Origin of the sequence: Chromobacterium sphagni, from assembly GCF_001855575.1 — a bacterium.
Classification (GTDB): domain Bacteria; phylum Pseudomonadota; class Gammaproteobacteria; order Burkholderiales; family Chromobacteriaceae; genus Chromobacterium; species Chromobacterium sphagni.
Map to the genome: position 1 here is coordinate 2,691,436 of NZ_MKCS01000001.1, position 114,652 is coordinate 2,806,087.

General features: G+C 65.0%; 96 protein-coding genes, 1 pseudogene and 1 CRISPR repeat array (2 of these 98 running past the window's edge). Of the genes and pseudogenes, 42 read left to right on the forward strand and 55 right to left on the reverse strand.

Annotated elements, in window-relative coordinates; all coding sequences use genetic code 11:
- The 5 genes in view from cas7e to cas2e are tightly spaced (at most 4 nt apart) and all read left to right on the forward strand, a layout consistent with a single transcriptional unit that may run on beyond the window.
- Positions 1-808 carry the 3' portion of a type I-E CRISPR-associated protein Cas7/Cse4/CasC gene (gene cas7e / locus BI347_RS12705; protein ID WP_071115999.1) on the forward strand. The gene continues 245 nt to the left of window position 1, outside the view, so the window shows 808 of its 1,053 coding nt (coding positions 246-1,053); its start codon lies beyond the left edge, outside the window; its stop codon occupies positions 806-808.
- A 4-nt stretch (positions 809-812) separates the two neighbouring features.
- The gene (cas5e, locus tag BI347_RS12710; RefSeq protein ID WP_071116000.1) at positions 813-1,574 is read left to right on the forward strand and encodes a type I-E CRISPR-associated protein Cas5/CasD; all 762 of its coding nucleotides are present in this window, start codon (positions 813-815) and stop codon (positions 1,572-1,574) included.
- Positions 1,571-2,275 (forward strand): type I-E CRISPR-associated protein Cas6/Cse3/CasE, encoded by a 705-nt coding sequence (cas6e, locus tag BI347_RS12715; RefSeq protein WP_071116001.1) that lies wholly within the window; start codon positions 1,571-1,573, stop codon positions 2,273-2,275. The genes cas5e and cas6e overlap by 4 nt, the downstream gene beginning before the upstream one ends.
- A complete protein-coding gene (gene cas1e / locus BI347_RS12720; RefSeq protein WP_071116002.1) occupies positions 2,272-3,189 on the forward strand; it encodes a type I-E CRISPR-associated endonuclease Cas1e in 918 nt (305 codons plus the stop codon). Before cas6e ends, cas1e begins: the two co-directional genes overlap by 4 nt.
- Positions 3,170-3,475 (forward strand): type I-E CRISPR-associated endoribonuclease Cas2e, encoded by a 306-nt coding sequence (gene cas2e / locus BI347_RS12725; protein ID WP_071114801.1) that lies wholly within the window; start codon positions 3,170-3,172, stop codon positions 3,473-3,475. The genes cas1e and cas2e overlap by 20 nt, the downstream gene beginning before the upstream one ends.
- Positions 3,476-3,574: 99 nt before the next feature.
- A CRISPR array of direct repeats spans positions 3,575-7,630; the repeat unit is 29 nt; unit sequence GTGTTCCCCACGTGCGTGGGGATGAACCG.
- A gap of 137 nt (positions 7,631-7,767) precedes the next feature.
- Here cas2e and BI347_RS12730 read toward each other — a convergent pair.
- Positions 7,768-7,953 carry a 4-oxalocrotonate tautomerase gene (locus tag BI347_RS12730; protein WP_071116003.1) on the reverse strand — a complete coding sequence of 62 codons (186 nt, stop codon included), beginning with the start codon at positions 7,951-7,953 and terminating at the stop codon, positions 7,768-7,770.
- A 119-nt stretch (positions 7,954-8,072) separates the two neighbouring features.
- Between BI347_RS12730 and BI347_RS12735 the strand changes: the two genes are divergently transcribed.
- A complete protein-coding gene (locus BI347_RS12735; protein ID WP_071114803.1) occupies positions 8,073-8,975 on the forward strand; it encodes a LysR family transcriptional regulator in 903 nt (300 codons plus the stop codon).
- 13 nt (positions 8,976-8,988) lie between these two features.
- Here the strand turns inward: BI347_RS12735 and BI347_RS12740 are convergent, their stop codons facing one another.
- From BI347_RS12740 to BI347_RS12815, 16 genes are all read right to left on the reverse strand, one after another.
- Positions 8,989-9,357 carry a LysR substrate-binding domain-containing protein gene (locus BI347_RS12740; protein ID WP_071116004.1) on the reverse strand — a complete coding sequence of 123 codons (369 nt, stop codon included), beginning with the start codon at positions 9,355-9,357 and terminating at the stop codon, positions 8,989-8,991.
- A 132-nt stretch (positions 9,358-9,489) separates the two neighbouring features.
- Positions 9,490-10,572 (reverse strand): aldose epimerase family protein, encoded by a 1,083-nt coding sequence (locus tag BI347_RS12745; protein WP_071116005.1) that lies wholly within the window; start codon positions 10,570-10,572, stop codon positions 9,490-9,492.
- A complete protein-coding gene (locus BI347_RS12750; protein WP_071116006.1) occupies positions 10,569-11,540 on the reverse strand; it encodes an ABC transporter substrate-binding protein in 972 nt (323 codons plus the stop codon). Before BI347_RS12750 ends, BI347_RS12745 begins: the two co-directional genes overlap by 4 nt.
- Positions 11,537-12,229: an HAD family hydrolase gene (locus tag BI347_RS12755; RefSeq protein ID WP_071116007.1), complete on the reverse strand. Its 693-nt coding sequence runs from the start codon at positions 12,227-12,229 to the stop codon at positions 11,537-11,539. Before BI347_RS12755 ends, BI347_RS12750 begins: the two co-directional genes overlap by 4 nt.
- 10 nt (positions 12,230-12,239) lie before the next feature.
- Positions 12,240-13,421, reverse strand: coding sequence for an MFS transporter (locus BI347_RS12760; RefSeq protein ID WP_071116008.1), 1,182 nt, complete (start codon positions 13,419-13,421; stop codon positions 12,240-12,242).
- 27 nt (positions 13,422-13,448) lie between these two features.
- Positions 13,449-14,045: a GDP-mannose pyrophosphatase NudK gene (gene nudK, locus BI347_RS12765; protein WP_071114809.1), complete on the reverse strand. Its 597-nt coding sequence runs from the start codon at positions 14,043-14,045 to the stop codon at positions 13,449-13,451.
- A gap of 19 nt (positions 14,046-14,064) precedes the next feature.
- A complete protein-coding gene (gene mtnP, locus BI347_RS12770) occupies positions 14,065-14,967 on the reverse strand; it encodes an S-methyl-5'-thioadenosine phosphorylase (RefSeq protein ID WP_071114810.1) in 903 nt (300 codons plus the stop codon).
- Positions 14,960-16,075, reverse strand: coding sequence for a fatty acid desaturase family protein (locus BI347_RS12775; protein ID WP_071114811.1), 1,116 nt, complete (start codon positions 16,073-16,075; stop codon positions 14,960-14,962). The genes mtnP and BI347_RS12775 overlap by 8 nt, the downstream gene beginning before the upstream one ends.
- Positions 16,072-16,782: an HAD family hydrolase gene (locus BI347_RS12780; RefSeq protein ID WP_071114812.1), complete on the reverse strand. Its 711-nt coding sequence runs from the start codon at positions 16,780-16,782 to the stop codon at positions 16,072-16,074. Before BI347_RS12780 ends, BI347_RS12775 begins: the two co-directional genes overlap by 4 nt.
- Positions 16,779-18,134 (reverse strand): NAD(P)/FAD-dependent oxidoreductase, encoded by a 1,356-nt coding sequence (locus BI347_RS12785; RefSeq protein ID WP_071116009.1) that lies wholly within the window; start codon positions 18,132-18,134, stop codon positions 16,779-16,781. Before BI347_RS12785 ends, BI347_RS12780 begins: the two co-directional genes overlap by 4 nt.
- The gene (locus BI347_RS12790) at positions 18,115-19,218 is read right to left on the reverse strand and encodes a DegT/DnrJ/EryC1/StrS family aminotransferase (RefSeq protein ID WP_071114814.1); all 1,104 of its coding nucleotides are present in this window, start codon (positions 19,216-19,218) and stop codon (positions 18,115-18,117) included. Before BI347_RS12790 ends, BI347_RS12785 begins: the two co-directional genes overlap by 20 nt.
- The gene (locus tag BI347_RS12795; protein ID WP_071114815.1) at positions 19,215-19,730 is read right to left on the reverse strand and encodes an NUDIX hydrolase; all 516 of its coding nucleotides are present in this window, start codon (positions 19,728-19,730) and stop codon (positions 19,215-19,217) included. The genes BI347_RS12790 and BI347_RS12795 overlap by 4 nt, the downstream gene beginning before the upstream one ends.
- Entirely contained in the window at positions 19,727-20,842 is a 1,116-nt protein-coding gene (locus BI347_RS12800; RefSeq protein ID WP_071116010.1) for a DegT/DnrJ/EryC1/StrS family aminotransferase, read from the reverse strand. The genes BI347_RS12795 and BI347_RS12800 overlap by 4 nt, the downstream gene beginning before the upstream one ends.
- 40 nt (positions 20,843-20,882) lie before the next feature.
- Positions 20,883-21,935, reverse strand: coding sequence for a Gfo/Idh/MocA family protein (locus BI347_RS12805; RefSeq protein ID WP_071114817.1), 1,053 nt, complete (start codon positions 21,933-21,935; stop codon positions 20,883-20,885).
- 601 nt (positions 21,936-22,536) lie between these two features.
- Positions 22,537-23,946, reverse strand: coding sequence for an L-serine ammonia-lyase (locus BI347_RS12810; RefSeq protein ID WP_071114818.1), 1,410 nt, complete (start codon positions 23,944-23,946; stop codon positions 22,537-22,539).
- A gap of 68 nt (positions 23,947-24,014) precedes the next feature.
- Entirely contained in the window at positions 24,015-25,313 is a 1,299-nt protein-coding gene (locus BI347_RS12815) for an HAAAP family serine/threonine permease (protein ID WP_071116011.1), read from the reverse strand.
- A gap of 1,106 nt (positions 25,314-26,419) precedes the next feature.
- Here BI347_RS12815 and BI347_RS12820 point away from each other — a divergent pair.
- From BI347_RS12820 to BI347_RS12850, 7 genes are all read left to right on the forward strand, one after another.
- Positions 26,420-27,202: a formate/nitrite transporter family protein gene (locus tag BI347_RS12820; protein WP_071114820.1), complete on the forward strand. Its 783-nt coding sequence runs from the start codon at positions 26,420-26,422 to the stop codon at positions 27,200-27,202.
- A 267-nt stretch (positions 27,203-27,469) separates the two neighbouring features.
- Entirely contained in the window at positions 27,470-29,797 is a 2,328-nt protein-coding gene (gene pflB, locus BI347_RS12825; protein WP_071116012.1) for a formate C-acetyltransferase, read from the forward strand.
- Between the two features lie 109 nt (positions 29,798-29,906).
- A complete protein-coding gene (gene pflA, locus BI347_RS12830; protein WP_071114822.1) occupies positions 29,907-30,686 on the forward strand; it encodes a pyruvate formate-lyase-activating protein in 780 nt (259 codons plus the stop codon).
- 170 nt (positions 30,687-30,856) lie between these two features.
- Positions 30,857-31,600, forward strand: coding sequence for a copper homeostasis protein CutC (locus tag BI347_RS12835; protein WP_071116013.1), 744 nt, complete (start codon positions 30,857-30,859; stop codon positions 31,598-31,600).
- 135 nt (positions 31,601-31,735) lie between these two features.
- Positions 31,736-33,409 (forward strand): gamma-glutamyltransferase, encoded by a 1,674-nt coding sequence (ggt, locus tag BI347_RS12840; protein ID WP_083338858.1) that lies wholly within the window; start codon positions 31,736-31,738, stop codon positions 33,407-33,409.
- Between the two features lie 28 nt (positions 33,410-33,437).
- The gene (locus tag BI347_RS12845) at positions 33,438-33,872 is read left to right on the forward strand and encodes a GNAT family N-acetyltransferase (protein WP_071116415.1); all 435 of its coding nucleotides are present in this window, start codon (positions 33,438-33,440) and stop codon (positions 33,870-33,872) included.
- Between the two features lie 203 nt (positions 33,873-34,075).
- Positions 34,076-35,725, forward strand: coding sequence for a methyl-accepting chemotaxis protein (locus BI347_RS12850; protein ID WP_071116014.1), 1,650 nt, complete (start codon positions 34,076-34,078; stop codon positions 35,723-35,725).
- A 3-nt stretch (positions 35,726-35,728) separates the two neighbouring features.
- Here the strand turns inward: BI347_RS12850 and BI347_RS12855 are convergent, their stop codons facing one another.
- The 6 genes from BI347_RS12855 to BI347_RS24980 all read right to left on the reverse strand — a co-directional run bounded on the left by BI347_RS12855 (position 35,729) and on the right by BI347_RS24980 (position 40,876).
- The gene (locus BI347_RS12855) at positions 35,729-36,481 is read right to left on the reverse strand and encodes a LytR/AlgR family response regulator transcription factor (RefSeq protein ID WP_071114826.1); all 753 of its coding nucleotides are present in this window, start codon (positions 36,479-36,481) and stop codon (positions 35,729-35,731) included.
- Between the two features lie 29 nt (positions 36,482-36,510).
- Positions 36,511-37,416, reverse strand: coding sequence for a sensor histidine kinase (locus BI347_RS12860; RefSeq protein WP_071114827.1), 906 nt, complete (start codon positions 37,414-37,416; stop codon positions 36,511-36,513).
- Entirely contained in the window at positions 37,409-37,693 is a 285-nt protein-coding gene (locus BI347_RS12865) for a hypothetical protein (protein WP_071116015.1), read from the reverse strand. Before BI347_RS12865 ends, BI347_RS12860 begins: the two co-directional genes overlap by 8 nt.
- A 168-nt stretch (positions 37,694-37,861) precedes the next feature.
- Positions 37,862-39,589, reverse strand: coding sequence for an ABC-F family ATP-binding cassette domain-containing protein (locus BI347_RS12870; RefSeq protein WP_071116016.1), 1,728 nt, complete (start codon positions 39,587-39,589; stop codon positions 37,862-37,864).
- A 339-nt stretch (positions 39,590-39,928) separates the two neighbouring features.
- Positions 39,929-40,441, reverse strand: a complete 513-nt coding sequence (locus BI347_RS12875; RefSeq protein ID WP_071116017.1) for a methylated-DNA--[protein]-cysteine S-methyltransferase — start codon at positions 40,439-40,441, stop codon at positions 39,929-39,931.
- A 162-nt stretch (positions 40,442-40,603) separates the two neighbouring features.
- Positions 40,604-40,876 carry a MarR family winged helix-turn-helix transcriptional regulator gene (locus tag BI347_RS24980; RefSeq protein WP_204378037.1) on the reverse strand — a complete coding sequence of 91 codons (273 nt, stop codon included), beginning with the start codon at positions 40,874-40,876 and terminating at the stop codon, positions 40,604-40,606.
- On the opposite strand from BI347_RS24980, the pseudogene BI347_RS12885 reads away from it, so the two are divergent.
- From BI347_RS12885 to BI347_RS12895, 3 genes and pseudogenes are all read left to right on the forward strand, one after another.
- Positions 40,850-41,371, forward strand: a pseudogene (locus BI347_RS12885) (NADPH-dependent FMN reductase). The gene BI347_RS24980 and the pseudogene BI347_RS12885 sit on opposite strands and share 27 nt — an antisense overlap.
- A gap of 193 nt (positions 41,372-41,564) precedes the next feature.
- Positions 41,565-42,032, forward strand: a complete 468-nt coding sequence (locus BI347_RS12890) for a GNAT family N-acetyltransferase (RefSeq protein ID WP_071114832.1) — start codon at positions 41,565-41,567, stop codon at positions 42,030-42,032.
- 70 nt (positions 42,033-42,102) lie between these two features.
- On the forward strand, positions 42,103-42,459 hold the full coding sequence (locus BI347_RS12895; protein WP_071114833.1) for a DUF1304 domain-containing protein: 357 nt from the start codon (positions 42,103-42,105) through the stop codon (positions 42,457-42,459).
- 37 nt (positions 42,460-42,496) lie between these two features.
- Here BI347_RS12895 and BI347_RS12900 read toward each other — a convergent pair whose 3' ends face one another.
- Positions 42,497-43,411 (reverse strand): LysR family transcriptional regulator, encoded by a 915-nt coding sequence (locus tag BI347_RS12900; RefSeq protein WP_071114834.1) that lies wholly within the window; start codon positions 43,409-43,411, stop codon positions 42,497-42,499.
- Between the two features lie 101 nt (positions 43,412-43,512).
- On the opposite strand from BI347_RS12900, the gene aptA reads away from it, so the two are divergent.
- From aptA to BI347_RS24600, 4 genes are all read left to right on the forward strand, one after another.
- On the forward strand, positions 43,513-44,856 hold the full coding sequence (aptA, locus tag BI347_RS12905) for an omega-aminotransferase AptA (RefSeq protein ID WP_071116019.1): 1,344 nt from the start codon (positions 43,513-43,515) through the stop codon (positions 44,854-44,856).
- Positions 44,857-44,898: 42 nt separating this feature from the next.
- Complete coding sequence (locus BI347_RS12910; protein WP_071116020.1) at positions 44,899-46,392, forward strand: CoA-acylating methylmalonate-semialdehyde dehydrogenase; 1,494 nt, start codon at positions 44,899-44,901, stop codon at positions 46,390-46,392.
- A gap of 114 nt (positions 46,393-46,506) precedes the next feature.
- Positions 46,507-47,091, forward strand: coding sequence for a GNAT family N-acetyltransferase (locus BI347_RS12915; RefSeq protein WP_083338860.1), 585 nt, complete (start codon positions 46,507-46,509; stop codon positions 47,089-47,091).
- A gap of 174 nt (positions 47,092-47,265) precedes the next feature.
- Positions 47,266-47,418, forward strand: a complete 153-nt coding sequence (locus BI347_RS24600; protein ID WP_239690876.1) for an SRPBCC family protein — start codon at positions 47,266-47,268, stop codon at positions 47,416-47,418.
- Between the two features lie 123 nt (positions 47,419-47,541).
- On the opposite strand, the gene BI347_RS12925 is transcribed toward BI347_RS24600, so the two are convergent.
- Positions 47,542-48,888: a chitinase gene (locus BI347_RS12925; protein ID WP_071116021.1), complete on the reverse strand. Its 1,347-nt coding sequence runs from the start codon at positions 48,886-48,888 to the stop codon at positions 47,542-47,544.
- 269 nt (positions 48,889-49,157) lie between these two features.
- Positions 49,158-50,237 (reverse strand): MBL fold metallo-hydrolase, encoded by a 1,080-nt coding sequence (locus BI347_RS12930; RefSeq protein WP_239690877.1) that lies wholly within the window; start codon positions 50,235-50,237, stop codon positions 49,158-49,160.
- A gap of 230 nt (positions 50,238-50,467) precedes the next feature.
- Here BI347_RS12930 and BI347_RS23585 point away from each other — a divergent pair, with 230 nt between their 5' ends.
- A complete protein-coding gene (locus BI347_RS23585) occupies positions 50,468-50,758 on the forward strand; it encodes a hypothetical protein (protein ID WP_139167107.1) in 291 nt (96 codons plus the stop codon).
- A gap of 44 nt (positions 50,759-50,802) precedes the next feature.
- Positions 50,803-51,363 (forward strand): murein L,D-transpeptidase catalytic domain-containing protein, encoded by a 561-nt coding sequence (locus tag BI347_RS12935; protein ID WP_071114839.1) that lies wholly within the window; start codon positions 50,803-50,805, stop codon positions 51,361-51,363.
- Positions 51,364-51,426: 63 nt separating this feature from the next.
- Here the strand turns inward: BI347_RS12935 and BI347_RS12940 are convergent, their stop codons facing one another.
- Positions 51,427-52,440 carry an MBL fold metallo-hydrolase gene (locus tag BI347_RS12940; protein ID WP_071116023.1) on the reverse strand — a complete coding sequence of 338 codons (1,014 nt, stop codon included), beginning with the start codon at positions 52,438-52,440 and terminating at the stop codon, positions 51,427-51,429.
- A gap of 96 nt (positions 52,441-52,536) precedes the next feature.
- Here BI347_RS12940 and BI347_RS12945 point away from each other — a divergent pair, with 96 nt between their 5' ends.
- Together BI347_RS12945 and BI347_RS12950 are read left to right on the forward strand one after the other, a co-directional pair.
- On the forward strand, positions 52,537-53,463 hold the full coding sequence (locus BI347_RS12945) for a LysR family transcriptional regulator (protein ID WP_071116024.1): 927 nt from the start codon (positions 52,537-52,539) through the stop codon (positions 53,461-53,463).
- A 183-nt stretch (positions 53,464-53,646) separates the two neighbouring features.
- Positions 53,647-54,219 carry a peroxiredoxin gene (locus BI347_RS12950; protein WP_071114880.1) on the forward strand — a complete coding sequence of 191 codons (573 nt, stop codon included), beginning with the start codon at positions 53,647-53,649 and terminating at the stop codon, positions 54,217-54,219.
- A 29-nt stretch (positions 54,220-54,248) separates the two neighbouring features.
- Here BI347_RS12950 and BI347_RS12955 read toward each other — a convergent pair whose 3' ends face one another.
- The 8 genes from BI347_RS12955 to BI347_RS12990 form a co-directional block, all read right to left on the reverse strand.
- Complete coding sequence (locus tag BI347_RS12955) at positions 54,249-55,172, reverse strand: hypothetical protein (RefSeq protein ID WP_071116025.1); 924 nt, start codon at positions 55,170-55,172, stop codon at positions 54,249-54,251.
- Between the two features lies 1 nt (position 55,173).
- Positions 55,174-56,658, reverse strand: a complete 1,485-nt coding sequence (locus BI347_RS12960) for an aldehyde dehydrogenase family protein (RefSeq protein ID WP_071114843.1) — start codon at positions 56,656-56,658, stop codon at positions 55,174-55,176.
- A 48-nt stretch (positions 56,659-56,706) separates the two neighbouring features.
- A complete protein-coding gene (locus BI347_RS12965; RefSeq protein WP_071116026.1) occupies positions 56,707-58,056 on the reverse strand; it encodes an aspartate aminotransferase family protein in 1,350 nt (449 codons plus the stop codon).
- Positions 58,053-59,066, reverse strand: a complete 1,014-nt coding sequence (locus BI347_RS12970; RefSeq protein WP_071116027.1) for an iron-containing redox enzyme family protein — start codon at positions 59,064-59,066, stop codon at positions 58,053-58,055. Before BI347_RS12970 ends, BI347_RS12965 begins: the two co-directional genes overlap by 4 nt.
- Positions 59,063-60,064: a thiaminase II/PqqC family protein gene (locus BI347_RS12975; RefSeq protein WP_071116028.1), complete on the reverse strand. Its 1,002-nt coding sequence runs from the start codon at positions 60,062-60,064 to the stop codon at positions 59,063-59,065. The genes BI347_RS12970 and BI347_RS12975 overlap by 4 nt, the downstream gene beginning before the upstream one ends.
- Positions 60,065-60,143: 79 nt before the next feature.
- Positions 60,144-60,329, reverse strand: coding sequence for a hypothetical protein (locus BI347_RS23590; RefSeq protein ID WP_139167108.1), 186 nt, complete (start codon positions 60,327-60,329; stop codon positions 60,144-60,146).
- 886 nt (positions 60,330-61,215) lie between these two features.
- Positions 61,216-64,071: an adenosylcobalamin-dependent ribonucleoside-diphosphate reductase gene (locus tag BI347_RS12985; protein ID WP_071116030.1), complete on the reverse strand. Its 2,856-nt coding sequence runs from the start codon at positions 64,069-64,071 to the stop codon at positions 61,216-61,218.
- A 165-nt stretch (positions 64,072-64,236) separates the two neighbouring features.
- A complete protein-coding gene (locus BI347_RS12990; protein WP_071116031.1) occupies positions 64,237-67,542 on the reverse strand; it encodes a DUF748 domain-containing protein in 3,306 nt (1,101 codons plus the stop codon).
- 363 nt (positions 67,543-67,905) lie between these two features.
- Here BI347_RS12990 and BI347_RS12995 point away from each other — a divergent pair, with 363 nt between their 5' ends.
- Complete coding sequence (locus BI347_RS12995; protein WP_071114850.1) at positions 67,906-69,243, forward strand: glutamine synthetase family protein; 1,338 nt, start codon at positions 67,906-67,908, stop codon at positions 69,241-69,243.
- Positions 69,244-69,284: 41 nt separating this feature from the next.
- Here BI347_RS12995 and BI347_RS13000 read toward each other — a convergent pair whose 3' ends face one another.
- Both BI347_RS13000 and ccoG read right to left on the reverse strand, forming a co-directional pair.
- Positions 69,285-70,667 carry an aminotransferase-like domain-containing protein gene (locus tag BI347_RS13000; protein WP_071114851.1) on the reverse strand — a complete coding sequence of 461 codons (1,383 nt, stop codon included), beginning with the start codon at positions 70,665-70,667 and terminating at the stop codon, positions 69,285-69,287.
- 20 nt (positions 70,668-70,687) lie between these two features.
- Positions 70,688-72,028, reverse strand: a complete 1,341-nt coding sequence (gene ccoG / locus BI347_RS13005; RefSeq protein WP_071114881.1) for a cytochrome c oxidase accessory protein CcoG — start codon at positions 72,026-72,028, stop codon at positions 70,688-70,690.
- Between the two features lie 288 nt (positions 72,029-72,316).
- On the opposite strand from ccoG, the gene BI347_RS13010 reads away from it, so the two are divergent.
- On the forward strand, positions 72,317-72,856 hold the full coding sequence (locus BI347_RS13010) for a hypothetical protein (protein WP_071116032.1): 540 nt from the start codon (positions 72,317-72,319) through the stop codon (positions 72,854-72,856).
- A 59-nt stretch (positions 72,857-72,915) separates the two neighbouring features.
- Here the strand turns inward: BI347_RS13010 and BI347_RS24825 are convergent, their stop codons facing one another.
- Entirely contained in the window at positions 72,916-74,256 is a 1,341-nt protein-coding gene (locus tag BI347_RS24825) for a methyl-accepting chemotaxis protein (protein WP_071116033.1), read from the reverse strand.
- A gap of 190 nt (positions 74,257-74,446) precedes the next feature.
- Here BI347_RS24825 and BI347_RS13020 point away from each other — a divergent pair, with 190 nt between their 5' ends.
- Complete coding sequence (locus BI347_RS13020; RefSeq protein ID WP_071116034.1) at positions 74,447-74,797, forward strand: DUF4180 domain-containing protein; 351 nt, start codon at positions 74,447-74,449, stop codon at positions 74,795-74,797.
- Positions 74,798-74,803: 6 nt separating this feature from the next.
- Here BI347_RS13020 and BI347_RS13025 read toward each other — a convergent pair whose 3' ends face one another.
- The 5 genes from BI347_RS13025 to BI347_RS13045 form a co-directional block, all read right to left on the reverse strand.
- Positions 74,804-75,433, reverse strand: coding sequence for a MarC family protein (locus BI347_RS13025; protein WP_071114855.1), 630 nt, complete (start codon positions 75,431-75,433; stop codon positions 74,804-74,806).
- Between the two features lie 135 nt (positions 75,434-75,568).
- Positions 75,569-76,702 carry a succinyl-diaminopimelate desuccinylase gene (dapE, locus tag BI347_RS13030; protein ID WP_071116035.1) on the reverse strand — a complete coding sequence of 378 codons (1,134 nt, stop codon included), beginning with the start codon at positions 76,700-76,702 and terminating at the stop codon, positions 75,569-75,571.
- Positions 76,699-77,049, reverse strand: a complete 351-nt coding sequence (locus BI347_RS13035) for an ArsC family reductase (protein ID WP_071114857.1) — start codon at positions 77,047-77,049, stop codon at positions 76,699-76,701. The genes dapE and BI347_RS13035 overlap by 4 nt, the downstream gene beginning before the upstream one ends.
- An 8-nt stretch (positions 77,050-77,057) precedes the next feature.
- Positions 77,058-78,188 carry a PilT/PilU family type 4a pilus ATPase gene (locus tag BI347_RS13040; RefSeq protein WP_071116036.1) on the reverse strand — a complete coding sequence of 377 codons (1,131 nt, stop codon included), beginning with the start codon at positions 78,186-78,188 and terminating at the stop codon, positions 77,058-77,060.
- A 112-nt stretch (positions 78,189-78,300) separates the two neighbouring features.
- Positions 78,301-79,980 (reverse strand): long-chain-fatty-acid--CoA ligase, encoded by a 1,680-nt coding sequence (locus tag BI347_RS13045; protein ID WP_071116037.1) that lies wholly within the window; start codon positions 79,978-79,980, stop codon positions 78,301-78,303.
- Positions 79,981-80,285: 305 nt separating this feature from the next.
- On the opposite strand from BI347_RS13045, the gene rimP reads away from it, so the two are divergent.
- From rimP to BI347_RS13085, 8 genes are all read left to right on the forward strand, one after another.
- Positions 80,286-80,711 carry a ribosome maturation factor RimP gene (gene rimP, locus BI347_RS13050; RefSeq protein WP_071114860.1) on the forward strand — a complete coding sequence of 142 codons (426 nt, stop codon included), beginning with the start codon at positions 80,286-80,288 and terminating at the stop codon, positions 80,709-80,711.
- 51 nt (positions 80,712-80,762) lie between these two features.
- Positions 80,763-82,241 carry a transcription termination factor NusA gene (gene nusA / locus BI347_RS13055; RefSeq protein ID WP_071114861.1) on the forward strand — a complete coding sequence of 493 codons (1,479 nt, stop codon included), beginning with the start codon at positions 80,763-80,765 and terminating at the stop codon, positions 82,239-82,241.
- Between the two features lie 39 nt (positions 82,242-82,280).
- Positions 82,281-85,184, forward strand: a complete 2,904-nt coding sequence (gene infB / locus BI347_RS13060; RefSeq protein WP_071116038.1) for a translation initiation factor IF-2 — start codon at positions 82,281-82,283, stop codon at positions 85,182-85,184.
- 170 nt (positions 85,185-85,354) lie between these two features.
- The gene (gene rbfA, locus BI347_RS13065) at positions 85,355-85,771 is read left to right on the forward strand and encodes a 30S ribosome-binding factor RbfA (RefSeq protein ID WP_071114863.1); all 417 of its coding nucleotides are present in this window, start codon (positions 85,355-85,357) and stop codon (positions 85,769-85,771) included.
- Entirely contained in the window at positions 85,768-86,691 is a 924-nt protein-coding gene (gene truB / locus BI347_RS13070) for a tRNA pseudouridine(55) synthase TruB (RefSeq protein WP_071114864.1), read from the forward strand. The genes rbfA and truB overlap by 4 nt, the downstream gene beginning before the upstream one ends.
- Before the next feature lie 93 nt (positions 86,692-86,784).
- Positions 86,785-87,054 carry a 30S ribosomal protein S15 gene (gene rpsO, locus BI347_RS13075; RefSeq protein ID WP_071116039.1) on the forward strand — a complete coding sequence of 90 codons (270 nt, stop codon included), beginning with the start codon at positions 86,785-86,787 and terminating at the stop codon, positions 87,052-87,054.
- A gap of 195 nt (positions 87,055-87,249) precedes the next feature.
- Positions 87,250-89,394 (forward strand): polyribonucleotide nucleotidyltransferase, encoded by a 2,145-nt coding sequence (gene pnp, locus BI347_RS13080; protein ID WP_071114866.1) that lies wholly within the window; start codon positions 87,250-87,252, stop codon positions 89,392-89,394.
- 376 nt (positions 89,395-89,770) lie between these two features.
- Positions 89,771-90,154: a hypothetical protein gene (locus BI347_RS13085; protein ID WP_071114867.1), complete on the forward strand. Its 384-nt coding sequence runs from the start codon at positions 89,771-89,773 to the stop codon at positions 90,152-90,154.
- A 44-nt stretch (positions 90,155-90,198) separates the two neighbouring features.
- On the opposite strand, the gene BI347_RS13090 is transcribed toward BI347_RS13085, so the two are convergent.
- From BI347_RS13090 to BI347_RS13110, 5 genes are all read right to left on the reverse strand, one after another.
- Entirely contained in the window at positions 90,199-91,305 is a 1,107-nt protein-coding gene (locus BI347_RS13090) for a 3-deoxy-7-phosphoheptulonate synthase (RefSeq protein WP_083338862.1), read from the reverse strand.
- A 142-nt stretch (positions 91,306-91,447) separates the two neighbouring features.
- Entirely contained in the window at positions 91,448-92,209 is a 762-nt protein-coding gene (dhbA, locus tag BI347_RS13095) for a 2,3-dihydro-2,3-dihydroxybenzoate dehydrogenase (RefSeq protein ID WP_071114868.1), read from the reverse strand.
- 3 nt (positions 92,210-92,212) lie between these two features.
- Positions 92,213-93,094, reverse strand: a complete 882-nt coding sequence (locus BI347_RS13100) for an isochorismatase (protein ID WP_071116040.1) — start codon at positions 93,092-93,094, stop codon at positions 92,213-92,215.
- A gap of 7 nt (positions 93,095-93,101) precedes the next feature.
- Positions 93,102-94,706, reverse strand: coding sequence for a (2,3-dihydroxybenzoyl)adenylate synthase (locus BI347_RS13105; RefSeq protein ID WP_071116041.1), 1,605 nt, complete (start codon positions 94,704-94,706; stop codon positions 93,102-93,104).
- Positions 94,703-95,827, reverse strand: a complete 1,125-nt coding sequence (locus tag BI347_RS13110; RefSeq protein WP_239690878.1) for an isochorismate synthase — start codon at positions 95,825-95,827, stop codon at positions 94,703-94,705. Before BI347_RS13110 ends, BI347_RS13105 begins: the two co-directional genes overlap by 4 nt.
- A 580-nt stretch (positions 95,828-96,407) precedes the next feature.
- On the opposite strand from BI347_RS13110, the gene BI347_RS13115 reads away from it, so the two are divergent.
- Complete coding sequence (locus tag BI347_RS13115) at positions 96,408-99,041, forward strand: family 20 glycosylhydrolase (protein ID WP_071116042.1); 2,634 nt, start codon at positions 96,408-96,410, stop codon at positions 99,039-99,041.
- Between the two features lie 65 nt (positions 99,042-99,106).
- Here BI347_RS13115 and BI347_RS13120 read toward each other — a convergent pair whose 3' ends face one another.
- Genes BI347_RS13120 through BI347_RS23595 form a run of 7 tightly spaced genes read right to left on the reverse strand, consistent with a single transcriptional unit; the run spans position 99,107 to position 107,145 of the window.
- Positions 99,107-100,234: an ABC transporter ATP-binding protein gene (locus BI347_RS13120; protein ID WP_071114872.1), complete on the reverse strand. Its 1,128-nt coding sequence runs from the start codon at positions 100,232-100,234 to the stop codon at positions 99,107-99,109.
- A gap of 31 nt (positions 100,235-100,265) precedes the next feature.
- Entirely contained in the window at positions 100,266-101,852 is a 1,587-nt protein-coding gene (locus BI347_RS23275; RefSeq protein ID WP_071116043.1) for an ABC transporter permease, read from the reverse strand.
- The gene (locus BI347_RS23280; protein ID WP_071116419.1) at positions 101,853-102,854 is read right to left on the reverse strand and encodes an iron ABC transporter substrate-binding protein; all 1,002 of its coding nucleotides are present in this window, start codon (positions 102,852-102,854) and stop codon (positions 101,853-101,855) included. It abuts the gene before it with no gap.
- A 47-nt stretch (positions 102,855-102,901) separates the two neighbouring features.
- Positions 102,902-104,182 (reverse strand): iron uptake transporter deferrochelatase/peroxidase subunit, encoded by a 1,281-nt coding sequence (efeB, locus tag BI347_RS13135; protein WP_071116044.1) that lies wholly within the window; start codon positions 104,180-104,182, stop codon positions 102,902-102,904.
- On the reverse strand, positions 104,179-105,303 hold the full coding sequence (locus BI347_RS13140; RefSeq protein ID WP_071116045.1) for an NHL repeat-containing protein: 1,125 nt from the start codon (positions 105,301-105,303) through the stop codon (positions 104,179-104,181). The genes efeB and BI347_RS13140 overlap by 4 nt, the downstream gene beginning before the upstream one ends.
- Positions 105,304-105,359: 56 nt before the next feature.
- On the reverse strand, positions 105,360-106,880 hold the full coding sequence (locus BI347_RS13145) for a carbohydrate porin (protein WP_204378040.1): 1,521 nt from the start codon (positions 106,878-106,880) through the stop codon (positions 105,360-105,362).
- Between the two features lie 4 nt (positions 106,881-106,884).
- Positions 106,885-107,145, reverse strand: a complete 261-nt coding sequence (locus BI347_RS23595; protein WP_139167113.1) for a hypothetical protein — start codon at positions 107,143-107,145, stop codon at positions 106,885-106,887.
- 211 nt (positions 107,146-107,356) lie between these two features.
- On the opposite strand from BI347_RS23595, the gene BI347_RS13150 reads away from it, so the two are divergent.
- From BI347_RS13150 to BI347_RS13175, 6 genes are all read left to right on the forward strand, one after another.
- A complete protein-coding gene (locus tag BI347_RS13150; RefSeq protein ID WP_071116047.1) occupies positions 107,357-108,571 on the forward strand; it encodes an aspartate aminotransferase family protein in 1,215 nt (404 codons plus the stop codon).
- Between the two features lie 137 nt (positions 108,572-108,708).
- The gene (gene aruF, locus BI347_RS13155; protein WP_071114900.1) at positions 108,709-109,743 is read left to right on the forward strand and encodes an arginine/ornithine succinyltransferase subunit alpha; all 1,035 of its coding nucleotides are present in this window, start codon (positions 108,709-108,711) and stop codon (positions 109,741-109,743) included.
- Positions 109,740-110,786: an arginine N-succinyltransferase gene (gene astA, locus BI347_RS13160; protein WP_071114901.1), complete on the forward strand. Its 1,047-nt coding sequence runs from the start codon at positions 109,740-109,742 to the stop codon at positions 110,784-110,786. Before aruF ends, astA begins: the two co-directional genes overlap by 4 nt.
- Entirely contained in the window at positions 110,783-112,243 is a 1,461-nt protein-coding gene (gene astD / locus BI347_RS13165) for a succinylglutamate-semialdehyde dehydrogenase (protein ID WP_071116048.1), read from the forward strand. The genes astA and astD overlap by 4 nt, the downstream gene beginning before the upstream one ends.
- The gene (astB, locus tag BI347_RS13170) at positions 112,240-113,586 is read left to right on the forward strand and encodes an N-succinylarginine dihydrolase (RefSeq protein ID WP_071116049.1); all 1,347 of its coding nucleotides are present in this window, start codon (positions 112,240-112,242) and stop codon (positions 113,584-113,586) included. The genes astD and astB overlap by 4 nt, the downstream gene beginning before the upstream one ends.
- Positions 113,587-114,244: 658 nt before the next feature.
- Positions 114,245-114,652 carry the 5' portion of a branched-chain amino acid ABC transporter permease gene (locus BI347_RS13175; protein ID WP_071114904.1) on the forward strand. It continues 522 nt past the right edge of the window, so the window shows 408 of its 930 coding nt (coding positions 1-408); its start codon is at positions 114,245-114,247; the stop codon falls past the right edge of the window.

Genomic DNA, 114,652 nt, shown 5'->3' on the forward strand with positions numbered 1-114,652 from the left:
GCAATTGCGGGCTGCCGGCTTCTCGGAAAAATTGGCCGGCGACAGCGCCAACGAGATTGCCAAGGTGTATGGTGCGTTGAAGAAAGACAAGCCTTACGAGATAGAGCAGCTGGTGCATGTCTCGGCGGAAGAGAAGGCATCGCTGGACAAACTGGTGGCCAAGCTGATCGCCGACAAGCGCGCGCCGGAGAAAGAAGAGCTGGACGCGCTGCTGCATAAACAGCAGTCGGCGGATATCGCCATGTTCGGCCGCATGCTGGCCAGCAAGACTGAGCACAATATCGAGGCTGCGGTGCAGGTGGCGCACGCCTTGGGCATCCACGCCACGGCGCTGGAGGACGACTACTTCACCGCGGTGGACGATCTGAACAAGCACGACCCCGGCGCGGCCCACATCGGCGAAAGCGCCTTCGCCGCCGCCGTGTTTTACCAATACATCTGCATAGATCGTGAACTGCTGCTGCAAAACCTGGGCGGCGACCACGCGCTGGCGGAGCGTGCCATCGCCGCCTTGATCGAGGCCGCCTTGACGGTGGCGCCGGGCGGCAAGCAGAACAGCTACGCTAGCCGCGCTTACGCCCACTATGCGCTGGCCGAACGCGGTAACCGCCAGCCGCGCAGCCTGTCGCTGGCCTTTCTCAAGCCACTGGGCGGGAGCGATTATGCTATCGGCGGCATCGCGGCGCTGACGTCGGTGCGGGAGAATATGGACAAGGTGTACGGCGCCTGCGCCGATAGCCGCTACGAGCTAGACGTGATCAAGGGCGAGGGCAGCCTGCAAGCGTTGCTGGCTTTTGCCGCGGAGTAGGGCCATGCGCGAGTATCTGGTTTTCCGGCTGTACGGCCCGATGGCAAGCTGGGGCGAGCTAGCGGTGGGCGAGCAGCGCATCAGCGCCGACCATCCGTCCCGCTCCGCGCTGCTGGGCCTGCTGGGCGCAGCGTTGGGGGCGAGGAGGGACGACGAAGCCAGCCAGCAGGCCTTGAGCCGCGGCTACCGTTTCGGCATCAAGCTGATCGCTGCTGGCATGCCGCTGCGCGACTACCACACCGTGCAGTGGCCGGACATTCCCAAGAAGTTTGCCTACCGCACCCGCCGCCAGGAGGTGCGTGACAAGGAAAAGCTGAACACTATTCTCACCAGCCGCGAATACCGCAGCGATAGCTTGAGCGTGGTGGCGGTGGAAGCCGCGCCGGATGCGCCGCATGGCTTGCCTGCCTTGGCGGAAGCGTTGGCTTCTCCGGTGTTCATGCCTTATCTCGGCCGCAAGTCCTGCCCGCTGGCTTTGCCGCTGGGCCCGTGCATCGCAGGTTTCGACACGCTGAAGCAGGCACTGGACAGCCGCGATGGCGAACCGCTGGTGTCCGCTGTCGATGTCGATGGCGACGAGCCGTTGGCGGTTGATATCAATCTCAATGAGGACAGGCAGGCGCGTTATTTCTGGGACGAGGCGATGGCGGATGTAGGCATGGAGGCCACATTGCAGCTGACGCGGCACGACCAGCCGCTGTCGCGCCGGCGCTGGCAGTTCGAGCCGCGCCGCGAACTGGCCTATCTGGCGGGAGGCACGCAATGAGCCATTATCTGTCCCGCATCATGATTCCGGCGTCTGCGGCCGCCTGCGAATCGGACGTGATGATTGCCGGCAATGCCTATCGCGACCACCGGTTGATGTGGAAGCTATTTCCGGATGCGCCGGACGCCAAGCGCGATTTCCTGTTCCGCGCGGAGCAGGGCGCCAATGGCCATCTGCTGTACTACCTGCTGTCGGAGCGGCCGCCGCAAGCCTGGCATCCGGCAGTGAGGGTGGAAAGCAAGCCTTACCAGCCTCGGTTGGAATCCGGCGAATGGGTGCATTTCAGCCTGCGCGCTAATCCGGTGGTGGCCAAGCCCAAGGAAAAGGGACAGCGCAGCCAGCGCCATGATGTATTGATGGCGGCCAAGACCGAGGCGAAAGCCAAAGGCTTATCGCCGGAAGCCATGCAGACGGCGATGACCGGAGCCGCGCTGGATTGGCTCACCCGGCGCGCTGCGGCCTGGGGGATGAAGATTGACGAGGACGAAGTACAGGTGGATGCCTATTTCCAGCATGTGCTCCATAGCAAGGGCCGCCGCATGCGTTTCTCCTCGATAGACTATCAGGGAATGGCCAGGGTGGCGGATGGCGACAAGTTGGCGCGCGCGTTGTTGGGTCAGCCCGCCGCCGAGCCGCACTCCAGCCTGGGACACGCGCTGGGCTTCGGCTGCGGCCTGCTCTTGGTGAAACGGCTGCCATGAGCCAACCCCTCCCGCCCTTGAAGCCGCTTCCCATCAAAGAGCGGCTTTCCGTATTGTTTGTCGAGCGCTGCCAGCTGGACGTGCTGGACGGCGCTTTTGTCGCGGTGGACGTCACTGGCGTGCGCACCCACATTCCGGTGGGCGGCGTGGCTTGCCTGATGCTGGAGCCAGGCGTGCGGGTGTCGCACGCCGCCTGCAAGTTGGCGGCGCAAGTGGGCACGCTCTTGGTTTGGGTGGGCGAGGCTGGGGTGAGGCTGTACTCCGCTGGCCAGCCCGGCGGCGCGCGCGCCGACCGGCTGCTGTATCAGGCGAGGTTGGCGCTGGACGAGGACGCGCGGCTGAAGGTGGTGCGCGAGATGTACCGCCGCCGCTTCGGCGATGAGCCGCCGCAGCGCCGCAGCGTGGAGCAATTGCGCGGCATAGAGGGCGCGCGGGTGCGGGCCATGTACCAGCAGTTGGCGCAGCAGTACGGCGTGAAATGGCAGGCGCGCAATTACGACCGCGAAGACTGGGACCAGGCCGACATCCCCAACCGCTGCCTGTCGGCCGCCACTTCCTGCCTGTACGGCGTAGCCGAGGCGGCGGTGTTGGCCGCCGGCTACGCGCCGGCCATCGGCTTTATCCACAGCGGCAAGCCCTTGTCCTTCGTCTACGACGTGGCCGACATCTACAAGTTTGAAACCGTGGTGCCGGTGGCCTTCGTGGTAGCGGCCAAGCCGGTGAACAATGTGGAGCGAGAGGTGCGCCAGCGCTGCCGCGACATGTTCCGCAAGACGCGGCTGCTGGAGCGCGTTATCCCTGACATCGAAACCCTGCTGGATGCCGGCGGCTTGGACAAGCCGGAGGCGGAGGGCGTGGTGGGGGCGGCGTTTCCGGAAGACGAGGGGCTGGGCGATGCTGGTCATCGTACTTGAAAACGCGCCGCCCAGGCTACGCGGCCGGCTGGCGATCTGGCTGCTGGAAATCCGCGCTGGCGTCTACATCGGTACCTACAACCGCAAGATCCGCGACTACCTGTGGCAGCAGGTAGAGGAGGGGCTGGAGGACGGCAACGCGGTGATGGCCTGGCAGGCGGCCACCGAGGCCGGTTTCGACTTCGTCACCCTAGGCGCCAACCGCCGCATGCCGGTGGAGTTCGACGGCGCCAAACTGGTGTCCTTCCTGCCTCCGCCTGCGTCGCAGGAACCGGCGGCGGAGTAGTCCGCTTTTCACCCTGCCGAAGGCTGGTTTGGCTCTTTAAAAATCGGTAGATTTTATCGCGCTATTTTTGTTTTTAAAAATCAATTGCTTGAGATTGGTGTGTTCCCCACGTGCGTGGGGATGAACCGCCCAGCGACGAGCGCGGCGTTCGGGTGGATGAGTGTTCCCCACGTGCGTGGGGATGAACCGGTTTGCCGTCTGTGCTGGCGGACTCCATTAGTGTGTTCCCCACGTGCGTGGGGATGAACCGAATACATTCCTGCCGTATTACGACGAAAAGAAGTGTTCCCCACGTGCGTGGGGATGAACCGCATTGATGATTTAGGCACTGTGTTTCATGTCAGTGTTCCCCACGTGCGTGGGGATGAACCGACATTATTGCCGTAGGTGTCAATGCCTCTCAGGTGTTCCCCACGTGCGTGGGGATGAACCGCTCATGACAACAAAGCTGCCGCACGGCTAAAAGTGTTCCCCACGTGCGTGGGGATGAACCGTCGCATTACTCAGCCCAACCCGGAGGAAGGCGGTGTTCCCCACGTGCGTGGGGATGAACCGACGCCGGAAAGGCGGAACCTTACGCGCCAGGTGTGTTCCCCACGTGCGTGGGGATGAACCGTCCCCCGACTCATGCCCTCAGGGTTCGGTCGCGTGTTCCCCACGTGCGTGGGGATGAACCGGGGTAGCGGGGCTAGGCCGCGTTTTTGGCGGCGTGTTCCCCACGTGCGTGGGGATGAACCGAGTCACAGCCGGCCAGTCACAAAAACGGCGCGGTGTTCCCCACGTGCGTGGGGATGAACCGTGCGTTGGACATGGGCCAGGGCTCGACGTGGCGTGTTCCCCACGTGCGTGGGGATGAACCGCGGCTGGACCGCATCAATTGGCCATTCATCAGGTGTTCCCCACGTGCGTGGGGATGAACCGTGTCTGGGCCCGTGCCGCTGACGTCGCATTCTGTGTTCCCCACGTGCGTGGGGATGAACCGCTGATTGGATTGGTATTGGCGTCGGTGCCGGCGTGTTCCCCACGTGCGTGGGGATGAACCGGCAACAGGTGGTAAATTGGATGGGACTGTTTTGTGTTCCCCACGTGCGTGGGGATGAACCGCCGGTGATTGTCGGGGATCGGGTCTATGCCGAGTGTTCCCCACGTGCGTGGGGATGAACCGGGTGGTGAAAAGAGTGAATGAGGCGAGCTTATGTGTTCCCCACGTGCGTGGGGATGAACCGCCTGAAATGCACCAGGGCGGCGATTAGTCAGCGTGTTCCCCACGTGCGTGGGGATGAACCGCCGGCAAGGTCATACTTTTCAGTGCATGAAACGTGTTCCCCACGTGCGTGGGGATGAACCGCCTGTTTTTCCAGCCGGCACCCGACCCTAAGAGTGTTCCCCACGTGCGTGGGGATGAACCGCTTTGCCGATCGCGGATGTTCGCAGATGATCGGTGTTCCCCACGTGCGTGGGGATGAACCGGCATCGAAGCGTCAATTTTCTTTCCCTGGAAAGTGTTCCCCACGTGCGTGGGGATGAACCGTATGGGCGGCTAGATTGGTCGTTTTTGCCGCGGTGTTCCCCACGTGCGTGGGGATGAACCGGCCGTCGCCATCGTCAGGTCTGCTCGTGCTTAGTGTTCCCCACGTGCGTGGGGATGAACCGTTCGACAGCGTCTGCGAAAACGATTGTTGGTTGTGTTCCCCACGTGCGTGGGGATGAACCGCTGCAAATTTTGCGGAGAGACCAAAACCGAAGGTGTTCCCCACGTGCGTGGGGATGAACCGGACTTTTTTCAACTTTTTGGATTTGCACTGACGTGTTCCCCACGTGCGTGGGGATGAACCGCGCAACTGGCCGCCATGGCTGAGCTGATGCAGGTGTTCCCCACGTGCGTGGGGATGAACCGCGGCCTGGCTCAGCGGCCCACCCCGGATCGTGGTGTTCCCCACGTGCGTGGGGATGAACCGCCTGGGCTGAATGCCAGAGGTATAGGGCGGAAGTGTTCCCCACGTGCGTGGGGATGAACCGAAGCGGCTTCCCCGCAAAAATACCGGCATCAGGTGTTCCCCACGTGCGTGGGGATGAACCGTTGCCCTCGTATCCTTCAAAATCCGCTTTTGCGTGTTCCCCACGTGCGTGGGGATGAACCGAGTGAATGAGGCGAGTTTATTTTCTTCTACTTGTGTTCCCCACGTGCGTGGGGATGAACCGCCCCAATTGGAGCCATCCACGTTGATTTTCCAGTGTTCCCCACGTGCGTGGGGATGAACCGTCCTCAGTAGGGTCAAGGGCCGGGACTGGCCGGTGTTCCCCACGTGCGTGGGGATGAACCGTCCACGCGTCCATTGCATGCCGCCAGTATCTCGTGTTCCCCACGTGCGTGGGGATGAACCGGACACCTGGTACGCAGTGATCGACGCGGCGCAAGTGTTCCCCACGTGCGTGGGGATGAACCGGGCGAGGATATGCCGCGAAAGCCACTTGACACGTGTTCCCCACGTGCGTGGGGATGAACCGTGAATTTACAATTGCTCATGCCATATCCTGGTGTGTTCCCCACGTGCGTGGGGATGAACCGTCGGCCTGATGACTGAAGTTCAGGCTGCCCAGGTGTTCCCCACGTGCGTGGGGATGAACCGATATGGTCGATGTCTTCGGCGAGCTTGGCGGTGTGTTCCCCACGTGCGTGGGGATGAACCGCGCAGAAACGATAACAGGCTCAAACGTACCAGGTGTTCCCCACGTGCGTGGGGATGAACCGGAGAGGGCAAAGCCTGAGACGCCGGAGAAGACGTGTTCCCCACGTGCGTGGGGATGAACCGGGGCATGCAGGTCAGCACGCGGTCTGTGTTCGGTGTTCCCCACGTGCGTGGGGATGAACCGGAAAAATCCAAACATTCAATTAGACAACGTCGGTGTTCCCCACGTGCGTGGGGATGAACCGCGCCTTGCCCGCGAACTAGATATCCCGGTCGCGTCTTCTCCACGTGCGTGGGGATGAACCGCGGTACTGTGTGCTGACGGGCAGCTATTCCTGGTGTTCCCCACGTGCGTGGGGATGAACCGAACGCCGCGCCCATGGCGGTCACGTCTTCACCGTGTTCCCCACGTGCGTGGGGATGAACCGAAACAGTATGTCATTCGAACAAGCGTGGAAAAGTGTTCCCCACGTGCGTGGGGATGAACCGGAACCACACCTATGAGCATGAGCTGGAGAGACGTGTTCCCCACGTGCGTGGGGATGAACCGACTGCCGGTTGCCAAGCGCGACTTTGGCCAGAGTGTTCCCCACGTGCGTGGGGATGAACCGTTTTCTCAGGGACTTATTTTTTATTGCGTATTGTGTTCCCCACGTGCGTGGGGATGAACCGCCTTGGCGAATTACACCACAGGACTAGCGGACGTGTTCCCCACGTGCGTGGGGATGAACCGAACAATTGCGCGCAGAATTGGATAAGTCACGTGTGTTCCCCACGTGCGTGGGGATGAACCGAACGTCGATGGTCGCGCCGCGTCCGGCCATGAGTGTTCCCCACGTGCGTGGGGATGAACCGCCTTGGCGAATTACACCACAGGACTAGCGGACGTGTTCCCCACGTGCGTGGGGATGAACCGAACAATTGCGCGCAGAATTGGATAAGTCACGTGTGTTCCCCACGTGCGTGGGGATGAACCGAACGTCGATGGTCGCGCCGCGTCCGGCCATGAGTGTTCCCCACGTGCGTGGGGATGAACCGTCACCTATCAATCCATCGTCCGCGATTTTGTGGTGTTCCCCACGTGCGTGGGGATGAACCGACATGGTCGGGGAGTTGCTGGAAGTGGCCAGCGTGTTCCCCACGTGCGTGGGGATGAACCGCCAGAGTGCTGGCAGGACTACACCGCGCCGATGTGTTCCCCACGTGCGTGGGGATGAACCGCCAGAGTGCTGGCAGGACTACACCGCGCCGATGTGTTCCCCACGTGCGTGGGGATGAACCGCGGGTTACCTCAATAATCGCGTCTGCCGCGCCGTGTTCCCCACGTGCGTGGGGATGAACCGTCGGTCCACCCGATGGGCCATCCCATTAACCAGTGTTCCCCACGTGCGTGGGGATGAACCGTTCTTGTGGAGGTCGTCCTGGTAGCCGTCGTAGTGTTCCCCACGTGCGTGGGGATGAGCAGGCTTCGGAACAGTTCGCGCTGCCCTCTCTCGCTAACCCCCTTTCCACCAGGGGAGAGAGGCATGTCCAAGCGGTTTTGCTGGGCGGCGCCAGCAGCGCGCGGTCTTGCTGGCGGTTTGCTGGCGCCGTGGGCCGGCCTTATTTGTCGGCGTACAGCGTGCCGGCCTTGGCCCAGTTTTCGCGCGATACTTCGTTGATCACGATGTCCACGCTTTCCGGCGGGCAGCCCAGGGTTTCCACCATGACGCGGGTGGCTTCGCTCGCGAAGGCGCGTTTTTGTTCCGGGGTGCGGCCGGGTTGCAGTTCCAGGTGCAGGATGGGCATGACAATTCTCCAGTGGGCGGCGCCGCGAAGCGGGTGCCGATGAGGCCAGTATCATCCAGCGCGCGCCGCCGATAAATATGCCATGATTTGATACATTCCAAACCTATGGGTTGTTAATCATGGACAAGCTGGCCAGCATGGCGATGTTTGTGCGGGTGGTGGAAAGCGGCAGCTTCGCGGCCGCGGCGGAGGCCAGCCAGGTTTCGGCTACCATGGCGGCCAAGCACATCCGTGTCATCGAGCAGCGCTTGGGCGCGCGTTTGCTGCACCGAACCACCCGACGGCAGCAGCTTACCGAAGTGGGGCGGCTGTACTACGAGCGCTGCAAGCATGTGTTGGCGGAAGTGGAGCTGGCGGAGTCCAGCGCGCTGGAGCTGCAGGCCAGTCCGCGCGGCCGCTTGCGGTTGATCGCGCCGGTCAGCTTCGGCAGCCACAGCCTGGTGCCGGCGCTGACCGACTATCTGGCGAGCTATCCGGAAGTCGGCGTCGATCTCACGCTGGACAACCGCGCGCCGGACCTGATCAACGAAGGGTATGAGCTGGGCATCGTGATCGGCGAGGTTGGCGATGCCGGCCTGGTGGCGCGGCCGTTGCAGCCTTATCGCCGGCTACTGGCCGCCGCGCCCGCCTATCTGGAACAGCATGGCCATCCAGGCCATCCGGAACAGCTGAGCGGGCACGCCTGCCTGGGAATGTCGTATTGGCGGCGCTATGACCGCTGGCATCTGCTGGGGCCGGGCGGCGAAAATTGCACGGTGTCGGTGCAAGGGCCTTTCACCGCCAACCAAGGCAATGCCCTGCGCATCGCCGCCCTGCACGGCATGGGGATTGTGCTGCAGCCGGAGGCCATCCTGGCCGACGACCTGGCCGCCGGTCGTTTGCTGCCGGTGCTGCCGGAGTGGTCGTTCCGGACCACCCCGATGCATCTGGTCTATGCGCAAGACCGGCGCCCCACCGCCAAGCTGCGCAGCGTGGTGGATTTCCTGCTGCGGCGCTTCGGCGCGGATGGTCCCCTCGGCTAAGGCTGCGAGGGGTTTATCCGGCGGTTTGCGCTAGATGTTGCACCAGCCGCAGCGTCAGGCTGGCGCGGGCGGCGTTGGCCGGCCATACCGCGTAGACCCCCAGCGCCGCCGCCCGCCAGCCGGGCAGCGGCTCCACCAGCAGGCCGGCGGCCAGCTCGTTTTCCACCAGGAAGGCCGGGGGCGTGGCGAGGCCGGCACCGGCGACGGCCAGCTGGCAGGCGGCGTCTATGCTGTTGACGGTGAGGAGAGGCCGGAAGGCGAAGGCGTTTTCCTCGCCGGCGGCGTTGACCAGCGTCTTGCGCCCTGGCCGCATGCGTATGCCCAGCCAGGGCCAGCGCGGCCGGGCTTTCAGCTCCTCCAGCAGGGCCTGCCCGTCCGCCATCAAGCTGGGCTGGCCGGCGCAAGGACAGCGCTGGGCGTGATGTGGGTCGACGCCATTGCGGCGCGTATGCCGCCATTTTCCAGCTGGATGCCGACACCAGGTTGGCGCCGGCATTCGGGGAAGCCGGGTCACTCAACTCCGAGCGAGAGACGGGGTGATGCCCAGCCGGTAGATCGTGATGGAGCGGTAAGGCTTGCCTGGCCGCAGCACGGTGCTGGGGAAGTGGGCGGCATTGGGCGCGTTGGGAAAGTGCTGGGCCTCCAGGCAAAAGCCGTCAGACTGGCGGTAGGCGCGGCCGGATGCGCCGTGGTAGCGCCCGGTCAGCACGTTGCCGCTGTGCAGTTGCAGGCCGGGCTCGGTAGTGAGCACCTCCAGCTGGCGGCCGCTTTGCTCTTCCTCCACGCGGGCGGCCAGCCGCGGGTAAGGCTCGGGGCCGTTTTCCGACAGCACGTAGCAGTGGTCGTAGCCGCGGCCCAGGCGGATCTGCGGGTCATCGGCGCGGATGCCGGCGGCCAGGGGGCGGGCTTCGCGGAAGTCGAACTCTGTGCCGTCCACGTTGCGGATTTCGCCGGTGGGGATCAGTTCGTCGTTTACCGGCAGGAAGCGGTCGGCCGGGATGGTGAATCGGTGATCCAGCACGCTGCCGCTGCCCTCGCCGGCCAGGTTGAAATAGGCATGGTTGGTGGTGTTGAACACAGTAGGCCTATCGCTGCTAGCCTCATAACTGATGACCAGATCGCCGGGCGCCTTCAACGCATAGGATACGGTAAGAACCAGGCGGCCGGGGAAACCCTGGTCACCATCCGGGCTTTCCAGCCGCAGGCGGACTTCCGGCCGGTCCGGCAGGTCGAGGATGCTCTCGACGCTCCAGAGGCGGCGGTCGAATCCTTCCGGTCCGCCATGGATGGCGTGGCGCCCCTCGTTTCGCTGCAATTGATGGTCCTGGCCATCCAGATGGAAATGGCCATTTTCGATCCGGTTGGCGTAGCGGCCCATGGTGGCGCCAAGCCTGCCGCCGGCGTTGCGATAGTCGTCCAGCGTGGTGTAGCCCAGCACCACCGAAGCGAAGCGGCCTTCGCGGTCAGGGCTGCGCAGCGATTGCAGCGTGGCGCCCCAGGTAAGGATGGCGGCGCTGAAGCCGTTGGCCAGCGTCAGTTCGATGCGCTCTACGGTTTCACCGCCGGGCAAGGTGCCGAAAACCGATCGGGTGATCATTGGATTCCTTCCGTCAGGGGGCTGCGCGCGGCGCGTTGCCGCATCAGTTCGTCGAAGCGTTGCAGAATGGCCGGACGTTCACGGGTGGCGCGTAAAGGGTCGATGGCGAACAGCGCCTGTTCAGGCTCTTGCAGCAGCAGTTTGGCGTGGCTGCGAAAGCGATGGGCGGCATCGTCCGACATCACCCATGCCAGCACGCGGCGCGCTAGCGCCGGTTGCCGGCTGGCGGCCAGCACGCCGTAGACCTCCGCCTCCGCTCCTACGGCATCCAGCGGCAGAGCGATGGACAGAGTCGGGAACTCTTGCTGGCGGCGGCTGGCGGCGATGCGCACGGTGACGCCGATCGCGATGCCGTCCTGTCCGGTTCGGGCGGCGGGCGCCCAGGCGGAGCCGGGATAGTCGCGCACATTGCGGTCTATTTCCGTCATCAGCCGCCAGCCGTCTTCCGTACCGAAACATTGCAATATGGTGCTCAGCGCGAGATAGCCGGCGCCGGAGCGGCGCGGGTCGGGAAACAGGATGCCGTCGGCCAACTGCGGCGCGGCCAGGTCCTGCCAGATTTTTGGCGCATCTGCGCCGCGCGCGCGGAGGCAGCTCGGGTCGGTGATGAAGGCCAGTGAAAAGCCGGTTGGTCGGCAGAAACCGTCGGGGTCGGTGCCGCTGCCCGGCGCAGGTGGCGCGATCCGCTCCGCGATGCCGGGCGACTGCGCGGCGGTGTCGGCCCAGCCCAGTATCAGGTCGCCCTCGACGCCGGCCTGCAAGAGTTCGGTCAGGCTGGCGGTGGACATGCGCCATAGCTCGATGGCGATATCGGGCAACAGGATGCGCAGCGCCTGCAGGTAGTCGGCCAGTTCGTAAGGCTCAAAGGAGCTGTAGGCGATCAGTCTGCCGGCTAGGCCGCTGCCGGTGGCGGCATCAATCCGCACCGCATCCGCCGGCAGTCCGTGAGGGGGGGCAGGATGGCTCATGCGCGCGATGCCTCTGTGACGGTGCCCAGCTCCAGCGCGTTCAGACGCCGCCACAGGGCGGCGGCGGTGAAGTCGTTGATAGCCTCTTGGGCGCCGGCACCCAGCAGCGCCGCTTCCGGCAGCGAGGTGCCGATGCCGAAGGTGTGGATGCCGGCGGCGCTGGCCGCTCGCACGCCAGACAGCGAGTCCTCGAAGGCCAGCGCGCGTTCCGCCCTTCCGCCCAGCCGCTGCAGCCCGGTCAGGTAGGGCAGGGGGTCGGGCTTGCCGCGCGGCAGCTCCTCGCCAATTACCAGCGTGTTGATTCGCTTCGCCAGTCCCAAGCCTTTCAGCATCAACTCGGCGTTGGCGCGGGGCGCGTTGGTCACCACCGCGATGGGCACATGGCGCGTCTCGGCCCACTCGAACAGCTCCAACACGCCTGGCATTGGTTCCAGCTCCACGATGGCGGCGCGGAACAGTTCCTCCTTGTGCTCGGACAAGCGGCGACGGGCGTCTTGCGGCAGCTCGGGAAACAGTTCTAGCATGATTGCGTCGTTTGGCGCGCCCATGATGCGCTGCTTATAGGTTTGCATGGTGATGCTGCGCTGGTAGCCGGCCAGCAATGTCTGGTAGGCGCCGAAATGGAGGATGTCGGTATCCACCAGAGTGCCGTCCAGATCGAACAGCAGGGTGAAGTCGGCTGAATTCATGATGTCCCTTTCAAAAGGTGGCCTTGTGCGGCAGAAGATGGCGCTGGCTTGCGGCCAGGCAGGCGGCTGCCATCAGCAGCGGCAGAGCGGCCAGCATCCCGATCGCATTGATGAGGCCGGCAGACTGGCCGACATAGCCGAGCACGATGGGCACCACCAGCAGGGAAACGCCGACCGCCTGGGTGGAGCCCACTGAGATCAGGCCGACATGGGCCGGCTCCAGCCGGATGGCGTTGCTGATGATCAGCGGGAAGAAGTTGCCCAGGCACATGCCGGCGAGCGCCAGCGCGAAGACGGTGACGACGGCATGGCCGCTGCCCCACAGCGCGAGAATGGCGCAGCAACCAAGCAGAATCACGCTGAACAGCATGTTCCTGCCATCGAATATGGCCAGCAGGCGGCTGGAGACTATGCGGCCGAACACGGTGCCGCCGAAGAATACCGACATCAGGCTGACTGCTTGCGGCGGGTTGAGGCCCAGCCTGATCTGCAGGAACTGCGCGCCCCAGAAGCCTATGCCCCATTCTGCTCCTATGCCCAGCAGCACGGTGAGCCAGCATAGAGCGACGGCCAGCGGGATCGCGGCGGCGCGAGCGGATGGCCGACTGGCGTCGCCGCGGGCGGAAGGGCCGGGCAGCAGCATAACCACCGCCAGGACCAGAGCCGACGCCAGCAGAGCCATGCGCCAGGACAGGCCGTATGCCGCCAGCTGGCCGACCAGCAAGGGGCCGGAAAACACGCCGATGCCGGCGAAGACGAAGGCCTCCACCATCGCCATGTCCCGGTGGCCGGGCTGATGCCAGGCCAGCCCCGCCTGCACGGCGGCTTGCACCACGCCGCCGCTAAGACCCATTGCCGCCGCCGCCGCCAGGGTGCCGGCGAAGTTTGCGGCCTGGGTGATGCTGAGCACCGCCGCCACCATCGCGATGGCGCTGCCGCGCACCAGGAGGTTGATCGGCAGCCGCTTCAGCAACTGGCCGGCCAGCAGCCCGGAAGCCACCAGTCCGGCCGCGTACCATGTGAAGTGCCAGCCGACCCGGATGGTGTCGAAGCCCAACTCCTGGCGCAGGAAGGGCAGCACCGACCCTAGCACCGACTGCTGGAAGCCGAAGACCGCCAGCACCAGATAGAGAAACCAGGTGGGGCCATCGCGGTGGAACGGATGGGACGCAGGACGTTCGGCTTGATCCACAGGCGGTCTCCAATGTCGATTCCGGCCTCAATCCAGCAGCCGATGCAGCTGCGCGTACTGCAGCAGCATGATGGTCTTGCCGTCGGCGATTTCGCCGCTGTCCAACATCGCCAGCGCCTGGGATAACGGCAGCTCCAGCACTTCCACCTCCTCACCCTCGGTCGCGATGCCGCCGCCGTCCGCCACCTTGTCCCGCGGCTGATATTCGCCGACGAAGAAGAACAGCCGTTCGGTGACCGAGCCCGGGCTCATGAAGGCTTCGAATACCTTGCGCACCTTGTCGATGCGGTAGCCGGTCTCCTCCTCGGTTTCCTTGCGGATGCAGGTTTCCGGATCGTCCTGGTCCAGCAGTCCGGCGCAGGTTTCGATCAGCATGCCGTCGTGGCCGTTGACGAAGGCCGGGAAGCGGAATTGCCGGGTGAGGATCACGGTTTGTTGCGCGCGGTTGTACAGCAGGATGGTGGCGCCGTTGCCGCGGTCATAGGTTTCGCGCGAGATCGTCTGCCAGACGCCGTTGCGGAGCTGGTAGTCGAAGGTGGTCTTGCGCAGTACGTACCAGTCGTCGGACAGCACCTCGGTACGATGTATGCGGATGCGGTCGCTGGTGGAAAGTGTGGCGGTCAAATCAGGGCTCCAGGGTTGGTCAGCGGGGGAGGAGATGGGTGGCGTTGGGCGCCACGGTCAGTAGGCGGGCGAGCATGTCCGGGTCGCGCAGTGCCGGGGCGGTCATCACCGCGGTTTCCAGCGCGCGGTCGCAGCCGCAGCGACAGTCGCCGTCGTGGCTGCCGAGGCGTTTCACCGCCTCCTCGACCAGGCGGCGCGCGCTGGCGCCGATTTGCGCCATCCGTTCGGAGACCATCGCGGCGTTCACGGCCTCGTGCGACTGATGCCAGCAATCGAAATCGGTAGGAATGGCCACCAGCGCGTAACAGAGCTCGGCCTCGCGCGCCAGCTTGGCTTCCGGCATGGCGGTCATGCCGATCACGTTGCCGCCCCATTGGCGGTAGAGCATGGATTCGGCGCGGGTGGAGAATTGCGGGCCTTCCATGACGATGTAGGTGCCGCCGTCGCGCGCGGCAACCCCGGCGGCGGCGGCGCTTTCCGCCAGCGCCTGGCGCATGCGGCCGCATACCGGATCGCTGAATGGCACGTGTCCTACCAGGCCCGGGCCGAAGAAGGTCTTGTCGCGCATCAGGGTGCGGTCGATGAACTGGTCGACCAGCACGAAATGGCCGGGTGGCACCTCGGCGCTCAGGCTGCCCACTGCGCTCATCGACAGTATCTGCTTGCAGCCCACGCTGCGCAGGGCCGCGATATTGGCTTTGGCGTTGATGGCCGCGGGCGGAATGGTATGGCCGGGACCGTGGCGCTGCAGGAAGGCTACCGGCACGCCGGCTAGGTAGCCGGTGGTCACCGCGGACGAGGGCTGGCCGAAGGCGGTGTCGCAATGGATGGCTTGCGCGTCGGTGAGGCCCAGCAATTGCTGGAAGCCGCTGCCGCCGATAATGCCTATGCGAGGAATGGTTTTGCCGGATGTGTCAGTCATGGTGCACCCCTTGGGTGGATAAATGGGCCGTCACGGATGGGGAAACCAGCCGTTCGCGCAGCTCGGACAGCGCCGACGGCGCGTTGCCGCGTTGGAAAAACAACCCTTCGCTGGCGTTGTCGCTGTAGCGCGGCTCGTTGATTTTCAGGTGCCTGTCGATGGCGGGCAGGTAGTTCCAGCGCACGCCGGGGTAAAGCGAATGGGCCAGGTGATAGGCGTCGGATGTGGGCGCGATGAAGACTCTCACCAGCCAGCCGGCGATGCCGAAGTAGTCGGTCGGCCTGCCCATCAGGTATTCCAGTTCCAGTCGCTCCTGCGGGAAGCCTTCAATCAGCCAGCGGTGCTCGGTCAGCAGGGAAATCCAGGCGAACACCGGATAGCTGGTCAATAGCGGCAGCCACCAGCCAAAGATCAGACCCTGCCAGCCGCCTATCCCGTACAGCAACAGGCCGATGGCCAGCAAGGTGGCGCAGCGGGCCAGAGCGGTGAGCCGAGAATGGTTGAGCAGGCTGTTGCGGAGCATGGTGGCGACGTTGTTTCTGAAGCCGGCCGGGCTTAGCGGGTAGAACAGGCGCGCGACGAAGGCGTATGGCGACAGCCCGGCCTCGTAGCCGCCGGCGAATACCCGGGCGCGGTTGGGATCGTGCTCGGGATGGTTGGGTTTGCGGTGATGGTCGCCATGGGTCTTGTGGCGGCTATGCATGTCGCGCTTGAACACCGGGAACTGATAGAAGATGTCGCTCAGCCACCATTGCCAGGCGTGGGAGGGGCAGAGGGCGAAGTGGACCGCGTTGTGGCCGAATTCTTGCAAGGCCCGCATCCGGCCGCCGCTCCACAGCACGACAAAGGTCCAGAGCAACGGTGAGTCGGCCAGGGTGGCCAGCATGATAGCGGCCACGATGTCCAACCAGGTCCAGATGAAGGGCAACGGCGCCAGCCAGGCGTCGAGTGGACGGTAGTAGGTTTCGGGATTGTCGCTGATGCGGGGCAGCAGCCGCAGCCGGCGCATCACCGGTTTGCTGTCGCGGTAATATAAGGCCACGATGGCCCGCATCGTCAACGAACACGCTAGCACGGCCAGCAGCGCTTGCAGGTAACTATGGTTCATGGAGAGTCTCCCGCCCCTGCCGGCATGGCCGAGGCTGTGGTCGCGGACAGCGCCGCATGCAATTGCCCAAGGCCGGTGCAGATGGCGGCGCCGCTGCTTTGCAGGCGCGTATGGTCCTGATGGCCGGTGTCCAGCAGCAGCACGCGCCATCCGACCTGGCTGGCCACCTCCCAGTCGTGCAGGGTGTCGCCGACGAACAGCGTGCTGGCGGCGGGGCGCCTCAGCCGCTGTTGCAACTGCCGGGCCTCTTCGAGTTTGCTGTTGGCATGGCTATGATCCAGGCCGACCACGTGTTCGAAGCGGTGGAGCAGGCGTTTGGATTCCAGTGTTTGCAGCAGCACGTCGCGTTGCGAGGCCGATAGCACCGACGCGCCGATGCCGCGGGCATCGGCCCAGTCCAATAGCTCGCTTGCGCCGGCATGGAGTCGGCAATGCCCGACGTGGGCGTCGAAGTGCCCCAGATAGACCGCGACGATCTCGGCGAAGGAGTTGCGCGCGAAGTCGAACCCCAGCCTGGCGTAGAAATCGGCGATGGGGAAGCCGAAGTCGCGGCGGTAGCGCTCGCGGGTAACCGGCGGCACCTGAAAGCGCTCGCAGCAGCGGTTCACCGCGGCGACTGCCAGTTCGATGTCGTCGATCAGCGTGCCGTTCCAGTCGAAAACCAGATGTTCGATGCCGGCGAGATCGGGCAGGGGCGGCGTGGTCATGGATTTCCCCCGGGCAGGGCGGAGTCGAGCAGGATGCGCGAGACGATGGCCGGAGCGTACAGGCGGGCCGGGTCGGTGATCAGGTTGCTGACGCCGATCTGGAGCTCCAGCGCGCCGCGGTGGCGCGCCGACAGCCGTGCGAGACCGGCGCCGTACCAGTGGTGGAAGCGGGTGTGCCAATTGCGCTTGCCCTCGGTTTCCGGGAAGCGCAGGTCCTCGGTCACGGCCATCTGCCAAGCCGGGTCCAGCACCCGGCACAGCTTTTCCTGCAAGTCGTGGAAGGGCAGCGATCCATCCAGCGTCCGCTCCAGGTGGCGATCGATGCATTCCACCTCCAGCGCGCACAGCGTCATGCCCTGGCTGTAGAGCGGATTCATGCTACCCAGCGCATCGCCGGCCACCAGCAGGCCATCCGGCCAGACCGGCAGCCGGTCGTAGTGGCGGCGCTGGCTGCCGGGCATGCGTAACACCGCTACCTCGGACAGTGGTTCCGCCTCGCGTATCACTTGATGGATGTCCGGCACCGGCAGCTTGGCCAGCGCGTGCAGAAAGGCTTCCGGGTCGCGGTCCGGATAGTGGCCGAACCAGCCGCCGGTGGTCACCATCCAGCGGTCGCCCTCTATCGGGCTGATCACGCCCATGGCGCGTTGCCGCGGTGGCGTGGCCAGCACCAGCAGCACTTGCCAGCGGGAGGCGAACTCCGGTCGGCGGCGATAGATGCGGGAGGCGTAGCCGAGGTCGGTTTTGACCACGCTTTTCTCCACGCTCCCGAGGCCGGCCGCTTCCAGCCAGCCCGGCGTCCTGGTGCCGCGTCCGCTGGCATCCACCACCAGGTCCGCAGCCAGCCGGCGCTCGCCATCGTCCTGCCGCAGCATGACGCCGGATACCGTCGGCACGCCGTCACGCCGGCTGATGCACAATTTTTCCACGTGGGTGCGCGCCAGCACGGTCACCCGCGGCAGCAGCGCGATGCGGCGGCGCAACTGGTTGTCGATCAGGCGGCGGCTGCAATAGTGGGCATGGATGCCGCTGCGATAGCGGTTTTTCCACAGGCCGGCCTGATACCATTTGACGTCATGCCCCAGGTCGGCGATCTGTGCGCCGGCCAGCTCCAGCTCGCGCAGAAAACCGGGGAATATGTCTTCCATGATTTCTTTTCCGCGCTGCAGCAGCAGATGGACATGGTGTTCCTGCGGCACGCTCTGGCGCGGGCCGGTCTCGTCGTGGAAGTCGCCCTTTTCCACCACGGTCACCTGTTCAAAGCGTTTGGCCAGCACCGCGGCGGCCAGGCAGCCGGCGACGCTGCCGCCGATCACCACGGCGTGGCCGCCGCTAAAGCGGGGTGTAGTCATTCAGTGTCCTCGCGATGTAGTCCAGGTCGTCTTCGCTCAGGTCCGGATGCAGCGGCACCGTGGTTAGCGAGCGCAACAAGCTGGCCGCGTTCGGGCAGTCGCGCCGGTAGCGCGCGAGCATCGGCAGCTGGAACAGCGGCTGGTTGTCGTACTTGCCGATGTCGGAAGGAATGCCGCGTTCCATCTGGTAGCGCACCAGTTGGCGGCCATCGTGCGCCACGGCTTGCAGCATCAGGGCGTAGCCGTTGGCTTCGCCCTGATCGGGGATCGGCAATTCGCGGAAAGCCGGATTATCCAGCGCCGCCAGCAGCCGTCGGCGATTGCGAAGCCGCGCGGCGAGGTGGGTTTCCAGTTGCCGCGAACGCGCCAGGCCCAGCGCGGCCTGCAAGCCTCCAAGCTTGAGGTTGATGCCTACGGTCTCGCCGCTCAGATTGCCGAAACGGGTATAGGCGCGAATACGCTCCGCCCGCTTACGGTCGCGCGTCATCACGAAGCCGCCTTCGCCGGTGGACATGAATTTGCAGTCATGGGTGCTGAAACAGCAGATGTCGCCGATGCGCGCCAGCCAGGAACCGTTCAGCCGGGTCAGGTGGCAGTGCGCCAGGTCCTGAATCAGCGGTATGCCGCGTCTGCGCAGCAGCTCCCAGCTGAGGTCGGAGCGGACCGGGTAGCCCCACATCGGCACTTCTATCACCGCGCAAGTGCGCGGGCCGATGCAGCGCAGCAGATCGTCATGGTCCAGACCGAAGCTGTCGGGCGCCACATCGCAGAATACGGGGACCAGGCCCAGCGCCAGGATGGGCAGCACGGTGCAGATCGGACAGGTCGGCGCCAGTATCACTTCGTCGCCGGTCGCGAAGTCCAGGCCGGCCAGCGCGGCATTCACCGACGCGGCGCCAGACGATACGGCGATCACGTGCGGGATGTCGTACAGCCGCGCCAGCGCCGCTTCGTATTCGGCCACGATGTCCGAGGTGCCGGTCAGCCCGCTGCGCAGCGCGCGGGCCAGTTCCGGCAGATCGTCCGCGGTGTCGTGCGCGCAGGTTTCCGCGATAGCGCGGCGCGCAAGCGTGGAAGTGCTCATCGGTCTGCTCCTTGAATAACCGCATCCCAAACCGCCTGTTCGTCGAACAGGCGCTCCAGCATGCGCCGGAAGTTTGGGAACATGCGCAATTCGTCCAACTGATGCCGGGCGAAAAAGCCGGCTTCGGCAGCCTCCCGCTGCGGCGGGCAGCCGCGCGCCATACTGGCGCACAGATAGATCAAATCCAGGTGGTAGTGAGGTTCGCGCGGATCCGCTATGTATTCGCACAGCACCTGGTAGGGCCGGTGCAGCACGCTGACATCGGCCTCGGTATCGGCGAGCGCGAGGTCTCGCTCGCCCAGGAGCGCCGCCTGGATGCCGGTTTCCTCGCGCACTTCGCGCAGCGCGGTTTCGTCCGGCGTTTCGTGACGCTCGACGTGGCCGCCCGGATAGAGCCAGACCCCCAGCTTGCGGTGATGGATCAACAACACTTCGCGGTGCGGATTCAGCACGAAGGCCGAGGCCGTGAAGTGTTTGTCCAGGCTGGCGCGGCTGGAATCGATGCTGATCATGGCGCCTCGTAAAGGTTGATACAACTGGCCATGTAATCCAGGTCCTGCTCGCTGATCGCGGGATGAACCGGGATGGTGGTCATGCCGGCGAGCAGCGCTTCCGCATGGGGGCAGTCGAGCCGGTATTGCTTGAGCGCCGGAAATTGGTAAAGCGCCTTGCAGCCGTAGCGCTTGATGTCGGACGGAATGCCGCGCTCGTCCAGATAGTCGATGAAGGCGCGGTTGTCGGCGAAGCCCAGTGCCAGATTCAGGAAATAGTAGTTGGGGTTGCCGCCGGCTATGATCTGTTTCTCGTGTACCTTGGGATGGCGCAGCCCCTGCAGTAAGCGGCGCGCGTTGGAGCGGCGACGGTCAATCTGTTCTGTCAGCGTGGCCAGCCGGCTGTGTCCCAACGCAGCCGGCAGAGCGGCCAGCTTGTAGTTGAGGCCAAAATCGACGCCGTTGAGGTTGCCGAAACGGCTGTAGTCGCGGCAGCGTTTAGCCAGTTCCGGGTCGTCGGTCAGGATGAAGCCGCCTTCGCCGGTTGCTAGCGGCTTGCGCTCATGCGTGCTGAAGCAGGACAGGTGTCCGTAATGGGACAGCGGCTTGCCGTGCAGGGTGGTGCCGTGCGAATGGGCCAGGTCTAGGATCAGGCGCACACCGGCCTGCTCCGCCTGTTGCTTGAGCTGGTCGACCTCCGTCGGATAGCCCCACATCGGAATGTCTATGATGGCGCGGGCACGGGCGCCGATGCGCTCGCGCACCGATGCCGGGTCCGCGCCGAAGCCGTGGCGGCGGGTGTCTACGAATACCGGATTGGCGCCGGCGGCGATGATGGGGTAGACGGTGCACAAGGGACTGCTGGGCGTCAGCAGCACGTCGTCTCCCGGCCGCACGCCGGCGGCATATAAGGCGACGCTCAAGGCGGCGCCGCCGGAAGACACAGCGACGGCATCCCGGGAGTCGAACCAGGCTGCCAGCGCCTGTTCGTAAGCCGCCACGGTGTCGCTGGTGCCGGACAAGGCGCCGCGCAGCGCCTGTTCCAGCGCGCCCAGATCATCCGGGTAGCTGGGGCGGTATTTGTCGGAAATGACGCGGCTGGCTGCCGGCGCTGTGAGGGTGGTATCGGTCATGGTTGCGGGCTCCTGGCGGGCTTGGCGGTGTGCGGGTTGGTCACAGCGACAGCGATTCGATTCCGGTGCGGATCTTGCTCTGGATATTCTGTTTGCCTTGGGCCGCGGCATCGTTGGCGCAGATTTCCTCGATGACGTGGTATGTCGGCAGCAGGCTGGCGAAGTCCGCTTCGTAGCGTTGCGGTTTGCGCATGGCCTCGAAGAACTGGTGCAATTCGCCGTGATAGCCGCTGCGTTCATAGCCTGAGTCCAGCGGTCCGGGCTGCCAGGCGCCGCGCCAGCGTTTGGCCGCGCCGGTGGGACGGGTGGCGTGTTCCGGTTCGTGCAGGGTGATGTTCCACAGATTGTCCAGTTCCACCAGCGTGGAACTGCTGCTGACAAGCTTCATGTCGAATTCGAAGTAGGGAAAAGTGGTGCCGGCCAGCAGGCTGGCGGTGGCGCCGGAGGAGAAGGCCATTTCCACCTTGACGATCAGCGCGTCGTCGTGGCGCTGCACGCTGGATTGCACTTTTTGCAGTTCGCCCTTGCCGAAGGTAACCGCCAGGTCGATGGTATGGATGGCCTGGGCTAGAAGAAAAGAGCGCAGCGTGGAGTCCAGTCCCCACAGCGGCGCGCGCGGCTTGTTGGCGTAGTGGTTGAGCTGGATGTGCAGGATGTCGCCGAATTCTTCCGCTTTGGTCATTTCGCGCAGTTGGCTGACCGGGCGGGCAAACTTGAAGTTCATGCCCACCCCGGCGACCACCTTGCTGTGGCGCGCCGCGTCTATCAATGTTTCCAGCTCCTCCAGCGTCGCGCACGGCGGCTTTTCCACGAAGACATGCACGCCCTTGCGCATGGCGAGCAAGCCCATTTCGTAATGCAGCTGCGGCGGACCGGCCATGATCACCGCATCCAGCTGCATCGTGTCCAGCATGGCCGGGACATTGTCGAACACCGGTGTGTCCGAGAGATAGCGGCGGATCTGCAAGGCGCGATCCAGATTGCTGTCGCAGGCTGCGGTGATTCGCAAGTCCTGCATCTGCAGCAGTGAGGGGAGCAGGTTTTCCTGCATTTGCGCGCCGATGCCGACGAGGCCAACTTTGATCAAGCTCATCGTGTTTCTCCATATGCTGTGCCGCGTCGAGTGGCATCGCCGCAAGGCGAATGGCGACAATGGTTTGACGGCAGTTCTTACTCAAAATTTGTCAATACTTGTTACCAATTGACAACGGATTGCAAAGGGAAAGCTATACCTTGGCGATGATCAATTCAATTTGAATGTATTTTAAATAATTTGTTGACAATGGTCTTTTGCGTGAAGCGCAACACCAGAAGCAGGGCCTGAAAGGCGGTATGGCCTTGGAGAAAGAGGCTGGAGGCATGCGATTTGTCGGCTTTGAGTATGTTCTCATGCGTATAAATGACATCGGAACACTGACAAATCAGACAGGTATGAACGTGTACGGCGAGGTAGGAAACCGAGAAACGAGGCAGTGATTACAGTGGCAATGCCCGGAAAGTACGGCTTTGCCGGGTGAGGCCATTTTAGATACAGCAGAAAATGGCGGCGGAGATCGTTGATCGGCACTGCCCCATAGTACTGTTTTCACCATGGTAAGTTTGTGGTTATGCAATCGACGTTCGCATGGTCTGCAGTATGAAAAAACGCCGCCGGACTTGGCCGGACGGCGTTGCTGCGGCGAGACGGTTTGGCGTCAGGCGACTTGTTGAGCGTCGTTCACCCAGCGTATCGCCTGGCTGGGCACTTCCTTGTCTTTGGATACGATCTGCAGGGCCAGGCCGCCGCAGGAGGTTTCGCGATACTTGGCGTCCATGTCCTTGCCGGTTTCGTACATGGCGGCGATCACCTTGTCCAGCGATACCTTGGGCGAGCTGGCGCGGTGCAGCGCCATGCGGGCGGCGTTGATCGCCTTCACCGCGGCGATGGCGTTGCGCTCGATGCAGGGGATCTGCACCTGGCCGCCCACCGGGTCGCAGGTCAGGCCCAGGTTGTGCTCCATGGCGATTTCGGCCGCCATGCACACTTGCGACGGGCTGCCGCCCATCAGCTCGGCCAGGCCGGCTGCGGCCATCGAACAGGCCACGCCTATCTCGCCCTGGCAGCCCACTTCGGCGCCGGAGATGGAGGCGTTGAGCTTGAACAGGCAGCCGACGGCGCCGGAGGACAGGAAGAAGCGCAGGCAGCTGTCGTCGTCCAGCGGCTGGATGAAATGGTTGTAGTAGGCCAGCACCGCCGGCACCACACCGCAGGCGCCGTTGGTTGGCGCGGTGACCACCCGGCCGCCGGCGGCGTTTTCTTCCGACATCGCCATCGCGTACATATTGACCCAGTCCATCACCGACAGCGGGTCGTTGGCCACCTGCAAGGAACTGGTCAGCATGCGGTGCAGCGCCGGCGCGCGGCGCGGGATGCGCATCGGGCCGGGCAGGTTGCCCTCGGTGCGCATGCCGCGCTCCATGCTGCTCTTCATCACCTCCCAGACGCGGGCGAAGTGGGCCTGAGTGTCCTTGGCGTCGTGGAAGGCCTTTTCGTTTTCCATCACCAGCGCGGCGATGGACAGGCCGGTTTCCTCGCACATGTCCATCAGCTGCTGGGCGGTGACAAAGTGGTAAGGCACTGGCACGTCGCTGCAGCTGGATTGATTGAAGTGCTCCTCGTCGACGATGAAGCCGCCGCCGATCGAGTAATAGGTTTTGGTCAGCACGCAGTCGTCGCCGACGAAAGCGTGGATCTGCATGCCGTTTTCGTGCAGCGGCAGGTTGGCGGTATGGAAGTCCATGCCGAAGGCGACGCGCTGCTGGGTGCGGCCCAGCGTCAGCTGGGCGGTTTTTTCCACGTCGCCGATGACGGCGGCGCTGTGCTCCGGATCCACGGTGTCCGGCAGGTTGCCGGCCAGGCCCAGGATGATGGCGTGGTCGGTGCAGTGGCCCTTGCCGGTGAGGGCGAGCGAGCCGTAGCAGTCCACGTGCACGCGGCCAACCTGGTTGAACTTGCCGGTTTCCTTGAGCGCGCCGAGAAACTGGTGGCCGGCCTTCATCGGGCCGACGGTGTGGGAGCTGGAGGGGCCTACGCCGATTTTGTAGATATCACTCATGCTGAACATGATGCTACCTCTTTGATGCTGAAGGGGGGAGGGGAGGCCCGGCCTGGGGCGGCCGGGCGGGCTGACGATCAGGCGATCAGATCGTAGAAGATGGCGGAGATGGCGATCAGGCCGATCAGCACCACAAAGAGGTTGCTGGGCGCGCCGGCGTATTTCTTCATCGCCGGAATTTTCTTGATGGCGTACATCGGCATCAGGAACAGCAGCATGGCAATCACCGGGCCGCCCAGGGTTTCAATCATGCCCAGGATGGACGGGTTGATGGTGGCGATGATCCAGCAGGTGACGATCATGAACACGGCGGTGCAGCGATCCAGCTTGGCGGAGGCGATGGTCTTGCCGCGCTGGCGCAGCTGCTTGATCACCAGGCCGTTGAAGCCTTCCTTGGCGCCCAGGTAGTGTCCCAGGAAGGACTTGCTGATGGCCACCATGGCGATGATGGGCGCAACCCATTCGATCACCGGGTTCTGGAAGTGGTTGGCCAGGTAGGACAGGATGGAGATGTTCTGCGCCTTGGCGGCGGCGAGATCGGCCGGGCTCAGGCTGAACACGCAGCTGAACACGAAGAACATCACGGTCACCACCATCATGGTGTGGGCACGGATCAGCACGCGGCTGGATTCCTGCTCGGCTTCCGCGCCGTGCAGCTTGCGCTGGTCCACCGAAAAGGACGAGATGATGGGCGAGTGGTTGAACGAGAACACCATCACCGGGATGGCCAGCCACAGCGTCTTGTAGAAGGCGCCGCTGGACAGGGCGTCGGACAAGCTGCCGGCGTGCTGGATGGCGGAGCTGTTCCACTGCGGGATCAGGTATAGCGCCAGCAGCATCAGCACGACCACGAACGGGTAAACCAGGATGCTCATCGCCTTGACGATCACCGCTCCGCCCAGGCGGACGATGGACATCAGGCCCAGGATCAATGCCAGAGAGAACACCGCGCGGGTCGCGAGGCCGTTGCCGACTTCGATGTGCAGCTGGTTGTTGAGGAAGGACAGCACCGTGTTGGTGATGGCCACGCTGTACATCAGCAGGATAGGGTAGATGGCGAAGAAATACAGCAGCGTGATCAGCTTGCCGGCGGTAAGGCCGAAGTGCTCTTCCACCACCTCGGTGATGTCCGCGCCTTCCTTGCTGCCGGACAGCACGAAGCGGGTGAGGCCGCGGTGGGCGAAGAAGGTCAGCGGCAGGGCCAGGATGGCCATCAGCATCAGCGGCCACAGGCCGCCGATGCCGGCGTTGATCGGGAGAAAGAGGACGCCGGCGCCGATGGCGGTGCCGTACAGGCCGAGCATCCAGACGGTGTCATGCTTGGTCCAGCCGGAGGAGCCGGATCGCGGTGCGGTTGAAGCAATGGCTTGAGACATGATGTGGTGCCTTCTTAAGACAAGTTTTTGCAATTACCGGGTTCGATTTCCCGCCGCCGTTTGTGGCTGCTGGTCATCGAGGAGAAGCTTGGTGCTTGCCGGGGTTCGAGTGAGCGGATCGAACCTTGTCCGGCTGACTTGCTGCTCATCGTAAGTGCTTTGTAATTAACAAGGTACACATTTAAGAACATCAGTTGATTCTAATCAAGTTAAATTTGTATCTAAACGAACAAGCGAACATGGATCTGGGTGGATTTTTTGCGCATTGTTATTATTGGTATGGAATATATTGGCAACTTTGTGCCTTTAATGAATTTATATTGGTTTAATTTTATATTTAATGGCATGAAATTTTTAATTTATGGCTGCTCGTGAAAATTTACAGACGGTGAGAATGGTCTTCGGTGGTCGTTCCATATTGGAGTTTTTGCTTTAACGTGGAGTTTGCCGGAAGCGAGGGGGAAGGCCGGAGAGCGGCTGGTTTGCCGTGGGGGGTGGAGGCGTCTGCGCGCGATTTGTCAATGCATGGGGCATCTCTGTAAACGGACTGCATCTGATTGAAACGTAAAGACTATGCTTCTTGGCCGGATGCTGTGGTCTATCCGGCGCACGGGTGGCGTGGAGCGGGTGTGGCGGCGGTCTTGCGGTTGTTGGAATTTGTTCGAAGTTGGATTGATAGCGAGCATACTTGAAGCATATTTGTTCGTATATGAAAATAAATCCTTTCAAATGAACATTATATTTTTCGAATTGGAATCTTCAGCAAATTGACGAAAGCGGCGCGGCCGAAACGATCATGGCTGATGCCGCCAGAGCCTGGCCGACTTGCCGGCGCGACGCAGGCCGACGTCCGGGTACGGGGGCTGTCAGGCGTTTGTGCCGGGAGACATGCGGTCATGGCCGGCCATTGACTCGGATGTCAGGCAGTTGCGAGCGGTTTTATACCGATTGGGAAGACGGGCTTGTGTTGATTGTTATCAAACACAAATTTACGAAAACGAACATAAAATTTTCCTAATTTGCAAGGCATGCGAATGGTTGCCCGTTGTCGGGGAATCGCTTGCGCATCCTGGCCCACGCTTTCCTATATAAAGAGATGAAACGAAATGAGCCATTCTTCCACTCTCGCCTACGTGGTCGACGAGGCCGCCTGCAAGCAGCAGGTGCTGCGCAGCGAGCCGGGTCGCTACCTGCTCAGCGCCGCCATGGCCGGCGCGCTGATCGCCGCGGTGCTGATGGTCAGCCTCAAGCTGGGCCAGGTGTTCCTCGCCGCCGGCGCGCCCGGCTACTACATCGCCACCGCCGGCTTCTTCGGCGTGGCGCTGGTCAGCATCATTGTCTGCAAGGTGGAGCTGTTCACCAGCAATGTGATGTATTTCACCGTGGGCGCCCTCAGCGGCCGCTGCCGGGTGTGCAATCTGCTGCGCAGCTGGGCGATGGTCTACCTGGGTAATCTGCTGGGCGTGCTGGCCTTCGTCGCGGTGCTGGCCGGCGCCGGCGGCATGGGCGCGCTGCCGCAGGACCATCTGCTGTTCAATGTGGTGCAGCACAAGGTGCACGCCGAAGCGCTGGAAATCTTCTGGAAGGGCGTATTGTGCAACTGGGTGATTTGCCTGGCGGTGTGGGTGCCGATGCGGATGAGCAGCGAGGCGGCGCGCCTGCTGATCATCATGCTGCTGGTGTTTGTGTTCTTCTTTTCCGGTTTCGAGCACAGCATCGCCAACATGGCCTTTTTCGCGCTGGCCAAGCTGCAGGGCATGGAGGGGCTGGAGTGGGCCGATATCCTGCACAATATGATTCCGGCCACGCTGGGCAATATCGTCGGCGGCGCCATCGGCGTGGGCCTGGTGGTGTTCCGCCTGGAACGCCACACGCTGCGGGCGGTCTGACCGAAGGTATGGTTAGGCTGGATTTGTAAACCGTGGGAGTTCGTTTTCGAATGTAGTCGGCACGGTGTGTGATTTTTAGGCCGATTTTTATATAAGCGGTTGATAAAAATTCATTATTTTTGCTGCTGAGTTTGCTGCGGCGCAGTATGGAAAGTCGGGTGGAAGCCGGCGCGGCTTGATGAAGATCAAACGGGATTTTCGATTCCGAATGTAACATGGTTTCAATATCCAACACATTACTGGACTTAGCCAAGAAGGAGGCACCATATGGACGCCCTGACTCACGACGCTGCACAAGCCAACCCCTGGCGTGATTTCGCCGCCGGCGACTGGCAGAGCAAGGTAGACGTTCGCAACTTCATCCAGCTGAACTACAAGCCGTACGAAGGCGACGACAGCTTCCTGGCCGACGCCACTCCGCGCACCAGGAAGTTGTGGGATACGCTGGGCGTGCTGCTGAAGGAGGAGCGCGCCAAGGGCGTGCTGGATGTGTCCGCCGACCGCGCCTCCTCCATCACCGCGCACGACGCCGGCTACATCGACCAGGCCAATGAAGTGATCGTCGGCCTGCAGACCGACGCGCCGCTCAAGCGCGCCATCATGCCCAACGGCGGCCTGCGCATGGTGGAGAACGGCCTGGAAGCCTTCGGCTTCAAGATCGACCCGGTGATCAAGGAGGTCTGGGAAAAATATCGCAAGAGCCACAACCAGGGCGTGTTCGATGTCTATACCCCGGAAATCATGGCCTGCCGCAAGTCCGGCGTGATCACCGGCTTGCCGGACGCCTACGGCCGCGGCCGCATCATCGGCGACTACCGCCGCGTGGCGCTGTACGGCACCGACTTTCTGCGTAAGGAGCGCCAGCAGCTGTTCGCCGAACTGAACGACGTGGCTTTCACCGACGAAGTGATGCGCCAGCGCGAAGAGCTGTCGGAACAGTTCCGCGCCCTGAACGAACTGCGCCAGATGGCCGCCAAGTACGGCTACGACATCAGCCGCCCGGCGGCCAATGCCCGCGAAGCCATCCAGTGGGTTTACTTCGCTTACCTGGCCGCTGTTAAGGAACAGAACGGCGCCGCGATGTCCTTCGGCCGCGTGTCCACCTTCCTCGACGTGTACATCGAGCGCGATATCGCCGCCGGCGCGCTGACCGAAGAGCAAGCGCAGGAAATGATCGACGATCTGGTGATCAAGCTGCGTATCGTCCGCTTCCTACGCACTCCGGAATATGATCAACTGTTCTCCGGCGACCCGACCTGGGTGACCGAAGCCATCGGCGGCATGGGCGAAGACGGCCGTACCCTGGTCACCAAGAACAGCTTCCGCTTCCTCAACACCCTGTATAACCTGGGCCCGGCGCCGGAACCGAACCTGACCGTGCTGTGGTCGGTGAAATTCCCGCAAGGCTTCAAGAACTTCTGCGCCAAGGTGTCCATCGACACCAGCGCCATCCAGTACGAAAACGACGATCTGATGCTGCCGTACTGGGGCGACGATTACGGCATCGCCTGCTGCGTGTCGGCGATGAAGATCGGCAAGCAGATGCAGTTCTTCGGCGCCCGCGCCAACCTGGCCAAGGCGATGCTGTACGCGATCAACGGCGGCCGCGACGAGAAGAGCGGCGCGGTGGTGGCCCGCGGCTTCGAGCCTATTACCGGCGACGTGCTGACCTATGAAGAGCTGATGCCCAAGTTCGAGAAAATGATGGACTGGCTGGCCGCCACTTACGTCAAGGCGCTGAACTGCATCCACTACATGCACGACAAGTACGCCTATGAGCGCATCGAAATGGCGCTGCACGACCGCGACATCATCCGCACCATGGCTTGCGGCATCGCCGGCCTGTCGGTGGCCGCCGACTCGCTGTCCGCCGTCAAGTTCGCCAAGGTGCACATCATCCGCAACGAAGACGGCCTGGCGGTGGATTACAAGATCGAAGGCGAATACCCGGCGTTCGGCAACAACGACGACCGCGTCGACGACATTGCGGTATGGCTGACCCAGTCCTTCATGAACAAGATCAAGGCCCAGCCGTACTTCTACCGCGACTCCAAGCCGACCCAATCGGTGCTGACCATCACCTCCAACGTGGTGTACGGCAAGAAAACCGGCAACACTCCGGACGGCCGTCGCGCCGGCGAACCGTTCTCCCCGGGCGCCAATCCGATGAACGGCCGCGACGTGAAGGGCTTTGTCGCCGCCGGCGCCTCGGTGGCCAAGCTGCCTTACGATTCGGCGCTGGACGGCATCAGCTGGACCGCCTCCGCCACGCCGGACGCATTGGGCCATACCGCAGAAGAGCGCATCGCCAACCTGGCCAACTGCCTGGACGGTTTCGCCTCGGCCAATCCGACCTCGTTCTCGACCGCCGAGTGCACGCCGTTCGATTGCGAAGGCGAACGCAAGATCGCCGGCGGCGGCTTCCACGTCAACGTCAACGTGTTCAAGCGCGAAACCTTGCTGGACGCGATGGAGCACCCGGAGAAGTACCCGCAGCTGACCATCCGCGTGTCGGGCTATGCGGTGAACTTCGTCAAGCTGACGCGCGAGCAGCAGCTGGACGTGCTCAACCGCACCTTCCACGGCAAGATGTAAGCTGCCGTAGGGCGGGCAGGCCGCAGGGCTTGCCCGCGCTTCATGCATCAATGGCGGGGCCGTTCGACAGGAACGCCCCGCTTTTCACAAGATTCACCGGAGATACGGCATGACCCCACCTATTGCCGCTGACCACACCGAAGCATCCCTTAACGCCGAAACCATAGGCTATCTGCACTCCACCGAGAGCGGCGCCGGCGTGGACGGCCCCGGCATGCGTTTCGTCTTTTTCACTTCAGGCTGTCAGTTCCGCTGCCTGTATTGCCACAATCCGGACACCTGGAAGCTGCACAATGGCCGCCAGGTGACGGTGGAGCAGGCGCTGTCCGAAGTCTCCTCCTACGCGCGCTTTTTGAAGTTTGCCGGCGGCGTCACCATCTCGGGCGGCGAGCCTTTGATGCAGCATGAGTTCGTCGGCGAGCTGTTCCACCAGATCAAGCAACGCTATGGCCTGCACACCGCGCTGGACACCCAGGGTTTCCTGCACGAGCGGGTGGCGGACGCATGGTTCGACGATGTCGATCTGGTGATGCTGGACATCAAGCATTCCGACCCCGACAAATACCAGGCCCTCACCGGCCAGCCCTTGCAGCCGACGCTGGATTTCGCCCGGCGCCTGCAGCGTCTGCGCAAGAAGATGTGGATACGCTATGTGCTGGTGCCGGGCGTCACAGACGGCGACGCCGACATCGAAAAACTGGCGGATTTCGTCGCGGAGCTGGGCGATGTGGTGGAGCGGCTGGAAGTGCTGCCCTTCCATCAGCTGGGCAAGGACAAGTGGGCGCAGCTGGGCGTGGAGTACCAGCTGGCCGATACGCCGATTCCGACTGCGGAGCAGGTGGCGCATGCGCGCGCGCTGTTCGCCAGCCGCGGGATGAAGGTGACCTGAGGCGGGCGCGATGCCGTCTTGCCGCTATTGAAAAATGCCGCTAGCCCTGAACCGGGTGGGCGGCGTTTGTCTGTGCCGGGTCATTGGTGGCGGCGCGTGATTCGGATGGCGAGGACGCAGGCGAGGTCCGTCCCCCCGATGGTTTTGAAATCAGAAAGGCTGGGCGATAGATGACGATGATTCTGGAGGTCTGCGCCGGCTCGCTGGCCTCGGCGCTGGCGGCGCAGAAAGGCGGCGCGCAGCGGGTCGAGCTGTGCGACAACCTGCCGGAGGGCGGCACCACGCCTTCCTACGGCATGCTGGCGCTGGCGCGGGAAAAGCTGGATATCGATCTGCACGTGCTGATCCGGCCGCGCGGCGGCGATTTTCTCTATTCCGAGCTGGAGTGCGAGCTGATGGCGCGCGACATTGAACAGTGCCGGCGGCTGGGCATGGACGGGGTGGTGCTGGGCCTGCTCGGCGCCGATGGCGATGTCGACGTTGCGCGCACCCGCCAACTGCTGGCGCTGGCCGGCCCGCTGGCGGCGACCTTCCACCGCGCCTTCGACATGGCTCGCGATCCCGCGCAAGCGCTGGAGGAGGTGATCGCCGCCGGTTGCCGTCGCTTGCTGTCATCCGGCCAGGCGCCGTCCGCGCTGCAGGGCGCGGCTCTGCTGCGGCAGCTGCGCGAACAGGCCGGCGAGCGGCTGGCGGTGATGCCCGGCGCCGGAGTGCGGGCCGACAATATCGCCGAGTTGCGGCGGCTGACCGGCTGCCGGGAGTTTCACGCCTCGGCGCGGGCAGGCATTGAAAGCCGCATGCGATACCGCCAGCCCGGGCTTGGCATGGGGGCGCCGGGGACCGACGAATACGCGTGGCAGGGAACCTCGACAGAGGAGGTGCGCCGGCTGCTGCGAAACGGCGCGGCGGCGTAGTCTCCGCGCCTATGCGCCGCGTTGAGCGGACAGGCGGCGCCGATTGCTGCGACCGATATAGTCAAAATGCCTGGAATATTTACGCAATAAATGTCATAAGAATGAAAACGTCCGCCTGAAACTGGAGGAGAAGCCATGTCTGCCCGTCCCCCCGCGCGCTGGTTCCATATCGCCGCCAGCAGTTGCTGCCTGCTCATCGTCAGCGGTCAGGCGCTGGCCGGCCAGGCCGCCGTCGCCGCGCCCGATCAATACGGCGCCGCGGTGGCGGCGCAAATCCTCAAGGACGGCGGCAATGCGGTGGACGCCGCGGTGGCCGCCGCCTTCACGCTGGCCGTCACCTATCCGGAGGCCGGCAATATCGGCGGCGGCGGCTTCATGACGCTGTACCAGGGCGGCAAGCCGTATTTCCTCGACTACCGCGAAACCGCGCCTAAGGCCGCCAGCCGGAACATGTATCTGGACGACAAGGGCCAGGTGGTTCCGAATCTGAGCTTGGTCGGCGCGCGCGCCGCCGGGGTGCCGGGCACGGTGATGGGGATGTGGCAGGCGCACCAGCGCTTCGGCAAGCTCAGGTGGCAGCAGCTGTTGGCGCCGGCGATAGGCTACGCCGAGCATGGCTTCACCGCGGCGCCCAAGCAATACCAGTACCGCGGCGAGGCAGTGAGGCTGTTTGCCGGCAAGACCAATTTCGCCAGATATTTCGGCAAGCTCAAGTCCGGCGAGACTTTCCGCCAGCCGGAACTGGCCGCCACCCTGAAGCGCATCGCGCGCTACGGCGCGGCTGACTTCTACCAGGGCAAGACCGCCCAACTGCTGGTGGCGCAAATGAAGCGCGACAACGGCCTGATCGGCGCCGACGATCTCAACGACTACCGCGCGCGCTGGCGCGAGCCGATCAGCATGGGCTGGCGCGGCAACATCATCTACACCGCGCCGCCGCCCAGCTCCGGCGGCATCGCGCTCTGGCAGCTGCTGGCGATCAAGCAGGACCGCGCCGCCGATTTCGCCGGCGTCGCGCATAACTCCGCCCGCTACATTCACCTGCTGGCCGAGATAGAAAAGCGGGTGTTCGCCGACCGCGCCGACTACCTGGGCGATCCGGACTTCGCCAAGGTGCCGCTGGCCGAGCTGACCGACCCGGCTTACCTGGCGCGCCGCGCCGCCGAGATCAATCCGCTGGCGATCTCGGCCACGCCGGACGTCAGGCCCGGCCTGGAAACGCGTCAGACCACCCACTTCTCCATTGTCGACCGCTGGGGCAATGCGGTGGCCAACACCTACACGCTGAATTTCGACTTTGGCAGCGGCGTGGTGGTGCAGGGCGCCGGCTTCCTGCTCAACGACCAGATGGACGATTTCAGCGCCAAGCCGGGCGTGGCCAACGCCTTCGGCGTGGTGGGCAAGGACGCCAACGCGATCCAGCCCGGCAAGCGCATGCTGTCGTCGATGGCGCCCACCATCGTCACCCGCGACGGCAAGGTCACGTTGGCGATAGGCACGCCCGGCGGCTCGCGCATCTTTACCTCCATCTTCCAGGTGCTGAACAATCTGTACGACTTCAATATGCCGCTGGCCCAGGCGGTGGCGGCGCAGCGCGTTCATCACCAGTTGCTGCCCAAGGACACCATCTTCTACGAGGATTACGCGCCGCTGACCGGCGCGGCGGCGGATGAGTTGAAGGCCATGGGTTACGCGCTGAGGGACCAGGGCTGGCGGATGGGCGACATCCAGGCGGTGAGGGTGGATGGCGAGGTCGCGGAAACCGCCTCCGATCCGCGCGGCCGCGGGGTGGGCATCGTGGTGAAATAAGGAAAATCAGCGAGAGATGGAGGGCGGCATGCCGTTCAGGGCAGTTTTGACCGATGTGGCGGATGACGCGGTGCTGGCGCAGATCGTCGCGCCGCTGGCGCAGTACAACGAAGGGCAGGCGGGGCCAAGCCATCACCGGCCGCTGGTGATCCGGCTGGAAGATGAGGAGGGCCAGGTGGCCGGCGGCCTGTGGGGCTATACCAATTTTGGCTGGATGTATGTCCAGTTGCTGGCGGCGCCGGCCGCCGCGCGCGGCCAGGGGCTGGGCCGCCGCCTGATGGAGCAGGCGGAGGCGGAGGCCCGCGCCCGCGGCTGCGTCGGGGCCTGGGTGGACACCTTCACTTTCCAGGCACCGGCGTTTTACGAGGGACTGGGCTACCAGCGCTTCGCCGAACTGGCCGACTACCCGCCCGGCCACAGCCGGGTGTTCTACCACAAGCGTTTCGAGGCTGAGCCAGCTTGAGCGCTTGCCGGGCGGCTGGCCGCCGCTAGACAGGGCGGGTTCCAGCGCGGCCAACGCTCAATCGCGCTGGAGAACGGCGTGGCTCGCCATGCCGCGCCGCTTTCATTCGGCAAGAGAAAATCCGGGCAAGTAATGCTTGGTGATTGGTTCTAGCTTCAACTAAAACACTTAGGTAAATCTACCTTAAGTGGCTGGAGCGTACCGTGACATATCTGCTTGCCCAATTCAGCATCCGGGCCAAAATCTTCGGTCTGATTCTCCTCGGCATCGCCGCGGCCCTGATCATCGGCATCAACGGCATCATGGGCACCGGCGGCATGTTCCAACTGACCACCGACATGCACGACAATATGCTGAAACCGGTGTACTGGCTGGGCCAGGCCGGCAAACAGGCGAGCTATGTCAGCCGCGCCGACTACCGCTATATCGCCGAGAGCGAAAAGCCGGTGATGGACCAGGTGCAGGTCAACCGCGACAAGTTCGAGGCCAATATGAAGGGCTTCCTCGATCAATACCGCAAGACCGAGCTGACGCCGCCGGAGGTGGACGCGCTCAAGCGCTTCGACGCCGCCTGGGAGGCGATGAACGCGCCGTGCAAGAAAGTGCGCGAGCTGAGCTACACCGACACCGGCAACGGCGAGAACAACAAGAAGGCGCTGGCCATCATGGCCAAGGAGTGCCGGCCGTTGTTCACCGCCGCCGACGACATCCTGACCGAGCTGTCCAACATCAACATCAAGCTGGCCGACAAGGCGCTGGACGACGCCCAGGCGCAGTACCAGCGCGTGCGCGCCATGGCCATCTCGGTGCTGGTGGTGGGGCTGGTGCTGTTGACCGGCCTGGGGCTGGCGATCCAGAACGGCATCATCGGCAGCCTGAAAACCGCCGGCGAGGCGATGGTGCGGATAGGCACCGGCGACCTGAACGGCGAAATCCGCCCGCTGGGCAAGGACGAGATCGCCGGCATGATGCAGTCGCTGGCCGATACCCAGCAGCGGCTGCGCAAGACCGTGGGCGAGATCATGCGCGCGGCCACCAATGTCGCCGCCACCTCCGAGCAACTGGCGGCGTCGACCGAGCAGGTCAGCGCCAGCATCGGCCAGCAGGTCAACGCCACTTCCAGCGCGGCGGCCTCGATCGAGGAACTGACGGTCAGCATCGACCTGTGCTCCAGCAATGCCGGCCAGGCCAACGAGCAGGCCAGCCAGGCCGGCCATCAGGCCAAGGCCGGCAACCGCGACGTGCAGGATTCCACGGTGCAGGTAAAGAAAGTGAATGAGAGCGTCACCCGTTCGGCCGACAGCCTGGAGTCGCTGTCCGATCAGGCGCAGCAGATCGGCAGCATCGCCACCGTGATCAAGGATGTGGCCGATCAGACCAATCTGCTGGCGCTGAACGCGGCGATCGAGGCGGCGCGCGCCGGCGAGCAGGGCCGCGGCTTCGCGGTGGTGGCCGACGAGGTGCGCAAGCTGGCCGAGCGCACCACCACCTCGGCGCAGGAAATCACCGTCATGATAGGCAAGATCCAGGAGGGCGCGCGGGTGGCGGTGGACGGCATGCGCGGCAGCCGGCAGATCGTGGCCGACGTGGTGGTGGCGGCGGAGAACGCGTCGGCCACCATCAGCACGGTGGAGTCCAGCGCGGCGGAAGTGGTGAACGCCATCGGCGAAATCGCCTCGGCGATGCGCGAGCAGCGCCAGGCTAGCACCGAGCTGGCGGGGCGGGTGGAGGCCATCGCCCAGATGTCCAAGGAAAACGGCGTCGCGGTGGATGTGTTCTCGCAGGCCACCCGCGAATTGGCGATGGTGGCGGAGCAGCTGCAGCAGACCACCATGGCCTTCAAGCTGGATTGACGGCTACATGCGCTGGAACAGGTGGGCGTAGCCGCGGCTCACCTCCAGCGGCTGCGGATGGCCGCGCAATTGCAGCAGCATGCCGCGCTGGCCATCGTCGCGGCGCACCTGCTCGATGGCATCCACCCGCACCAGGGTGGCGCGGTGCACCTGCCAGAATTCGTCCGGATCCAGCCGCGGCAGCAGCTCCTTGATGGTCATGCGGATCAGAGCCTCGCAACCGGCGGTCTGCACCCGGGTGTATTTCTCGTCCGACTGGAAGAACAGCACTTCTCCGGTGCTGATCATCCTGAGGCTGTTGCCGACCGAGGCGCGTATCCAGCGCAGATAATCCGGTTTTTCCAGCTGGCGGCCCAACTGCTGCAGTGTGGCCTGCCATTGCGCCGGCAGCGAAATCTGCCTTTGCCGCCAGCGCTGGCGGGTGCGCTCCAGCCTGTCGTCGTCCACCGGCTTGAGCAGATAGTCTATCGCCCCTTCCTCGAAGGCCTTGACCGCGTACTGGTCGTAGGCGGTGACGAATACCACCGGGTATTCGCCATTCAGCTCCACCGCGGCGGCGATGCCGCTTTGCACCGGCATGGTGATGTCGAGAAACACCAGGTCCGGGCGGTGGCGGCGCGCCAGCGCCACCGCTTCGGCGCCGTCGCGCGCCCCAGCCACGACTTGCAGCTCGGGCCATACTCTTTGCAGCGCCATTCGCAGTTGTTCGCGCATCAGGCGTTCATCGTCGGCGATCAAGGCGGTGAGTGAGGTCATTCCGGATATCCTGTCGATTGCGGTAAGGGTCAGGTCAGCGCGAATGGCAGCGCGATGGTGGCGCGGGTGCCGCCTTCCGGCCGCACTTCCAGCAGTAGCTCGGCCGCTTCGCCGTACAGCAGCGCCAGCCGCTCGCGGATATTGGCCAGCCCCATGCCCTGGCCGGGTTGTTCCGGGAAGCCGACGCCGTCGTCGCACACAGTCAGCCGCAGCCTGCCGTCCAGCACCTTGGCCTTCACCGCGACGACGCCGCCATCGGCCTTGGGCTCCAGCCCGTGCTTGATGGCGTTTTCCACCAGGGTTTGCAGCATCATCACCGGAAAGCGGGCCTGCAGCAGCGATTCCGGCACCTCCAGCCTCACCTGCAGACGTTCCTCCATCCGGAGCTGCATGATGTCGAGAAAGGCGCGCGACAGTTCCAGCTGCTGGGCCAGGCTGGTTTCGCCCGGCGACTCGCGCCACTGGGGCAGCGAGGAGCGCAGGTAGCGGATCAGCGCCTTCTGCATGGCGAGCGCGCGCTCCGGCGCGGTTTCCATCAACTGGCAGACCGAGGACAGCGTGTTGAACAGGAAGTGCGGTTCGATCTGCGACTGCAGCGCGCCGATGCGGGATTCCGCCAACTGCCGCTGCAGCGCCTCCACCTCGGCCTGCTTCTCGGCCTGCTCCGTGCGCGCCACCGCCTGCTCGGCGCGCTGCTCCGCCCTTTGCTTGCCGCCGGCCAGCACCTTGGTGAGGATGGCTGTCAGGATCAGCACCACCGTGAGCTCATGAACGCCGACGATGCCGCCCATGATCATGGCCAGCAGGCTGATCAGGGCCAGCCGGCCCCAGCTCACCTGCGCCACCCAGTCGAAAAACAGCCACCAGTAGACGCTTGCCTTCTGGCGGAGCGATTCCAGCCCGTCCAGCGCTTCGGCGTGGCTTGGCCTATTCATGATGCGCCTCCCGCTCCGATGGCTTGCCCGGCAGCGCCAGCGGCGGGCGGCGCGGACGGACAAAGATTTTGACGAAGATGGAAACCAGTATCAGCCAGGCGGCCAGGCCCGGCAGAACCAGTATGCCGCAGGCGATGATGGTCAACAGCGCCAGCAGCGCCAGCCGCCCCCAGCCGGTTTCCGCCAGCCAGTCTACATACAGCTGCCAGTAGATGGCTATCTTGTGCTTGGCGGCCTCGAGGCCGGTCAGCGCTTCCGCGTGTTTTTGCTGGTCCATGTGATTCTCCCGTGTTGGTGCGTGTGTCCTGACTGTAGGAGGCGGCCATGCGCGGCGACAGCGGATTGCGACGGAATGGACGAAGCGATGGATGAAATGGCGGTTGACGGGATGGGCGGGCGGCGGAACGCCCGGCAGAGCGATTCGCCGCCATCCGCCGTTGGGCGCTTATAAGCCCAGCTCCCGCTCCAGTAGCGCCATCTCCTGTCGCCATTGCTGTTGCAACTGCGGTTTCTGGTGCTTGGGCCGGCGCGCCTGGTCCGCCGCCAGCAGGGCTTCCAGCTGGCACCAGCGCAGCCATTGCGCCTCGGCCTGAGTTGGCGGCTCGGCCGCGGCGGGCGGCGCTTGCGTCGCTATGCCTTGCCGCGGCGGCAGGTCTGCATCGGCCTGAAGCGACGCGCGAAACAGGCTGGCATAGGCGCTTTCGGCATCCGGCCATTCCTGCAGGCTGCCATCGCGCACCGCCCAGAAACGGTTGCAGCCGCGTTCTATCAACTCGCGGTCGTGCGATACCAGCAGCACGCCGCCGGCGAAGCCCGCCAACGCCTCGGCCAAGTCGCGCTTGCCTTCCAGGTCCAGGTGGTTGGTGGGCTCGTCCAGCCACAGCAGATGGTGGCTGGCCAGCGACAAGGCCAGAAACAGCAGCCGCGCGCGCTCGCCGCCGCTGAGGCTGGCCACGGTTTGGCCGTGGCGCGGGTAGGCGAAGCCGGCATTGATCAGCGCCTGGCGGCGGACGCTGTCGGGCAGCGGCGCAAGCGGGTAAATGGCGTCGCTCAGCGTGGCCCGGTCGTCCAGCTGGCGCAGCGACTGGTCGTAATAGGCGATGCGCGCCGCCGGATGCCAACCCCAGCCGGGGCCGGCCTCGCCCCGTTGCACATCGCTCCAGCATTGGCGCAGCAGCGACGACTTGCCGGCGCCGTTGGCGCCCAGCAGCGCCACCCGGTCGCCCGGACGCAGCCACAATTCGCCGGTATCGAACAGCGCCGGTTGTTCCGGCGCGGCGCGCACCTTTAGGCCATCCAGGCGTATCAGGCTGTCGGCGGCCAGCGCCTGGCCTTGCAACTCCAGCTTCCAGGGACTGCCGCTGCTGACGAAGGTCTGCTCGTCCTTAAGCCGGTCGACGCGCTTTTGCATCGACTTGGCCTTGCGCACCAGCTTTTCGTTGTCGTGTTCGCGGCCCCAGATCGCCAGCCGCTTGCTGCTGGCGGCGATGCGGTCGATTTCCTTTTGCTCGCCGGCATGGCGGGCCTGGGCGGCCGAGTCCATCTCGGCCAGCGCCGCCAGCGCTTGGCTGCAGGGCAATTCGAAGCTGTACAGCCGGCGGTCGCGCAGAATCCAGCTTTTGCCGGTGGCGTTGTCCAGCAGGCGAGGATCGTGCGACACCAGGATGAAGCCGCCCTGCCAGCGGCGCAGGAAGTCTTCCAGCCACAGCAGGGACGGCAGGTCCAGGTGGTTGCTGGGTTCGTCCAGCAGCAGCATATTGGGCTGCCGCAACACGGCTCGGCCCAGCAGCAGCCGGGTGTGCTGGCCGCCGCTGAGGCTGGCCACCAGGGTGTCGGCCTGTTGTTCCAGCTCCAGTTCAGCCAGCAGGCTGTCCACCCGCCAATGCTGGCGCGGTTCGGCTTCCAGCAGCGACTGGCGCGCGCTGATGCCCGCCAGCCGCGGCGGTAGATGCTGCTCGACATGCTGCAGCCGGCACTGGCCGGCGTATTGCACCGCGCCGGCATCGGCTTCTCGGCTGCCGGCCAGCAGGCCCAGCAAACTGCTTTTGCCGCAGCCGTTGTGACCGATCAGGCCGATGCGGTCGCCCAGTTTCACGGTAAAGGAAAGGTCTTGGAACAGCGGGCCATGGCCGGCGTCCAGATGGAGGGAAAGCGCGGAAATCAGGGTTGTCATGCTCTTGCTCGCTTATGCGCGGGACGTGTCTGTCCCTGTCAACAGGAGCGCTGGCGACAACGGGTGAGTCGAGAAGGAACTCTTGGAAATGGGGAGCGCGGCTTGGCTCGAACCCGCTTATCGCAGCGCGATGGACGGCAGGCAAGAGCAGGCAAATGTGCCATAAAGGCGAGCCAACATTTTTGGGCGCGCAAACAGAACCATATTTACCTCCTTTCTTTATCAGAGGGGAAACCAGGCCGCGCAGTATAGCCGGCGGCCGGCGGGCTTGAACAGGGGGCCTGCTGCTGCCGCGCGGCCCTGGCGCCCTTGCGGCCATCCGCGCGATGCCCGCGCCGGTCAGGCGAACAGGCCGGGCGGGGCGCTGTGTTCCAGTTCGAAGCGCAGCAGCGCGGCCTTCAGCGGCAGGCCGCCGGCGTAACCGGTGAGGCTGCCGTCGGCGCCCAGCACGCGGTGGCAGGGCACGATCAGCGCGATCGGGTTGGTGGCATTGGCGCGGCCCACCGCCCGTGCGCCGCCAGGGTGGCCCAGTTGCAAGGCCAGTTCGCCGTAGCTGACTGTGCTGCCGTATGGAATGCGCCGTAGCGCCGCCCATACCTGTTGCTGGAACGGCGTGCCGGCCGGCGCCAGCGCCAGGTCGAAGCCCTGGCGCTGGCCGGCCTGGTATTCCGCCAGTTGGCGCGCTACTGAATGCAGCGCGGCGTCGTCGCGGCGGCCGGCGTGTTCGGCCAGTTGCTCCGGCGCGGGGTTGAACAGCAGCCTCAGCAGCGCGCCGTCGGCATCCAGCCAGGCGGCGGCCGGGCCGAAGCGGGTGTCCAGCAGGCCATGGCAGGCGGCGTGGGTGGTTTTCATGATTCAGTTTCGTTGGGCGAGAGGTGTGGCTATAGGATTGGCGGCATGTGCGACGGCTCGATGCGGCATCCAGCCATTCTATTTGGATGTTGGCGTTTTGCGTAGCTTGGCCGCGGGCGCGTCCTGGCGCGGCTGCCCCGGGCTCGCTCTCGCGCATGCTTTTCATGCCATCGGCCATTGTCCGGGCCAGTCGGGCAAAACCTGCGCACTCCGCAGCATCCCCGCTGGCGAGCAGTTGGCCCAGCAGCCTGCGCGCGCCTCTGCGATGCGCTGCGCCACGCGCCAGCTATCCCCGGTCAGGATGGCTTCGCGCGCCCGCCGGTCTTGAGCGCTGCTCCGCCGTTCGATCAAGCCCTGCCGTTCCAGCGCGGCCAGTTGCCGGCTGATTGTCGTGTGGTCGCGTCCCGCGTGTTCGGCAAGCTCCATCACGCCCATCGGCCCTACCGCGCCGAGGCGCGCAATCAGGGGAAAGAGCGCGCGGTCGAGCGAAACGCCGGCCTCCCGCAGCTGCCGATGGCGGACGAGCCCGGCATTCCGGCGCAGGGGGTCTACTCCAGCGAGCATGCGCTGGCCTGGAGCGAGAAAATCGCCGGAGCGGATGGATTCGTCTTCGTCACGCCGCAATACAACTGGGGCTAACCGGCGGCATTGAAAAACGCGCTGGATCACCTATACCGCGAATGGCCCGGCAAGCCGGCTGTGATCGCGAGCTACGGCGGGCATGGCGGCGGCAAGTGCGCTGCCCAGCTCAGGCAGGTGGCCGACGGCCTCAAGATGCGCGTCGCGGCGACGATGCCTGCCCTTGAGTTGTCGGAGGAGGCGATGCGCAGCGGCCAGCTCGAAGCGGGCCGTGAATTCGCCGGGCAAGCCGCGACCGTCGAGCAGGCGTTCGACGAACTGGCCAGCCTGCTGCTGAACGAGGGCGCTTGAGCCAAAGGGCTTGCGTTGGGCGGCATTGCCCGATGCCGGTCCGCAGCCGGTTGATCGATGATGCTGACGGGCTGGAGCAGCGGGTGTACTGTGGCGCTTTGACTTGTTTGGCGACATCGGCTGCATGGGCGATGTCTGAAAATTCATCCCAATCAGCCGCCGACCGGGCGGTTTGACGCCAGGGCTCCCACTGATGGACACGATCATTCGCCGGGCGCTTGCCCGGGATCTGGACCAAATCGTGCAACTGCGAATGCGCTTGTTCGACGATGCGGTCGATTTGAACGGCTGCCGACCAGACGCTGAGATGTTGCAAGTCACCAGAGACTACTTTCAGCAGGCTTTCGACAGCGACGACTGCGCCACCTGGGTGGCCGATAGGGCGGGACGGGTAGTGGCGCTGGGGTCGTTGGTGGTGTTTGCCCGACCGCCCTATCCGGGCAATGCGGCTGGCAAGGAGGCCTACCTGCTGAATATGTACACCCTGCCGGAACAGCGGCGGCAGGGCTTGGCGCAGGCCATTCTGCGCGAAGCGATGGCGCACGCCGGGGAAAAGGGCTATGCCAAGGTTTGGCTGCATGCCACCGAGGATGGCCAGTCCCTGTACCTGTCGGCGGGCTTTTCCGCGTCGGACAAGTATATGGAATGGCAACCGGCGTGAACGCATGCGCGGATGGCTGGGCGCGCGGTCGGCCGGGTTCTGTCTAAACCGCCATGACTAAGGACGATGGATGACTTTCGCCGCTGATGCCGTCATCGCGCTGGTCGCGTTGCTGCATGTTTATTTTTTGGCGCTGGAGATGTTTTGGTGGGACAAGCCGCTGGGGCTCAGGGTATTCGGCATGACGCCGGAGCAGGCGCGGGCGACCAAGGCGCTGGCGGCCAACCAGGGTCTTTACAACGGTTTTTTGGCGGCGGGTTTGCTGTGGGGGTTGAGCCAGGGAGCGGCGGGCGCGCAGATCAAGGCGTTTTTCCTGCTGTGCGTGCTGGCGGCGGGCGTGTACGGCGCGGCCACCGCCAGCCTGAAAATCCTGTATATCCAGGCGCTGCCGGCGGCGATAGGCCTGGCGCTGCTGTGGCTGGCCTGAACGGCTGAACGGTTTCTCCTTGCCGTGCGCGGCCTGCCTATCCCGTCGCCTCCAGTTCACGCAAAAAGCTCTCCAGCACCAGATTGGCGCGCCTCCCCTTGCGGGTGGCCAGCGCCAGCGGCACGTCGTAGCGGTATTGCTGCGGCAGCAGCGGGCGCAGCATGTCCTGCGCCACCCAGCCGGCGGCGAAGTGGTCGGGCAAGTAGCCGATGTAGCGGCCGGTGAGAATCAGGAAGGCGATGCCTTCGCGGTCGGTCGCGGTGGCGGTGGCGTGGAGCCGCTGTTGCTGCGCTTGCGCTTCCGGCGGCAGCCGGTAGATGGGGGCTACCGCATCGGCATCGGTGAGGTCCGCGTCGGCGATGGCGCTGTCGGCGCGGCCAAACAGCGGATGCTCGCGGCTGCAGTACAACAGCGAGCGCTCGTCGTACAAGGGCAGGTAGTCCAGCCCGGACAGGGGCTGGATCAGCGGCACCACGCCGGCGTGCAACTGGCCGTCCAGCAGGCCGGTTTCGATGTCGCTGGGCGTCATCATGCCGATGTTGACGCGCACGTCGGGGCCTTGCTGGCTCAGCGCGCGCAGCGCCTGGGTGATGCGCATCCTGGGCAGCGTCACCAGGTTGTTGACGATGCCTATGCTTAATTCGCCGCGCAACTGGCGGTGCAGCAGGTTCACCTCGCCGCGGAAGTCCTCCAGCGCGGCCAGCAGCGTGTGGCTGGCGCGCAGCACTTCGCGGCCCTCGTCGGTGAGGGAGAAGCCGGCGCGGCCGCGCTGGCACAGCCGGATGCCCAGCCGTTTTTCCAGATCGCCCATCTGCAGGCTGATGGCGGAGCGGCTGATGCCCAGCACGCCTTCGGCGGCCGAGAAGCCGCCGCATTCGGCCACGGTGCGGAACAGCCTGAGCAGCCGGATCTCGAAATCGCTGACCTGGCCCAGCGCCGGTTTGCGGTTCATATAGTTAAGTTAAATTGAATCTGAACATAAGAAAGATAGCATTTAACTCACTCAATGTGCGGCGCATGCTGTGGCCATACTCCTGCCACAGGTGCCCTGCGATGAACCCCCAAACCACCCGCACCCCTTTTGAGCTTGCCGACCTCGATCTGCGCGCGCACTGGATGCCGTTTACCGCCAACCGCAATTTCCAGCAGGATCCGCGCCTGATCGTCGCCGGCGAGGGAAACTACCTGACCGACGCCGACGGCCGGCGGATTTTCGACAGCCTGTCCGGCCTGTGGTGCTGCGGTGCCGGCCACAGCCGCCAGGAGATCGCCGAAGCGGCCTACCGCCAGCTGTCGACGCTGGACTACTCGCCGGGTTTCCAGTTCGGCCACCCGCTGTCGTTCAAGCTGGCGCAGCGCATCGCCGGCATGGCGCCGGCCGGACTGGATCATGTGTTCTTCACCAATTCCGGATCGGAATGCGCCGACACCGCGGTGAAGATGGCGCGCGCCTACTGGCGGCTGAAGGGCCAGGCCTCCAAGACCAAGCTGATAGGCCGCGCCCGCGGCTACCATGGCGTCAACATCGCCGGCACCAGCCTCGGGGGCATCAACGGCAACCGCAAGCTGTACGGCCCGCTGATGGATGCCGACCACCTGCCGCACACGCTGCTGCCGGTCAACGCCTTCAGCCGCGGCCTGCCGGAAAACGGCGCGGAGCTGGCCGACGACCTGTTGCGGCTGATCGAGCTGCACGACGCCAGCAATATCGCCGCCGTGATCGTGGAGCCGATGGCGGGCTCCGCCGGGGTGATCGTGCCGCCGCAGGGCTATCTCAAGCGGCTGCGCGAAATCTGCGACCAGCACGGCATCCTGCTGATCTTCGATGAAGTCATCACCGGCTTCGGCCGCACCGGCGCGCTGTTCGGCGCCGACTATTTCGGCGTGACGCCGGACATCATGAACCTGGCCAAGCAGCTGACCAACGGCGCGTTGCCTATGGGCGCGGTGGTGGCCAGCGGCGAGATATACGACACCTTCATGGCGCAGCGCACGCCGGAATACGCGGTGGAGTTCACCCATGGCTACACCTATTCCGCCCATCCGGTGGCTTGCGCCGCGGCGCTGGCGGCGCTGGACCTGCTGGAAAACGAAAACCTGGTGGCGCGCGCGGCGGAACTCGCGCCGCATTTCGAGCGCGGCATCCATGGCCTGAAGGGCTTGCCGCAGGTCGCCGACATCCGCAACTGCGGCCTGGCCGGCGCCATCCAGCTGGCCGCGCGCGACGGCGACGCCATCGCGCGGCCGTTCGAGGCGGCGATGCATTTGTGGCGCAAGGGCTTCTATGTACGCTGCGGCGGCGATGCGCTGCAGTTCGGCCCGCCTTTCACCGCCACGCCGCGGGAGCTGGACAGCCTGTTCGACGCGGTAGGCGAAGCCATCCGTCAGTTGGGCTGAGCGAGCCATTCCCTGAATACCCGTTTCTGAAAGACAAGCACCATGAGCACACTGAAACATCTGATCGACGGCGAACTGCAAGGCGGCGGCAGCCGCGCCGCGCCGGTCTACAACCCTTCCACCGGCGAAATCATCCACCAACTGGCGCTGGCCGACGCCGGCACCGTGGCGCAGGCCATCGCCGCCGCCCAGCTGGCCTTCCCGGCCTGGCGCAACACTCCGGCGGCCAAGCGCGCCCAGGTCCTGTTCCGCTTCAAGCAGCTGCTGGAGCGGGACGAGCGGGAAATCGCCGCGCTGATCAGCCGGGAACACGGCAAGACGCTGGAGGACGCGGCCGGCGAACTGAAGCGCGGCATCGAGAACGTGGAGTACGCCTGCGCCGCGCCGGACATCCTCAAGGGCGAGTACAGCCGCAATGTCGGCCCCAGCATCGACGCCTGGAGCGATTCCCAGCCCTTGGGCGTGGTGGCAGGCATCACCCCGTTCAACTTCCCGGCGATGGTGCCGCTGTGGATGTACCCGCTGGCCATCGCCTGCGGCAACACCTTCATTCTCAAGCCGTCGGAGCGCGACCCCAGCTCGACGCTGCACATCGCCCGTCTGCTGCACGAAGCCGGCCTGCCCAAGGGCGTGCTCAACGTGGTGCACGGCGACAAGGAAGCGGTGAACGCGCTGCTGGCCGCGCCGGAAATCAAGGCGATCAGCTTTGTCGGCTCTACGCCGGTGGCCGAGTATATCTACGCCGAAGGCGGCAGGCGCGGCAAGCGGGTGCAGGCCTTGGGCGGCGCCAAGAACCACGCGGTGATCCTGCCGGACGCCGATCTGGACAACGCCGCCAGCGCGCTGATGGGAGCGGCCTATGGTTCCTGCGGCGAGCGCTGCATGGCCATTTCCGTGGCGGTGTGCGTAGGGGAGCAGACGGCGGACGCCTTGGTGGCGCGGCTGCTTCCCCAGATCAAGGCCTTGAAGGTGGGGCCGGGCACCTCGCCGGGCCTGGACATGGGGCCGCTGGTGACGCGCGCCCACCTGGACAAGGTAAGCGGCTATGTCGCGGACGGGGTCGCCGCCGGAGCCAAGCTGCTTGTGGACGGCCGCGGCATCCGGGTGGCGGGCCATGAGGACGGTTTCTTCCTGGGCGGCTGCCTGTTCGACCATGTCACGCCGGACATGCGCATCTACCGCGAAGAAATCTTCGGGCCGGTGCTGTGCGTGCTGCGGGTGGGCAGCCTGCAGCAGGCCATCGCGCTGATCAACGCCCACGAGTACGGCAACGGCACCTGCCTCTTCACCCGCGACGGCGAGGCGGCGCGGCGGTTCGCCGATGAGATAGAGGTGGGCATGGTGGGCATCAACGTGCCGCTGCCGGTGCCGGTGGCCTACCACAGCTTCGGCGGCTGGAAACGGTCGCTGTTCGGCGACTTGCACGCCTACGGCCCGGATGGCGTGCGCTTCTACACCCGGCGCAAGGCGGTGACCCAGCGCTGGCCGCAAAGCGCCAGCCGCGAGGCCTCGCAGTTCGCCTTCCCCAGCCTGTAAGCCTGAGACCCCGCCCGCACCGGGCGGGGCGACTTGCCTGCCAGTGTCATCTTGGGCTCCGGCGGAAGATAATCGCCAACTGTCCCTATCAGGCAAAAAACGCCAGCCGAACCGATGCCCGACGCCACCCTGAAAGATTGCGAACCCATGCAGAAACAACACTGGCCGATCCGCCGCCTGAAGCCGCAGGACATCGCGCCGGGCTGGCTGGACGGCTTCGTGCGGCGCCAGCTGGTGGACCTGGTGTACCGCGCCGCGCCCGGTGGCGGCAGGCTGGCGCTGGCGGAGCCCTTCGTCGACGACTGGTCGAATGAGGAGAGGCGCGGGCTGTGCCGGGAACTGGCGCGCATCGCCGCGCGCGGACTGGTGCTGGAGGCCAGGCTGCAAGGGCGGCTGGCCGGTTTCGCCGCCATCGCTCCCGAACGGCTGGGGCCGGAAGGCGACTATCTGCAGCTGACGGAGTTGCAGGTGGCGCGGAGCTGGCGCGGCCGGGGACTGGGCCGCGCGCTGCTGCAGGCCTGCGCCGCCGGCGGACGGGAGCTGGGCGCAGGCAGGCTGTATGTCTCCTCGCATTCTGCGATAGAAACCGTGGCGTTCTACGAGCGCTGCGGCTGCGAGCCGGCGTGCTGGCTGCATCCGGCCCAGCTGGAGCGGGAGCCGTTCGACTGGCAGATGGAACTGAATCTGGCGCGGGATTGAGCGCGGCCGCCCGGCGGCAAGGCCATGCCGGTGTGCTACGGCGGGGTGGTTCCCTGATGTCTTCCCGCGACAAGGAGCCGCCATGTCCCACACCATATGTCTGCACCGCGTGCTGCGCGCGCCGCCCGAACGGATCTACCGCGCCTTTCTCCTGCCGGCGCCTAGCTGGAGCTGGTGGCGGGCGAACGCATCCGCTACGCCAACAGCTTCGACGATCCTGATCTGTCCGGCAGCATGACCGCCACCGTCATGCTGACGCCGGCATCGTGCGGCGCCGAGCTTGGCATCGTGCAGGAGGGGATTCCCGACGCGATTCCGGCAGAGTAGTGCTAGCTGGGCTGGCAGCAGTCGCTGTGCCAGTTGGCGGCGCTGGCGGAGCCGGACATCTCGGGCTGAGGCGGGCGGGAAAAAGCCGGGCATGGCGCCCGGCTTCGTCGTTGCGCGGCGCGCTCAGTTGGCCGGCGCCCACGGGGCGCCGGCGCTGGGCACATTGCCCTGCGTCCACCACTTGGCGCAGTACTTGCCGCCCTGGTAGCTGACGCAAGCGCCGCCGGAGTAGGCCGTGCTGGCCGACCACGCTTGCAGGCCGCCGCCTTGCTGCTGCCATACCGCCGCCTGGCCCGGGGTATCGCCCTGGGTCCACCATTGCGCCTTCCAGCTGGCGCCGGCGTAGCTCACGGTATTGCCGGCGTTGTAGACCTGGCCGGCCGACCACGGCTGGCCGTTGACCGGGGCGCCGCCGCCGGTGTCGCCGCCGCCGTAGCTGGGGTCCTGGGTGACGCCGCTGCCCCAGTGGTCCTTGAAGCCCTTGAGCACATTGCTGAAGGCGTAAGGCGTCTGCACGATGCCGGAACACTGCGCGTCGACATAGTGGCCGTTGTTGGGGCAAGACTTGTCGCGGCTGATCGACCACATCGACAGCAGGCCGATGCCGTTGCTGTTGGCCATGCCGTAGAGATCGCTGGCGTTGGCCACGGTAAAGGTTTCCGGCTGGGTGTCGTTCAGGCCCACCATAGGCGTCACGCCCACCTTCTGCCACAGCTGCGCGTCGGTCAGCGTCTGGCCGTGCGCCTTGTAGGCGGCGTCCAGCTGGGTGTACAAGGCTTGCGCCGCCTGTTTGGCCGCCAAACCCATGTTCGGATTGTTCTGGCCATAGTCCATCGCCATGATGTTGACCGCGTCCAGCGCCACGCCGTTGCTCAGTGCGGAATTCAGCACGTTCTGGCCGTCCTGGGTCAGGCCGAAGGGCATGGCCGGCAGGGTCAGCGACACATGCAGCGTCTTGTTCTTGGCGCGGGCGTTTTTCTGCAGCGCCGCCACCACTTCGAAGTTGCGCTTGTTGGCGGCGGCGTCGGTCTGCGCTCCGCCCTCGATGTCGAAGTCGATGCGGCTCAGCTGATAGGTGTCCAGCACGGTCTGGTAGGCCGCCTGCAGGCTGGCGTTGCTGGCGCAGGCCTGTTGCAGCGGGGTGCCGTTGGCGCCGCCGAAGGACACCATCACTTCGCCGCCCTTGGCGCGGAAGTTGTCGATGCCGCTCTTGATGGCCGAGAGCTGCTGGTCGGCTGCGCTGCCGGGAATGGCCAGCACGCCGCCCCACGACGGCGCGCAGCCGCCCTTGGCGACGACGAAGGCCAGCGTGAATTGCTGGATGCCCTGGTTGACGCCGATCTTGTCGATCTGCGGCGTCGGCCACAGGGTGACGTCGACATAGGGGGCGAACGCGCGGGCTTGCGCGCCGGGGCTGGCAAGGGCCGCCAGCGCGGCGGCCAGGGTGGTGATAGAGGCTAGGGTTTTCATCACGAATTTCCTCCGGCGGTGCGCAGCAAGCTCGGCATGGCGGCCTGGTTTGCGCAGTGAATGGTTTATAAATTTGCCGACATTTGTCAGCAAATGCTAAATATACCCATCTGGAGTAAAAACTCAATAGAAAACAGATGCTATCTTTTGATGTGTCGCAAACCGTGCGCATCGGCTGCCGTATCGATAGATGCTGGCGGCAATCGGATGACGTTCTGGGATGGGGGGCGGGCAGAAAGACGGCAGGCGGCGCCTGCCGTCCATTCCGCTCAGTCCAGCGGCCAGGGCATGGACTTGGGCGGGGAGGGGGCGGCATCCATTTCTGCGACGGCGGGCGCGATGGCTACCGTATCGACTTCGCGCCACCACGGCGTCGCCTTGTCCGCGTGGGACGGTTCGACGGCTTCGCCCAGGCGGGGCATCAGCAATTGGACATTGCGCTGGGCGCTGAGGCTGAGCAAGGTTTCCGCCGGCTGGTCCCAGGCGTGCATCGCCAGATTGAAGGTGCCCCAGTGCACCGGCAGGAAGGCGTCGCCGCCCAGCAGGTCCAGCGCCTTCAGCGCATTGTCGGGGCCGAGGTGGATGTCGCCCCAGGCCGGGTGGTAGGCGCCGACTTCCAGCATTACCAGGTCGAACGCGCCCAGCCTGTCGCGGATGACGGCGAATTCGTCGGTGAGGCCGGTGTCGCCGCTGAAGAACACCGAGTGGCGAGGGGTGCGGATGGCCAGCGACGACCATAGCGTGGCGTTGCGGTCCTTCAGGCCGCGCCCGGAAAAGTGCTGCGACGGCGTTGCCGTTACGGTCAGGTCGGCAGTCGGGTGGCGGTAGCTTTCCCACCAGTCCAGCTCGGTGATACGCTGCGGCGCCACGCCGAAGGCCTCAAGGTGGGCGCCGACGCCCAGCGAAGTGACGAAGGGAACGTCGCGCTTGGCCAACTCGCGTATGGTCGGGTAGTCCAGGTGGTCGTAGTGGTCGTGCGAAACCAGCACCAGATCGATGGGCGGCATCTGGCGCAGTGGCACCGGCACCGGCTGGAAGCGCTTGGGCCCGGCCAGCCGGGAGGGCGAGGCGCGCGGCCCCCATACCGGATCGGTCAGCACCCGCAGGCCGTCTATCTCCAGCAATACCGTGGAATGCCCCAGCCAGGTGGCGCGCAGGCCGGAACCGGGCAGCTTGCGCCAATCGTCCAGGGGATTGTGCGCCGGCAGCGGCCCGCTTGGCACGCGGCGGTCGCCGCCGCAGAGGAAGTCGCGCAGCGAGGGCATCTGGACATTGGGGTCGCGCAGACCGGGCGCGATCGGGTGCAGATTGCGAAAGCCCTTGTCCGTCCAGAGAGGGGAGGACTTCATTCTTTCCAGGCGCAGGCCTGCGGGTTTTTTGCCAAGCGATTTCATTCCGTTCTCGCCAGTTCTCGCCGCGTGGGCGGGGTGAAAAAAGGTCAGCCGGTCCGTGACGCCGAGCCGGAATCTGTCCTCTTCAAGATCCATACTAGTTGAGGCTGATCGGGCGAGAGTCAAGTCCGTCGTCTGTTTGCCCTGCGATGCCGGTTTCCAATCTGCCGGCTTGTCGTTGGATTGCCATGAATTCCATTTGGCATTTTTATGGTGATGGCGGCGAAGAAAGACGCTGGATGATTTTCATTGCGGTGAATGGCATTCCGAATATTTTCTTTTGGGTTCGACGCGGTATTTCTAATCAAGTGTTTGTTTTTATATGTAATCCGCCGGTTTTAGCTGTCTTGCAGTGCGGGGGACGCTTGCCTACAATCAAAGCCGGATTGGAATTGCTGAATAGCCGCTGGGCATTTTTTATTGCCGAAATAATGGCGGAAGAGTCGGGTTGGCAATGGTTGTGGCTTGATTTGCATTGAGATTGAATGGCGGGGGCTATGGGCCAAATGGAAGGAATCGCATCGTGAATGCGATAGAAGAAATATTGCTGCACTTGTGCCGCAGCGAAGGGCTGCCGGATTCCGCCGTGCTGGATATGGTCGCCGTGCAAAAAAGCATGCATCCTCGAGCCAGCCTGATGTATTGGGCCGTGGTGGATTTTGCGCTACCCTCCACCGAGGAGCGCCTGTTCGTATTCGATACGCTGGAAAACAGCACTCAGCGCTTTCTGGTGGCCCACGGTCGCGGCAAGGACGCCGACGCCAACCTGATGCGCGCCAACACCTTTTCCAACGAAGCCGGTTCCGACGCCTCCTGCCTGGGCGTGTGCCGGGCTTCGGAGACCTATTTCGGCAGCCAGGGTCTGTCGCTGTGGCTGGATGGACTGGAGCGCGGCAACGCCAATATGAGGCCGCGCAATATCGTCATGCATGGCGCGCCCTATGTTTCGCAGCAGTATATCCGCGAGCACGGCATATTGGGCCGCTCGGACGGCAGCCTGGCAGTGGACTTGCAGTACAGCACCGGGCTGATCAATATGTTGCAGGGCGGCTCCTATATCAACTGCATCTGCTCCCACCACTGAACTCCGCCTTGCTCCGGACAAAAAGGCCCTGGAAGTTTTCCAGGGCCTTTTCGCAGCCAGGCCTCAGTTGAGTCGTTCCAGGCTGTAATTGGCCGGCTCCCAGGCAAAAGCGTCGGCGTCGCTGCGCACGTGGCCGATGCCAGGGAAGGCGATGTGCGCGGCGGCCACCCAGTAGCCGTGGGCGGCGGCATCGGCAAAGGCCTTGCGCCGCTGTTCGATTGCGCTTGCGGAGTCGACGTCGAAATCGATGGCGATTTCCGGATGCGCGAACTGCGCCTGCTGGGCGTGCACGGCGTCGCCCCAGAACTGCATGCGGGCGCCGTCGCTGCTCGCCTCGTAGAAGACATGGCCCGGGGTGTGGCCGGGGGTGGCGATGGCGCGGATGCCGGGGAACAGCTCGACGCCAGGCTCGAAGGTTTTCACCTTGCCGGCCGCCAGGTAGGGCGCCAGCGAAGCCTGCGCCTGGTCGAAGCCCTGGCGCTGGTCGAAGCCGGACGCGCGCGGTCCGTCCACTTTGGCCTTGTTGGCCGGATTCAGCCAGAAGTCGGCCTCGTTCCGGCTCAGATAGATGTCGGCGTTGGGGAACATCCGCTTGCCGGCCGCGGAGAGGCCGCCGGAATGGTCGAGGTGGACATGGGTGAGCAGCACCGCGTCGATGTCTTCGGGACGGTAGCCGGCGGCGCGGAGGTTTTGCTGCAGCCGGCCGGCTACGTTGGCGCCGAACAGCTGGCCGGCGCCGCTGTCCATCAGCAGCAGTTTGCCGCCGGTATTGATCAGGAAGGTGTTGATCGAGGTTTCCGCCTGGTCCGGCTTTTGGAAGCCGTTTTCCAGCAGGCGGCGGATTTGTTGCGGTTCCTCGCCGCTGAGCAGCTTGTCCAGCGCGACTTTCACCGTGCCGTCCGAGACGGCGGTGACCTCGAATTGGCCCAGCATCATCCGGTAATAGCCGGGCGCCTGGACGCGAACTTGCGGCGCCGCCGCGTAACTGGGGAAGGCGGGCAGCAGCGTGGTGGTGGCGGTAGCCAGGGCCAGCGCCAGGCTGGCGGCGAGGGTTTGCATTTTTCGGCTGAGTTTCATGATGGCTCCTGTCTGGTATGTCTGCGGCGATTTGCCGCTGGGCTTGACTGTATGTTCCAATACACGGTCATATCGTTCAAATCGATTGGAAAGATAATGACTATCAGCGAAAGAGATTTCAGGGGGGTCGATCTCAATCTGTTGGTGGCCTTTTTGGTGTTGATGCGCGAGCGCAGCGTCTCGCGCGCCGCCGAGCAGCTTTACCTCGGGCAGCCGGCGGTGAGCGGCGCGCTGGCGCGGTTGCGCAACCTGTTCGACGACGAGCTGCTGGTGCGCACCGCAGGCGGCATGGAGCCCACCGTCAGAGCCTTGCAGCTGGAGGCCAGCCTGCTGCCAGCCCTGCAGGGCGTGCAAGCCGCGCTGTTCCAGCCGGCCGGATTCGATCCGGCCCACGCCGAGCGCACCTTCACGCTGGCGATGCCGGACTGGGTGGAAATCTGGCTGATGCCGCGGGTGTTCGCCGAACTGCGCCGCCAGGCGCCGGGGATGCGCATCGCGGTCAAGGCTACCGACCCCTTCCAGGGCGCGGCCATGCTGGAGCGGCATGAAATGGAGCTGGGCATCGCCACGCTGCTGGCCGAGCCGGGTTGGATGCGCAGCCAGCCGCTGGCAAGAATGGGCTTCAGCTGCGTGCACCACGCGGCGCAGTTGCGGTTTGACGGCGGACTGTCGCTACCGGACTACATTGCGCATCCCCATCTGCTGGTCACCTACCGCGGCGCCTTCCAGAGCGGCATCGACCAGTTGCTGGCGGAACAGGGCCTGCAGCGGCGGGTGCAGTACACCACGCAGCAATTCAGCGCCTTGCCCAGCCTGCTGCGCGAAGTGCCGGCGCTGGCTACGGTGCCGGCCGCGCTAGCCAGACATTGGGCCGATTGCCAGAGTTTGCGCGCCTACCCGCTGCCGCTGCCGGTTCCGACTTTTGAAATCGCCATGTTCTGGCATGCGGCCAAGGACCGCGATCCGGCGCTGGAATGGCTGCGCGGGGTGATTGCCGGGTTGGCCTTGGAGATGGGGGCTTGAGGAGAGGCGGCTGTCGCGAGGACATGCCGGTTCCGGCGGCGCGGCCGGCGCGGCGCGGGTAACCTGCTCTCCTAAGGGGCGCGGCCCGCCGGCCTGTTCCGCGGCCGCGCTCTGGAAGTTCAAGGCACGCGGCGCGTCATTCTGCTAGAACGGGATATTGAGCCAGAAAACCGGGGGATGCGGATGGCGACAATCAATAATCTGGATCTGCTACCGGACAACTTGCCGGCACCGCGCGACGATGGCGCCGCCGATCATCTGCGGGCCCGCTCGTTGCCGCCGCTGGCGCTGCCGGCTACCGACGGCAGCATGGTCGATCTTTCCGCATTGTCAGGGCGCAGCGTGGTGTTCATCTACCCACGAACCGGGCAACCCGGCGTTCCAGCCTTGGTGGAATATTGGAACGAGATCGCCGGCGCGCGCGGCTGCACGCCGCAGACCAAGGGCTACCAGGCGCTGGCCGGGGAGTTTCAGGCGCTCGGTTGCCGCATTTTTGGCCTGTCCACCCAGAGCCGCGCATATCAGCAGGAATTGGTTGCCCGGCTGGGGTTGCCGTTTCCCATTCTCAGCGACGAGCGCTTGCAGCTGGCGCGCGCGTTGTCGCTGCCCACGCTGGAAGTGGCCGGACAGACGCTGCTCAAGCGCATGAGCTGGCTGGTGCAGGATGGCCGCATTGTCCGCGTCCGTTACCCGGTGTTTCCGCCGGACGGCAACGCAGCCGAAATGCTGGCTTGGCTCCGCCAGGAGCCGGCGTAGCTATTCATGCCGCATATGTCCGCCGCGCGCTAGCAGGCGGCTTGCGGCCGAAGCGTGAACAACTCGTCGAAAATGGCGCGGAAGGCGGCCGCCGCGCAACGGGCGCCGCGCAGCGCTCCCAGCACGAACTCGCCGTCGGGCGGGCCTTGCTCGCGCAGCCAGCGCGCCAGCATGATTTCCTCATGTCCCAGCCGGTAGTCCAGCTGCGCGTGGCGGCATACTGCGTCGAAGCCCGGTGCCGCAAAAGGATACAACTGCGCGAAACCGGCGAACTGCCGTCGCAACGCTGCGGCGTCGCGTATGGTGGCCGGGGCGTGGAAGATGCCGTAGCAACCCAGATAGGCTGCCGGCCAACGACTGAGCGACACCATTAGCGCAATCAGCCGCCGAGTGCTGGCCAGCGCCGGGGCGTCCACCGCCTGGCAGCCCGGCGCGCCGCAGCGACGCAGGCCGTCGGCAATCATCGCCGCATGGCCTTGTTCCTCCTGGTAATGCCGCAGCAGGTGGGGACGCAAGGCCGGCAGTTGGCAGTTTTCGCAGGCGCAGCGGTTGTGCAGGTCGGCGCCGGCGGTGCGGTGGTAAAGCTGGCCGAGAAAGCCGAACACCTCGCCGGCGGTAGCCTGGCCGGCCATAAAGCGCGGCCAGAACGGCGAAGCGAAAACGCCCAGCGCCCAGCTGTCGCACAAGGCAAGGAAGCCATCGAGAAAGCCGTCTACGCCTTCTGGACGGGCCGGAAGCGAATGCAGCGCGTCGCATTGCTGCAGCCGTTGTTGCAGTAGGCGGGGCAAGCCGCTGTCGACCGCGGCCATGCCGTTCTCCAGCGATGCCAGCGCAAGGTCGAGAGCCGCTGGGGCGTCGGCTATGCTCAACCGCCATTGCGGGGTGTCAATCACCAGCGAGCGGGCCTGGCGGCGGTATCCGACGTGGGGTCCCAGTATCCAGACAGATGCCATCTTATCCGGTTCCCCCCGCGCCAAGGCGCGGCAATGCGTAGCCATCCAGCGGCAGGCTAAAGGTTTTCAGCTCGCTGTATTGCTCCATGCTCCAGCGTCCGCCTACCCGTCCCAGGCCGCTGGCGCCGCGGCCGCCGAACGGCGCGCGCACATCGCGGATGACCGGGCTGTTGACCGCGACCACGCCGGTGCGCAGCTGGCGCGCCAGGCGCAGCCCCTTGGCGGCGTCGGCGCACCATACCGTAGCGGCCAGGCCGTAGTCGCTGGCGTTGGCCAGCGCTACCGCCTGTTCGGCCGTGCGGAACGACGTAACGGCCACCACCGGGCCGAAGACTTCCTGGCGGAACAGGCTCATTTGGGGGGCGACGCCGTCGAGCACCGCCGGTTGCAGATAGCTTCCATCCAGATCCTTGGGGCGCAGGCCGCCGCAGAGCAGGCGGCCGCCCTCTTGTCGCGCGGTTTCCAGATGGCGTTCTATCGTCCACAAATGGGCTTCGTCTATCATCGGGCCGATTTCGCTCAAGGGATCGCAGGGGTCGCCGATGCGCAAACGGCGCACGCGCGCGACGAAGCGGTCGAGGAAGGCGTCCTTGATGTCCTGTTGCAGCAGCAAGCGAGAACCTGCGGTGCAGACTTCGCCGTTGCTGGCAAACGCGGCCAGCATCGCGCCGTCCACCGCAGCGTCCAGATCGGCGTCGGCCAGCACGATGGTCGGGGATTTGCCGCCCAGTTCGTACAGCGTGCGCCGGAATGCGCTGACAGGCTGCGCGGCGATGTCCCGGGCGGCGTCGGCGCCGCCGACGAAGCACAATCCGTCCAGTTGCGGGTTGCGCGCCAGCGCTTGGCCGGTGGGGGAGCCGGGGCCATGGATGATGTTGACCACGCCGGCGGGGAAGTCCAGCGCGGCGATCAACTCGGCCAGCAGCGATAGGGTGAAGGGTGCGCGCTCCGAGCTCTTGAGCACCACGGTGTTGCCCATGGCCAGCGCCGCCGCCAGATTGATGGTGGCGACGGCCAGCGGCGCGTTCCATGGCGCCAGGATGGCGACGACGCCCAAGGGTTCGCGCTGCACGATCTGCCAGTAGGCATTGTCCATCGCGAAGCATTCGCCGGCCAGCCGCTGGCATTCCGCGGCGAAATAGCGGCAGTGCGCGATGGCGCGCGGCAGGTGCCCTTGCGAGGTCATGCTCAGCAGCATGCCGGTGTCGGCGGTTTCCGCGCGCGATAGCGCATCGAGATTGGCTTCTAGCTGGTCGGCCAGGGACAGCAGCAGGTCGGCGCGGTGGGCGGCGGGCAGGCCGCTCCAGCGGCCATCGTCGAAAGCGTTGCGGGCGGCGGCGACGGCAGCGGCCACTCGCGCGGCGTCCGCCGCCGGCGCCAGCCCCAGCAGGGCGCCGCCGGCCGGATTGTAAGTGGCGAACAGTTGCGGCTGTTGTTGCGGCGATAAGGCGCCGTCTATCAGTTCGGCAAGTATGCGTTCGCTCATGGCGGAGTTCCTTTGACGGGGCCTGGGTCGAATTGCGGGGGTGGGCGGTTACTGCATGGCGTTGTGGCAAGCGTTGAGGGTGAAGGCGGGGATGCCGCGCAGGTGTTCGAAGGCGCGGGAAAAGGCATTCGCGGCTTCGTCCAGACTGGCGCGCGAGTGCCGCGCCGACAGCCAGCCGTGGTTGGCGTGGCAGTCCACGCCTTCCAGCAGCAGGGCCATGCGCAGCAGCCGGTGTTGCGGCGCATGCTGCGCCGCCAACTGCACCATGGCGGCGCCGGGTGAGATGGACAGGTCCCTGGCGCGGGCGCCTATCACCAGGTGGAAGATCGAGCTTTGCGCGTAGGCGCCGACATCCACTCCCGCCGCTTCGGCGGCGGCGTTGATCGACCGGGTCAGGTCTGCGGCGGCCTGGTTGGCCCGCGTTAGCGGCTCGCCGTCGCCGATCAGCTCCAGTGTGGCCAGCGCGGCCGCCGCGGTGATCGGGCAGCCGTTGAAGGTGCCGCTGTGTATCAGCCGGCGGCTGTCGAATACAGACATCAGTTCGGCGCTGCCGCCGACCAGCGCGCCGGGCATGCCGCCGGCGGCGATTTTCGCCAGCAAGGTCAGGTCGGGGCGCACCCGGCTCATGGCCTGCACGCCGCCCAGATGGTAGCGGAAGCCGCTGATGACTTCGTCGAAAATAAGCAGGCTGCCATAACGGTCGCACAGAGCGCGCAGCGCGGACAGGTGTTCGGCTGACCAGGCCAGGCTGCCGGAGCTGCCGCCGCCAGGCTCCAATATCAGCGCCGCCACGTCGCCCACTGCCAATTCCTCCTCCGTCGCGGCCAGATCCAGCGGAGGAGCAATGCCGACGTGGTCTTCCACCCCAGGATTGAAGCCGGCCGCGGCGGCCGGCAGCATGTGAGCCAGGCAGTCGTCGAACCAGCCGTGGAAGTGGCCGTCGACCCGGACGATGCGGCTGCGGCCGGTGGCGACCCGCGCGACCCTCAGCGCCAACTGCGCGGCCTCGGATCCGGAAGCGGTGAAGCGCACCTGTTCGCAGGAGGGGAAATAATCGCGTATGCGTTCCGCCCAGGCGAAATGCAGGCGGTGGACGCCGCCCAGGTGCTGTCCCTGCTCCATCTGCCGGGAGACGGCGGCAACCACCGCCGGGTGGGCGTTGCCAAACAGCAGGGCGCCGTGGCCCATCCACAGGTCCAGATAGCGTCGGCCGTCCACATCCCATTTGTAGATGTCCCGCGCGCGCTCGAACACTACCGGATATGGCTCCAGCCGCCAGCTGTCATGGCCGCTGCCGCCGGCCAGCGGGTTGCCGCCAGCGCGCCAGACCCGGCCGTCCGGCCGGGCGCGGCGATAGCGTTCCAGCAGCGCCTGTTCCGCCTCGCTTGTCTGGCTCATAGCAACCCTTCCAGTTGCAGCGCGCGGCGCGGGGCGAAGCCCTCGGCGTGGCCGTAGTAGCTGAAGATGCCTTCGAAGAACAGGATGAACGACTCGGCGACGCCGCGCATCACGCTGCGGACGCGCCGCAGTTGAACGGGCGAGAGCAGCGGCGCCTCGCGGCACAGCCGCATGAACACCGTGCTGTCATGGCCCAGCGCCACGTCCAGGCTGGCATGACGCTGAAAGGCGTCGAACATGCCGGCCGCGTATGGATAGCACGCGCGGAGCCGGCTGTAGAATTCGTCCAGCACCGCCAGCGACTGCGGCGCCAGTCCCGGCTGCATGATCGCGAAGCTGGCGGTGTAGGCCAGTTCGCCTTCGTAGGCGTATTCGACCAGCTGGTTGATCAGCGCGCGGGTATGGGGCAGCGGCGGAGCGGCCTGGATCGAGGCCGGGTCGAGATGGCAGCGCGCCAAACCCTCCAGGAAGATGCCGCCGTGGCTCATCTCCTCGACGTAATGGCTGGCGATCGGATTGCGCAGTTGGCGCATTTCGCGAGTGTGGGCCACGCCGAGCGGCATGTAATCGTTGGCAGCATCGACGAAATGATAAAACTCGACTCCCCAGCCCAGAATTTGCGATGGGCTGCATGCGCCGGACAATACGCTGTCCCAGAACGGTTGCTCGAAGATTGGCTTGGCCCAGAAGCGCGCTTCCGCCTGCAAGGCGGCGGCGAGCTCGGCGTGACTGGCGGCGGCGGCGGCGCGCTCAAGGTCGAGCAGCAAGTCGGATTCCAGCAGCGCCTGCAATGCCGGCTCCAGCAATTGGCTAGTGTGAATGCCTTGCTGTGTAAGCAGCTCGGCCGGGCAGCCGGGCTGGCGCAGCGCTTGAATCACCGCAGCGATCTGCGGCGCCAGCAGGCTTTCCAGCAGAATCTCCTCCTCGCGGCAGGAAATCAGCACGCTAGTGTCCGCGGGCAGCGCCCGGCAGATGGGCGACAGCAAGTAACGGCGCTGGGTGATCGTCATGCCCTTCCCCTGTATATGCGCAGCGCCCGCAACGGAAAGGCGTCGGCGGATTGGTAGAACTTGAGGATGTCGTCCGACCACATTTCCAGCGTCTCGACCAGCGCGTAGGCATCGCGCAGCGCGGCCAGAGCGCGTTCCAGCGGAATCGGCCCGGTCAGCCGCACCACTTTTTCCACAAAATCTCCATGGCCGTAATCCTCGTCCAGCAGCGCGTGGTCGGCCATCGGCTGCACCGCCGCTCGCTGGTCGCCGTCATAAAACCGGGCAATCTGGTCGAAGAACAGGTGTGCGGCTTCACGGTCGCGTCCGGTAGACTCCAGAAATCCCGAGCAGGCGGCATAGCGCAGGCAGTCGCGCCGCGCCGCCGCCCGCATCAGGTTCTGGATGGCGCGGGTGGAAGGCAGTGGTTGCAGCTGCGCCCGCAGCTCGGGACCGATATCCAGCGCATCCAGCGAATGTTCGAAGAAGGCGTAGTGATCCCATTCCTCGATGAAGTGCTGGGAGAAAATGGCGCGGATGGCGCGGTTCTCGGTGTGGGCGATCGCCATCGGTAGCCTGTCCATCACATTCTCGATGAAGAACCAGGACTCGATGACCCAGCCGATGAATACCGGCCGTGGCAGGCTGCCCGCAGTGAGGCCCCGCCACAATGGGTGGGAGAACAGCCGGGGCTTCCAGTGGGAGTACAGGCGGCGGCAGGCGGCGGCGAAAGCTTGCGGTTCTACGGCGGAGTCGACGCGCGCGCGGCCCTGATGCAGCGCGCCCAGCTCGGTCAGCTGGTCGACGATGGCGCGCAGCGTGTCAGCCGCCAGGCCGCTGATCCTGCCGGCAGTGTGGATGTCGGTCAGCCCGTTCAGCGAGGCCATCGCCTGCTGTAGCCGGGCGGGAGAAGACCCGGACAGGGTGAACACGGTGTCTTCGATTTCCACTTCCAGCGCCTGGCCGACGATGTTCAGCCGCGCATCGGCGCGCAGCAGCGGCAGTTCAGTGGTTGACATGATGGTTCCCGGCAAGTTGGCTTGGCAAGAAGAGGAAGCAGGCGGGCAAGCGGACTGCCCGCCCACCCGCGCGGCCGACTTACTTGACAATCACGCCAACAACCGAGAGCGCGCTGGTTGGCCGCTTCTTGCTCACCTGAACGGTGATCTCGTTACCCAGTTTTTCCGGATCGCTTTCCACGATCCGAACATGGCTGGAGGTTCCCTTGGGGACGTGGATCAGGACTTCTTTTTCGTCCAGAGGCTTGCGTACGGGGTCTGTCATGGCAACTCCTTTGAAAAAGGCTATGTTGCGGAAGAACGGCTAAGCCGTGGGTGAATCGGGCGGGAGGTTCGTTTGCATTTGGCATGCGAGCCCGCCGGGCGCTGCTACTGCAATTAAGTGATAGAGGTGGGGCGAAAAATGTCAAGGGAATTAATTTGTAATCATTTGGATGGTAATTGGCTGGGATTTTGCCCCGACCGCGGCGCGGGTCTGCCGGATCGGCGCAGACCATGCCGCCGATTGATCCTGAGGCCGGCGATTCCCGCGCCGCCCATCCAGTGGGGAATCCAGATGCCACGCGTCGCGGACCCCACTACAGCGTGTGGCTGGAGGGCTGTCGCCAAACCGCGCGGCATGACGTGAAGCGTCTGGGGGGATGGCCCTGGGGCCTTCAAGGCCAAGACCAGGGCGAAGGCGGGCTCGGTGATTTTGCGACGTCATGCTGGTAATTAAGACAGTTTTTCATGTCGAGCTGCCTGAGCGCAGCCAAGAGCCGGCTTGGCGGTCAAGCCATCGCCTATTCAATCTGCTTGGCGCCCTGCGGCGGCCGTCTATGCGAAAATGGCATGACCAGCCTACGAAAATCCGAGCGAGGTCACGCGGGATTGTCGTGGCGGGCGGCCATGTCTACGGTAGCGCGTCCATTCCGGAGAGTCTTTTGGGTGGCGGCGGTTTCCGGTCCGGCTTGTGGATCGCGGCAGGTTCACCCGTGGATGCCGCGCGGCGCCGTCGCTCCAAAAAGCGCAGCGTGGCATGTCCGCAGCAAGCGGCTCAAGATGGCGAATATTGAGCGATTGGCGGCCAAGCAGCAGGCTCTGGCATCTTGCGATGCCAGAGTCTTTACGCAAGACGATGCGAACTGCCGCGCATCAGCCGGACGGCAGGCTCAGCCGCAGGCCCCCACGTGGCCGCAGGCGGTGCAGAACTCGCAGCCGTCCTTCTTGATCAGCGCGTGGTTGCCGCATTCCGGGCAAGGCTTGCCGGCCAGCGGTTTCAGCGGCGCGGCGGCTTCCATGGCGAACAGGTCGCTCTGCTCCGGCGCCATCACCCCCATTTCCTCCACCGGCACGCCTTCTTCGGTGAGCACGCCCAGCATCGCGTAGCGGTGGATGGTCAGGCGGGCTAGATAGGCGACGGTGGACGGCCAGCTCTGCGACTTTTCCAGGCCGGGGATGCGGGCGAAGAAGTCGCCTTGCGGTTCGGCGTAGTTCAACAGCTTGCGCAGTTTCAGGCCTATCCAGGCCGGGTCTATCACCCGCATGTCCAGGCTCAGCATCTTGCACAGGCCGTCCAGCTCGCGCGGATAGGCGCCGGCCAGCCACACCGAGTACGGCCGGCGCTTGCCGTTGGGCAGGATCAGCTCCTTGATGAACAGCACGAAGTCGTCGCCGGTTTGCGGGTTGACCACGTCCACCGACCAGCTCATGGTGCCGTCGCTGCCGGATTTTGGCTCCTTGCGCGCGAACAGCGCGTCCATCACCGGCGTGGCTTCGCCGGCTTCCAGGGGCAGCGCGCCCAACTGCTCGACGCGGTGGCGCACCACCTGGCCCAGCGCGGCGGCGGCGGAGGTGGCGTGGACGGTCCTGTCGCCCAGCTGGAACTGGTAGCGCTTGTCGCCGTTGGTGCGCGACAGCGCGTCCAGTTTGGCCGCCAGCCAGGCGCGGTCGCGGCAGCGCATGTCCATCGACAGCGTCTTGGCGATGGCGGACAGGCCGCGTTGCACCTCGGTGGCGTTGACCCAGCATTCGAACGGCGTGGCGCGGCCGTTTTCCATATGGCCGACCACCACGGCGAAGTGGCCGGCGTCGCCTTCCACCATGAAGGTCCACGACGGGTTGCCCTCCTTCAGCTTGGGACGGTTCGGCCATTTCAGGCTGGACAAGGCCGGCGTGGGCGCGGTGTTGAGGGTGACGCGGCGGTCCGGGTCGCCGTCGCCGCTGCCGGACAGGTCTTGCGGCGCGGCGGCGATCTGGGCCGGCTCCACCGACAGCACCGAGCCCAGCACATTGTTGGGGCGGTAGGTGGTGATGCCCTTCAGGCCGGCGCGCCAGGCTTCCAGGTACAGGGTTTCGAAGTCCTCGAACGGATAGTCGGCCGGGACGTTGACGGTTTTGGAGATGGCGGTGTCGACATAGGGGGCGACGGCGGCCACCATCCGCATGTGGTCGAGCGCGCTCATCTCCAGCGCCGAGACGAAGTAGTCGGGCAGGCGGGCGGTATCGCCGCCCTGCATCCGCCACACGCGGTAGGCGTGGTCTTCCACCAGGTATTCCTGCTGGCTGCCGTCGGCCATCCGCTTCTTGCGGGTGTAGAACCAGGAGAACGGCGGCTCGATGCCGTTGGAGGCGTTGTCGGCGAAGGCCAGCGAGATGGTGCCGGTGGGGGCGATGGACAGCAGATGCGAATTGCGGATGCCGTGTTTGCGTATCCTGGCCTGGATCTTGTCCGGCAGTCGGCTGGCGCAGTGCGGCGCGGCCAGGTATTGGTCGGCGTCGAACAGGGGGAAGGGGCCTTTTTCTACGGCGAGGTCAACCGAGGCGTCGTAGGCGGCGTCGCGCATGCTTTCTGCGATGCGGGCGGCGAAGCGGCGGCCTTCCTCGCTGTCGTAGCGTATCTTCAGCATGATCAAAGCGTCGCCAAGGCCGGTGAAGCCCAGGCCGACGCGGCGCTTGTTCATCGCCTCGCGCTGCTGCTCAGGCAAGGGCCACACGGTCAGGTCCAGCACATTGTCCAGCATCCGGATCGAGGTGCGCACCACTTTCTCGAACGATTTGAAGTCGAAATGGGCCTTGTCGCCGAACGGCGCGCGCACGTGGCGGGCGAGGTTGATCGATCCCAGGTCGCAGCAGCCGTAGTCCGGCAGCGGCTGTTCGCCGCAGGGGTTGGTGGACTCTATCACCTCGCAATAGGACAGGTTGTTGTCCTGATTGATGCGGGTCATGAACAGCACGCCGGGCTCGGCGTGGTCGTAGGTGGAGGCCATGATCTGCCGCCACAGCTCGCGGGCGCGCACGCTGCGGTACACCCATAGGCCGTCCTCGCGCTGGAAGCTGTCCGGAAAGGCGCTGGAGGCCGGCTCCACCGCGTGGGTCAGCTGCCAGTCGGCGTCGGCTTCCACCGCCTGCATGAAGGCGTCGGACACGCCGACTGAGATGTTGAAGTTTTTCAGGTCGCCGCGGTCCTTGGCGTGGATGAAGGCCTCCACGTCAGGGTGGCTGATGTCCAGCACGCCCATCTGCGCGCCGCGGCGCGCGCCGGCCGATTCCACCGTCTCGCAGCTGCGGTCGAACACCCGCATATACGACACCGGGCCGGAGGCGCGGCTGTCGGTGCCCTTCACCCGCGCACCCCTGGGGCGGATGCGCGAGAAGTTGTAGCCGACGCCGCCGCCGCGGCGCATGGTTTCCGCCGCCTGCAGCAAGGCCTGGTAGATGCCAACCTTGCCGTCCTCGGTCTCCGACACCGAATCGCCCACCGGCTGCACGAAGCAGTTGATCAGCGTGGCCCTGAGGTCGGTGCCGGCGGCGGAATTGATGCGGCCGCCGGGGATGAAGCCGTGGTCCAGCGCTTCGAAAAACAGCGGCTCGAAGCGGGCCGGGTCTTTTTCCAATGCCGCCAGCGCGCGGGCGACGCGGCGGCGGACTTCGCTGACGCTTTGTTCGCCGTTCTTGGCGTATTTTTCCAGCAACACCTCGCGTGAGATGTCCTGCTCCGCCATGGCGGCGATGTTTTCCTGCTGCATGGAGCGCTCATCCTTACTGATGCGGTGTTCGACGACGGCGGCATGTCCGAATCGGCATGAAAAAACGGCGTAGCACACTATATGTTGTTACGCCGTTGCCATTTAAAGCGCAAGTATTGTGTTTGTGCCACTTTGATTATAGCGCGGTCACGGTCGGGCCTGCGCTTACTTGGCGGTGATTTTCACCGCCAGTTCCACGCCGTCGCGGTTGGCCGAGGTCTTTTGCGGCGCGTCCAGCGTCACCCGCTCGGCGAGGTCGGGCGCATGGCGCAGCATCACCTTGCGGGCGTTGGCGCCGCGTAGTTCGGCCAGTTTCACCAGGTCGGCCTGGCTCACTTTTTCGGCCGCCAGCATCTCGTCGCGCAACAGCTTGACCAAGGCCTCGCCGGACGGGCCGCCCGGCTTCAGCGTGTGGCCCAGCAGTTTGAGCCGGCCGATGCGCTGGCCGTAGACGGTTTTGATCGCGGACTGGGTCTGCGCGTCCTTCAGGTCCAGTGACGGCAGCGGCTCGTCGTCCATCGGCGCGTGGCCGGCGGCGGCCAGCACGGCGGAGTCGATGCGGGCGCGCGCCAGCTGCTTGCCATCCTCGTCAGACGCGTAGCCGCCGGAGATCGCCAGCTGCATCTTGGGCCGCTTGGCCATCAATCCCGCCACCTTGTCCAGCTTCTCGCGCTCCGGCGGGCTGACATGGGCCTCGCCGGCGACGAAGCGGATGTCGTCGAAGCCGTCGCCGCCCAACAGCGCGCCCAGCGCGCGGAACGGCGCGGTGACCACCTTGGTGACGATGTTGACGAAGGCCTTCCATATCACCTGGCCGTAGCTGAATTGCGGATCGTCCAGGCTGCCGGTGACCGGCAGGTCCAGGTCGATGCGGCCGTTGCTGTCTTCCAGCAGCGCCACCGCCAGCCGCAAGGGCAGATGGGGCGACTTGTCGCCTTTCAGCTCGTCTCCCAGCTGGATCGAGTCGATCACGATGCGGTTTTCGCCCTTGAGCTGGCGGTGCTCCAGCAGATAGCGCAGCTCCAGCGACAAGCGGCCGTCCTTCACCTGCCAGCCGGCGAAATTCATCGAATAGGGGTTGAGGTTGTTCAGCGCCAGGTTGTGGAAGTCCAGACGGATGTCGGTGCTGTCGGTGGGAGACAGCGGCGACAGCGCGCCGCGCACCTTCACTTCACCGTATTGGTCCACCGCGCCGTCCAGCGTGATGCGACCGCGGCCGCCGGCGCGGGTGGACAGGTTCTGGATGCTGCCGCGCAGATGGTGCATGCGGGTGGCGAAATCCGGGGTCATGCCGTGGTCGGCGAATTCCACCGCGCCGTTCTGCACGTGGATGCTGTGCACGTCCACTTGCGGCAGCGGGGCCGCTTTGCCGCTGCCGGCCGGTTTGACCGGCGGGATGCGGCTGGCGAAGATCTGCTGCCAGTTGAGGCGGCGCTGCGGATCGAGGATCAGTCGGGCGCGCGGCTGGTCCAGCCGCACGTCGTTGATGTTCACTTTCAGCGGCATGCCTTGCACCTGCAGCCGGCTGAGGCTCAGATTATTCCAGCCCAGCAGCGGCAGCGCCTCGCCCGGCTCCTGCAGCGCCATCTTGGCTAGTTTCAGTTGGCCGGCCAGCTTCCATTGCGTAGCGGAGGCGGCGTGCAGCTGCAGGTCGGTGGATAGCGCGCCGCCGGAGAGTTTGAGCGGCGTGCCGGACAGCGCGTATGGTGCCAGCGGGGCGATGGGCAGCGCGTCAAGCCGGATGCGGCCATGGACGGACTGCTGGTCCGGATTCAGATCCAGCTTGGCGGCCAGGCGGCCGTTGCCCATCCGTCCGTTCAGGTCCAGCCCCAGTTGCTGGCCATCCTGGGTGGCCAGCAGGCCGGATAACTGGTCCACACCCAGCGTCAGCGGCTTGGGCAGCGCCAGATCGCGCCAGCTCAGCCCGCTGTCTTCCAGCTTGATTGCCGGGTAGGACAGCTTCCAGGCTGCCGCCTTGTCGGTTTTGTCCGTCTTGACGGCTTTTTGCGGGCGCTGAGCCAGCAGTTGCTGCAACTGCAGCTGGCCGTTGCGCTCGCGCTGCAGCGCCAGTTGCATGCCGCGCAGCGTGACATCGCCCGGTTTCAATTGCCGGAGTTTAAGGTCGATCAGCGACGGGGCCAACTCGGCGTCTGCCAGCGTCAGCCAGGGAGGGCCGCCGGCCGCGCCCAGCTTGAGATTGGCCAGGCTCAGGCCCAGGTCGTTCAGCTGCAGGCCGTGTTCCGGGCTGAGCGATATCCTGGCTTGCAGCTGCGGCATGTCGGTTTGCAGCTGCATCGGCTTGAGGTAAACGCCGTCGCGCCATTCGCCGTGCCATCGATTGAAGCGGAGGCTGTCCACCTTGACCAGCCAGGGCGAGGGCTGGGCCGGTTTGGCCGCGGGTTTTGCCGGCTGGGCGGAGGGCAGCGCCCGCAGCCAGTCCACCGCGCCGTTGGCGTCGCGGCCGGCGCTGACCCGGCCCTGGTTCAGCTCCACCTTGGCGATGGTCAGCAGCGAGCGGGACAGGTCCAATGCGCCGCCTTCCACTTTCAGTTCGGGCAGATGCAACTCGCCGCCGCCGCCGGGCGCGCGCAGCGTCAGCTGTTTGAGGCTGGCGCTGAGGGGGGAGATGGTGAGGTCCGGCCTGCTGCCGTTCATCTCAAACTGGTAGCGGGCATAGACCGACAATGCGCCTTGCGGTTTTTCCACCGAGAAATAGGGGCGGACGTAGTCCCAGATCGACGCCAGCGGCAGGCCCTGCATGCTGGCCTCGCCGCTCGATTGCAGCGGCTGCAGCCGCATGCTGCCTTTCCAGTCGAAGCGGCCGCCGCCTTCCAGCTCGGCGTGCAGCGCGTAGCGGCCGTTTTCCGCCAGCGTGGACAGGTCGGTCAGGCTGAGGTTGATCGGCATCAGGCGGAAACGCTCATGCTTGCCGTCGTTATGATCGTTCAGCCGGACCTGGCCGTCGCGCAGATTGAGCGCGGCGATTTTCAGCCGCGGCAACTTTTCCGGCGCCGAGCCGTCTTCCAGTTTGGGCGGGCCGGACAGGTCCGCCGCCAGTTTTTCCCAGTTCCATTGGCCGTCCGCTCCGCGTTCCAGCCACAGCTTCGGGCTGTCCAGCGTGAATTCGCTGGCTTGCCAGCGTCCCAGCAGCAGCGCGTAGGCGTCGGCGTTCAGGTAGACGCGGCGGGCGAGGAACAGCGGGTTGCCGTTGCCTTCGCGCAGGGCCAGGCCGTCCAGCGTCAGCTCCATGCTCCATGGCGTGATGCGCACCTGCTGGATGCTGAGCTGGCGGCCATGCTTCTTTGCCCAGTCGGCGACGGCCTGTTGCAGCAGCCGCGGGGCCAGCAAGCCGAGAAAAGCCCAGAACGCCAACAGCAGCGCGATGGCGATGGTTAGCCAGCGCAGCCAGCGGCGGGGTTTGCGGGGAGAGGGGGAGGGTGTGGCAGCTTCGGCCGGAACATGGGTATTCATATCGCTTAATTCTAATACACTTTGGGCGCGCCGTCCTGTTGCATTGTTTGTCCTATTGTTGACCAAAGTTGACAGCGGAATGGCATGCGACCGTTGCGGCGGCTGGCGACTGCTGGCTAGGATGGTCAGGTGTTCAAGATATTGAACGCAAAATTTGCCAAATTTTTATCACGAAAGGTTGATTATCTTGCAACAAAGCCACCGGCCACGCCGGTCATTCATCTTATTTTCAACAGCTGCGGCCACGCCGCTGCTGGCGGACCGCTGCCTATTCCTGCTTCAAGCCAGGCGGCCCCACACCCTGGCCAACCCGGCCCGGCTGCTGGGCAGTTCCGGAACCCATACTTAAAGACAGAGGCTTCAATGGATAGTGCCAATGCAATCAATCAATGGCTGGACGAACATCGCATCACCGAGGTGGAGTGTCTGATCCCGGACATGACCGGCCTCGCCCGCGGCAAGATCGTGCCGCGCCACAAATACAATCCCGCCGAGGGGCTGCGCCTGCCGGAGGCGGTGCTGTCGATGACGGTGACCGGCGACTACCCGGACCGCGATTTCACCTCGGTGGCCGACCCGGACATGAAGCTGATCCCGGATGCCAGCACCTTGCGTCCGGTGCCATGGAACAAAGAGCCCACCGCCCAGATCATCCATGACTGCTATTCCTTTGCCGGCCAGGCGGTGGACCTGGCGCCGCGCAATGTGCTCAAGCGCATCCTGAAGCTATATGAAGACAAGGGCTGGAAAGCGGTGATCGCGCCGGAGATGGAGTTCTACCTGGTGGAAATCCAGCCGGACGAGGACATGCCGCTCAGGCCGCCGGTGGGCCGCACCCGCCGCACCGAAGCCGGCATGCAAAGCTTTTCCATCGACGCGGTCAACGAATACGACGACATCTTCGACGTGATGTACGACTGGTGCGAGGCGCAGGGCCTGGCGCTGGACACGCTGATTCACGAGATGGGCACTGCGCAGATGGAGATCAACCTGGACCACGGCGATCCGCTGGAGTTGGCCGACCAGGTGTTCCTGTTCAAGCGCACGGTGCGCGAAGTGGCCATCCGCAACAATATGTACGCCACCTTCATGGCCAAGCCGATGCAGGGTCAGCCCGGCAGCGCCATGCACCTGCACCAAAGCGTGGTGGACGCCGACGGCCGCAATATCTTCAGTCAGGCCGACGGCAACCCGTCGCCGGCCTTCCTGCACTTCATCGGCGGCCTGCAGCGCTATCTGCCGGCGGCGATGCCGTTCTTCGCGCCGTATGTGAACTCCTACCGCCGCCTCAGCCGCTACACTTCGGCGCCGATCAACCTGTCCTGGGGTTACGACAACCGCACCTGCGGTCTCCGGGTGCCGCATTCCGGGCCGGAAGCGCGGCGCGTGGAGAACCGGCTGGCCGGGGTGGACGTCAATCCCTACCTGGCGATGGCCGCTAGCCTGGCTTGCGGCTATCTGGGCATGCGGGAGAAGATCCAGCCGTCCGATCCCCTGTCCGGCAGCGCCTACGAGCAGCCGCATCAGCTGCCGCGCCATCTGGACGACGCGGTCGACACGCTGCTGCGCTGCAAGCCGTTGGCGGAGCTGTTCGGCGAGCATTTCGTCGAGACTTACGCGGCGATCAAGGAGGCGGAGTACCGCGAGTATTTCGATGTGATCAGCCCGTGGGAGCGACGGTTTCTGCTGTTGCATGTGTGACGGGGCAGGCGATCCGCCCGCGAGCGCGGGCGGGTGGCGCTTCAGCCGCCGGCCAGTACCTCGGTCAGCATCGCCACGCCGTTGTGTTGTTGCAGCGGGTCGTAGAAGCTGAAGTTGAGCCGCATCGCGTTCAGCCGCGGCTGGTTGTCCTGGAAGAACAGCGGCGCCGGCGCAAAGTGTATGCCTTGTTGCATCGCCTGCGGCAATTGGCGGCGGCAGTCCATGCCCTCGGGCAATTCCAGCCACAGGAAGTAGCCGCCTTGCGGCGTGATCAGCCGGGTGCCCGCCGGCAGATGGCAGGCCAGCTGTTGCCGCATCGCCAGCCAGTTGGCCTGCAGCCGGCTGCGCAGCAGGCTCAGCATATCCTCGTGATGGCCGCCGGCCAGCAGCCGCGACAGCGCCATCTGGCTGGGCAGCGGAGTGGACAGCGAGCTGCACAGCTTGAGGCCGAGGATGCTGTCGCGGTAGCGGCCGGCGGCGATCCAGCCGACGCGGTAGCCCGGCGCCAGCGATTTGCTGAACGACGAACAGTACAGCACGCTGCCGCGCTGGTCGTAGGCCTTCAAGGGCAGCGGCGCGCTTTCGCCGAAATACAGTTCGCGGTAGGTGTCGTCCTCGATGATGGGCAGGCGGTGCCGGTCCGCCAGCGCCAGCAGCGCTTCCTTGTCAGCGTCGCTCATGGTCAGGCCGGTGGGGTGCTGGAAATTGGCCATCGCCAGGATCCCGGCCGGCTGGTGCTGGACGATCAACTGCTCCAGCCGTTCCAGATCTAGCGCTTGGCCGGGCGGGGTGGCCAGCGTGTGGACGGCGATGCCCAGTTGTTCCAACTGGTCGAACAGCGCCGGGAAGGCCGGCGTCAGCACCAGCATCGCCGCGCTGCCGGACAGCTTGGTCACCGCCCGTATCGCCAGGCTGAGCGCCTCCATGCCGCCGCAGGTCACCAGCAGCTCGTCGCCGTCCAGCTCCACGCCTTGCGCCAGGTAGCGCAAGGTCAATTCGCGCCGCAGGCCCTCGTAGCCGGTGCTGCCGTTGCCGGACAGCGCGTAGCGGTAGTCCCGCAGCGCGCGGGTCAGCGCCCGGCTGAGCGGGGTGGTGTTGATCAGCGCCGGGTTCATGTAGGGGCAGCCCCAGGGCATGGGCAGCGCGCTGGTCAGGTGTTCGATGCGGATGCCGCTGCCGTCGCTGTGCAAGGGCAGGTTGCTGGGCAGGATGGCGCTGCGCGCCAGCACCCGGAAGCCGGAGCGCGGCAGCGATTCGATCAGTCCCAGTTTTTCCAGCTCGGCATAGGCGCGCTGCGCAGTGGTGATGCTGATCTTGTGGTCCTGGCATACCTTGCGCAGCGAGGGCATGCGGTCGCCGGCGCGCAGGTGGCCCTGTTCTATCGCGTGGCGGAAACGTTGGCTCAATTGCCCGGTCTTGTTCATGTGTTCATTTCCCGTCCGCCTCATTCTCCGATGAAGCTGGACTTTTCCTTGATAGTGATGTCATCCCCCAGCGAGCGTATCACGAAGTAAATCGGGTGCGCGCCGCGGGTGGCGTGTTCCGGCTCGGCCTGCACCCGTACCGCCACGGTCTCGGTTTGCGCCGGTTTGACCGTAACGATCTGGGCCGGCTGGTCCAGCTTGATGCCGGGCAGGCCCTCCACGGCCAGGCTGTAGCGTTGGGCTTGCTCGGTGGTGTTGATCAGGCGCAGGTTGTAGCGGTTCTGCAGCAGGCCGTCGTCGGTCTGTTCCACCAGGCTGGAGCGGTCGCGCAGCACGTCTACCTTGAACGGCTTCTTCAAGACCAGCGCGGTGGTGGACAGGGTGATGATGCCGGCCAACAGGCAGGAGTAGACGACGATGCGCGGGCGGTGCAGCGATTGCGCCGGTGCCGGCTTGCCCTGCTGCGCCTGGGCGCTGGTGTAGCTGATCAGCCCGCGCGGCGCCTGGATCTTGTCCATTACCTGATCGCAGGCGTCGATACAGGCGGCGCAACCTATGCACTCGTATTGCAGGCCGTCGCGGATGTCGATGCCGGTCGGGCACACCTGCACGCAGATGCCGCAGTCTATGCAGCCCTTGACCGGGGCCTGGCTGCGCGCCTGCTGCTTGCCGCGGGGCTCGCCGCGTTTGGCGTCATAGGAGATGACCAGGGTGTGGTCGTCGAACATCGCGCCCTGGAAGCGGGCGTACGGGCACATGTGCAGGCATACCTTCTCGCGCAGCACGCCGGCCAGCAGCCAGGTGAAGCCGGCGTAGAACAGCGTCCAGAACAGGTCCCACGGTCCCATATTGAATGCTGCCAGCTCGCGCATCGGAGTGAAGTAGCCGACGAAAGTCAGCCCGGTCCACAGCGAGAACGCGCCCATCAATAGCTGGCACAGGCCTTTCTTGCCGTATTTGGCCAGGCTGCCCGGAGCGGCGTCCAGCTTGCGGCGGGCGTTGTGGTCGCCCAGCACCAGCCGCTCTATCCAGATCATGATCTGCGTGTACACGGTTTGCGGGCAGCTGTAGCCGCACCACAGCCGGCCAGCCAGCGTGGTCCACAAGAACAGGCCCAGCGCGCACACCACCAAGAGCGCGGCTAGATAGATGAAATCCTGTGGCCACAGGCTGATGCCGAAAATCAGGAAGTGATGCTCCGCCAGATTGAAATGCACCGCCTGGCGGCCGTTCCACTGCAGCCAGGGCAGGCCGAAGAATACCAGCTGCGTCAACACCACCATCGATACACGCAGATTGTTGAATCGCCCGCTGGTCAGACGGGGGTAGATCTTGATCGGTTTGGTTTCGAGCTTGGACATGGCCGCCATCGCACTATGAAGGATGGGCCATTTGTACTGCCGGATATCAGTACAAACAATGCACAGATAATTGTGAAAATATATATACAGATGAGGCTGTATACCAACAGAGGGCGCCTGGCCGGAGCGCTGTCCTGAAGGATTGTCTCCTCAAGCAACTGTTTTGCATGCGGATTTTCGCCGCGATTCGCCGCACGCCATGGCTTTCCCGCGGCAGCGGACGACGTGGGCATGATCCGGCATGATATATTTCCACCGCGCATCGCTTTTGACCGGAATGGAAGTTTTATGATCTATATCAATGACCAGCCGGCAGAGGGGCCGGAGCGGGAAATCGGGGATGACCAGGCGCCGTTGTTTTTCGCCGTGTCGCCGCGGAAATTCCTGATCCTGTCCCTGTGCACGCTGGGGTTGTACGAAATGTACTGGTTCTACCGCAACTGGCAGTTGGTCAAACAGCGGGAGGGGAGCGACATCTGGCCTTTCTGGCGCGCGGTGTTTGGCTATTTCTTCTGCTACGCGCTGCTAAGCCGGATCCGCGATGCCGCGCGCGATGCCGGCGCCGGAGATCTGCCGGCGGGACCGTTGTCGGCGGGCTGGATCATCATCAGCATGCTGTGGAAGCTGCCCGAGCCTTACTGGTTGGTCTGCTACGCCGCCATCGCCTGCCTGCTGCCGGCGCAGATAGCGGTTTGCCGCATCAACGAGGCGCTGGCGCCGGAGCACCGGCGCAACGACAGGCTCAGCGGCTGGAACATCGCCGCCATCGCGCTGGGCGGCGGCATGCTGCTGCTTGCCGTGTACGGCGCGCTGTTTATGAAGGTTTGACGGTCACGGCCATCTCGGACGGATGCCAGCGGCTGAGCGGTGGCGAATAAGCCTGGCCGCTAGCTTTCCGGCGGCGGCTGCGTCGAGTAGGCCTGCACCGCGGAGAAGTGGTTGACCACGTCGGCCAGCTGCAAAGTGCTGGCGCGTATCTCGTCTATCGACGTGCTGGCCTCGCTGGCGTGCTCTTCGCCCAACTGGGCCTTGACCAGCATTTCATGGATGCTGTCGGTGGCGTTGCCGGTGCCGTTCTTGATGTCGTCTATCATCTCCGTCACCTCCTTGGTGGAGGAACTGGTGCGTTCGGCCAGCTTGCGCACCTCGTCGGCCACCACCGCGAAGCCGCGGCCCTGCTCGCCGGCGCGCGCCGCCTCGATCGCCGCGTTCAGCGCCAGCAGATTGGTCTGGTCGGCGATTTCATGGATGGTGTTGACGATGGTGGTGATGCGATTGGTTTTCTGTTCCAGATCTTCTATCAGTCGCGCCGACTGTCCCGCGCTGTCGGCGATCACGCTCATCGCCCGGATGGTGTCCCGGATCACCTGCTGGCCGTCGTTGGAGGCGCTGTCCGACGCCGCGGACAGCCGATGAGCTTCCTGCACCAGGCGCAGATCCTGTTGCCGCGCGGTTTCCTGATCGGAGATGTCGGCGGCGAACTTGATGACCTTGAATACCACGCCCTCGTCATCGAAGACCGGATTGTAGCTGGCCTCCAGCCAGACCGGCCGGCCGGACTTGTGGAGGCGCTCGAACCGGCCGGCGACGAATACGCCTTGTTTCAGCTGCTTCCACAAGTGTTCATAGGCGGGGCTGCGCACGAAATCGGGGGGGCAGAAGATTCGGTGATGCTTGCCGATGATTTCCTCGGCGGTGTAGCCGGTGGCGTCGAGGAAGTTGGCGTTGGCGGTCAGTATGATGCCGTCCGGCGTGAATTCGATGGCGGCCATCGAGCGCTCGACCGCCTTCATGATATTTCTCGCCTCATGGGCGAGTTTGACTTCCTGGGTGACGTCCAGCGCGAACTTGATCACCTTGACCACCTGGTCTCTATTGTCGCGGATAGGGTTGTAGCTGGCTTCCAGCCACACGGTGCGGCCATCCTTGGCGATGCGCTTGAACTGATCCTTGATGAAGCCCCCAGTCCGCAATATCTGCCAGAAGGCCTGGTATTCCTGGCTGGCGGCGAACTGCGGCTGGCAGAATATCCTGTGGTGCTTGCCGATGATTTCGTCGGCGGTATAGCCCATGGTTTCTTCGAAATTGGCATTGGCGGAGAGGATGATGCCGTCCGGGCTGAATTCTATGATGGCCATCGACCGGTCCAGCGCGTCCAGCACGCTTTTTTGGTTTTCCAGCTGGAGCAGGGCATGATTCAAATCGGATTTCAGTTTTTGATTGAACATCGATGGCATCCTCGCGGGATAGGGATGGTCGAGAAGAAAAAGTTTGTTTTCGCTTATTCGGTTTATAAAAAACGGAGCGGTTTAGTCAAGCGGCGAATCGGCGGGAATGTACTTAGGAGGTTGGCCTATTCCTTTGATTGCAACGGAGTGGGAGCGCGACGGGGCGGCGGTTTAACGGGAAGGAGAGCGCATGGATTGCCAAGTTCTGCAATGGCAGGAGATGGATGTGGTGGAGTGCCTATCGTCGTTGGACGGCCCCCGCCGGGCGACCGATCTGGTGGCGGCCTGCGCCGAGCGCGGCAGCTGTCGCCTGCTGTTGGACGCGCCGGCCTTGCCGGCCGCTTTTTTCGCTTTCGATACCTGTTTCGCCGGCGAGCTGCTGCAGATGCTGCGGAACTACCGGCTGCGCACCGAGGCGGCGTGGAGGGACGCGGAATGCGGAAAACGCTACGCCGAGCATCTGCGCGAGGCCAGGCGCGCCCGCCATTCGCGCCTGTTCGATGCGCGGGAGCAGGCGCTGGCCTGGCTGGAGCTGGAGTGACGGTGTTCAGCGCGTCAGTTGCGGGAACAGCCGGTAGACGCCGTCGACGATGATTTCGACCGACACCGCCGCCAGCAGCATGCCCATCACCCGGTTGACGATGTTGATGCCGGTCTGGCCCAGCAGCCGGGTCAGCGGCGTGGCCAGCACCAGCGCGCCGTAGCAGGTGACCGCCACCAGGAGGCCGCTGATCAGCAGATACGCTACCTGCACCCAGGAGTGTGCGGTGGTGGCGTAGATGATCACGGTGGAAATGGTGCCGGGGCCGGTCATCAGCGGGATGGCCATCGGCACTACTGCGATATTGCTCTTGTGGCCGGCTTCCTCGCGCTCCTGCTTGGTCGTTTTGGTCGGGCCGGGCTTGGCGTTCATCAGCGCGATGGCGATCAGCATCAGCAGAATGCCGCCACCCACCTGGAACGAACCGATGCTGATGCCGAGCAAGCGCAGCAGCGTCTCGCCCACCACCGCGAACAGACACAGCACCACCGCCACCGAGATGGCGGTGGTCTTGGCGATTTTCTGGCGCTCCTCCTGGCTGGCGTTTGGCGTCAGGCTGATGAAGATGGGAATGGCGCCCAGCGGGTTGACCAGCACCAGGAGGGCGATGAAGATTTTGGCGATTTCGATTTCCATGGATGCGGAGCTTACCTGTTAGCGTTGTCGGGCACATTCAGCCTGGGGACGCAAACCACCACGGCTGCGCCAGCGCCGCGCGGCCATGAAAAAACCGGCATCCCTGCCGGTTTCAGCATAGCGAAGCCGAGACGATCATGCCTTGGCCAGCAGCAGCTCCAGCGTGCGCTGGTAAATGCCGGACAACGGTTCGATGTCGTCCACCGCCACACACTCGTTCAGCTTGTGGATGGTGGCGTTGATCGGGCCGAATTCCACTAGCTCGCGCGCGACGCGCTTGATGAAACGGCCGTCCGAAGTGCCGCCGCTGGTGGACAGCGCCGCTTGCGCGCCGGAGGTTTCGGCGATGGCCTGGCCCAGCGATCGCGTCAGCGCGCCCGGCGGGGTGATGAACGGCTGGCCGGACAACTGCCAGTGCAGCTCGTAGCTCAATCCATGCGTGTCCAGTATCCGGTACACCCTTTCCTTCAGCGCTTCCGCCGTGCTTTCCGGCGAGAAGCGGAAGTTGAACTGCAGCTCGCACTGGCCGGGAATGACGTTGGTGGCGCCGGTGCCGGCCTGGATGTTGGACACTTGCCAGCTGGTGGGCGGGAAGAAGTCGTTGCCGGCGTCCCAGTGGGTGGCGGCCAGTTCGGCCAGCGCCGGCGCCATCAGGTGGATGGGGTTTTTCGCCAGTTGCGGATAGGCGATGTGGCCCTGGATGCCGTGGACGATCAAGCGGCCGGACAGCGAGCCGCGGCGGCCGTTCTTGATGGTGTCGCCCAGTTGTTGTTCCGAGGTCGGCTCGCCGACGATGCAGTAGTCTATGCTTTCGCCGCGCGCCTCCAGCGCTTCTACCACCTTGACGGTGCCGTCCAGCGCCACGCCTTCCTCGTCCGAGGTGACCAGCAGCGCCAGCGAGCCGCGGTGGTCCGGATGCGCGGCGACGAAGCGCTCGCAGGCGGTGACGAAGGCCGCCAGCGACGCTTTCATGTCCGCGGCGCCGCGGCCGTACAGCAGGCCGCCCCGCACCGTGGGCTCGAACGGCGGGCTGTCCCATTTATCCAGCGGACCGGTGGGCACCACGTCGGTATGGCCGGCGAAGCAGAACAGCGGAGCCGCGTCGCCGCGGCGCGCCCAGAAATTGTCGACGTCGCCATGGCGCATCTTCTCCACCTTGAAGCCCAGCGCTTCCAGCCGCGCGATCATCAGCGTCTGGCAGCCTTCGTCGCGCGGGGTGACGGAGTCGCGGCGGATCAGTTCGCGGGCGAGATCCAGTGTCGCGCTCATAGGCCGAAGCGCTCCGTCCAGTCGGCTTCGCTGAAGCCGACGCCGACCTTGCCGTCCAGGTCCAGCACCGGGCGCTTGATCACCGACGGCTTGTCCTGCATCAGCGCGATGGCGCCGGCGGCGTCGTCGGCCGCGGCCTTGCTGTCGTCCGCCAGCGCGCGCCAAGTGGTGCCCTGGCGGTTGAGCAGCTTGGCCAGCGGCACCTGCTGGGTCCAGGCCTGCAGGCGTTCGGCGTCTATGCCTTGTTTCTTGAAGTCGTGGAAGTGGTAGTCAATGCCGTTGTCGGCCAGCCATTGGCGGGCTTTTTTCACGGTGCTGCAGTTGGGAATGCCGTACAGGGTAATCATCGGGTGGGTTACAGGTCCAGTTTGATGCTGTCGAAGTTGGCCGCGCTGTCGGGGCCAGATTTGGGCTTGCCCTTGGCGCCGTCCTTGGCCTGGTTGATCAGCCAGTACAGATTGGTCGGCGAGTCGGCGTTTTTCAGCGCCTCGTCCAGGCTGATGCGTCCGCTCTTGTACAATTGGAACAGCGCCTGTTCGAAGGTCTGCGAGCCATCGCTCATGCTGTTTTCGATGGCTTCCTTGATTTTGTCTATCTCTCCGCCCCGAATCAACTCCGAAATGTGCGGCGTGTTGATCATCAGTTCGATCGCCGGCACCCGGCCGCCGTCCAGCGTCTGCACCAACCGTTGCGAAATCACGGCGCGCAGCGAGGCCGACAGGTCCGTCAGCAGCATGCCGCGGGCTTCGGGCGGGAAGAAATTGATTACCCGGTTCAGCATGTGGTAGCTGTTGTTGCCGTGCAGCGTGGACAGGCACAGGTGGCCGGACTGGGCGTAGGTGATGGCGTGGCCCATGGTCTCCGGATCGCGGATCTCGCCTATCATCAGCACGTCCGGCGCCTCGCGCATCGCGTTCTTCAGCGCGCGGGCGTAGGACAGGGTGTCGAAGCCGACTTCGCGCTGGTTGACGATGGACTTGTCGTGGCGGTAGAGAAATTCGATCGGGTCCTCGACGGTGAGGATGTGGCCTTTCATGGTTTGGTTGCGTGTCTGCAGCATGGCCGCCACGGTGGAGCTCTTGCCGGAGCCGGTGGAGCCCACCACCAGCACCAGGCCGCGCTTCTGCTTGACCAGTTCCGCCAGCATCGGCGGCAACTGCAGCTGCTCCAGCGAAGGGATGCTGGGCAGGATGTAGCGCACTACCATGCCCACCGAGCCGCGCTGCCAGAAGATGTTGATGCGGAAGCTGCCCAGGCCCGGGACCGGGTGGCCAAGATTCATCTCGCGCTCATGCTCGAAGGCCGCGATTTCCGCCTCGCTCATCAGGCTGTAGGCCAACTGCTTGACCATGTCCGGGGTGAGGGGCTTGTCGTTGACCGGCTGCAGCTCGCCGTCCAGCTTCAGCATCGGCGGCGAGAAGCTGGTCATGAACAGATCGCTGGCCTTGCGTTCGGCCATCAGTTTGAAGAAGGGCAGCATCAGCATCGGTGGCGCTCCTGTGCCGGTTGGCGTGGTACTGGCTACAGTGTAGCCGCCGCGGCAAGAAAAAAACCGCCGGCGGGATGCGCGGCGGTTGGGGTGGCATGGCGTACCGACGTCAGGCCTGTTTGGCGGTTTCCTGGTCGCGCAGCGCGCGGCGCAGGATTTTGCCGACGTTGGTCTTGGGCAGCTCGCTGCGGAACTCCACCAGCTTGGGCACCTTGTAGCCGGTAAGGTTTTCGCGGCAGTGGCGGATGATGTCCTTGTCGGTGAGGGCTGGGTTCTTCTTCACCACGAATATCTTCACCACTTCGCCGGACTTGTCGTCCGGCACGCCGATGCAGGCCACTTCCAGCACGTCCGGGTGGCTGGCCACCACGTCCTCGATCTCGTTGGGATAGACGTTGAAGCCGGACACTAGGATCATGTCCTTCTTGCGGTCCACCAGCTTGACGAAGCCTTCCGGCGTCAGCATCGCCATGTCGCCGGTGGCGAGGAAGCCGTCGGCGCCCAGCACCTTGGCGGTTTCGTCCGGGCGCTGCCAGTAGCCGCGCATCACCTGCGGACCGCGGATGCACAGTTCGCCTTGCTCGCCTTGCGGCACGGGCTTGCCTTCGGCGTCGCGGATCTCGATGTCGGTGGACGAGATCGGCAGGCCGATGGTGCCGTTGTATGCCTTCAGGTCCATCGGGTTGATGCAGGCGGCCGGGCTAGTTTCGGTCAGGCCGTAGGCTTCGGCCAGCGTCACGCCGGTGACCGCCTTCCACTTGTCCGCCACCGTCTTCTGCACCGCCATGCCGCCGCCCAGCGTCAGCCGCCAGGTGGAGAAGTCCAGCTTGGCGAATTCCGGGTGGTTCAGCAGCGCGTTGAACAGCGTGTTGACCCCGGTGATGCAGGTGACCGGGTATTTCCTCATTTCCTTGATGAAGCTGGAGATGTCGCGCGGATTGGTGATCAGCAGGTTCATCGCGCCCATTTCGGTGAACACCATCAGGTTGGCGGTCAGCGAGAAGATATGGTACAGCGGCAGCGCGGTGACGATCACTTCCTGACCCTCGCGGATCAGCGGTTTCACCCAGGCGCTGGCCTGCAGCATGTTGGCGACGATGTTCCTGTGCAACAGCTCGGCGCCCTTGGCCACGCCGGTGGTGCCGCCGGTGTATTGAAGGAAGGCGATGTCATCGTGGGTGAGCGCCATCGTCTTATATGGTTGCCGGCTGCCGCTGGCCAGGGCGTCGTTGAAGGGGATGTGGCCGGGGAGGTGCCATGGCGGCACCATCTTCTTCACCTTGCGCACCACGAAGTTCACCAACTGGCGCTTGGGGAAGCCCAGCATGTCGCCGATGGAGGCGATCACCACGTTCTTGACCTGAGTGCGCGGCAGCACCTGCTCCAGCACGCCGGCGAAGTTCTCCAGGATGACGATGGTTTCGGCGCCGGCGTCCTTCAACTGGTGCTCCAGCTCGCGCGGGGTGTACAGCGGATTGACGTTGACCACCACGCCGCCGGCGCGCAGTGTGCCGAACACCGTGATCGGGTACTGCAGCAGATTGGGCATCATCACCGCCACGCGGTCGCCCTTCTTGAGGCCCAGCCGGTGCTGCAGGAAGGACGCGAACTGGCCGCTGAGGGCGTCCAGTTCGGCATAGCTGAGCACCTTGCCCATGCAGGCCATCGCCGGCCGGTCGCTGAATTTCTTGACGCTGCGGTCGAACACCTCGGTTACCGACTGGAACTGATTGATGTCGATTTCGTGGGCAACCCCAGCCTGGTAGTTTTTAAGCCACACCTTATCCATAAATCCGGGTTTCTCCGTCGTGCGGGTTTTAGCGAGCATCGCCCCGGCGCGGCCGGCGGCGAATCGGTTTAGCGTGTCGCTGTTTTTAGTCGTTGTCTTGGCGGCCGAGGCCGCTGCGCTCAAACTTGAGTTTGATTCGCGGTAATGTACCGTAACTGAAATCGTCTCGCAAAAATTGTCTGGCATAGCCGTAGCGCGGCCTGGCGGCAGGGCGGGGCACAAGGTTTTCTTTTCTTTGGAAATAGGTTACAATCGCAGCGGTTAGGGATGGGCGTTTCGCCCATTTTTTATTTGTGGAAAAAGCAATGGATGTTCGTTTGCTGCTGGAAAACACCCTGCAGGGTTTCGGCTACGAGTTGGTCGATTTTGAAATAACCCCGGGTGGCGGTTTTCGCGTATTTATCGACAAGCCCGGTGGCATCACCGTGGAAGACTGCGTGCTGGTGAGCAATCACCTCACTCGACTCTTCATGGTCGAGAACGTGGACTACGAGCGGCTGGAAGTGTCTTCGCCGGGTCTGGATCGTCCTCTGAAGAAGGAAGCCGATTTTGTCCGTTTCGCTGGTCAGCTCGCCAAGGTCAAGACGCGCATGCCGATCGAGCAGCAGAAGAAATTTACCGGTCGTCTTGCCGGGGTCGAGGATGGCTCCGTGAAGCTTGAGGTGGATGGCCGCATCGTGGTGATACCGTTTGCCAATATCGACAAGGCCAGGATTGAGCCTGAGTTTTGAGGTCGGGACGGCACTAGGCCACGTAAAAGGACAAAATTCGGAGAGGAATGCATGAGTCGCGAGATTTTGTTGCTGGTGGATGCCCTGGCGAGCGAAAAGAATGTCAGCAAGGATGTGGTGTTTTCCGCCCTTGAGATGGCGCTTGCTTCGGCAACCAAAAAGAAGTTTACCGATGACGAGATGGATGTGCGCGTCGAGATCGACCGCCACACCGGTCAGCACCAGACCTTCCGCTGTTGGACGGTGGTCGAGGATGACCTGCTGGAGTTCGAAAGCAAGGAAATCGGTCTGACCGACGCCCGCCAGCGTGATCCGCGGGTCGACGTCGGCGCCGTCATCGAAGAAGCGATGGAGGCGGTGGAGTTCGGCCGCATCGGCGCGCAAACTGCCAAGCAGGTGATCCTGCAGCGCATTCGCGACGCCGAGCGCGAGCAGCTCCTCAACGACTTCCTGCAGCGTCGCGAGCACCTGGTGATCGGCACCATCAAGCGCATCGAGCGCGGCAATGCCATCGTCGAGTGCGGTAAGCTGGAAGCGGTGCTGCCGCGCGACCAGATGATTCCGAAGGAAAACCTGCGCGTGGGCGACCGCGTCAAGGCCTACCTGTTGCGCATCGATCGTCAGGGTCGCGGCCCGCAGCTGATCCTGTCGCGCACCGCGCCGGAATTTCTGGCCAAGCTGTTCGAGCTGGAAGTGCCGGAGATCGACGAGGGCATGCTGGAAATCCGCGCCGCTGTGCGCGACCCGGGCATGCGCGCCAAGATCGCCGTCAAGGCCAACGACGCCCGCATCGATCCGCAAGGCACCTGCATCGGCATGCGCGGTTCCCGCGTACAGGCCGTGACCCAGGAGTTGGCGGGCGAACGCGTCGACATCGTGCTGTGGGCGCCGGAACCGGCGCAGTTCGTGATCAACGCGTTGTCGCCGGCTGAAGTGAGCCGGATCATGGTGGACGAAGACAATCACAGTATGGACGTGATCGTCGAGGAAGAGCAGCTGGCGCTGGCGATCGGCCGTAGCGGCCAGAACGTCAAGCTGGCTGCGGAGTTGACCGGCTGGTACCTGAACATCATGACCGTGACCGAGGCGGAAGAGAAGCACCAGGCAGAAGACGCCGCCTTGCGTCAGTTGTTCGCCGGCGCGCTGGGCATCGACGAGGATGTCGCCGCCAAGCTGGTCAGCGAAGGTTTTGCCGCGCTGGAAGAAGTGGCCTATGTGCCGCTGGAAGAAATGCTGGAAATCGAAGGCTTCAACGAGGAGCTGGTGGGCGAGCTGCGTAGCCGCGCCCGTGATGCGCTCCTGACGCAGGCCATCGCGTCCGAAGAGCAGGTTGAAAATGTATCCGACGACCTGAAGGACGTTGAAGGCCTGGATGCCGAGCTGGTTCGCAAGCTGGCCGCAGGCGGTGTGGCCACCCGCGACGATCTGGCCGACCTGGCCGTTGACGATCTGGTGGACATGACCGGCATGGAAGCGGAAGCTGCACGCGCAATCATCATGAAGGCGCGCGAACACTGGTTTAACCAGTAAGGCTTTCTCGGGAAGTATTTACGGAATTTGGGAAGACGCATGGTTTTGACGAATGTAAAACAATTTGCCGGTGAGATGAATCTCTCGCCGGAACGCCTGCTGGAGCAGCTGAAGGCAGCCGGAGTGAGCAAGCGCTCGCCGGAAGACACGCTGTCGGCGCAAGACAAGTCCCAGCTCCTGGACTACCTGAAGCGTTCGCATGGCGCGCGCGAGGACTCCAATATCACTCTGACCCGCAAGTCCACTTCCGAAGTGAAGAAGGCCGACGGTGGCACCGTGACGGTGGAAACCCGCAAGAAGCGCGTGGTTGCCCGTCCGGAAGACGCGCCTAAGGCCGCCGCCCCGGTAGAGGCCAAGGCCGAACCGAAAGCCGAGCCCAAGGTGGAAGCCAAGTCGGAACCGAAGCCCGAGCCGAAGCCGGAACCTAAGGTTGAGGCCAAGCCGGAACCGAAGCCGGAGCCCAAGGTTGAGTCCAAGCCTGAGCCGAAGCCGGCTCCGGCAGTCCGCACCGTGGCCTCCATTCTGTCGCCGGAAGAAATCGCTTCGCGCGAAGCCGAGGAAAAGCGCCAGGTGGCATTCCGCGCCCGCCAGCAAGAGCTGATGCGCGAAAAGATCGAACGCGAAGAGCGCCGTCAGGCCGCCAAGCTGGCCGCATCGCAGCCGGCGCCGGTGGTCGAGGCGCCGCGCGCTCCGGAACCGCCGCGTGAGCAGCCGCGCGAACAGCGCGACGAGCGCGGTCCGCGTCCGGCAGGCGACAATCGCGGCCCGCGCCCGGCGGGCGACAACCGCGGCCCGCGTCCGGCAGGCGATAATCGCGGCCCGCGCCCGGCAGGCGCAGGCGACAATCGCGGTCCGCGTCCGGCAGGCGATAATCGCGGTCCGCGTCCGGCAGGCGCCGGCGACAATCGCGGCCCGCGCCCGGCAGGCGACAACCGTGGTCCGCGTCCGGCTGCGCCTGGCGTGCCCGGCGCTCCGGTGGTTCCGGCTACCGTTGCCGGCCGTCCGGACGCCAAGAAGGGCGGCGGCAAGAAGGGCGGCGACCGTTGGGACGACAACAAGAAGGGCGGCCGCGGTCTGAAGACTAAGGGCGGCGATGCCGGCAGCGACTGGAAGTCGCGCGGCGGCAAGGGCAAGCATAAGCAAGGCAACAACCAGCATGCTTTCCAGACCCCGACCGAACCCATCGTGCATGAAGTTCTGGTGCCGGAAACCATCACCGTGGCGGAACTGGCTCACCGCATGGCCGTCAAGGCCGTGGAAGTGATCAAGACGCTGATGAAGATGGGCATGATGGTTACCATCAACCAGGTGCTGGACCAGGAAACCGCGATGATCGTCGTGGAGGAAATGGGCCACAAGCCGAAGGCCGCGCAGGCGGACGATCCGGAAGCCTACCTGGAAGTGACCGGAGGCGAGACCATCGAAGTGGTGGAAAAATCGCGTTCCCCGGTGGTGACCGTGATGGGCCACGTCGACCACGGCAAGACCTCGTTGCTGGACTACATCCGCCGCGCCAAGGTTGCGGCGGGCGAAGCCGGCGGCATTACCCAGCACATCGGCGCCTACCACGTGGAAACCCCGCGCGGCATGATCACCTTCCTGGATACCCCGGGTCACGAAGCGTTTACCGCGATGCGCGCCCGCGGCGCCAAGGCCACCGACATCGTCGTGCTGGTGGTGGCTGCCGACGACGGCGTGATGCCGCAAACGATCGAGGCGATCCACCACGCCAAGGCCGCCAAGGTGCCTATCGTGGTTGCGGTCAACAAGATCGACAAGATCGGCGCCAACGTCGAACGCATCCGCCAGGAACTGGTATCGCACGAAGTGGTGCCGGAAGACTGGGGCGGCGACACCCAGTTCGTCGAAGTGTCCGCCAAGATGGGCACCAATATCGACGGGCTGCTGGAAGCCATCCTGTTGCAGGCTGAAGTGCTGGAGCTGAAGGCTCCGGTGGATACCATGGCCAAGGGCATCATCGTCGAGGCCCGACTCGACAAGGGCCGCGGTCCGGTGGCGACGCTGCTGGTTCAGTCCGGCACCCTGAAGAAGGGCGACGTGGTACTGGCCGGCACCGCCTTCGGCCGCGTCCGCGCCATGATGGACGAAAACGGCAAGCCAATCGACTCGGCGGGTCCGGCGATCCCGGTGGAAATCCTGGGCCTGTCCGACGTGCCGCAAGCCGGCGAAGACACCATGGTTCTGGCCGACGAGAAGAAGGCGCGTGAAATCGCCCTGTTCCGCGCCGGCAAGTTCCGTGACGTGCGTCTGGCCAAGCAGCAGGCTTCCAAGCTGGAGAACATGTTCGCCCAGATGACCGAAGGCGAAGTGCAGACCTTGTCGCTGATCATCAAGGCCGACGTGCAAGGTTCGTACGAAGCGCTGGCCGGCAGCCTGCAGAAGCTGTCCACCGACGAAGTGCGCGTCAGCATCCTGCACTCCGGCGTGGGTGGCATCTCGGAATCGGACATCAACCTGGCGATCGCGTCCAAGGCCATCGTGATCGGCTTCAATACCCGCTCCGACGCCGCCGCGCGCAAGCTGGCCGAGAACGAAGGCGTCGACATCCGCTACTACAGCATCATCTACGATGCGGTGGACGAGGTGAAGGCCGCGCTGTCCGGCATGCTGGCTCCGGAGAAGAAGGAACAGATCCTGGGTACCGTCGAGATCCGTCAGGTGATTTCGGTGTCCAAGGTTGGCAACATCGCAGGTTGCATGGTGACCGACGGCATGATCAAGCGCACGGCTTCGGTCCGTCTGATCCGCAATCACGTGGTGGTGCACACCGGCGAACTGGAATCGCTGAAGCGCTTCAAGGACGACGTGAAGGAAGTGAAGCAGGGCTACGAATGCGGCCTGATGCTGAAGAACTTCAACGACATCCAGGAAGGCGACCAGCTGGAAGCGTTCGAAATCGTGGAAGTCGCGCGTTCCCTGTAACAGGAACGTCAGGGGCGGGTGCCGGTCGGCCGAAAGGTCGGCTGGCGCTCGCCTTTTTTCATATTGCTGCTGCGGAAACCCGCAAAGCGCATGCCGCCGCGCGTGCGCTTTGCCGGGATTCGTGGCTGAAGCGGCCTTGCCGGCCGTGATAGAACAGAATTGGAAGTGACATGGCAAAAGCCAAAAAAGGTTTCTCCCGTGCCGACCGCGTGTCCGAGCAGATCCAGCGCGAGCTGGCCGAACTGACCCGCACCGGCTTGAAGGACCCGCGCGCGGGCTGGATCACCATCACCCAGGTGGAAGTGACCCGCGATTACTCGCACGCCAAGGTGTATTACACCGTGATGGTGGAATCCACCCGCGAAGCCACCCAAGAGGCGCTGGAAAGCTCCGCCGGCTATCTGCGCAACGAGCTGGGCCGCAGTATCAAGATGTTCAGCATGCCGCAGCTGCATTTCGTCTACGACGAATCGGTGGAGCGCGGCATGCATCTGACCAGCCTGATCAACCAGGTGGCGCGCGAAGACGCGGAGAAATTCGGTGCCGCGGCGCCTGATGAAGAGGCCGGCGAAGGCGGCAAGGAATGAGCAAGCCGCGCAGCACCAAGCGCCTGATCGACGGGGTGCTGCTGATAGACAAACCCTACGACATTTCCAGCAACAATGCGTTGCAGAAGGCGCGTTGGCTGCTGAACGCCGCCAAGGCCGGCCATACCGGCGTGCTGGATCCGCTGGCCACCGGCCTGCTGCCGGTATGCCTGGGCGAGGCCACCAAGTTTTCGTCTTATCTGCTGGATGCCGACAAGGGCTACCGCGCCACGGTGAAGTTCGGCGTGGTGACCACCACCGGCGATGTCGAGGGCGAGGTGGTGTCGGAGCGGCCGGCCGTGTTCGACCGCGATGCGCTGTTGGTGGCGATGGAAGGCTTCCGCGGCGAGATCAGCCAGGTGCCGCCGATGTATTCGGCGTTGAAGCATCAGGGCAAGCCGTTGTATGAGTACGCCCGCGCCGGGATAGAGATAGAACGCGAAGCGCGCCGGGTAACGATACACCAGCTGGAGTTGATCAGCCTGGACGGCGACACCGCGGTGATCGACGTGGTGTGCAGCAAGGGCACTTATATCCGCACGCTGGCCTGTGACATCGGCGAGACGCTCGGTTGCGGCGCTCATTTGATCGGCCTGCGCCGCACCGCCACCGGTGGTTTCAGCCTGGGCGAGGCGCATACGCTGGCCGGCCTGGAAGGGTTGGAGATGGCGGCGCGCGAGGCTTTGCTGATGCCTGCGGACGTGCTGGTCAGGCATCTGCCGCAGACCGAGTTGGCCGACGGCGAGATCGGCAAGTTCATGAATGGGCAACCCGTGCTTTTTGCCGAAAAGTGTGAGAAAATGCAGCGCTTCCGGGTTTATCATGCATCCACCCGGAGCTTCATGGGGCTGGGCGAGGCGCGCGACGATGGTCGCCTGCATCCGATCCGGCTCCTGGCCACCCAGGCGGCAACGTCCTGAGCGGCACACTACCGGAGTGTGGAATGGGTTGGTTTTCCTGCTCGCCGCACTTGTCGGGTTTTCAAACCCCCTAATGAAACTGGAGTAATCCAAATGGCAATGACCGCCGAACAAAAAGCAGAAATCGTTAAAAGCTTCCAACGTGCCGAAGGCGACACTGGTTCGTCCGAAGTGCAAGTTGCCCTGCTGACCGCACGCATCAACGACCTGACCCCCCACTTCAAGGCCAACACCAAGGACCACCACAGCCGTCGTGGTCTGCTGAAGATGGTTAGCCGTCGTCGCCGTCTGCTGGACTACCTGAAGAGCACCGACGCTGACGCTTACCGCGCGCTGATCGCTCGTCTGGGCCTGCGCAAGTAATCGGCAACGGTTCTGAAAAAGTCGCAGCTTGCTGCGACTTTTTCATACCGGCAGTAACGCGAGTTATATTGTCGTAACAACGGGGGGAGCCTCTAAAAATTCCGATCTAACCGGCAGGTCAGAATTTTTAGGGGTTCCCGTTGTTTTTTCCGGCTCGCGTGTTTTGATAATCGAACTCAAGATAGGGAAACCCTCGTGTTCAACAAAATTACTAAATCGTTCCAGTATGGCCGTCACACCGTCACTCTGGAAACCGGCGAAATCGCCCGCCAGGCATCCGGTTCCGTCATCGTATCCGTAGAAGACACCGTTGTGCTGGTGACCGTGGTTGGCGGCAAGAACGTCAAGCCGGGTCAGGACTTCTTCCCGCTGACCGTCGACTACCTGGAGCGCACCTACGCCGCCGGCAAGATCCCGGGCGGCTTCTTCAAGCGCGAAGGCAAGCAGTCGGAAAAAGAAGTGCTGACCAGCCGCCTGATCGACCGTCCGATCCGCCCGCTGTTCCCGGAAGGCTTCTACCATGACGTGCAGATCGTAGCCACCGTGATGTCGCTGAATCCGGAAGTGGATTCCGACATTCCCGCGATGATCGGCGCTTCCGCCGCGCTGGCCATCTCCGGCTTGCCGTTCGCCGGCCCGATCGGCGCTGCCCGCGTCGGTTACGTTAACGGCGAATACGTGCTGAACCCGACCAAGTCCGAACTGGCCACCTCGGCGATGGACCTGGTGGTTGCCGGCACCCAGCGCGCCGTGCTGATGGTGGAATCCGAAGCCAAGGAACTGTCCGAAGCCGTGATGCTGGGCGCCGTGGTGTTCGGCCACGACCAGATGCAGGCCGCGATCCGGGCCATCAACGAACTGGCCGACGAAGTGAATCCGGTGATGTTCGACTGGGCTGCTCCGGTCGCCAACGAAGAGCTGATCGCCCAGGTGCGCGGCATCGCCGGCGAGAAGCTCGCCGCCGCCTTCCGCCTGCGCCAGAAGCAAGCCCGCACCGTTGTCATCAACGAAGCCTGGGCCGATGTCAAGGCTGCGCTGATCAACGAAACCACCGACACTCTGCTGGCCAACGAGATCAAGGGCATCTTCAAGGGTCTGGAAGCTGAAATCGTCCGCGGCCAGATCCTGGCAGGCGAAGCGCGCATCGATGGCCGCGACACCCGCACCGTGCGCCCGATCAGCATCAGCAACAACGTGCTGCCGCGCACCCACGGTTCCGCGCTGTTTACCCGCGGCGAAACCCAGGCCATGGTGGTGACCACGCTGGGCACCAAGCAGGACGAGCAGATCATCGACGCGCTGGCCGGCGAATACACCGAACGCTTCATGCTGCACTACAACTTCCCGCCGTACTCCACCGGCGAAGCCGGCCGCATGGGCCCGCCGAAGCGCCGCGAAATCGGCCACGGCCGCCTGGCCAAGCGCGCGCTGGTAGCGGTGCTGCCGCCGGAAGACGAGTTTGGCTACTCGATGCGCGTGGTTTCGGAAATCACCGAATCCAACGGCTCCTCCTCGATGGCTTCGGTCTGCGGCGGCTGCCTGTCGCTGCTGTCCGCCGGCGTGCCGCTGAAGGCGCACGTCGCCGGCATCGCCATGGGCCTGATCCTGGAAGGCAACCGCTTCGCGGTGCTGACCGACATCCTGGGCGACGAAGACCACCTGGGCGACATGGACTTCAAGGTAGCCGGTTCCGCCTCGGGCATCACCGCGCTGCAGATGGACATCAAGATCCAGGGCATCACCAAGGACATCATGCAGGTTGCGCTGGACCAGGCCAAGGAAGGCCGTCTGCACATTCTGGGCCTGATGAAGGAAGCCGTTGACGGCCCGCAAGAGCTGTCCGCCCACGCTCCGCGCCTGTACGTGATGAAGATCAATCCGGAAAAGATCCGCGAAGTGATCGGCAAGGGCGGCGAAACCATCCGCTCCATCACCAAGGATACCGGCTGCGAGATCAATATCGAGGAAGACGGCACCATCACCATCGCTTCGATCAGCAACGAGGGCGCGGAAGCGGCCAAGAAGCGCATCGAAGAGATCACCGTTGAAGTGGAAGTGGGCAAGGTGTACGAAGGCACCGTGGTCAAGATCCTCGACAACAACGTCGGCGCCATCGTTTCCATCCTGCCGGGCAAGGATGGCCTGGTCCACATTTCGCAGATCGCCAACGAGCGCATCAAGAACGTGGCCGACTACCTGAAGGAAGGCCAAGTGGTCAAGGTCAAGGCCATCGAAATGGACGACCGCGGCCGCATCCGCCTGTCGATCAAGGCCCTGCTGGAAGAGGAAGCCAAAACCGCCCAGGCGACCGCCGACTCCTTCGGTCTGAAGACCCAGTAAACTTTTTCGCCCCTTCGCAGTCGGACGAAAGACGACAACCCCCGCCTTGGCGGGGGTTTTTGTATTTAACATGCTTATATTTCGATTAGCCCGGTAGGGCGGGCAGGCTATCAGGCTATCAGGCCTTGCCCGCGCACCTGCTAGCTCATTGGCAAAAGAACGCATGCTAAGCCAAGGCTGCTTAAGGGGCATTGCCGGTAAGCATTGCGCATGAACATGCGGGGTAGGCCATCTGATCTGGCCTGTTCAAATCGCCGCAATGGCCGGCTTGGCCAGGGGAGCGGTTGCAAAAAAAAACCTGGCTTCTATAGATAGGAAGACAAGTTTGCAAAGCTTGCGCCCCTAGATCACCGTTCAGCCATGGAGAAACCGGTAGATGAGAATCCTGCCCCTGTTGATCGCTATCGCCAGCGCCGCTCTGGCGCTGACTGCCTGCGCCAGTCCGGAAGAATTACGCGCGATGGATCAAAACGCCTGTGCCGGTTACGGCTTCCAGCCCGGCACGGATAGTTTCGCCAAATGCATGATGAAGCAGTCTGACAAACGCGAGCAAGACATGCGCGCGCGCATGGAAGAAGCGCAGAAACAGATGCATCAACCAGCAGCCCAGCCTGCCGCACCTGCCGCCACCACCGTTATCGTCATTCCCACTACCACGGATAGTAAGGCCAAACTGCCAGATTGCCGGATGCAGGATCCCGGTGTGACGCTGAACAGCGATGGGCGGTGGACGGGGCCGAACTGTACGCCTGCGTATTAGCTCCTAGCGCGGGCAGGCCTTCAGGCTTGCCCGTTTGATAGGATTCAATGTTCCAGCAATGGCCTCAGCCGCCTGCGTGCTTCGCACAGGATGCGCGCCGTGGTGTCCCAATCCACGCATGGGTCGGTCACCGAGCAGCCATAGCGTAGCTCGGACAGATCGGCCGGTATCGGCTGATTGCCAGGCTCGATGAAGCTCTCCAGCATGATGCCGCGTATGCCGCGGTTGCCGTGGACGATCTGTCCGACCACGTCGGCCAGCACCAGCGGCTGCTTGTCGTGCTTTTTCCACGAATTGCCATGGGCGCAGTCCACCATGATGGCGGGCGGGATGTCGTGCTTCTTCAGCGCTTGTTCGGCCAGCTCGATGCTGACCGAGTCGTAGTTGGGCCGGCCGCCGCCGCCGCGCAGCACCAGGTGGCAATGCGGATTGCCGCGGCTATTGACCACCGTGATCCGGCCGTCCCGGCCCATGCCGAGAAAGGCGTGCGGGCTGCTGGCGGAGACGATGGCGTTGAGCGCGGCGCCCAGCGAGCCGTCGGTGCTGTTTTTGAAGCCCACCACGCTGTCCAGGCTGGAGGCCAGTTCGCGGTGGATCTGCGATTCGGTGGTGCGCGCGCCGATGGCGGTCCAGCTGTAGAGATCGGACAGATACAGCGGCGACAGCGGGTCTAGCGCCTCGCCGGCCAGCGGCAGGCCCAGCTCGCTCGCCGCCAGCAGGAAGCGGCGGGCGATGTGCATGCCCTCGTCCACGCAGCAGCTGTCGTCCATATAGGGATCGTTGACCAGGCCTTTCCAGCCCACGCTGGTGCGCGGCTTTTCGAAGTAGGCGCGCATCACGATCAGCAGGGTGTCGTCCACTTCGGCCGCTAGTTCGGCCAGGCGGGCGGCGTAGTCCAGGCCGGCGCGTGGATCGTGGATGGAGCAGGGGCCGACGACAACCAGCCAGCGCGGGTCTTGGCCGGCGATTACCTGTTTCACCGCCGCGCGTCCGGCGTGGACGGCGGCGCTGGCGCCCTCGGTCTGCGGCAGGCGGCGCAGCAGTTCGGCCGGCGTGGCCATGGCGCCATAGTCGGCCTGGCAGGCCAGTGGAACGGGATGGGCAGGTTCGGGCGTGCGTTGGCTGTCTTCCAGCCTGGCAAGCGTAGTCATGATGTTCTCCACGGGAGGATCCGCGCAGCGGGTTCGGCCCGCGCGTGCGGCCGGGCCGGCATGGGCCGGTCCCGGAATGGGTGACAGGGCGGTTGCGCGCCTGGCGGCCGCCAGGGCCGCCGCTCCTGCGACGGCCGCATGCTCAGGCTGCCAGCGTGGCGCCGCCGTCCACCACCACGTCCTGCATGGTGACGTGTCCGGCCAGGTCGGAAGCCAGGAACAGCACCACGCCGGCAATATCGGCGACGGTGGCCAGCTTGCCCAGCGGAATGCCCAGGCGGTAGGCCTCCGGCTTGCCGGCGATGGTGCGCGCCGCGCCGTTCTCGTCTTGCCACATGCCGCGTAGCATCGGTGTGTCGGTGGAGCCGGGCGACACGACATTGCAGCGCACGCCATAGGGCGCCAGCTCCAGCGCGGCGTTGTGGCTGAGGCTGGCCATCGCCGCTTTGGAGGCGCCGTAGGCCGCCATCTCCATGCGCGGCACATGGGCGGCGTTGGAGGCCACGTTGACGATGGCGCCGCGCCGCTGCGCCTTGAAGTGCGGCAGCAGTTCGCGCAGCAGGTAGAACGGCCCGCTGACATTCACCGCCAGGCATTGCTGCCAGTCGTCCGGCGACAGCGCGTCCAGCGCGCCCAGCCGCAGCACGCCGGCGGCGTTCACCAGCACGTCCGGCAGCGACTGCTCACCGGCCAGCCGAGCGCACAACGCCGCCACCGCCGCGGCGTCGCGGATATCCAGCGGCAGCGAGCGCAACGCGCCCTGTTCGGCCTCGGCCGGGAATTGCCAGTCGAGGGCGATCACCCGCGCGCCGGCCTCGACAAAGCGGCGCGCCACTTCGTGGCCTATGCCCTGGGCCGCGCCGGTCACCCATACGCATTGGCCGTTGAAATCTAGACTTCGCATGGCTTACGCCTCCTCGGCTTCCGGGCGCTGAGCGGCGATCACCGCCCACCAGCCGTCCAGCGAGGGCGCGCGCGCCAGGTCTTCGAAATGGATGGTCAGTCCCAGCGCCTGCCATTGCGATACCAGCGCCATCACCCGTATCGAGTCCAGGCCGTAGTCCAGCAGGTTGTCGTCGCCGGCCAGGCTGTCATCGCCATCCTCCAGCACCGCCAGCACCTGGGCTTTCAGCCATGCGCGGTCCAGCGCCGGGGCGGCGGCAGGTGCCAGGTCGGCGGCGGAGATCACCGCGCCGCAGCGGGTGGCCACGTAACGCAGCGCTATCCAGTGCTCTTCCTCGCTGAAGTCCGCTACCGCGTCGCCCACCATGAAGGCCTGGATGTCGCGCATGAAGGCGTCGCAGGCGGTCATCATGCAGCCGATGTGCGCGTACACGCCGCAGATCACCAGCTGGTCGCGGCCCCAATCCTTCATCCGTTGCTGCAAGTCGCTGCGCTGGAAGGCGCTGTAGCGCCACTTCACCAGCACGATGTCGTCCGGGCGCGGCGCCAGCGCCGGGGTCACCTGCTGCAAGGCCGGATCGGCGCGGGTCAGGCCCGGCCCCCACATGTCGTTGAGCAGCGCGCGGTCTCGCGGGTCTTGCTCGGTCGGCTGCGCGGTGTACACCACCGGCACGCCGTGGCTGTCGGCCCAGCGCCGCAGGGCGTCAACCTTGGCGACCAGCGCGGCTACCAGCGGGCTGTCCTCGCCGTAGAAGGCGAGGAAGTAGCGCTGCATGTCGTGGATCAGCAATGCCGCGCGCGCCGGTTCGACTGTCCAGGCGGTCTTGTTGGCGGGGAAGTCCGCTGCCTGCGGCAGCGGGTAGGCGTTGAGAGTAGGGATGCTCATATGGAATTCAGGCTCCTGCCGCGGCCAGTTGCCGGCGCAGCGTTTGTTTGTCTATCTTGCCGACATGGGTCAGCGGCAAGCTGGTCACCAGTTCGAATTTGTCCGGCAGCTTGTAGTCGGCCACGCCCTGCTCGCGCAGGAAGCGGCGCAGGGTCATCGGCTTGAGCTCATCGGCGCGCGGCACGATGAAAGCGCAGCTTTTCTCCCCCAGTAGCGCATCGGGCATCGCCACCAGCGCGGCTTGCGCCACCTGCGGGTGTTGCAGCAACAGGTGTTCCACTTCTTCGGCGGCGATCTTCTCGCCGCCGCGGTTGATCTGGTCCTTCACCCGGCCCACCACGCGCAGATAGCCGCGCTCGTCGGCCACCACCACGTCGCCCGAGTAGTAGAAGCCTTCGTTGTCGAATACCCGCTGGTTGTGTTCCGGGGCCTGGTAGTAGCCGCGGAAGGTGTAGGGGCCGCGGGTCGCCAGCATGCCGGGCGCGCCCGGCGGCACCGGGTGGCCGGCCTCGTCCAGCACCTTCACCTCGTCGGCGTCGCTCATCGGCCGGCCCTGGCAGCCGAATACGATGTCGTCGCCGTCGTCGAGGCGGGTGTAGTTGACCAGCCCCTCGGCCATGCCGAACACCTGTTGCAGGCGGCAGCCCAGCACCGCCGGCACCTGGCGCGCGGTGGCTTCGGCGAAGCTGGCGCCGCCCACCTGCAGCAGTTTCAGGCTGGCGAGCTGCGGTTCCCTGCCGGGCGCGGCCTGCAGCCACAGCGCCACCGCCGGCGGAACCAGGGCGGCGATGTCCACCTGGTGTTTTTCGATCAGCGCGAAGCAGGACAGTGGCTCCGGACTGGACGCCAGCACCACCGCGCCGCCGGCATGGAACACGCCCAGCGCGCCGGGAGAGCTGATCGGGAAGTTGTGCGGCGCCGGCAGCGCGCACAGGAAGCGGGTGTGCGGGCCGAGTTCGCAGATGTCTGCGCTGCGGCGCACGCTGTAGTAGTAGTCGTTGTGGGTGCGCGGAATCAGCTTGGGCGTGCCGGTGCTGCCGCCAGATAATTGGAAGAGGGCGACTTCGTCGGCGCGACTGGGGCCGGCCTCGGCCGGCAGGCCGCCGCCGTCCTGCTCCAGGACGGCCTCCAGCGTGTCGTTGGCGAACAGGCGCACGTTCAGCGCCGGCGAGATCGCGGCCAGTTCGTCCGCCATCACGTCGTTGCCGAACAGCGGGTGGCGGCGGTCGGCGATCAACAGCTTGGGCTGGATCTGGCGGGCATAGGCCGATAGCTCCAGCTTCTGGTGGCTGAACAGCGCGTTGACCGGCGCCGCGCCTATCTTGAACAGGGCGAATAGCGCGATGTAGAACTCGGCGACATTGGGCAACTGCACCAGCGCGGTGTCGTGGCGGGCGACGCCGCGCGCCAGCAGCCAGGCGGCCAGGTTGTCGGACCGGCGGTCGAGTTCGGCATAGCTGATGCTGCGCTCGCCGCAGAAGACTGCCGTGGCGTCGGCTTGCAGCCGGCATTGGCGCGCCAGCATCTCGGTCATCGGCAGGTCGGTCCAGTAGCCGGCGGCGCGGTAGCGCGCCGCCAGTTCCGGTGGCCAGGGCGTGAAGGGAATGCTCATGCCACCGCCTCCGCGCCGGCCAGGCCGAAGGCGCTCAGCATGGTGGCCAGCTTGGCTTCGGTTTCCGCCCACTCGGCATCCGGTGTGGAGGCCGCGACGATGCCCGCGCCGGCGAACAGGCGCGCCCGCTGCCGGTCGACTGTGGCGCAGCGTATCGTCACCGCCCATTCGCCATCTCCCTGCTCGTTGCACCAGCCCACCATGCCGCTGAACACGCCGCGCTCGAATGGCTCGATCTGGCGTATCAGTTGGCGCGAAGCCTGGGTGGGAACGCCGCATATCGCAGGGGTGGGGTGCAGCCGGCAGGCCAGTTGCAGGACGGGCATGGCCGGATCGGCCAGCAGGCCGTCTATCGGGCTGCCCAGGTGCCACATGGCGCGGGTGCCCAGCAGCGACGGCGCGGCCGGGATCGACAGCTCGGCGCAATGCGGCGCCAGCACGCTGCGGATCTCGTCTATCACCAGGCTGTGCTCGTAATGGTCCTTGGCCGAATCCAGCAGCTGGGCGCTGGCGGCGGCGTCGGCTTCGGCATCGCTCTGCCGTTTGGCCGAGCCTGCCAGCGGGAAGGTGCGGACATTGGCGCCGCTCTTTCGCAACAGCAGTTCCGGGCTGACGCCTACCAGTTGGCCGCAGCCCTCCACCGGCAGCTGGAACTGGTAGCCGTTGGGGTTCTGCGCGCACACCGAATCGAATATGGCTTGCGCCGATACCGGCTGGGCGAAGTCAACTTCCAGCACCCGCGACAGCACCGCCTTGCGGATTTCGCCAAGCTGGAAATGGGCGATGGCCTTGCCGACCGCGGCCTTGAAGTCCCACTCGTCCGGGATGCTGCGCGCGCTCACCACCTGGGCGCTGGCGCCGGTCCGCTGCGCAGCCGCGCCCAGGCGCTCGCTGCGGTCGAAAAAGGCGAGCCGGCGCGGAATGAACAATTCGGAAGGCTTGTCCATGTCGAACGGAATCGCGCCCATCAGCACCGGATTATGGATTCCGTCGGCGCGCGCGCGCGCGAAAGCCTCGGCCACTTCGCGCGAGAATGCGCCGCTCGCGCTGATCCCATCCCTGGCCGGTGTGCGGACGCGGACGTGGACGCCGCTGGCCTTCAGGCTGAGGTGGGACGACATGAAATAAAATTCATCGTCCCCGGTACTGCCGGGCGTCGCCGACCGAGTATGCATGGCTTGCTCCATGAATGATAATGATAATAATTATCATTTAAATTATATTCTGGACACCGTTATGTCAACGGTAAAATGACCGCGCATATGCTTTTGTTGTATTGGGAAAGTGTTTTGTTGCGGTATGAATACATCGACTGGCATGCTTGGCTTGGATGTGACCGCATCGCATGCCATGGAAGGCTGGTTGTATCCGGCGGTGGCGATGGACCTGCACGCCCGCGCATCATGTGCGGGGCGGAGGGATTGCCGCGCGGCTTCATCGACGGGCAACCGCAGCCCGCGATGTCCGCGCGCAGAGGGAGGCTTCTATCCGCATTCGCCTATGCCGGCAAGTCCGCCGCGCAATGATTTGCATTGCAGCAGTCCTAATTGGCAGTACCTCTTGCGCGCCAATTGACATACCAATTAAATACCAATTTCACCTGCGCGCCTCGAGTCGGGCGCAGCGTTGAAGATTCCAGTCGGGCGGCGCGGGGCGCCGGTTCCGGCCTCATGGCGCGTTGAGATAACAAGGGAGCGGCTGATGGGCGTGAAGCGATTGTTGGGCATGGTGGTGCTGGCGGCGTGGTCGGCCGGCAGTTGGGCGGCGCCGGATGCCGGCCAACTGGGCCAGAGCCTGTTCATGCGGGTGGCGGTGGATAGCAACAAGGGAGCGGCGGCGGGCGCGCCGTGTTCCGATCTGGGCGCGGATTGGGCGTCCTGCCTGAAGGGCCGGCTGATCCTGGAGAACAAGGGCGGGCAGGCGGTGCCGGCTGGCGGCGGCTGGAGCTTATACCTGCACAGCATCCGCCGCATCCTCAAGCTGGATACGCCGGACTTAGCCATCCGCCGTATCACCGGCGACCTGTACCAGATTACCCCGACCGCCAGTTTCCAGGGCCTGGCTCCGGGCCAAACGCTGGAGCTGCCGCTGATAGACGAATACTGGATCCTGCAGGAGAGCGACGTGCTGCCGCGTCCCTATGTGGTGGTGGATGGCCAAGCGCCGGCGGTGCTGCAGCACAACAGCAGCGACGACGCCAGTTATCTGCTGCCGTTGACGGGGGACAACTGGAAGAATCCGGCCGGTGAATTGCGGCCGCTGATGAATATGGCGCAGCGCTACCACAGCTTCAGCCAGCGCGGCGCGCAGCTTTCCGCCGCGCAAGTGGCCAACCGCGTGATTCCGGCGGTGCGGCGCCAGCAGCTGGGCGGCGGGGAGCTGCTGGTCCGCGGCCTCAGCCTGAACCTGTCCGGCGTCAGCCCGGCGCAGCGGGAGGCGCTGGAGCAGCGCGCGGCGCAACTTGGCCTGCGCGGCGACGGCATCGGCGTGTCCGGCGGCGTGGTCGGCGCCCGCTTGCCGGCCGATATCGCCGTGTCCGGCGGCTACCGTTTGTTGATCGGCCAGCATGGCGTGAAAGTGGAAGGCTTCGACGCCGCCGGCGTGTTCTACGGCGTGCAGACACTGCTGGGCCTACTGCCGCAGGGCGGCGGCCAGGTGCGCTGGATGACGGCGGAAGACGCGCCGCGCTATGCCCACCGCGGCTTCATGGCCGATGTGGCGCGCAACTTCAAGCAACCGTCCACGGTACGCCGCCTGATAGACCAGATGGCGGCCTACAAGCTCAACAAGCTGCACCTGCACCTGTCCGACGACGAAGGCTGGCGGCTGCAGATTCCCGGCCTGCCGGAGCTGACCGACGTCGGCGCGCGGCGCTGCCACGACCTGACGGAAACCCAATGCCTGGTGCCGCAGCTGGGCTCCGGCCCGGCCAACCAGTCCGGCGGCGGCTATTTCACCCGCGCCGATTACATCTCGCTGGTGAGTTACGCCCAGGCGCGTTTCATCGAGGTGATTCCGGAGTTCGACATGCCGGCGCACGCCCGCGCCGCGGTGGTGGCTATGGAGGCGCGCTACCGCAAGCTGCTGGCGCAGGGCCAGCCGCAGGCGGCGGCCGAATACCGGCTGCTGGACCCACAGGACCAGTCCAACACGCTGTCGGTGCAGTTCTATGACCGCCATACCTATCTGAACCCCTGCGTGCCGGGCAGCCAGCGCTTTGTCGCCAAGCTGGTGTCCGAGGTGGCGTCGATGCACCGCGACGCCGGCCAGCCGCTGGCAACCTGGCACTTCGGCGGCGACGAGGCGAAGAACATCCTGCTGGGGCCCGGCTTCCAGGATGTCAGCGGCGGCGATCCCGGCAAGGGCAAGGTGAGGATGGCGGAGCAGGACCAGCCTTGGGGGCGCTCGTCGGCCTGCCAGACGATGATCGCCAAAGGACAGCTGAAGAGCGTGGCCGACTTGCCGCTCAATTTCGCGCGCGAGGCCAGCCGCATCGTGGCCAATCAGGGCATCGCCACCATGGCGGCATGGCAGGACGGCGTCAGCGGGGCGGCCTCATCCGCCGACTTCGCCACCCGCAACACCATGGTCACCGAATGGGACACCTTGTACTGGGGCGCCGCTCAGGCGGTAAACGGTTACGCCGCCAAGGGCTTCAAGACGGTGCTGGCGTTGCCGGACTACCTTTACTTCGATTTCCCCTACGAGCTGAACCCGCGCGAGCACGGCTATTACTGGGCGTCGCGCGATACCGACAGTTACAAGGTGTTCAGCTTCGCGCCGGACAATCTGCCGCAAAACGCCGAAGTGATGCCGGACCGCCAGGGTCAGCCGTTCGCGGTGAGCAGCTCCGCCGCGCCGGCGCAGTACGCCGGCATCCAGGGCCAGGCTTGGACCGAGGTGATGCGCACCGACCAGGAGTTTGAAACCATGGTCTATCCGCGCCTGCTGGCGCTGGCCGAAAGAGCCTGGCACAAGGCCGGCTGGGAGCGGCCGTACACGGTGGGGGAAACCTACCAGCTGGGCGTCACCCATCTGGTGGACAAGGACGCGTTGAACCGCGACTGGCAGCAGTTCGCCGCGGTGCTGGGCTGGCGAGAGGCTCCCAAGCTGGAGCGGGCCGGCATAGCCTACCGCTTGCCGCTGCCGGCGGGGCTGTCCGGTCCGAACGGATTGGCGACCGCCACCGAATGGCCCGGCGCGCGGCTGGAGTACTCTTATGATGGCCGCAGCTGGCAGTTCTATTCGCCCGGCCAGCAGGTGCAGGCGCGCTACTGGCGCGGCGTCAGCCAGGATGGCAGGCGCGGCAGCCGGGTGGAGACGCTGGGCAACTGATTTCGGCTGGAAATGACAACAGCCCGCCGGCATGCCGGCGGGCTGTTGTCATGGGCAGGCGGCTGTCAGCTGCCGTGGCGGAACAGCGCCGGACTGTGCTGCAGCCGGGTGGCGCCGGCAGGAAGGCCGCCGCGGCCGCCGCTTGCCTCCTGCGCCTGCTGCGGGGCGGCGAAACAAGCCACCGCGCCTTCCACGCTCAAGGACACCCGCTGACCCGGCTGCGGACTGCGATGGCCGGGCACCCGCGCCGCCAGCAGGCTGCCGTCCGCCAGCATCAGCCGCACGCTGGCGTCGTGGCCGTAGTAGCTGACGTCGATCACCTCCGCCTGCGGAGCGCTGCCGCCTGCCGGCTGCAGGCATATCTGCTCCGGGCGCAGCAGCACGTTGACCGCCCCTTGCGGCATATCGTCGAGCAAGGGTAGGCGGCCAAGCAGGCACAGCGCTTCGCCGTTCCCGGCCTCGCCCGGCAGCAGGATGGCGTCGCCGACGAAATCGGCCAGCGCGGCGCTGGCCGGGCGCTGGTACAGCGTTTGCGGACTGGCCACCTGCAACAGCCGGCCCTGCCACAGCACCGCCACCTGGCTGCCCATGGTCAGCGCCTCGGCCTGATCGTGGGTGACCATCAGCGCGGTGGTGTTGCTGGCGTCCAGCGCCGCCGCCACCGCCTGGCGGGTTTCGCCGCGCAGCGCGGCGTCCAGCGCCGAAAACGGCTCGTCCAGCAGCACCAGCGCCGGCTTGGGCGCCAGCGCGCGCGCCAGCGCCACCCGTTGCTGCTGGCCGCCGGACAATTGTTGCGGCGCGCGTTCGGCGAAGCTCGCCGGCAGGCCCACCATTTCCAGCAGCTCGGCCACGCGGTGGCGTTGCCGCCGCTCGGCCCGCGGCAGGCCGAACACGATGTTGTCGGCGACCGACAGGTGCGGGAACAGCGCGCCCTCCTGCGGCACGTAGCCGATATGGCGATGCTCCGGCGGCAGATGGACATCGGGGCTGCTGACCAGGCGGCCGCCGATGTGGATGCTGCCGCCGTCGCAGCGTTCGAAGCCGCACAATAGTCGCAGCAGCGTGGTCTTGCCGCTGCCGGACGGCCCCAGCAGTGCCAGCAGCGAACCCTGCCCGACGTCCAGGGTGATGTTGTCCAGCACCCGCTGTTTGCCGAAGTGTTTGCCGAGTCCGGCGATTTTCAATTCTGACATGATGTTTTCCAGCGTAATGGCAAGCGCGCCGCTATTCGTGGTGGGCGCCGCCGCCCAGCACCGCGCCGCGTCCCAGCAGCGACATCAGTAGCCAGGTGGAGCACAGCGACAGGGCGATCAGGATGGCGGCGTAGGGCGCTGCGGCGGCGAAGGCCAGCGCGGCGGTGTCGGCCCAGACCTGGGTGGCCAGCGTTTCGGTGCCGATCGGCGAGAGCAGCAGGGTGGCGGTCAGTTCGGTGACGATGGAGATGAACACCAGGCTGGCCGCCGCGCCCAGGCCAGGGCCGGCAAGCGGCAGCACCACCCGCCACAGAGCCTGCCACCAGTTGAGGCCCAGCGAGCGCGCCAACTCCTCCAGCTGGCTTTCCGCCTGCAGCAGCGCGCTGCGCACGCTGACCAGCGCCAGCGGCAGAAACATGACGGCGTAGGCCAGCACCAGCATCAGCGCGCTCTGGTACAGCGGGCGCAGCCACTGGATGGCCAGGTTCACCAGCGCCAGCGCGATGACGATGCCGGGCACGCCCTGCGCCAGATACACCACCCGCTCCAGCAGGTGGGCCAGACGGCCGGGGTGGCGCGCCAGCAGATAGCCCAGTGGCAGCGCCAGCAGCGTGGTGAGTGCCGCGCCGGACAGGCCAAGCTCCAACGAGGACAAGGTGGCGGACAGCAACAGCTGCGGCGACACCTCGGCCGGCGTCACCGCGTCCGCGCCCGGTTGCAGCGTCCAGTACAGGATGGTGGCGATTGGGACCAGCAGGGTGGCGGCGGTTTGCAGCAGCAACCCTGCCAGCACCGGCCAGCGCTTCCAGCTCAGTTCGATCCGCTGAGCGGCGCGGCGCGCGCCGCGGTCCAGCCGCTGGTAGCGGGCGTCGCCGCGCACGCGCAGCTCGGCCAGCAGGCATACCACGCCCAGCAGCATCAGTACGCTGGCCAGCAGCGAGGCGCCGGCGCTGTCGAAGCTGGCGCGGTATTCGGCGTAGATTTCGGTGGTGAAAGTATGGAAGTGCAGCAGCATGAAGGCGCCGAACTCGGACAGCGACGACAGCGCCACCAGCAGCATGCCGCCCAGCAGCGCGGGCTTGAGTTGCGGCAGCGCCACCCGGCCGAAACAGGCCCACGGTCCCAGGCCCAGTGCGCGCGCGGTTTCCTCCAGCGCCGGATCCATATTGCGCAGCATCGCCGACACCGGCAGGTAGACCAGCGGGGTGTAGGCGGTGGTCAGCACCAGCCAGGCACCCCAGAAGCCTTGCAGGTCGGCGCTGATCGACACCCAGGCGAAGCTGGTGATGAAGGGCGGGATGGCCAACGGCACCACGCACAAGAGCGCCCACAGCTTGTGGCCGGGCAGGCGGGTGCGTTCGACGAACCAAGCCGAGGCGGTGCCGGCCAGCGCGCAGCTGAGGGTGCTGGCGACGACGATCAGCAGGGTGTTGCCGGCCAGCCGGGCGACGATGGGGCGCAACAGCAGGTCGGCGGCTTCCTGCCCGCCGTAGGTCAGCGCCTGCCACAGCGTGAAGGCCAGCGGCAGCAGCACCAGCGCCGCCACCGCGGCGGCGCCGGCCAGCAGGCCCCAGGGCCGCCGCCCGCTGGCGGCCAGGCGCAAGGTGTCGGCATCCATTTACAGCAATCCGGCCTGGCGCAGCAGCTTGGCCGACTGGCTGTCGTCGCCCAGCTTCTGCATGTCCAGCGGCGGCGGCGTCAGCTGACTGAAGGGCTTCAGCTGCGGCGCCGGCGCCACGCTGGGCCGCAGCGGGTATTCAAAGGTGATGTTGCTCTTGGCGATCAGTTGCTGCGCGCGCGGGCTTACTAGGTAGGCCAGGAATTTCTGCGCCGCTTCCGGGTTGCGCGAGGTTTTCAGGATGCCGGCGCCGGATACGTTGACCAGCGCGCCGACGTCGGCGTTGGCGAAGTGGTACAGCTGGCTGTGCATGCCCTTGCTGCCCAGCTCCACCTGCAGGCGGGTCCAGTAGTAGTTGTTGATGACGCCCACCGCCACGCCCCCGCGGTTCACCGCCGCTACCACGCCCTCGTTGTCATCGAAGGTCTGCGAGTTGTCGCGGAGGCCCTTCAGCCAGGCCAGGGTCGCCGCTTCGCCCTTCAGCGCGCGCACAGCGCTGACCAGCGGCAGGAAGTCGCCGTCGGACGGAGCGATCGCCAGCTTGCCCTTCCATTGCGGCTTGGCCAGGTCCAGCAGGCTGGCGGGCATCTGGCCGGCGGCGGCCAGCTTGGTGTTGAACACCAGCACGTTCTCGCGCGCCATCACGCCCACCCATTCGCCCTGCGGCGAGCTGTAGCGCGCCGGAATCGGCGACAGGGTGGCTGCCGGCAGCTTGGCCAGCATCTGCCGGTTTTCCAGCAGCATCAGTTCCGGCGAGTTGGAGGCGAAATAGACGTCGGCCGGCGAGGCCTTGCCTTCGGCCAGCAGCTGGGCCGACAGTTCCGGGCCTTCTCCGGAACGGATCTTGACGCCGACGCCGCTCATTTTTTCGAAGTCGTCGGTCAGCAGCTTGATGGTTTGCGGGTGCTGGGCGTTGTAAAGGATCAGGCTGGCGGCGCCGGCCAGCTGGCTGGCGGCCAGCACGGTGCCGGCCAGCAGGGCGGAAATCAGTGTGCGTTTCATCATTGCTCCCTATGTGGACGCCTCCTGGCGGCGCCCGGTTGGATTTCTCAGTTGTTGAACAGGGCTTCGCCGATATAGCCGCCGGGGCGCGCGCCTGCCGGACAAGCGAAGACAGCGCTGCCGACATGGGTGATGTACTGGTTCATCATGTCCATGCTCGCCAGCTTCTTGTTGATGCGGATGAAGCCGGTGCGGGGGTCGCGCTGGTAGGCGATGAAGAACAGGCCGGCGTCGTACTCGACGCCCTGGCGCCATGGCGGCCAGCGCTCGGCGTAGAAGTTGGCGCCGTCGTTGTAGGAGTAGGCGCGGCGCAGGATGCGGGCGCCGTCGTTCTCCTGCGGCGAGGCCACGCGCGAGTGGGCGGTGTCCGGTATCACCGGATTGCCTTCTTTGTCCACCGCGTCCAGCTTCATCGGCTCGAACTCGCGCTTCTGGCCCAGCGGCGCGCCGCTGTCCTTGTAGCGGCCCACCACTTCCTGCTGGAAGCCCAGTTCGGTCTTGTCCCAGTGCTCCAGCGCGATGCGGATGCGGCGCACCACCATATAGCTGCCGTTCTTCATCCAGCCGCCCTCGTCGCCGACCCAGACGAACTGGTTCATCAGCGCCGGGTCCTTGGTGGACGGGTTGTTGGTGCCGTCCTTGAAGCCCATCAGGTTGCGCGGAGTGCCGCCGCCGGGCGCGCCGCTGGCGAAGCCGGTCTGCACCCAGCGCACGCTGGCGATGCCGTCGGCGATGGCGGCCAGCTGGCGCACCGCGTGGAAAGCCACTTGCGGATCGTCGGCGCAGGCCTGGATCGACAGATCGCCGCCGCTCTTCTCTGGCACCAACTGGTCGCCGTTGAATTTGGGCAGGTCCACCAGCGCTTCCGGCCGGCGCGACGCCAGGCCGTAGCGGTCGACGCCGTCCTTGCTGAACAGGCCTGGGCCGAAGCCGAAGGTGAGGGTGAGGCGGGCGGTGGCAAGCCCCACCGCTTCGCCGGAGTCCAGCGGCGCCTTGTCGTTCTGGCCGCTCAGCGCGCGCGCGGGCAGGCCCTGGCTCATGCGCCGGGCGGCCTCGGTCCAGGCTTTCAGCAGCGCGATGACGTCCTCGCGCTTGCTGGTTTGCAGATCGAAGGCGGCGAAGTAACTGTTCTGCTGCTGCGGCGTCAGGATGCCGCCCTGGTGCGGGCCGTCGAAGGGCTCGTGGTCGCTCGCCGCCGCTTTGGCGCGCTTGGCCTGAGCGGCCGCCAGCGCCTTGCCGCCGCCCAGCCAGCCGGCTAGCGCCAGCGCGCCCCCGCCTTTGAGGAAGCCGCGCCGCGATGGTTGTTTCGGCTTGTTGCGGTCTGTCATTTTGCCAATACCAGATTATTGTTGTCGTCGGTGACGAAGTAGAAGCCATCGCCTTCCGGCGTCATGGCGATGCCGAACAGGTCGCCGTTGCCGGGCGGGGTCTGCGCCTTGTTGGCGTCGATCCAGCGCGCCGCCAGTTGTTCGCCAGTGGCCGGGTCGATCTCCACTACCTTGCCGTTGGAGCCGTTGGTGACCAGCAGATGGCCTTGTGGCGTGGTGGTCATCGCCAGCGGGCGCAGCAGCAGGCCGTCGTGGGTCAGGGTGCGGCCGATGCCGGCGCTGGTGGTGCGGGTGGTAGCGTCCCAGATTTCGCTGATGCGGTTGTTCAACGCGTCGGATACGAAGAGCTTGTCGTCCTTGCCGTAGGCCAGGCCGGTGGGGCCGATCAGGAACACGCCCTTGTCGGCCTGCTCGCCGAAGCCGCTGGCCACCACGGTGCGGCTGACGATCTTGGGCGCCTGGCCGGCGGGGATGTCCAGCTCCAGCCGCAGCACGGTGGCCAGGCTCACCACCGGCGGCGTGCCCTTGGAGCTGCCGACGCCGAAGCCGGAGTTGCTGACAAACAGCGTGGCCTTGTCGCCCTTGTCTATCACCGCCATATTGCCCCATGGGTTGTTGATGTCGGCGCCGGCCCAAACGTCGACCAGCTTGCCGGACGAGTCCAGCACCATCAGGCAGCCGGCGCCCTTGGTGTCGGTGGTGCCGTCGTTGCTGGGCGTGCTGCCGACTATCACCCAGCCGCTCTTGAGCACCGTCATCGCGGTGGACAGGCCGACGCCGCCCGGACACTGCTGCAGCGTGCGCGGGAGCTGCGCGAACAGCGACATCTGCTTGCTGTCCGGATGGTAGTCGACGATGGTGCTGCCCAGGCCCTGCAGGTTGGCGGCGTTGTTGAAATTGTCCACCAGCACGTCGCCCGCTTTGAGCTTGCCGGCGCTGACCGGCGACACCGCGATGGCGTAGGGGTTCTGGTCGCCGTTGTCGGGCACGGTGTTGGTGAGGATGGTGTGGCGTTTGATGCCGGACAGGAAGTTGCCGTCGGCGTGAGCCGCGCCAGTCAGCGCCAGCATGGCGGCGATGGCCGCTGCGGCGAGGCCGCGATGCGAGAAGTTCCGCTTCATCTTTACACTCTCCATTATGGCCGGATGCTTCGGTCCGGCCAGTCGGTATTTTATGGTTAGAAGGTGATGGTGGTCTTCAGGCCCACTACCCAGTTATTGGGGATGCGCTGGGTGCTGGTGGGGTCGTTGGGCGATACCGCGCCGGCGCCGACATTGCGCACGTATTGCAGATCGGCCTGCCATTGCCACCAAGGGGTCAGCTGGTAGATGTAGGTGGCTTCGATCTGGGTTTCGTCGCTGCGCACCGGGTAGGCCAGATTGCCTGTCGACACGCCGGCGTCGGCATCGGCGCCGGCGGCATGGTTGCCCACCTTGACGTAGCCGACCGCCAGGCCGACGGTGTCATTGTCGCGGCCGGCGAACGGCGCGGTCAGGGTGACGCCGGCATTGGCGGAGAAACTGACCTGGTTGCGGTCGCCGGGCGCGCCCATCAGGCGGGTGAACACGTTCAGCGTCTGCGTGCTGTCTTCCGCCGGACGCCATACCATCTGGTCGGCCACCGCGTAGAAGCTGTAGTTGCCGTTGTGCAGCATGGGGTTGGCGCCGCTCAGGGCGAAGGGCTGGCCGTTGTCGTCCATCCGGGTGTCGGCGGTTTTCTGGTTCAGATACCAGAAGCCCAGCTTGTATGTGCCCGGCAGGCCGCCTGTCCCGGCGGCGGCGCCGCGCGGCGCTTCCACCGCGCCGTTGGACGGCAGGTTGCGGCTGTATTGCATCTCGCCGATGAACAGCGTGCCGCCGTGGCGGCTGAAGGTGGTGCCGTATTTGTTCAACTGCTGTGGGTCGCCGGGATTCTGGCTGACATCGCGGGTGGGGTCGCCGGCGAAGGCGCCGCCCAGCAGGGTGATGTTGTCGCCGACCTTGCCGCGCAGGCGCACGCCCAGGCCGGACAGCGGATAGGCCGGGCCGCCGGCGGGCAGGTCGGCTGAGGGCACCGCCGGCCAGCCGAACATGGTGCCGATGAAGGCGCCGCCGTACTGGGTGACCATGAATTCCTGATCCAGGCTCTGCTGGCCTATCTTCACGTCCAGCCGATCGCCGTTGAGCTGCTGCTGGAACCAGGCTTCCCACAGGCGGGTGGCGCGGTCGGCCTCGATTCCGCTGGCGCTCTGGATGCTGCCGACGTGTTCGGCGCTGAACGGCTTGCCATGGATGTCCAGCACGCTGACGTTGAAGCTGCCGCCGTTCCACCAGCCGGCGCGCTGAGTGTCCAGGCCCAGGGTCAGCGTGGACAGGCCCTGGTAGTCGCCCCCGTACTTGACGCCGCCGCTGACGTTGCGCAGGTATTCGCTGGTCTCGGTCAGGCCCAGGGTGATGCCTTGGCGGCCCAGCGCCGAACGCAGCCCGCCCATGTCCCCCAGCAGGGTGGAGCGGTTCCACCAGCCGGTCCACTGGTTGTCGGGCTTGGCCTTGATAGCCTGGTCAGCCTCCGGCAGATCGGCCGGGTTCGGGCTGTTGTCGGCGTCTTCGGCATGGGCGGATTGCAAGCCGCAGCCCAACAGGACGGCCAGAGCCAGTGCGGACATTCGCCGCGGGTGGCGCGGCTCGGCGGCCGCAGTCGGGAGGGTAGGGCGTTTCACGTTGTCACTTCTCCATGATGGAGCCGCTCATCCATGCGGCCTTGATCATACTGATTCTTATTACTGTTATACCTTCTATTCCCACTGGCGCCAGGGTCTGCAGAACGGCAATCGCAGATAGTGCGGAGCGGTTCGCATCAAACGAGAATACATGGCTGCCACAACTGGAGCCGCGGAGCGGTTTTACGTTATGCTGCCATGCGACATTCGTTGTGTTCTCATCTAAAACCTGGGCGCGAGTTTCAGTTTGATAAACGACAATCATTCCTGTTTGGTTGACGCGCCTTGAGCATTTTTTGCAAGCTGATGGCCTGCGGTGAAAAATTTATTGTATTTTGTCTGACAGTTTGAAAATGTGAAATCATGCTTTCTGTACGCGAATGTCGCATCCCGGATAGTGACGCGCAGCCGGCTTAATTTAGAATCGATCGACAGCATAAAAAAACGCACGACAGAACAAGGAAGGAAAACCATCAATGAGCAATACCGTATCTCGCGCTGATTTCGACCAGGTCATGGTGCCCAACTACGGCCCGGCCGGCTTCATCCCGGTCAAGGGACTGGGCTCCCGGGTGTGGGACCAGGACGGCCGCGAATTCGTCGACCTGGCCGGCGGCATCGCCGTCAACTCGCTGGGCCACTGCCACCCGGAACTGGTGGCCGCGCTGACCGAACAGGCTGGCAAGCTGTGGCACGTGTCCAACGTGTTCACCAACGAGCCGGCGCTGAAGCTGGCCAACCTGCTGGTGGAGAAGACCTTCGCCGAGCGCGTGTTCTTCTGCAACTCCGGCGGCGAGGCCAATGAGGCCGCGTTCAAACTGGCGCGCAAATACGCTCATGACAACTTCGGCGCGGACAAGAACCAGATCCTGTCCTGCGTCAACTCTTTCCACGGCCGCACGCTGTTCACGGTCAGCGTCGGCGGCCAGCCCAAGTACACCGAGGGCTTCGGTCCGGTGCCGGGCGGCATCTCCCACTTCGAATTCAACAATATCGAATCGCTGAAGGCGGCCATCTCCGACAAGACCTGTGCGGTTGTGATCGAACCGGTGCAAGGCGAGAGCGGCGTGCTGCCGGCCGATCCGGCCTTCCTCAAGGCCGCGCGCGAGCTGTGCGACGCGCACAACGCGCTGTTGATCTTCGACGAAGTGCAAAGCGGCATGGGCCGCACCGGCGCGCTGTACGCCTACCAGCAGTACGGCGTGGTCCCGGACATCTTGTCGTCCGCCAAAGGCATAGGCGGCGGCTTCCCGATCGGCGCGATGCTGACCACCGAGAAGGTGGCCAAGAGCTTCGGCATCGGCAGCCACGGCTCCACCTACGGCGGCAATCCGCTGGCCTGCGCGGTGGCGCACAAAGTGGTGTCCATCATCAGTTCGCCCGAGGTGCTGGCCGGCGTGGAGGCGCTCCACCAGCGCCTGGTCACCGGCCTGAGCGCCATCAACGCCAAATACAATGTGTTCCAGACCGTGCGCGGCAAGGGCCTGCTGATAGGCTGCGTGCTCACCGACGCCTACCAGGGCCGCGCCCGCGAATTTCTCAAGGCGGCCGAGAAGCAGCAGTTGATGATCCTGGTGGCCGGCCTGAGCGTGCTGCGGCTGGCGCCGTCGCTGGTGATCAGCGACGCCGATATCGACGAAGGCCTGAAGCGACTGGATGCCGCCGTCGCCGAGCTGGTGTCCGCCAAGTAAAAGCCGTGCCGCATGGCTGCCATGCGGCTTCCAACGCTATCCCGACCCAATCGCCACGACCCCGCTTTTGCCGGGTCGCGGCCACGGCTGCGCCCGTCTTCCGGGCCCGGCCCTTGCGCAACGAGGGAGGATTCCTCATGTTTACCGTGCGTCCCGTCCGTACTTCGGACTTGCCGGCGATAGAGCGGCTGGCCCAGGCCAGCGGCATCGGCGTCACCAGCCTGCCCAGCAACCGCGAAAAGCTGTTCGAGCGCATCCAGCAGTCGATCAGCGCCTTCGAGCATGAAGCCATCGGCGATGCCGGCAGCGAATACTATATGTTCGCGCTGGAGCATGGCGGCGCGGTGGTCGGCACCGCCTCGATCTGCGCGTCCGCCGGCTTCGACGAGCCGTTCTACAGCTACCGCAGCGAAACCGCGGTGCACGCCTCGCGCGCGCTCAAGGTCAACAACCGCATCCATGTGCTGAACATTTGCCACGATCTGACCGGCACCGTGCAGCTTTGCGGCTTCTACGTGGAGGGCGGGCTGGACCAGTTGGCCGCCGAACTGATGTCGCGCGCCCGGCTGCTATTCATTGCCGGCGAGCGCGGGCGCTTCGGCCGCCGCATCATCGCCGAGATGCAGGGCATTCACGATGACGCCGGCCAGTCGCCGTTCTGGAACGCCATCGGCCGCCGCTTCTTCAATATGGATTTCCTGCAGGTGGAGCAGGCCTTTGTCAGCCACAGCAAGACCTTCATCGCCGAGCTGATGCCCAGCTATCCCATTTACGTGCCGCTGCTGCCGGACGAGGCGCAGCAGGCGATAGGCCAGATCCATCCGGATTTCGAGCGGGTGTGCCAGTTGTTGTGCAAGGAAGGCTTCGAGGCCGACAACTATCTGGACATCTTCGACGGCGGCGCGGTGCTGACCGCCGAGCTGGACCGGTTGAAAACCGTGGAGCTGAGCCATTGCTACCCGGTGGAGATCCAGGCCAGCCTGCCGGCGCAGGCGACGCTGCAACTGCTGAGCAACCAGCGCCTGTCGGCCTTCGCCGCCACGGCGGCGCGGGTGGCGGTGGTGGACGGCGTGGCCTTCATCAATCCGGACGCCGCCAGGGCGCTGGGCGTGGCCAGCGGCGATGTGGTGCGCGTCGCGGGTCTGCAAGAGTGCGAGGAGAAACGCTCATGATGTTGATTCGTCCCGTAGAACACAAGGACCTGAACGGCCTGATGGATCTGGCGCGCAGCGCCAGCAGCGGCGGAGTGGGCCTGACCTCGCTGCCGGTGAACGAGGAGCGCTTGTCGCTGCGCATCGCGCGCTCGACGCTGTCGTTTTCCGGCGAGTTGGACCGCGCCGACCACGGCTATGTCTTCGTGCTGGAAGACGCGGACAGTGGCAAGGTGGCCGGCATCTGCGCCATCGAGGCCGCCGTCGGCCTGAAGGAGCCCTGGTACAACTACCGCGTCGGCACCATCGTGCACGCGTCGGAAGAATTGGGCGTGTATTCCCGCCACGAAACCCTGTTCCTGTCCAACGACCATACCGGCTATTCCGAACTGTGCACGCTGTATCTGCATCCAGACTACCGCATCAAGCGCAACGGCGGCCTGTTGTCCAAGAGCCGCTTCCTGTTCCTGGCGCAGTTTCCGCAGTTGTTCGGCAAGATGGTGGTGGCGGAGATGCGCGGCGTGTCGGACGAACGGGGGGAGTCGCCGTTCTGGGAGGCGCTGGGCCGCCATTTCTTCTCCATCGATTTCGCCAAGGCCGACTACCTGACCGGCATTGGCCAGAAAGCCTTCGTCGCCGAGCTGATGCCTAAGCATCCGGTGTATGTCGACTTTCTGTCGCCGGAGGCGCAGACAGTGATAGGCCAGACCCACGAGGCGACCCGCCCGGCGCTGGCGATGCTGGAGTCGGAAGGTTTCCGTTACGAAGGCTATGTCGATATTTTCGACGCCGGCCCCACGGTTCAGGCCTATGTCAGCGATATCCGCGCGGCGAAGGAAAGCCAGCGTCTGCCGGCCAGAGTGTGCGATCCGCTGCCGGACGGCGACAAGGAGTGGTATCTGGTGTGCAACGATGCGCTGGCCGGCTTCCGCGCCGTGCTGGTGGAGTCGGTGCGGCCGCAAGGCGAGTTCTGCCTGACGCCCGCTTTGGCGCAGGCGCTGGATGTGCGGGACGGCGGCCATGTCCGCTGTGTGACGCTGACGCCCAAGGAGATTGTGCAATGAAAAGCTTGTTGATCAATGGCGAATGGCAAGCCGGCGCGGCCGAGGCCATGCTCAAGACCAATCCGGCCGACAACCAGGCCTTGTGGCAGGGCCGCGCCGCCGACGCGGCGCAGGTGGACGCCGCAGTGCGCGCCGCCCGCGCCGCCTTCCCGGCCTGGGCCCGAATGGGCCTCGACGCGCGCGTCACGGTGGTGCGCCGCTTCGGCGAATTGCTGGCTAAGCGCAAGGCCGAACTGGCGGCGGTGATCGCCCGGGAAACCGGCAAGCCGCTGTGGGAGGCCACTACCGAAGTGGCCACCATGGCCGGCAAGATAGATATCTCGCTGAAGGCGCTGCAGGAGCGCACCGGCGAGCGCGGCGCGGCGATGGGCGACGCCCAGGCGGTGTTGCGCCACAAGCCGCACGGCGTGGTGGCGGTGTTCGGCCCGTACAACTTCCCCGGCCACCTGCCCAACGGCCACATCGTGCCGGCGCTGTTGGCCGGCAACGCAGTGATTTTCAAACCGTCGGAACTGACACCGTGGACTGCCGAGGAAACCGTCAAGCTGTGGGCCGAGGCCGGCTTGCCGGCCGGCGTGATCGGCCTGTTGCAGGGGGCTCGCGCTACCGGTGTGGCATTGGCGGGCCATGACGGCATAGACGGCCTGTTCTTCACCGGCAGCTCGGCCACCGGCGCCATCCTGCACCAGAATTTCGCCGGACGTCCGGACAAGATCCTGGCGCTGGAGATGGGCGGCAACAATCCGCTGATAGTCGGCCCGGTGGCCGACATGGACGCCGCGGTGCATCATGTGATCCAGTCCGCCTTCGTCTCCGCCGGCCAGCGTTGCACCTGCGCGCGCCGCCTGCTGGTGCCGCAGGGCGAGTGGGGCGATGCCTTCGTCGCCCGCCTGGTGGAGGTGACGGCCAGGCTGCGGGTGGGCAAGTTCGACGCCGAGCCTGCCCCCTTCTTGGGCGCGGTGATCTCCAACGCCGCCGCCGACGCGCTGCTCAAGGCGCAGGCGGCGTTGATCGCCGCCGGCGGCAAGGCGCTGCTGCAGATGCGCAGGCTGGAGGAGGGCGCGGCGATGCTGACGCCGGGCATCATCGACACCACTGCCGTCGCGCGTCCGGACGAGGAGTTTTTCGGCCCGCTGCTGCAACTGATCCGCTACGCCGACTTCGACGAAGCCATCGCCATCGCCAACGATACCCGCTTCGGTCTGGCCGGCGGCGTATTGTCCGACAGCCGCGAGTTGTACGACCGTTACTGGCTGGCGTCCCGCGCCGGCGTGGTCAACTGGAACAAGCCTCTCACCGGCGCCTCCAGCGCCGCGCCGTTCGGCGGCATCGGCGCCTCCGGCAACCACCGGCCCAGCGCCTACTACGCGGCGGATTACTGCGCCTACCCGGTGGCTTCGCTGGAGTGCGAGCAGCTGGCGGTGCCGGCGCAACTGTCGCCAGGGATCACGCTATGAACGCCTATGAAGTCAATTTCGACGGCCTGGTGGGGCCGACGCACAACTACAGCGGTCTGTCCTTCGGCAACGTCGCCTCCACCAGCAACAGCAGCGCGGCGTCCAATCCCAAGCTGGCCGCGCAGCAGGGACTGGCCAAGATGAAGGCGCTGCACGACCTGGGCTTCAAGCAGGGCGTGCTGGCGCCGCAGGAGCGGCCGGACGTGGCGGCCTTGCGCCGCCTGGGTTTTGCCGGAACCGACGCCGAGGTGATCGCCCGCGCCGCTAAGGAGGCGCCGACCATGCTGGCGGCTGCCACCTCGGCCTCCAGCATGTGGACCGCCAATGCGGCGACGGTCAGCCCGTCGGCCGACACCGCCGATGGCCGCGTGCATTTCACGCCGGCCAACCTCAACAACAAGTTCCATCGTTCGATCGAGCATCCGACCACCCGGCGCGTGCTGGCGGCGATGTTCGCCGACGAGGCCCGCTTCGCGGTGCACGAGGCGCTGCCGGCGCAGATGCATTTCGGCGACGAGGGCGCGGCCAACCACACCCGTTTCTGCGCCGACTACGGCCAGGCCGGGGTGGAGTTCTTCGTGTTCGGCGCGGCGGCCTTCGACGGCCGCTATCAGAAACCTGCGCGCTTCCCGGCGCGGCAGACGCTGGAGGCCAGCCAGGCGGTGGCGCGGTTGCACGGCCTGGCCGCGGACGGCGTGGTGTTCGCCCAGCAAGACCCGGACATCATAGACGCCGGCGTGTTCCACAACGACGTGATCTCGGTGGGCAACCGCGAGGTGCTGTTTCACCACCAGCAGGCCTTCCTCAACCAGGCCGACGTGCTGGAGGAGTTGTCGCGCAAGCTGGCCGCGCGCGGCGGCCGCTTCGCCGCCATCGAGGTGCCGCGCGCCGAAGTGACGGTGGAGGAGGCGGTGAAGAGCTATCTGTTCAACAGCCAGCTGCTGTCCAAGCCCGGCGGCAAGATGCTGATCGTGGTGCCGGAGGAATGCCGCAACATCGAGCGGGTGTGGGGCTATCTGCAGAAGCTGGCCGCCAGCGGCGGTCCGATAGACGAGGTGAAGGTGTTTGACCTCAAGCAAAGCATGCAGAACGGCGGCGGCCCCGCCTGCCTGCGTCTGCGGGTGGCCTTGAACGAGGGTGAACTGGCGGCGGTGAACCCCAGGGTGCTGATGAGCGAAGCCTTGTTCGCCACGCTCAACGATTGGGTGGAGCGCCATTACCGCGACCATCTGGCTCCGGCCGACCTCGCCGACCCGCAGCTGCTGCAGGAGTGCCGCGCGGCATTGGACGAACTCACCCGCATCCTGGGTCTGGGCAGCGTCTATCCCTTCCAGCTGGGCTGATTTGCCCGGGTCCGGGCACAGCCCGCCACGCCTTGCGCGCGGCGGGCTGTTTTTCGTTCGGGAGACCTTAGCGGCTCTTAACAAATTGCGCCGGTGCCATTCCAGATGCGGGCTATGGTGAGGATTGGCATGGTTGTTGCATATCGGCATCCGGTTTGGGCTTGACGTTACAACTGGCAACACTCTGTGCGGATAAATTTTTTTGCGACGGCAGGGCAGCGCTAGGATGGATAGCAAGTGGTATTGTAGATTGTATGCAAGTGAACGATGCTCATGGGTGATTGTTCGCAATGCATATAGCGGATAGTTGGCTCTTGTTCGAATGTGAATAAAAAGAATGGGAATTGTGACCGAAATGTAAAACCGGCCCGGAAAGGGAAAGAGTTTTGCCAAGTCCGCCGGCAGAAAAAATTCCACCTGAAGATGTTTGGTGAAAATATATAATAATCAATAGGATATGGCTTAATTAAATGCTTTTCGCAGCCGTTTTTTTGGCGGGTCTCCGCAATTGACAGTCGATTGGATACATGGTGATAATCGGTTCGCCTGTCGGACAGAAGCCAATAAATAGGCCCGCCGCGGGTAGTACAACAGGCAGCAGTCAATAAGAGGAATCATCCCGCAAGCTGCCGTCGACAATCAGAGGAGATCTCCAAACGTGGACATATTTCTGCAGCAAATCCTGAACGGCCTCGTTCTGGGTAGCATTTATGCGCTGATCGCGCTGGGCTACACCATGGTGTACGGCATCATGGGACTGATCAACTTCGCCCACGGCGAAGTGGTGATGTTCGGCGCCATGGTGACCATTACCGTCATCACCACGCTGATGGGCATGGGCGTCAATCTGCCGGGACCGGCGCTGGTGCTGATCGGCCTGTTGGTGGCCATTCCGGCCTGCATGCTGCTTGGCTTCGCCATCGAGCGCATCGCCTACCGGCCGCTGCGCGGCAAGCAGCGCCTGGCGCCGCTGATCACCGCCATCGGCGTGTCGATCGTGCTGCAACAGGTCGCCATCCTGATCTGGGGCCGCAACTACATCCCCTTCCCGCAAATCCTCGATCAC

What these genes read in the sequence shown, in the direction of transcription:
- cas5e (WP_071116000.1), top strand. Translation starts at nt 813, where the DNA reads ATGCGCGAGTATCTGGTTTTCCGGCTGTACGGCCCGATGGCAAGCTGG.
- cas6e (WP_071116001.1), top strand. Translation starts at nt 1,571, where the DNA reads ATGAGCCATTATCTGTCCCGCATCATGATTCCGGCGTCTGCGGCCGCC.
- cas1e (WP_071116002.1), top strand. Translation starts at nt 2,272, where the DNA reads ATGAGCCAACCCCTCCCGCCCTTGAAGCCGCTTCCCATCAAAGAGCGG.
- cas2e (WP_071114801.1), top strand. Translation starts at nt 3,170, where the DNA reads ATGCTGGTCATCGTACTTGAAAACGCGCCGCCCAGGCTACGCGGCCGG.
- BI347_RS12730 (WP_071116003.1), bottom strand. Translation starts at nt 7,953, where the DNA reads ATGCCCATCCTGCACCTGGAACTGCAACCCGGCCGCACCCCGGAACAA.
- BI347_RS12735 (WP_071114803.1), top strand. Translation starts at nt 8,073, where the DNA reads ATGGACAAGCTGGCCAGCATGGCGATGTTTGTGCGGGTGGTGGAAAGC.
- BI347_RS12740 (WP_071116004.1), bottom strand. Translation starts at nt 9,357, where the DNA reads ATGGCGGACGGGCAGGCCCTGCTGGAGGAGCTGAAAGCCCGGCCGCGC.
- BI347_RS12745 (WP_071116005.1), bottom strand. Translation starts at nt 10,572, where the DNA reads ATGATCACCCGATCGGTTTTCGGCACCTTGCCCGGCGGTGAAACCGTA.
- BI347_RS12750 (WP_071116006.1), bottom strand. Translation starts at nt 11,540, where the DNA reads ATGAGCCATCCTGCCCCCCCTCACGGACTGCCGGCGGATGCGGTGCGG.
- BI347_RS12755 (WP_071116007.1), bottom strand. Translation starts at nt 12,229, where the DNA reads ATGAATTCAGCCGACTTCACCCTGCTGTTCGATCTGGACGGCACTCTG.
- mtnP (WP_071114810.1), bottom strand. Translation starts at nt 14,967, where the DNA reads ATGACTGACACATCCGGCAAAACCATTCCTCGCATAGGCATTATCGGC.
- BI347_RS12775 (WP_071114811.1), bottom strand. Translation starts at nt 16,075, where the DNA reads ATGAACCATAGTTACCTGCAAGCGCTGCTGGCCGTGCTAGCGTGTTCG.
- BI347_RS12780 (WP_071114812.1), bottom strand. Translation starts at nt 16,782, where the DNA reads ATGACCACGCCGCCCCTGCCCGATCTCGCCGGCATCGAACATCTGGTT.
- BI347_RS12785 (WP_071116009.1), bottom strand. Translation starts at nt 18,134, where the DNA reads ATGACTACACCCCGCTTTAGCGGCGGCCACGCCGTGGTGATCGGCGGC.
- BI347_RS12790 (WP_071114814.1), bottom strand. Translation starts at nt 19,218, where the DNA reads ATGAGCACTTCCACGCTTGCGCGCCGCGCTATCGCGGAAACCTGCGCG.
- BI347_RS12795 (WP_071114815.1), bottom strand. Translation starts at nt 19,730, where the DNA reads ATGATCAGCATCGATTCCAGCCGCGCCAGCCTGGACAAACACTTCACG.
- BI347_RS12800 (WP_071116010.1), bottom strand. Translation starts at nt 20,842, where the DNA reads ATGACCGATACCACCCTCACAGCGCCGGCAGCCAGCCGCGTCATTTCC.
- BI347_RS12805 (WP_071114817.1), bottom strand. Translation starts at nt 21,935, where the DNA reads ATGAGCTTGATCAAAGTTGGCCTCGTCGGCATCGGCGCGCAAATGCAG.
- BI347_RS12810 (WP_071114818.1), bottom strand. Translation starts at nt 23,946, where the DNA reads ATGTTCAGCATGAGTGATATCTACAAAATCGGCGTAGGCCCCTCCAGC.
- BI347_RS12815 (WP_071116011.1), bottom strand. Translation starts at nt 25,313, where the DNA reads ATGTCTCAAGCCATTGCTTCAACCGCACCGCGATCCGGCTCCTCCGGC.
- BI347_RS12820 (WP_071114820.1), top strand. Translation starts at nt 26,420, where the DNA reads ATGAGCCATTCTTCCACTCTCGCCTACGTGGTCGACGAGGCCGCCTGC.
- pflB (WP_071116012.1), top strand. Translation starts at nt 27,470, where the DNA reads ATGGACGCCCTGACTCACGACGCTGCACAAGCCAACCCCTGGCGTGAT.
- pflA (WP_071114822.1), top strand. Translation starts at nt 29,907, where the DNA reads ATGACCCCACCTATTGCCGCTGACCACACCGAAGCATCCCTTAACGCC.
- BI347_RS12835 (WP_071116013.1), top strand. Translation starts at nt 30,857, where the DNA reads ATGACGATGATTCTGGAGGTCTGCGCCGGCTCGCTGGCCTCGGCGCTG.
- ggt (WP_083338858.1), top strand. Translation starts at nt 31,736, where the DNA reads ATGTCTGCCCGTCCCCCCGCGCGCTGGTTCCATATCGCCGCCAGCAGT.
- BI347_RS12845 (WP_071116415.1), top strand. Translation starts at nt 33,438, where the DNA reads ATGCCGTTCAGGGCAGTTTTGACCGATGTGGCGGATGACGCGGTGCTG.
- BI347_RS12855 (WP_071114826.1), bottom strand. Translation starts at nt 36,481, where the DNA reads ATGACCTCACTCACCGCCTTGATCGCCGACGATGAACGCCTGATGCGC.
- BI347_RS12860 (WP_071114827.1), bottom strand. Translation starts at nt 37,416, where the DNA reads ATGAATAGGCCAAGCCACGCCGAAGCGCTGGACGGGCTGGAATCGCTC.
- BI347_RS12865 (WP_071116015.1), bottom strand. Translation starts at nt 37,693, where the DNA reads ATGGACCAGCAAAAACACGCGGAAGCGCTGACCGGCCTCGAGGCCGCC.
- BI347_RS12870 (WP_071116016.1), bottom strand. Translation starts at nt 39,589, where the DNA reads ATGACAACCCTGATTTCCGCGCTTTCCCTCCATCTGGACGCCGGCCAT.
- BI347_RS12875 (WP_071116017.1), bottom strand. Translation starts at nt 40,441, where the DNA reads ATGAAAACCACCCACGCCGCCTGCCATGGCCTGCTGGACACCCGCTTC.
- BI347_RS24980 (WP_204378037.1), bottom strand. Translation starts at nt 40,876, where the DNA reads ATGGGCGTGATGGAGCTTGCCGAACACGCGGGACGCGACCACACGACA.
- BI347_RS12890 (WP_071114832.1), top strand. Translation starts at nt 41,565, where the DNA reads ATGGACACGATCATTCGCCGGGCGCTTGCCCGGGATCTGGACCAAATC.
- BI347_RS12895 (WP_071114833.1), top strand. Translation starts at nt 42,103, where the DNA reads ATGACTTTCGCCGCTGATGCCGTCATCGCGCTGGTCGCGTTGCTGCAT.
- BI347_RS12900 (WP_071114834.1), bottom strand. Translation starts at nt 43,411, where the DNA reads ATGAACCGCAAACCGGCGCTGGGCCAGGTCAGCGATTTCGAGATCCGG.
- aptA (WP_071116019.1), top strand. Translation starts at nt 43,513, where the DNA reads ATGAACCCCCAAACCACCCGCACCCCTTTTGAGCTTGCCGACCTCGAT.
- BI347_RS12910 (WP_071116020.1), top strand. Translation starts at nt 44,899, where the DNA reads ATGAGCACACTGAAACATCTGATCGACGGCGAACTGCAAGGCGGCGGC.
- BI347_RS12915 (WP_083338860.1), top strand. Translation starts at nt 46,507, where the DNA reads ATGCCCGACGCCACCCTGAAAGATTGCGAACCCATGCAGAAACAACAC.
- BI347_RS12925 (WP_071116021.1), bottom strand. Translation starts at nt 48,888, where the DNA reads ATGAAAACCCTAGCCTCTATCACCACCCTGGCCGCCGCGCTGGCGGCC.
- BI347_RS12930 (WP_239690877.1), bottom strand. Translation starts at nt 50,237, where the DNA reads ATGAAGTCCTCCCCTCTCTGGACGGACAAGGGCTTTCGCAATCTGCAC.
- BI347_RS23585 (WP_139167107.1), top strand. Translation starts at nt 50,468, where the DNA reads ATGAATTCCATTTGGCATTTTTATGGTGATGGCGGCGAAGAAAGACGC.
- BI347_RS12940 (WP_071116023.1), bottom strand. Translation starts at nt 52,440, where the DNA reads ATGAAACTCAGCCGAAAAATGCAAACCCTCGCCGCCAGCCTGGCGCTG.
- BI347_RS12945 (WP_071116024.1), top strand. Translation starts at nt 52,537, where the DNA reads ATGACTATCAGCGAAAGAGATTTCAGGGGGGTCGATCTCAATCTGTTG.
- BI347_RS12950 (WP_071114880.1), top strand. Translation starts at nt 53,647, where the DNA reads ATGGCGACAATCAATAATCTGGATCTGCTACCGGACAACTTGCCGGCA.
- BI347_RS12955 (WP_071116025.1), bottom strand. Translation starts at nt 55,172, where the DNA reads ATGGCATCTGTCTGGATACTGGGACCCCACGTCGGATACCGCCGCCAG.
- BI347_RS12960 (WP_071114843.1), bottom strand. Translation starts at nt 56,658, where the DNA reads ATGAGCGAACGCATACTTGCCGAACTGATAGACGGCGCCTTATCGCCG.
- BI347_RS12965 (WP_071116026.1), bottom strand. Translation starts at nt 58,056, where the DNA reads ATGAGCCAGACAAGCGAGGCGGAACAGGCGCTGCTGGAACGCTATCGC.
- BI347_RS12970 (WP_071116027.1), bottom strand. Translation starts at nt 59,066, where the DNA reads ATGACGATCACCCAGCGCCGTTACTTGCTGTCGCCCATCTGCCGGGCG.
- BI347_RS12975 (WP_071116028.1), bottom strand. Translation starts at nt 60,064, where the DNA reads ATGTCAACCACTGAACTGCCGCTGCTGCGCGCCGATGCGCGGCTGAAC.
- BI347_RS23590 (WP_139167108.1), bottom strand. Translation starts at nt 60,329, where the DNA reads ATGACAGACCCCGTACGCAAGCCTCTGGACGAAAAAGAAGTCCTGATC.
- BI347_RS12985 (WP_071116030.1), bottom strand. Translation starts at nt 64,071, where the DNA reads ATGCAGCAGGAAAACATCGCCGCCATGGCGGAGCAGGACATCTCACGC.
- BI347_RS12990 (WP_071116031.1), bottom strand. Translation starts at nt 67,542, where the DNA reads ATGAATACCCATGTTCCGGCCGAAGCTGCCACACCCTCCCCCTCTCCC.
- BI347_RS12995 (WP_071114850.1), top strand. Translation starts at nt 67,906, where the DNA reads ATGGATAGTGCCAATGCAATCAATCAATGGCTGGACGAACATCGCATC.
- BI347_RS13000 (WP_071114851.1), bottom strand. Translation starts at nt 70,667, where the DNA reads ATGAACAAGACCGGGCAATTGAGCCAACGTTTCCGCCACGCGATAGAA.
- ccoG (WP_071114881.1), bottom strand. Translation starts at nt 72,028, where the DNA reads ATGTCCAAGCTCGAAACCAAACCGATCAAGATCTACCCCCGTCTGACC.
- BI347_RS13010 (WP_071116032.1), top strand. Translation starts at nt 72,317, where the DNA reads ATGATCTATATCAATGACCAGCCGGCAGAGGGGCCGGAGCGGGAAATC.
- BI347_RS24825 (WP_071116033.1), bottom strand. Translation starts at nt 74,256, where the DNA reads ATGTTCAATCAAAAACTGAAATCCGATTTGAATCATGCCCTGCTCCAG.
- BI347_RS13020 (WP_071116034.1), top strand. Translation starts at nt 74,447, where the DNA reads ATGGATTGCCAAGTTCTGCAATGGCAGGAGATGGATGTGGTGGAGTGC.
- BI347_RS13025 (WP_071114855.1), bottom strand. Translation starts at nt 75,433, where the DNA reads ATGGAAATCGAAATCGCCAAAATCTTCATCGCCCTCCTGGTGCTGGTC.
- dapE (WP_071116035.1), bottom strand. Translation starts at nt 76,702, where the DNA reads ATGAGCGCGACACTGGATCTCGCCCGCGAACTGATCCGCCGCGACTCC.
- BI347_RS13035 (WP_071114857.1), bottom strand. Translation starts at nt 77,049, where the DNA reads ATGATTACCCTGTACGGCATTCCCAACTGCAGCACCGTGAAAAAAGCC.
- BI347_RS13040 (WP_071116036.1), bottom strand. Translation starts at nt 78,188, where the DNA reads ATGCTGATGCTGCCCTTCTTCAAACTGATGGCCGAACGCAAGGCCAGC.
- BI347_RS13045 (WP_071116037.1), bottom strand. Translation starts at nt 79,980, where the DNA reads ATGGATAAGGTGTGGCTTAAAAACTACCAGGCTGGGGTTGCCCACGAA.
- rimP (WP_071114860.1), top strand. Translation starts at nt 80,286, where the DNA reads ATGGATGTTCGTTTGCTGCTGGAAAACACCCTGCAGGGTTTCGGCTAC.
- nusA (WP_071114861.1), top strand. Translation starts at nt 80,763, where the DNA reads ATGAGTCGCGAGATTTTGTTGCTGGTGGATGCCCTGGCGAGCGAAAAG.
- infB (WP_071116038.1), top strand. Translation starts at nt 82,281, where the DNA reads ATGGTTTTGACGAATGTAAAACAATTTGCCGGTGAGATGAATCTCTCG.
- rbfA (WP_071114863.1), top strand. Translation starts at nt 85,355, where the DNA reads ATGGCAAAAGCCAAAAAAGGTTTCTCCCGTGCCGACCGCGTGTCCGAG.
- truB (WP_071114864.1), top strand. Translation starts at nt 85,768, where the DNA reads ATGAGCAAGCCGCGCAGCACCAAGCGCCTGATCGACGGGGTGCTGCTG.
- rpsO (WP_071116039.1), top strand. Translation starts at nt 86,785, where the DNA reads ATGGCAATGACCGCCGAACAAAAAGCAGAAATCGTTAAAAGCTTCCAA.
- BI347_RS13085 (WP_071114867.1), top strand. Translation starts at nt 89,771, where the DNA reads ATGAGAATCCTGCCCCTGTTGATCGCTATCGCCAGCGCCGCTCTGGCG.
- BI347_RS13090 (WP_083338862.1), bottom strand. Translation starts at nt 91,305, where the DNA reads ATGACTACGCTTGCCAGGCTGGAAGACAGCCAACGCACGCCCGAACCT.
- dhbA (WP_071114868.1), bottom strand. Translation starts at nt 92,209, where the DNA reads ATGCGAAGTCTAGATTTCAACGGCCAATGCGTATGGGTGACCGGCGCG.
- BI347_RS13100 (WP_071116040.1), bottom strand. Translation starts at nt 93,094, where the DNA reads ATGAGCATCCCTACTCTCAACGCCTACCCGCTGCCGCAGGCAGCGGAC.
- BI347_RS13105 (WP_071116041.1), bottom strand. Translation starts at nt 94,706, where the DNA reads ATGAGCATTCCCTTCACGCCCTGGCCACCGGAACTGGCGGCGCGCTAC.
- BI347_RS13110 (WP_239690878.1), bottom strand. Translation starts at nt 95,827, where the DNA reads ATGTCGTCCCACCTCAGCCTGAAGGCCAGCGGCGTCCACGTCCGCGTC.
- BI347_RS13115 (WP_071116042.1), top strand. Translation starts at nt 96,408, where the DNA reads ATGGGCGTGAAGCGATTGTTGGGCATGGTGGTGCTGGCGGCGTGGTCG.
- BI347_RS13120 (WP_071114872.1), bottom strand. Translation starts at nt 100,234, where the DNA reads ATGTCAGAATTGAAAATCGCCGGACTCGGCAAACACTTCGGCAAACAG.
- BI347_RS23275 (WP_071116043.1), bottom strand. Translation starts at nt 101,852, where the DNA reads ATGGATGCCGACACCTTGCGCCTGGCCGCCAGCGGGCGGCGGCCCTGG.
- BI347_RS23280 (WP_071116419.1), bottom strand. Translation starts at nt 102,854, where the DNA reads ATGAAACGCACACTGATTTCCGCCCTGCTGGCCGGCACCGTGCTGGCC.
- efeB (WP_071116044.1), bottom strand. Translation starts at nt 104,182, where the DNA reads ATGACAGACCGCAACAAGCCGAAACAACCATCGCGGCGCGGCTTCCTC.
- BI347_RS13140 (WP_071116045.1), bottom strand. Translation starts at nt 105,303, where the DNA reads ATGAAGCGGAACTTCTCGCATCGCGGCCTCGCCGCAGCGGCCATCGCC.
- BI347_RS23595 (WP_139167113.1), bottom strand. Translation starts at nt 107,145, where the DNA reads ATGATTGTCGTTTATCAAACTGAAACTCGCGCCCAGGTTTTAGATGAG.
- BI347_RS13150 (WP_071116047.1), top strand. Translation starts at nt 107,357, where the DNA reads ATGAGCAATACCGTATCTCGCGCTGATTTCGACCAGGTCATGGTGCCC.
- aruF (WP_071114900.1), top strand. Translation starts at nt 108,709, where the DNA reads ATGTTTACCGTGCGTCCCGTCCGTACTTCGGACTTGCCGGCGATAGAG.
- astA (WP_071114901.1), top strand. Translation starts at nt 109,740, where the DNA reads ATGATGTTGATTCGTCCCGTAGAACACAAGGACCTGAACGGCCTGATG.
- astD (WP_071116048.1), top strand. Translation starts at nt 110,783, where the DNA reads ATGAAAAGCTTGTTGATCAATGGCGAATGGCAAGCCGGCGCGGCCGAG.
- astB (WP_071116049.1), top strand. Translation starts at nt 112,240, where the DNA reads ATGAACGCCTATGAAGTCAATTTCGACGGCCTGGTGGGGCCGACGCAC.